General features: G+C 50.7%; 104 protein-coding genes (1 of these 104 running past the window's edge). 72 read left to right on the top strand and 32 right to left on the bottom strand.

What is annotated here, in order from left to right:
- From MET42_RS0100550 to MET42_RS0100530, 5 genes are all read left to right on the top strand, one after another.
- On the top strand, nt 1-258 hold the final stretch of the coding sequence (locus MET42_RS0100550) for an energy transducer TonB (protein WP_019880723.1). The gene continues 699 nt to the left of window position 1, outside the view; the window shows 258 of its 957 coding nt (coding positions 700-957); its start codon lies off the left edge, out of view; it ends in the stop codon at nt 256-258.
- The gene (locus tag MET42_RS0100545; protein ID WP_255327189.1) at nt 255-611 is read left to right on the top strand and encodes a ferredoxin; all 357 of its coding nucleotides are present in this window, start codon (nt 255-257) and stop codon (nt 609-611) included. The genes MET42_RS0100550 and MET42_RS0100545 overlap by 4 nt, the downstream gene beginning before the upstream one ends.
- A 12-nt stretch (nt 612-623) precedes the next feature.
- Entirely contained in the window at nt 624-1,877 is a 1,254-nt protein-coding gene (locus MET42_RS0100540) for a biosynthetic peptidoglycan transglycosylase (RefSeq protein WP_019880721.1), read from the top strand.
- Nucleotides 1,878-1,922: 45 nt separating this feature from the next.
- Nucleotides 1,923-3,023: a pseudouridine synthase gene (locus MET42_RS0100535; protein WP_019880720.1), complete on the top strand. Its 1,101-nt coding sequence runs from the start codon at nt 1,923-1,925 to the stop codon at nt 3,021-3,023.
- Between the two features lie 150 nt (nt 3,024-3,173).
- Complete coding sequence (locus MET42_RS0100530; protein ID WP_019880719.1) at nt 3,174-3,563, top strand: YidB family protein; 390 nt, start codon at nt 3,174-3,176, stop codon at nt 3,561-3,563.
- 40 nt (nt 3,564-3,603) lie between these two features.
- Here the strand turns inward: MET42_RS0100530 and pyrE are convergent, their stop codons facing one another.
- Nucleotides 3,604-4,251, bottom strand: a complete 648-nt coding sequence (gene pyrE, locus MET42_RS0100525) for an orotate phosphoribosyltransferase (RefSeq protein ID WP_029512272.1) — start codon at nt 4,249-4,251, stop codon at nt 3,604-3,606.
- Nucleotides 4,252-4,277: 26 nt separating this feature from the next.
- Between pyrE and MET42_RS0100520 the strand changes: the two genes are divergently transcribed.
- Nucleotides 4,278-5,051, top strand: a complete 774-nt coding sequence (locus MET42_RS0100520) for an exodeoxyribonuclease III (RefSeq protein WP_019880716.1) — start codon at nt 4,278-4,280, stop codon at nt 5,049-5,051.
- 626 nt (nt 5,052-5,677) lie between these two features.
- Here the strand turns inward: MET42_RS0100520 and MET42_RS0100510 are convergent.
- The 3 genes from MET42_RS0100510 to MET42_RS0100500 form a co-directional block, all read right to left on the bottom strand.
- Nucleotides 5,678-6,922: an AmpG family muropeptide MFS transporter gene (locus MET42_RS0100510; RefSeq protein WP_019880713.1), complete on the bottom strand. Its 1,245-nt coding sequence runs from the start codon at nt 6,920-6,922 to the stop codon at nt 5,678-5,680.
- Between the two features lie 184 nt (nt 6,923-7,106).
- Nucleotides 7,107-7,427 carry a c-type cytochrome gene (locus MET42_RS0100505; RefSeq protein WP_019880712.1) on the bottom strand — a complete coding sequence of 107 codons (321 nt, stop codon included), beginning with the start codon at nt 7,425-7,427 and terminating at the stop codon, nt 7,107-7,109.
- Nucleotides 7,428-7,440: 13 nt separating this feature from the next.
- Entirely contained in the window at nt 7,441-9,309 is a 1,869-nt protein-coding gene (locus tag MET42_RS0100500; protein WP_019880711.1) for a methanol/ethanol family PQQ-dependent dehydrogenase, read from the bottom strand.
- Nucleotides 9,310-9,577: 268 nt separating this feature from the next.
- On the opposite strand from MET42_RS0100500, the gene MET42_RS0100490 reads away from it, so the two are divergent.
- Entirely contained in the window at nt 9,578-11,473 is a 1,896-nt protein-coding gene (locus MET42_RS0100490; RefSeq protein ID WP_232411200.1) for a sigma-54-dependent Fis family transcriptional regulator, read from the top strand.
- A 64-nt stretch (nt 11,474-11,537) separates the two neighbouring features.
- On the opposite strand, the gene MET42_RS0100485 is transcribed toward MET42_RS0100490, so the two are convergent.
- From MET42_RS0100485 to hemA, 10 genes are all read right to left on the bottom strand, one after another.
- Nucleotides 11,538-12,224: a PEP-CTERM sorting domain-containing protein gene (locus MET42_RS0100485; RefSeq protein WP_019880708.1), complete on the bottom strand. Its 687-nt coding sequence runs from the start codon at nt 12,222-12,224 to the stop codon at nt 11,538-11,540.
- A 298-nt stretch (nt 12,225-12,522) separates the two neighbouring features.
- Nucleotides 12,523-13,131, bottom strand: coding sequence for a methionine biosynthesis protein MetW (gene metW / locus MET42_RS0100480; RefSeq protein WP_019880706.1), 609 nt, complete (start codon nt 13,129-13,131; stop codon nt 12,523-12,525).
- Nucleotides 13,128-14,255 (bottom strand): homoserine O-acetyltransferase, encoded by a 1,128-nt coding sequence (locus MET42_RS0100475; protein WP_019880704.1) that lies wholly within the window; start codon nt 14,253-14,255, stop codon nt 13,128-13,130. The genes metW and MET42_RS0100475 overlap by 4 nt, the downstream gene beginning before the upstream one ends.
- A gap of 65 nt (nt 14,256-14,320) precedes the next feature.
- Entirely contained in the window at nt 14,321-15,121 is an 801-nt protein-coding gene (locus MET42_RS0100470) for a TIGR01458 family HAD-type hydrolase (protein WP_019880703.1), read from the bottom strand.
- A gap of 64 nt (nt 15,122-15,185) precedes the next feature.
- On the bottom strand, nt 15,186-16,319 hold the full coding sequence (locus tag MET42_RS0100465) for a sterol desaturase family protein (protein ID WP_019880702.1): 1,134 nt from the start codon (nt 16,317-16,319) through the stop codon (nt 15,186-15,188).
- A gap of 25 nt (nt 16,320-16,344) precedes the next feature.
- Nucleotides 16,345-17,205 carry a peptide chain release factor N(5)-glutamine methyltransferase gene (gene prmC, locus MET42_RS0100460; protein WP_019880700.1) on the bottom strand — a complete coding sequence of 287 codons (861 nt, stop codon included), beginning with the start codon at nt 17,203-17,205 and terminating at the stop codon, nt 16,345-16,347.
- Nucleotides 17,205-18,053, bottom strand: coding sequence for a hypothetical protein (locus MET42_RS0100455; RefSeq protein WP_019880699.1), 849 nt, complete (start codon nt 18,051-18,053; stop codon nt 17,205-17,207). Before MET42_RS0100455 ends, prmC begins: the two co-directional genes overlap by 1 nt.
- 17 nt (nt 18,054-18,070) lie before the next feature.
- The gene (locus MET42_RS0100450; protein ID WP_019880698.1) at nt 18,071-18,478 is read right to left on the bottom strand and encodes a GFA family protein; all 408 of its coding nucleotides are present in this window, start codon (nt 18,476-18,478) and stop codon (nt 18,071-18,073) included.
- Nucleotides 18,479-18,498: 20 nt separating this feature from the next.
- A complete protein-coding gene (gene prfA / locus MET42_RS0100445; RefSeq protein WP_029512270.1) occupies nt 18,499-19,581 on the bottom strand; it encodes a peptide chain release factor 1 in 1,083 nt (360 codons plus the stop codon).
- 48 nt (nt 19,582-19,629) lie between these two features.
- Nucleotides 19,630-20,889, bottom strand: coding sequence for a glutamyl-tRNA reductase (hemA, locus tag MET42_RS0100440; RefSeq protein WP_019880696.1), 1,260 nt, complete (start codon nt 20,887-20,889; stop codon nt 19,630-19,632).
- 227 nt (nt 20,890-21,116) lie between these two features.
- Here hemA and rpe point away from each other — a divergent pair, with 227 nt between their 5' ends.
- The 9 genes from rpe to MET42_RS0100395 all read left to right on the top strand — a co-directional run bounded on the left by rpe (nt 21,117) and on the right by MET42_RS0100395 (nt 28,486).
- Nucleotides 21,117-21,824: a ribulose-phosphate 3-epimerase gene (gene rpe, locus MET42_RS0100435; protein ID WP_019880695.1), complete on the top strand. Its 708-nt coding sequence runs from the start codon at nt 21,117-21,119 to the stop codon at nt 21,822-21,824.
- A gap of 27 nt (nt 21,825-21,851) precedes the next feature.
- A complete protein-coding gene (locus MET42_RS0100430) occupies nt 21,852-22,565 on the top strand; it encodes a phosphoglycolate phosphatase (RefSeq protein ID WP_019880694.1) in 714 nt (237 codons plus the stop codon).
- Between the two features lie 158 nt (nt 22,566-22,723).
- On the top strand, nt 22,724-24,241 hold the full coding sequence (trpE, locus tag MET42_RS0100425; protein ID WP_019880693.1) for an anthranilate synthase component I: 1,518 nt from the start codon (nt 22,724-22,726) through the stop codon (nt 24,239-24,241).
- A 1-nt stretch (nt 24,242) separates the two neighbouring features.
- A complete protein-coding gene (locus MET42_RS0100420; RefSeq protein WP_019880692.1) occupies nt 24,243-24,809 on the top strand; it encodes an aminodeoxychorismate/anthranilate synthase component II in 567 nt (188 codons plus the stop codon).
- Entirely contained in the window at nt 24,809-25,837 is a 1,029-nt protein-coding gene (gene trpD / locus MET42_RS0100415) for an anthranilate phosphoribosyltransferase (protein WP_019880691.1), read from the top strand. Before MET42_RS0100420 ends, trpD begins: the two co-directional genes overlap by 1 nt.
- On the top strand, nt 25,834-26,349 hold the full coding sequence (locus MET42_RS0100410; protein ID WP_019880690.1) for a DUF3465 domain-containing protein: 516 nt from the start codon (nt 25,834-25,836) through the stop codon (nt 26,347-26,349). Before trpD ends, MET42_RS0100410 begins: the two co-directional genes overlap by 4 nt.
- A gap of 50 nt (nt 26,350-26,399) precedes the next feature.
- A complete protein-coding gene (gene trpC / locus MET42_RS0100405; protein ID WP_019880689.1) occupies nt 26,400-27,188 on the top strand; it encodes an indole-3-glycerol phosphate synthase TrpC in 789 nt (262 codons plus the stop codon).
- 15 nt (nt 27,189-27,203) lie between these two features.
- Nucleotides 27,204-28,196, top strand: a complete 993-nt coding sequence (hemB, locus tag MET42_RS0100400) for a porphobilinogen synthase (RefSeq protein ID WP_019880688.1) — start codon at nt 27,204-27,206, stop codon at nt 28,194-28,196.
- Nucleotides 28,184-28,486, top strand: coding sequence for a GIY-YIG nuclease family protein (locus MET42_RS0100395; RefSeq protein ID WP_019880687.1), 303 nt, complete (start codon nt 28,184-28,186; stop codon nt 28,484-28,486). The genes hemB and MET42_RS0100395 overlap by 13 nt, the downstream gene beginning before the upstream one ends.
- Before the next feature lie 465 nt (nt 28,487-28,951).
- Here the strand turns inward: MET42_RS0100395 and MET42_RS0100390 are convergent, their stop codons facing one another.
- A complete protein-coding gene (locus MET42_RS0100390) occupies nt 28,952-29,962 on the bottom strand; it encodes a CDP-6-deoxy-delta-3,4-glucoseen reductase (protein WP_019880686.1) in 1,011 nt (336 codons plus the stop codon).
- Nucleotides 29,963-29,983: 21 nt separating this feature from the next.
- Nucleotides 29,984-30,439 (bottom strand): FxsA family protein, encoded by a 456-nt coding sequence (locus MET42_RS0100385; protein ID WP_019880685.1) that lies wholly within the window; start codon nt 30,437-30,439, stop codon nt 29,984-29,986.
- A 56-nt stretch (nt 30,440-30,495) separates the two neighbouring features.
- On the opposite strand from MET42_RS0100385, the gene cutA reads away from it, so the two are divergent.
- The 8 genes from cutA (at nt 30,496) to MET42_RS0100340 (ending at nt 37,523) form a co-directional block, all read left to right on the top strand.
- Nucleotides 30,496-30,804: a divalent-cation tolerance protein CutA gene (gene cutA / locus MET42_RS0100380; protein ID WP_232411198.1), complete on the top strand. Its 309-nt coding sequence runs from the start codon at nt 30,496-30,498 to the stop codon at nt 30,802-30,804.
- Between the two features lie 13 nt (nt 30,805-30,817).
- Entirely contained in the window at nt 30,818-32,641 is a 1,824-nt protein-coding gene (dsbD, locus tag MET42_RS0100375) for a protein-disulfide reductase DsbD (RefSeq protein WP_019880683.1), read from the top strand.
- Nucleotides 32,634-33,167 (top strand): TlpA disulfide reductase family protein, encoded by a 534-nt coding sequence (locus MET42_RS0100370; protein ID WP_019880682.1) that lies wholly within the window; start codon nt 32,634-32,636, stop codon nt 33,165-33,167. The genes dsbD and MET42_RS0100370 overlap by 8 nt, the downstream gene beginning before the upstream one ends.
- A gap of 194 nt (nt 33,168-33,361) precedes the next feature.
- Nucleotides 33,362-33,799 (top strand): type II 3-dehydroquinate dehydratase, encoded by a 438-nt coding sequence (aroQ, locus tag MET42_RS0100365; RefSeq protein WP_019880679.1) that lies wholly within the window; start codon nt 33,362-33,364, stop codon nt 33,797-33,799.
- A 31-nt stretch (nt 33,800-33,830) separates the two neighbouring features.
- Nucleotides 33,831-34,283 carry an acetyl-CoA carboxylase biotin carboxyl carrier protein gene (gene accB / locus MET42_RS0100360; protein WP_019880678.1) on the top strand — a complete coding sequence of 151 codons (453 nt, stop codon included), beginning with the start codon at nt 33,831-33,833 and terminating at the stop codon, nt 34,281-34,283.
- A 125-nt stretch (nt 34,284-34,408) separates the two neighbouring features.
- Nucleotides 34,409-35,758 (top strand): acetyl-CoA carboxylase biotin carboxylase subunit, encoded by a 1,350-nt coding sequence (accC, locus tag MET42_RS0100350; protein WP_019880676.1) that lies wholly within the window; start codon nt 34,409-34,411, stop codon nt 35,756-35,758.
- 2 nt (nt 35,759-35,760) lie between these two features.
- Nucleotides 35,761-36,663: a 50S ribosomal protein L11 methyltransferase gene (gene prmA, locus MET42_RS0100345; protein ID WP_029512268.1), complete on the top strand. Its 903-nt coding sequence runs from the start codon at nt 35,761-35,763 to the stop codon at nt 36,661-36,663.
- Nucleotides 36,654-37,523 (top strand): DUF3426 domain-containing protein, encoded by an 870-nt coding sequence (locus tag MET42_RS0100340; protein ID WP_019880674.1) that lies wholly within the window; start codon nt 36,654-36,656, stop codon nt 37,521-37,523. Before prmA ends, MET42_RS0100340 begins: the two co-directional genes overlap by 10 nt.
- Before the next feature lie 12 nt (nt 37,524-37,535).
- Here the strand turns inward: MET42_RS0100340 and MET42_RS0100335 are convergent, their stop codons facing one another.
- Complete coding sequence (locus tag MET42_RS0100335) at nt 37,536-38,441, bottom strand: hydrogen peroxide-inducible genes activator (RefSeq protein ID WP_019880673.1); 906 nt, start codon at nt 38,439-38,441, stop codon at nt 37,536-37,538.
- Between the two features lie 346 nt (nt 38,442-38,787).
- On the opposite strand from MET42_RS0100335, the gene katG reads away from it, so the two are divergent.
- The 4 genes from katG to mutY all read left to right on the top strand — a co-directional run bounded on the left by katG (nt 38,788) and on the right by mutY (nt 46,295).
- A complete protein-coding gene (gene katG / locus MET42_RS0100330; protein ID WP_019880672.1) occupies nt 38,788-40,971 on the top strand; it encodes a catalase/peroxidase HPI in 2,184 nt (727 codons plus the stop codon).
- Nucleotides 40,972-41,741: 770 nt separating this feature from the next.
- Entirely contained in the window at nt 41,742-42,545 is an 804-nt protein-coding gene (locus tag MET42_RS0100320) for an undecaprenyl-diphosphate phosphatase (RefSeq protein WP_019880670.1), read from the top strand.
- Between the two features lie 19 nt (nt 42,546-42,564).
- A complete protein-coding gene (locus MET42_RS0100315; RefSeq protein WP_019880669.1) occupies nt 42,565-45,255 on the top strand; it encodes an AsmA family protein in 2,691 nt (896 codons plus the stop codon).
- 2 nt (nt 45,256-45,257) lie between these two features.
- On the top strand, nt 45,258-46,295 hold the full coding sequence (gene mutY / locus MET42_RS0100310) for an A/G-specific adenine glycosylase (RefSeq protein ID WP_019915198.1): 1,038 nt from the start codon (nt 45,258-45,260) through the stop codon (nt 46,293-46,295).
- Nucleotides 46,296-46,303: 8 nt separating this feature from the next.
- Here the strand turns inward: mutY and MET42_RS0100305 are convergent, their stop codons facing one another.
- Complete coding sequence (locus MET42_RS0100305) at nt 46,304-46,786, bottom strand: hypothetical protein (protein ID WP_019880667.1); 483 nt, start codon at nt 46,784-46,786, stop codon at nt 46,304-46,306.
- Nucleotides 46,787-47,151: 365 nt separating this feature from the next.
- Here MET42_RS0100305 and MET42_RS0100300 point away from each other — a divergent pair, with 365 nt between their 5' ends.
- Nucleotides 47,152-48,393 (top strand): porin, encoded by a 1,242-nt coding sequence (locus MET42_RS0100300; protein ID WP_029512267.1) that lies wholly within the window; start codon nt 47,152-47,154, stop codon nt 48,391-48,393.
- 94 nt (nt 48,394-48,487) lie between these two features.
- Nucleotides 48,488-49,159, top strand: coding sequence for a DUF6445 family protein (locus MET42_RS0100295; RefSeq protein ID WP_019880665.1), 672 nt, complete (start codon nt 48,488-48,490; stop codon nt 49,157-49,159).
- Here the strand turns inward: MET42_RS0100295 and ntrC are convergent, their stop codons facing one another.
- From ntrC to glnA, 4 genes are all read right to left on the bottom strand, one after another.
- Nucleotides 49,160-50,551 (bottom strand): nitrogen regulation protein NR(I), encoded by a 1,392-nt coding sequence (gene ntrC / locus MET42_RS0100290; protein WP_019880663.1) that lies wholly within the window; start codon nt 50,549-50,551, stop codon nt 49,160-49,162.
- A 19-nt stretch (nt 50,552-50,570) separates the two neighbouring features.
- Entirely contained in the window at nt 50,571-51,671 is a 1,101-nt protein-coding gene (glnL, locus tag MET42_RS0100285) for a nitrogen regulation protein NR(II) (RefSeq protein ID WP_024930131.1), read from the bottom strand.
- A 109-nt stretch (nt 51,672-51,780) separates the two neighbouring features.
- On the bottom strand, nt 51,781-52,272 hold the full coding sequence (locus MET42_RS0100280) for a DUF4124 domain-containing protein (RefSeq protein WP_019880661.1): 492 nt from the start codon (nt 52,270-52,272) through the stop codon (nt 51,781-51,783).
- Between the two features lie 125 nt (nt 52,273-52,397).
- On the bottom strand, nt 52,398-53,807 hold the full coding sequence (gene glnA, locus MET42_RS0100275) for a type I glutamate--ammonia ligase (protein ID WP_024930129.1): 1,410 nt from the start codon (nt 53,805-53,807) through the stop codon (nt 52,398-52,400).
- A gap of 350 nt (nt 53,808-54,157) precedes the next feature.
- Here glnA and MET42_RS0100270 point away from each other — a divergent pair, with 350 nt between their 5' ends.
- From MET42_RS0100270 to mtgA, 3 genes are read left to right on the top strand one after another with little or no spacing between them, the layout of a single operon-like run.
- Nucleotides 54,158-54,607, top strand: coding sequence for a rhodanese-like domain-containing protein (locus tag MET42_RS0100270; RefSeq protein ID WP_019880659.1), 450 nt, complete (start codon nt 54,158-54,160; stop codon nt 54,605-54,607).
- A gap of 41 nt (nt 54,608-54,648) precedes the next feature.
- Complete coding sequence (gene aroE, locus MET42_RS0100265; protein WP_019880658.1) at nt 54,649-55,473, top strand: shikimate dehydrogenase; 825 nt, start codon at nt 54,649-54,651, stop codon at nt 55,471-55,473.
- Nucleotides 55,474-55,483: 10 nt separating this feature from the next.
- Nucleotides 55,484-56,170 (top strand): monofunctional biosynthetic peptidoglycan transglycosylase, encoded by a 687-nt coding sequence (gene mtgA, locus MET42_RS0100260; protein WP_019880657.1) that lies wholly within the window; start codon nt 55,484-55,486, stop codon nt 56,168-56,170.
- Between the two features lie 142 nt (nt 56,171-56,312).
- Here the strand turns inward: mtgA and uvrA are convergent, their stop codons facing one another.
- Nucleotides 56,313-59,147: an excinuclease ABC subunit UvrA gene (gene uvrA / locus MET42_RS0100255; protein ID WP_019880656.1), complete on the bottom strand. Its 2,835-nt coding sequence runs from the start codon at nt 59,145-59,147 to the stop codon at nt 56,313-56,315.
- A 77-nt stretch (nt 59,148-59,224) separates the two neighbouring features.
- Between uvrA and MET42_RS0100250 the strand changes: the two genes are divergently transcribed.
- A complete protein-coding gene (locus MET42_RS0100250; RefSeq protein WP_019880654.1) occupies nt 59,225-60,616 on the top strand; it encodes an MFS transporter in 1,392 nt (463 codons plus the stop codon).
- Nucleotides 60,617-60,623: 7 nt separating this feature from the next.
- Nucleotides 60,624-61,157 carry a single-stranded DNA-binding protein gene (ssb, locus tag MET42_RS0100245; protein WP_019880653.1) on the top strand — a complete coding sequence of 178 codons (534 nt, stop codon included), beginning with the start codon at nt 60,624-60,626 and terminating at the stop codon, nt 61,155-61,157.
- 163 nt (nt 61,158-61,320) lie between these two features.
- Here ssb and MET42_RS0100235 read toward each other — a convergent pair whose 3' ends face one another.
- Nucleotides 61,321-62,331 (bottom strand): helix-turn-helix domain-containing protein, encoded by a 1,011-nt coding sequence (locus MET42_RS0100235; protein WP_019880652.1) that lies wholly within the window; start codon nt 62,329-62,331, stop codon nt 61,321-61,323.
- Between the two features lie 512 nt (nt 62,332-62,843).
- On the opposite strand from MET42_RS0100235, the gene MET42_RS0100230 reads away from it, so the two are divergent.
- The 14 genes from MET42_RS0100230 (at nt 62,844) to MET42_RS0100165 (ending at nt 79,632) form a co-directional block, all read left to right on the top strand.
- Nucleotides 62,844-63,683: a TorF family putative porin gene (locus MET42_RS0100230; RefSeq protein WP_232411193.1), complete on the top strand. Its 840-nt coding sequence runs from the start codon at nt 62,844-62,846 to the stop codon at nt 63,681-63,683.
- 272 nt (nt 63,684-63,955) lie between these two features.
- Complete coding sequence (locus MET42_RS0100225; protein ID WP_019880650.1) at nt 63,956-64,306, top strand: cupin domain-containing protein; 351 nt, start codon at nt 63,956-63,958, stop codon at nt 64,304-64,306.
- Between the two features lie 354 nt (nt 64,307-64,660).
- Nucleotides 64,661-65,458, top strand: coding sequence for a GTP cyclohydrolase FolE2 (gene folE2 / locus MET42_RS0100220; protein WP_019880649.1), 798 nt, complete (start codon nt 64,661-64,663; stop codon nt 65,456-65,458).
- A 10-nt stretch (nt 65,459-65,468) separates the two neighbouring features.
- Nucleotides 65,469-66,653, top strand: coding sequence for a bifunctional 3,4-dihydroxy-2-butanone-4-phosphate synthase/GTP cyclohydrolase II (gene ribBA / locus MET42_RS0100215; protein ID WP_019880648.1), 1,185 nt, complete (start codon nt 65,469-65,471; stop codon nt 66,651-66,653).
- Nucleotides 66,654-66,732: 79 nt separating this feature from the next.
- Nucleotides 66,733-68,430 carry an APC family permease gene (locus MET42_RS0100210; RefSeq protein ID WP_019880647.1) on the top strand — a complete coding sequence of 566 codons (1,698 nt, stop codon included), beginning with the start codon at nt 66,733-66,735 and terminating at the stop codon, nt 68,428-68,430.
- Between the two features lie 175 nt (nt 68,431-68,605).
- Nucleotides 68,606-70,798 (top strand): FAD-dependent oxidoreductase, encoded by a 2,193-nt coding sequence (locus tag MET42_RS0100205; protein ID WP_019880646.1) that lies wholly within the window; start codon nt 68,606-68,608, stop codon nt 70,796-70,798.
- 127 nt (nt 70,799-70,925) lie between these two features.
- Nucleotides 70,926-73,070, top strand: coding sequence for a heterodisulfide reductase-related iron-sulfur binding cluster (locus MET42_RS0100200; protein ID WP_019880645.1), 2,145 nt, complete (start codon nt 70,926-70,928; stop codon nt 73,068-73,070).
- A gap of 5 nt (nt 73,071-73,075) precedes the next feature.
- Nucleotides 73,076-74,488, top strand: coding sequence for a hypothetical protein (locus tag MET42_RS0100195; protein WP_232411191.1), 1,413 nt, complete (start codon nt 73,076-73,078; stop codon nt 74,486-74,488).
- Between the two features lie 16 nt (nt 74,489-74,504).
- On the top strand, nt 74,505-75,299 hold the full coding sequence (locus tag MET42_RS0100190; protein WP_019880641.1) for an electron transfer flavoprotein subunit beta/FixA family protein: 795 nt from the start codon (nt 74,505-74,507) through the stop codon (nt 75,297-75,299).
- Between the two features lie 2 nt (nt 75,300-75,301).
- Complete coding sequence (locus MET42_RS0100185; RefSeq protein WP_019880640.1) at nt 75,302-76,267, top strand: electron transfer flavoprotein subunit alpha/FixB family protein; 966 nt, start codon at nt 75,302-75,304, stop codon at nt 76,265-76,267.
- Between the two features lie 418 nt (nt 76,268-76,685).
- A complete protein-coding gene (locus MET42_RS0100180) occupies nt 76,686-77,288 on the top strand; it encodes a dimethylamine monooxygenase subunit DmmA family protein (RefSeq protein ID WP_029512265.1) in 603 nt (200 codons plus the stop codon).
- Entirely contained in the window at nt 77,285-78,238 is a 954-nt protein-coding gene (locus tag MET42_RS0100175; protein ID WP_019880638.1) for a PDR/VanB family oxidoreductase, read from the top strand. Before MET42_RS0100180 ends, MET42_RS0100175 begins: the two co-directional genes overlap by 4 nt.
- Before the next feature lie 44 nt (nt 78,239-78,282).
- Complete coding sequence (locus tag MET42_RS0100170; protein ID WP_019880637.1) at nt 78,283-79,323, top strand: DUF3445 domain-containing protein; 1,041 nt, start codon at nt 78,283-78,285, stop codon at nt 79,321-79,323.
- 48 nt (nt 79,324-79,371) lie between these two features.
- A complete protein-coding gene (locus tag MET42_RS0100165; RefSeq protein WP_232411189.1) occupies nt 79,372-79,632 on the top strand; it encodes a hypothetical protein in 261 nt (86 codons plus the stop codon).
- A 535-nt stretch (nt 79,633-80,167) separates the two neighbouring features.
- Here MET42_RS0100165 and MET42_RS0100160 read toward each other — a convergent pair.
- Nucleotides 80,168-81,526 (bottom strand): PAS domain-containing protein, encoded by a 1,359-nt coding sequence (locus MET42_RS0100160; RefSeq protein ID WP_019880633.1) that lies wholly within the window; start codon nt 81,524-81,526, stop codon nt 80,168-80,170.
- A gap of 53 nt (nt 81,527-81,579) precedes the next feature.
- Here MET42_RS0100160 and MET42_RS0100155 point away from each other — a divergent pair, with 53 nt between their 5' ends.
- From MET42_RS0100155 to MET42_RS0100130, 5 genes are all read left to right on the top strand, one after another.
- A complete protein-coding gene (locus MET42_RS0100155) occupies nt 81,580-83,427 on the top strand; it encodes a histidine kinase (RefSeq protein WP_232411187.1) in 1,848 nt (615 codons plus the stop codon).
- Nucleotides 83,428-83,442: 15 nt separating this feature from the next.
- Nucleotides 83,443-84,081 carry a two-component system response regulator NarL gene (narL, locus tag MET42_RS0100150; protein WP_019880631.1) on the top strand — a complete coding sequence of 213 codons (639 nt, stop codon included), beginning with the start codon at nt 83,443-83,445 and terminating at the stop codon, nt 84,079-84,081.
- A 581-nt stretch (nt 84,082-84,662) separates the two neighbouring features.
- Nucleotides 84,663-86,360: an APC family permease gene (locus MET42_RS0100140; protein ID WP_019880629.1), complete on the top strand. Its 1,698-nt coding sequence runs from the start codon at nt 84,663-84,665 to the stop codon at nt 86,358-86,360.
- A 132-nt stretch (nt 86,361-86,492) separates the two neighbouring features.
- Nucleotides 86,493-87,638 (top strand): methyl-accepting chemotaxis protein, encoded by a 1,146-nt coding sequence (locus tag MET42_RS0100135; RefSeq protein ID WP_019880628.1) that lies wholly within the window; start codon nt 86,493-86,495, stop codon nt 87,636-87,638.
- Nucleotides 87,639-87,974: 336 nt separating this feature from the next.
- Nucleotides 87,975-88,583 (top strand): hypothetical protein, encoded by a 609-nt coding sequence (locus MET42_RS0100130; RefSeq protein ID WP_019880627.1) that lies wholly within the window; start codon nt 87,975-87,977, stop codon nt 88,581-88,583.
- Here the strand turns inward: MET42_RS0100130 and ribA are convergent.
- Genes ribA through MET42_RS0100115 form a run of 3 tightly spaced genes read right to left on the bottom strand, consistent with a single transcriptional unit; the run spans nt 88,580 to nt 91,564 of the window.
- A complete protein-coding gene (gene ribA / locus MET42_RS0100125; protein WP_019880626.1) occupies nt 88,580-89,248 on the bottom strand; it encodes a GTP cyclohydrolase II in 669 nt (222 codons plus the stop codon). The two genes, MET42_RS0100130 and ribA, sit on opposite strands and share 4 nt — an antisense overlap.
- Nucleotides 89,235-90,350 carry a sigma-54-dependent Fis family transcriptional regulator gene (locus tag MET42_RS0100120; RefSeq protein WP_019880624.1) on the bottom strand — a complete coding sequence of 372 codons (1,116 nt, stop codon included), beginning with the start codon at nt 90,348-90,350 and terminating at the stop codon, nt 89,235-89,237. The genes ribA and MET42_RS0100120 overlap by 14 nt, the downstream gene beginning before the upstream one ends.
- 5 nt (nt 90,351-90,355) lie before the next feature.
- On the bottom strand, nt 90,356-91,564 hold the full coding sequence (locus MET42_RS0100115; protein ID WP_019880623.1) for an acyl-CoA dehydrogenase family protein: 1,209 nt from the start codon (nt 91,562-91,564) through the stop codon (nt 90,356-90,358).
- A gap of 381 nt (nt 91,565-91,945) precedes the next feature.
- Here MET42_RS0100115 and ssuD point away from each other — a divergent pair, with 381 nt between their 5' ends.
- From ssuD to ribB, 4 genes are read left to right on the top strand one after another with little or no spacing between them, the layout of a single operon-like run.
- Nucleotides 91,946-93,079 (top strand): FMNH2-dependent alkanesulfonate monooxygenase, encoded by a 1,134-nt coding sequence (gene ssuD / locus MET42_RS0100110; RefSeq protein ID WP_019880622.1) that lies wholly within the window; start codon nt 91,946-91,948, stop codon nt 93,077-93,079.
- Nucleotides 93,080-93,087: 8 nt separating this feature from the next.
- Entirely contained in the window at nt 93,088-94,308 is a 1,221-nt protein-coding gene (locus tag MET42_RS0100105; protein ID WP_019880621.1) for an acyl-CoA dehydrogenase family protein, read from the top strand.
- 19 nt (nt 94,309-94,327) lie between these two features.
- Nucleotides 94,328-95,182, top strand: a complete 855-nt coding sequence (locus tag MET42_RS0100100) for an amidohydrolase family protein (RefSeq protein WP_019880620.1) — start codon at nt 94,328-94,330, stop codon at nt 95,180-95,182.
- Between the two features lie 20 nt (nt 95,183-95,202).
- Entirely contained in the window at nt 95,203-95,910 is a 708-nt protein-coding gene (gene ribB / locus MET42_RS14290; protein ID WP_019880618.1) for a 3,4-dihydroxy-2-butanone-4-phosphate synthase, read from the top strand.
- Nucleotides 95,911-95,984: 74 nt separating this feature from the next.
- Here the strand turns inward: ribB and MET42_RS0100090 are convergent, their stop codons facing one another.
- Nucleotides 95,985-97,217, bottom strand: a complete 1,233-nt coding sequence (locus MET42_RS0100090; protein WP_019880616.1) for an SfnB family sulfur acquisition oxidoreductase — start codon at nt 97,215-97,217, stop codon at nt 95,985-95,987.
- A 446-nt stretch (nt 97,218-97,663) separates the two neighbouring features.
- Between MET42_RS0100090 and msuE the strand changes: the two genes are divergently transcribed.
- From msuE to MET42_RS0100045, 9 genes are all read left to right on the top strand, one after another.
- Nucleotides 97,664-98,239, top strand: coding sequence for an FMN reductase (gene msuE / locus MET42_RS0100085; RefSeq protein ID WP_232411182.1), 576 nt, complete (start codon nt 97,664-97,666; stop codon nt 98,237-98,239).
- 40 nt (nt 98,240-98,279) lie between these two features.
- Nucleotides 98,280-99,368, top strand: coding sequence for a dimethylsulfone monooxygenase SfnG (gene sfnG / locus MET42_RS0100080; protein ID WP_019880614.1), 1,089 nt, complete (start codon nt 98,280-98,282; stop codon nt 99,366-99,368).
- A gap of 24 nt (nt 99,369-99,392) precedes the next feature.
- Nucleotides 99,393-100,547 (top strand): AMP-binding protein, encoded by a 1,155-nt coding sequence (locus tag MET42_RS0100075; RefSeq protein WP_019880613.1) that lies wholly within the window; start codon nt 99,393-99,395, stop codon nt 100,545-100,547.
- Nucleotides 100,544-101,332 (top strand): ABC transporter ATP-binding protein, encoded by a 789-nt coding sequence (locus tag MET42_RS0100070; protein ID WP_019880612.1) that lies wholly within the window; start codon nt 100,544-100,546, stop codon nt 101,330-101,332. Before MET42_RS0100075 ends, MET42_RS0100070 begins: the two co-directional genes overlap by 4 nt.
- 9 nt (nt 101,333-101,341) lie before the next feature.
- Nucleotides 101,342-102,223 carry a branched-chain amino acid ABC transporter permease gene (locus MET42_RS0100065; protein ID WP_019880611.1) on the top strand — a complete coding sequence of 294 codons (882 nt, stop codon included), beginning with the start codon at nt 101,342-101,344 and terminating at the stop codon, nt 102,221-102,223.
- Between the two features lie 22 nt (nt 102,224-102,245).
- Complete coding sequence (locus MET42_RS0100060; protein WP_019880610.1) at nt 102,246-103,313, top strand: branched-chain amino acid ABC transporter permease; 1,068 nt, start codon at nt 102,246-102,248, stop codon at nt 103,311-103,313.
- Nucleotides 103,314-103,426: 113 nt separating this feature from the next.
- A complete protein-coding gene (locus MET42_RS0100055; protein ID WP_019880609.1) occupies nt 103,427-104,773 on the top strand; it encodes an ABC transporter substrate-binding protein in 1,347 nt (448 codons plus the stop codon).
- Between the two features lie 116 nt (nt 104,774-104,889).
- Complete coding sequence (locus MET42_RS0100050) at nt 104,890-105,663, top strand: ABC transporter ATP-binding protein (RefSeq protein ID WP_019880608.1); 774 nt, start codon at nt 104,890-104,892, stop codon at nt 105,661-105,663.
- A gap of 149 nt (nt 105,664-105,812) precedes the next feature.
- Nucleotides 105,813-106,379 (top strand): PEP-CTERM sorting domain-containing protein, encoded by a 567-nt coding sequence (locus tag MET42_RS0100045; protein ID WP_019880607.1) that lies wholly within the window; start codon nt 105,813-105,815, stop codon nt 106,377-106,379.
- Between the two features lie 59 nt (nt 106,380-106,438).
- Here the strand turns inward: MET42_RS0100045 and MET42_RS0100040 are convergent, their stop codons facing one another.
- The gene (locus MET42_RS0100040) at nt 106,439-107,542 is read right to left on the bottom strand and encodes a hypothetical protein (RefSeq protein WP_019880605.1); all 1,104 of its coding nucleotides are present in this window, start codon (nt 107,540-107,542) and stop codon (nt 106,439-106,441) included.
- A 351-nt stretch (nt 107,543-107,893) separates the two neighbouring features.
- On the opposite strand from MET42_RS0100040, the gene MET42_RS0100035 reads away from it, so the two are divergent.
- From MET42_RS0100035 to MET42_RS0100020, 4 genes are all read left to right on the top strand, one after another.
- Nucleotides 107,894-109,162, top strand: coding sequence for an HlyD family secretion protein (locus MET42_RS0100035; RefSeq protein WP_019880604.1), 1,269 nt, complete (start codon nt 107,894-107,896; stop codon nt 109,160-109,162).
- A gap of 21 nt (nt 109,163-109,183) precedes the next feature.
- Nucleotides 109,184-111,307: a peptidase domain-containing ABC transporter gene (locus MET42_RS0100030; protein WP_019880602.1), complete on the top strand. Its 2,124-nt coding sequence runs from the start codon at nt 109,184-109,186 to the stop codon at nt 111,305-111,307.
- Nucleotides 111,304-112,770, top strand: coding sequence for a TolC family protein (locus MET42_RS0100025; protein WP_019880601.1), 1,467 nt, complete (start codon nt 111,304-111,306; stop codon nt 112,768-112,770). Before MET42_RS0100030 ends, MET42_RS0100025 begins: the two co-directional genes overlap by 4 nt.
- 195 nt (nt 112,771-112,965) lie before the next feature.
- Complete coding sequence (locus MET42_RS0100020; RefSeq protein ID WP_019880600.1) at nt 112,966-113,199, top strand: hypothetical protein; 234 nt, start codon at nt 112,966-112,968, stop codon at nt 113,197-113,199.
- A 67-nt stretch (nt 113,200-113,266) separates the two neighbouring features.
- Here the strand turns inward: MET42_RS0100020 and MET42_RS0100015 are convergent, their stop codons facing one another.
- Both MET42_RS0100015 and MET42_RS0100010 read right to left on the bottom strand, forming a co-directional pair.
- Nucleotides 113,267-113,629 carry a hypothetical protein gene (locus MET42_RS0100015; protein WP_019880599.1) on the bottom strand — a complete coding sequence of 121 codons (363 nt, stop codon included), beginning with the start codon at nt 113,627-113,629 and terminating at the stop codon, nt 113,267-113,269.
- A gap of 72 nt (nt 113,630-113,701) precedes the next feature.
- A complete protein-coding gene (locus MET42_RS0100010) occupies nt 113,702-114,658 on the bottom strand; it encodes an L-threonylcarbamoyladenylate synthase (protein ID WP_019880598.1) in 957 nt (318 codons plus the stop codon).
- A 100-nt stretch (nt 114,659-114,758) separates the two neighbouring features.
- Here MET42_RS0100010 and MET42_RS0100005 point away from each other — a divergent pair, with 100 nt between their 5' ends.
- On the top strand, nt 114,759-115,082 hold the full coding sequence (locus MET42_RS0100005; RefSeq protein WP_019880596.1) for a cupin domain-containing protein: 324 nt from the start codon (nt 114,759-114,761) through the stop codon (nt 115,080-115,082).
- Nucleotides 115,083-115,343 lie beyond the last annotated feature (261 nt).

The raw sequence follows: 115,343 nt of genomic DNA, 5'->3' as shown, positions 1-115,343 counted from the left end.
TATCCGCAAACGGCCAGAATCCAAAAGCTCTACGGTAAATTACAAATGACCGTTTCCATCAAAGCCGATGGTAGTATAGAAAATATTCGTATCCACCAGAGCTCCGGGCACCGGTTATTGGATGAATCTGCGCGCCGCATTGTCCAGCTGGCGGCCCCCTTTCCGGTCTTTCCGGAAGATATTCGCCAGGATACCGATGTACTGAGCATTACGCGTACCTGGACCTTTACCAGAGATGACCAACTCTCCACCGAATAAGCGTTGCATTCGGTGCGAGGTTTTACAAGGCAATCGTTATGACCGCAAGCCACTTTCAATATCACGTATTTTTTTGTCTTAACCAGCGCGAAAACGGCGAAGACTGCTGCATGAACAGAGGCGCCGAGGCTGCGTTTGACTACATGAAAAAGCAAGTCAAACAACAAGGCCTGGCGGGTGCGGGCAAAGTCCGCATCAACCGTGCCGGTTGCCTGGACCGTTGTGCCGAGGGGCCGGTCATGGTGGTTTACCCGGACGCGGTGTGGTACACCTTTGTCGATGAAAGCGACATTGACGACATCATTGAGAGCCATCTGCAGCAGGGCAAGGTGGTGGAGCGTTTGCTGGTTTAAGGTGACGCCATCATGCTGAAAAAATGGTGCCTACGCCTCATTATTAGCCTGTTGATTGCCTGCTTGCTGGCCATCCTCGGCGTGGCGGCCTGGGTTTGGCAACCTTATGACAAAACGGCCTGGCGGGTAAAGTTGCCAGTAGGCAGTGGCATACAAGTGCGCGTACTGCCCATGTTGATGCTGGCGACTTCTCCAGCCGGGCGCTGGTTACTGGATAAAAAAGGCTTCAGCCTGCATCATGGCGATGTCCGGCTGAATGATGCTGATGGTTTGCGTGTGCATTGCCAGCACTGTTGGCTGGAAGCCAAATCCGTCAGTGATAAACCATTGATGCTGGATTCTGTGGCGTTGTGGTTAAAGCTCGATGGGCAGCAATTAAATGGTTATTTATTAGTGGACGCGGCCAAACAGCCATTCAAAATTGATTTTGAAGGCAAGGCTACCATGCGCTCATTAAAGCTGAACTGGACCCTGCCAGCCACGCCTCTGGCCAGTTTGCTGAGTCCTTTGCGCGGCCATTCAGAGGCGATTTCGCAAGCCACGGTATCCGGGTCTCTTTCGGCCACGGGCATTTTGCGCTGGCCCCGCCAAAGCTGGAGTGTGCAACCGCAGCTGGCGCAGTTACACGTGAGCGGGTTGGACTTAAGTAAGGTCACCGCTTCGTCTGTGCAATATGATTGCCCGTTGCTGGATGAGCAAAAGCACCCGGAAAAAGTACATTGGCTCAACTACGACAAAATGGGCCGCTGGTTACCGATGGCAACCATTATTGCCGAAGATGCCGAGTTTAGGCACCATCCTGGCTATGCGCTTACGCAAATGCAGCAACTGCTGGGCAAGGAAAGCACTGACAAGGCGGTGGGTGGCAGCACGATTACGCAGCAAGTCGTTAAGTATATGTTCACCAATGGCGAACGGACCTGGAAGCGCAAAATAGAAGAGTTGCTTTATGCGGTGCAACTGGAAAACACGCTGGATAAAACAAACATTCTTAACTTGTATCTGAATACGGTCGATTGGGGTCCCAGCTTGTGTGGCGCACATGCCGCGGCAAATTATTACTTTGGCCTCTCCCCTGCGCAGATGAATCCGATACAAGCCGCCTGGCTAGCGGGAATCATCAAAAATCCGCATCGTGCCTGGAAACAGCAGTTTATGGCAAAAAAACCGGAGTTGGCGCGGGCCGAAAGCATTTTACGTTATATGCCAGAGAGTGCGCGCAAGCAGCCTGGTAGCCTGAATTTTCGTGCGTCAGCAGCCAAATAAATTACAATAGCAACTTATTCATCTTTCATTAGTGAGAAGACTGTTTTGTCTACGCTCAAACTCAATAAATCCTCCGCTACCGCTGATCAAAAACGCCAGAAACCGGTCAGACAATTGTCTCCGGAGCTGCGTGATCGTACTAAACCACCTGCCAAAAAAGAGGTGTATGCTGAGGTGCAACAAGATGCCGGCTCAAAAGAGCAAGCACCGCGCAAAGACAAAGTATTTAAAGATAAAGATCAGCGTAAACCCGCTGGCAAATCAGCCTATGCAGGCGGCGGACGCCCGCCCGCAGCCAGAGCTGGCGCAGGCCGCAGCGAGAAGCCACGTGATAAAGATCGCCCATATGTTGCGAAAACAGGGGGTAGACCACCCGCCCGCAGAGCGACGCCAACGCCAACCGTAGCAGATGCTGACTTGCAACCGCGCTTGTCCAAAGTGATGGCAGACCGTGGCCTGTGCTCGCGCCGTGAAGCCGATGACTGGATTGCCAACGGCTGGGTCAAGGTTGATGGTGAAATCATTGAAACCTTAGGTACGCGGATTGCGCCGGATGCCGAGATCGTGATTAGTGCCTATGCCAAAGAGCATCAGGCCGAAACGGTGACCATTTTGCTACACAAACCTGTTGGTTACGTCAGCGGGCAAGCCGAGGATGGTTATGAACCTGCGGTTGTGCTGTTTAATCCGGACAATCAATGGTCAGAAGATAGCAGTGGCATCGACTTCAAGCGCGGGCATTTGCGTGGTCTGGCCCCGGCAGGCAGATTGGATATCGACTCCACCGGCTTGCTGGTACTTACCCAGGATGGCCGCGTTGCACGCAAGCTGATTGGCGATGACTCCAATGTAGAAAAAGAATATCTGGTGCGGGTAGAAGGCCAGCTGAGCAATAATGGCCTGGCGTTATTAAATTACGGTCTCAGTCTGGATGGTGTTCAGCTAAGGCCCGCTAAAGTTTCTTGGCAAAATGAGGACCAACTGCGCTTTGTGTTGCGTGAAGGCCGCAAACGGCAGATTCGTCGCATGTGTGAGCTGGTGGGTTTGCATGTGGTCGGTTTGAAACGCATTCGGATTGGCAGCATTAATTTGGGTAAGTTACCGCCGGGGCAATGGCGGTATTTAGGCGCACACGAGCGGTTCTGATGCTGACCAGATTGTACTAGAGCAAGCAATAGTGCCTAAGTACACTACCTTTGGTTTACAATTGACAATAAATGTTAGCCTTTCTGTTTCTACCATCTAGGCGAAACAGGCTTTCTTATTGATCAACCGCATATTTAGAAGGAAGAAAAAATGGGATTATTCGATAGCGTCGCTGGCGCCATGATGAACAAAGTCATGGGTGATAAAGGTCCATTGGCGAAACTGGCCATGGAGTTGTTTCAGCAATACGGTGGTTTACCTGGCATTTTGCAAGCACTGAAAAATGGTGGTTTGTCTGAGCAGGTAGATTCCTGGGTGAGTACCGGCGCTAACCTGAATGTCAATGCGCAGCAAATTGGTGCGGCCTTAGGCGGTTCGGTGCTTGCCGGAATTGCCGGTAAATTGAATATGAGTACAGATGACCTGACGGGTAAAATTGCCGAGCATTTGCCGGATGTTGTGAACCAATTGACACCGAATGGTGCGGTGGAAAATAATCCGGCACTGATAATGTCCCGTTTAATGGGCATGTTGAAATAAATAAAGCGAGCATTTGCTCGCTTTATTTATTAGGCTTGATCTATCGTATGCAATACTGCGCGCGGTAAGCTTCAATGGCCGGGAAATACTGCGCCAGCTCCTCATTGCCTTGCAAATACGCAAACAGGTCAGCCAGTCTGGCAATGCTGACCACTGGCATCTGATTAGTTTGCTCCACTTCTTGCACGGCTGATAACTCACCCAAGCCTTTTTCCTGGCGGTCCAGTGCAATGCTCACGGCGCAAGGTGTGGCACCCGCATTGCGAATCAGCTCGACGGATTCGCGGATAGACGTCCCGGCAGAAATCACATCATCAATAATCAGCACGCGGCCTTTTAATGCGGCGCCTACCAGTGTGCCGCCCTCGCCATGGTCTTTGGCTTCTTTGCGGTTATAAGCATAAGGGTAATTTTTGCCCATGCGCGCAAAAGCGATGCTAATCGCGGTGACTAAAGGAATGCCTTTATAGGCCGGGCCAAACAGCATGTCGAATTGCAAACCAGACTGTAGAATACTGTTGGCGTAGAATTCACCCAGTTTGAGCATGCTTTCGCCATCATCAAACAGGCCAGCATTAAAAAAATAGGGGCTTAAGCGCCCCGCTTTGGTTTTAAATTCGCCAAAGCGCAACACCTGTTTGTGGATGGAAAAAGCAATAAAATCGGCACTTAATGTGTTTGTAGTCATTTTTAAAAGCAGAAAGTATTTAGACAATGCGTATTATAACCTTGAACCTCAATGGCATACGGTCAGCCTGTAACAAAGGCTTTTTGCCCTGGCTGGCAAATAGTGGCGGCGATATTGTCTGTTTGCAGGAGCTGAAAGCGCAGGCAGGTGATATGCAGCCTGAAATGCTGCAACCACCCGGCTATCATGGCTATTTTCACTATGCCGAGAAAAAAGGCTATAGCGGCGTAGGCATCTACAGTAAACAGCCTGCTGATAAAGTCATCATTGGTTTGGGTCATGCGCACATTGATGCTGAAGGTCGTTACCTGGAATGCCAATATGGCAATTTGAGTGTGGTGTCTTTATACCTGCCGAGTGGCTCCAGTGGCGAAGAACGCCAGCAATTTAAATTTCAGGTCATGGATGTATTCTTACCGCATCTTGAGCAGTTGGTCGCTTCTGGTCGTGACGTGGTGATTTGCGGTGACTGGAATATCGCGCATCAGGAAATCGACCTCAAGAACTTTAAAGGTAACCGTAAAAATTCAGGCTTTTTGCCAGAAGAGCGGGCCTGGATGACCGATGTGCTGGGGCGTGTGGGTTGGGTGGATACCTACCGTGGTCTATATCCTGATACTACGGATGAATGCTATACCTGGTGGAGTAATCGCGGACAGGCGTATGCCAAAAACGTCGGTTGGCGTATTGATTACCAGTTGGCAACACCGGCATTAGGCGCAAAGGTGATTGCGGCCAGTGTATATAAGGCGGAACGGTTTAGTGATCATGCGCCGTTGACTGTGGATTATGCGGATTGATTAAATAAGGTTGTTCTTTGCTGGGCCAAAGTGAATTTATGAACTAACTATTTCGCCTTTACGGCGACCTTCTTTCTTATGCTTGTCCATAAGAAAGAAGGCAAAGAACAAGACACCCCAACTTCCGCTTAATTCCTGCGCTACTCGGCTTGCCGGGCGTCCATCGAAACTCGCCCTGACAAGCCACACAGAGCGTGGCTTGTTGCGGAACTCGGACAGCCGATGGCCGAAGACTCCCGCCAACCCTGCGTTGCTCGGCGCGGCAGATGGGGGCCCCGAACACCATGCGACTGCAACCATTAGCGAATTGAAGAAAAAAGAATCTGGTTTTTGAACCATCCGAACTAAATCAATGCAAGTTAGATGAGACAAATCCCATTCCATCACGCTGAGTAGCGGAGACAAAATAAGAGTAGAGGGAGCGACTGTTCGAATCCCGCGGTGGGCTGCGTAGTGTGCAGCCCGCTAGGATGAGTTTCGTGACCGGCTTATTTTGTTGAGCAACGCAAGGAAGCCGAAGGCCGTGATGGCTGGGTGCCCTCCTCTTTGGTTACTTTCTGAGGGGCAAGCATCAGAAAGTGACTCGCCGAGAGGCGAAAAAGAATGCCTAATATTTCCTAAAAAACTTAGCGTTCCCGCCACCTAGCCACCTTAAACAACAGTAACATCCCCGGGATCGCCAGCAAGGCACACACATAAAAAAACTGTTCCCACCCCAGGCTCTCTACCATGCCGCCTGTGAGTGCATTGAATACAGAGCGTGGTACGGCAGACAGGCTGGTAAACAAGGCGAGTTGGGTCGCGGTATACGCCGGGTTGGTTTCTCGTGCCATATAGGCGACATAAGCCGCCGTGCCTAAACCAACGCCAAAAGCTTCAACCCCGATGACAATGCCAAGCATGCTGCGCTCGGCCACGCCGATTTCGATAAAGGGTCCGCTGTGTGCCAGCCAGGCAAATCCGAGAATCGATAAAGCCTGGACCACGCCAAAGACCCACAGGCCGCGATTAATACCGAGTTTAAGCATCCACAGGCCGCCAACAAAGGCGCCAGCAATCTGCATCACCAGGCCACTGCCCTTCACAATCGCGCCGATATCGGTTTTGCTGTATCCCATATCAATATAGAAAGGGGTGGCGAGCGCGGTGGCCATGCTGTCACCGAGTTTGTACAACAAGATAAACAGCAACACCCATAATGCATGTTGCCAGCCACTGCGTTGCATGAATTCTTTAAACGGTTCTACAACTGAGGCCAAAAGTGTTTTCGGTACGCTGACAATGACGGGTTCTTGTGACCATAAAGTAAAGCCGATGCCCGGTAACATGAACAGGCCGACAATCAGGAACACTTGTGACCATGGCAGGTGATCGGCGAGAATGAGTGCCAGTGAGCCGGGTACCAGCCCGGCAATGCGGTAGGCGTTGACGTGTATGCTGTTGCCCAGGCCAAGTTCCTGGTCGCTTAAAATTTCGCGACGGTAAGCGTCGATGACGATGTCCTGACTCGCAGAAAACAGGGCGACTAATGTCGTAAGGATAGCGACCATAGTAATGTCTTGTTGTGGTTGAAACATGCCCAGGCTGATGATGCTGGCAAGTAAGGCCAGTTGGGTGGCTAATATCCAGCTGCGACGGCGACCAAGCGCTTGTAGCAAGCTGTATCTGTCCATCAGCGGTGCCCATAAAAACTTCCAGGTGTAGGGCAACTGCATAAAAGCAAAGGCGGCAATGGTTTTGAGATTAAGACCTTCGCTACGCAGCCAGGCGGGTAGCAGTTGCAGTAGCAGGTAAAGTGGCAGGCCGGAGCTAAAGCCGAGTGCCACACACATCAGCATGCGGCGCGTAAACAGGGTTTGTGCGATGGTCATGCCCGCATTGTAAACGCTTTTAACTGGCCGCCAATCTCAAGGCAAAAAAAAGCCAACCCTTGCGGGTTGGCCACACTCGGAGATCAATGGTAAAACGTTGGAAATGCAGAGTCAGTGGAGGCGCCGTTGCAAGCATGGCAGCCATATTCCAGCGCTGCCACTGACTCTTTATTTCACAGGGGAACTACAAACTTAATACCCACTGGACGATGGTCTTGATATCGTCGTCCTTCACTTGTGGGCTGTTAGGTGGCATAGGCATCTCGCCCCACGCACCGCTACCGCCAGTTTTAACTTTTTGAATCAACTTGGCTTCTGCGGTTTTGTCACCTTTGTATTTGGCTGCGACATCTTTGTAAGCAGGGCCTACAATTTTTTTGTCCACGCCGTGGCACAGCAAGCAACCGCTTTTTTGTGCCAATGCTTCGGCACCGCTACCCGCAATCGCGGAGGCAGTGGCCGCGAGCAAGGCTGTCGCCAGTAAAGTTTGATTGAATAATTTCATCAGAAATCCTCTCTTATAAACTGAATACGTTCATGCCACCGCCACCAGGCGCGGCGTTGTATTTGGTCAGCTCTTTGTAACCACCCGCTGCACCCAAACCATCGGTATCGTTGGTCAGGCCCAGGTTCATCGCCACACCCGCCCAGCCACCAATGCCAGACAATACGCCTACGTATTGCTTGCCTTTGTGACCATAGGTGATCATGTTGCCTACCACGCCGGAGCCAACCTGGAATTTCCACAGTTCTTTACCGGTTTTGGCATCCAGTGCTTTCACCCAGCGATCCAGCGTGCCGTAGAACACCAGGTCAGACGCCGTTACCAATGCGCCACCCCAGGCAGAGAATTTCTCTTTGTTGTACCACTGCGCTTTGCCTTTGAGGCCATCCCAGGCCATAAAGCCACCCATCACACCATCAGGGCCTGCAAACATGGTCAGGGTTGCGCCTACCCATGGTTGACCAGCGACATACTTGGATTCAACCGGTTCGTAGGTCATGCACACGTGGTTTAAAGGCACGTAGAAGGTTTTGTTTTTAGGTGAGTAAGCCGCTGGTTGCTCGTCTTTTACGCCCAACGCAGAAGGGCATACACCTTTAGCGTTGTAATCCTGGTGTGTGGAGTATTTGGGGTCTTTGACCGGAATGCCGGTTTTCATGTCAATCTTGCTCGCCCAGTTGACGAACGGATGCATTTTTTCCGCTACCAGCAAGGTACCGTTGGTGCGGTCAAAGGTGTAGCCAAAACCGTTACGGTCAAAGTGTGAGGCCAGTTGCTTGCCGTTGGCTTCCCACAAGATGATCTCGTTCATGCCATCGTAATCCCACTCGTCATGCGGCGTCATCTGGTAGCCCCAGCGTGCCATGCCTGTATCGAGGTCACGCGCAAAAATCGTCATCGACCATTTATTGTCGCCTGGGCGCACGTCCGGGTTCCAGGTGCCTGGGTTGCCGGTGCCGTAGTACATCAGGTTCAATTTCGGGTCGTATGAGTACCAGCCCCAGGTCGGGCCACCACCATTTTGCCAGCCATCTTTCTGTTGCTGCGGTTTCAACCAGGTGCGTACACCCAGGTTGGCTTCTGGAAATTTCAATTGGGATTTGTCCAAGTTCTTGAATGAACCACCCATTTTGTTACCGCCGTTCACGTCTTCATATAAGGACAGGGCGCTGTACTGCGGATTTTCCTTGTTGAAGTCTGCGCCTATCATGACTTCACTGTCAGAGCCGGTGCTGTAAGCTTTCCAGATCAGGCTGCCATCTTTTAGGCTGTAAGCACTGATATGGCAACGTACACCAAATTCACCGCCTGAACAGCCAGTAATCACTTTGTCTTTAAATACATGCGGTACGTTAGTATTGGCTGAACCGGTTTTCGGGTCATTCACTTTCACATCCCACAATTTGGCGCCGGTTTTAGCGTCCAAAGCTACCAAGACGCCATTATTCTGTTGCAGCAGAATTTTGCCATCACCGTAGCCCAGGCCTTTGTTGACGTTATCGCAGCACAATACAGACTGCACATCCGGGTCCTGTTTAGGAAAATAAGACCACAGGATTTTCTGGTTGTCGTTCAGGTCCAGCGCATACACGTTATTCGGGAATGCGGTATGGATATACATGGTATTGCCAATCACCAGCGGCGCGCCTTCGTGGCCGCGGTTAACGCCAGTGGCAAATGTCCATGCCAGTTTCAATTGTTTGACGTTGCTTTTGTTGATTTGTGACAAGCGGCTGTAACCCTGGTTTGCGTAGTCTTTACGCGCCATCGGCCACTGGTTGTCGTCTTTCATCATGGCGTCCAGTTCGGCATTTGCCAATACGCTGGTGCTCACGCTGGCTAGCATCATTGCAGTGATGGCGAGCTTGATACGTTGTTGCATAAATAACCTCCAAAATGGTTGCGGTGAAGCTGGTATGTGTAGTGTTGCAAGCGGTCAACAAAGGCTTCTTTTGTGACTGCCTGCCATTGATTGCAACGCACGTGCCAACTGCATGCGTTATTTTGGAAAATGTAAAAAATGAATTAAAATCAATTGCTTAATCTGGTATGAAAACATTCCTGGGGATTCGCAACACGGCGAATACTGTTCACGACTGTGCCATACTGGTACAGTTGTTCAATCTGATGTGACAGGTGTTCAGTTTTAAATGCCCAACAAATATTCCCCGCCCGCTTCTCCAATGCCGCAGCCCGGCATGCGCGACGACCAGCGCGCGATTGCCGAGGCGATTGCGCGTTCCTGGCGGCGTTGCATGGTCAAAGGGGTGGATGAACAGGCACCAGGTGAAGACCAGATTATTACGGCACAGGAGCTGGCGCAGCGACTGGAAAAAAACCGTTTATTGCTGACCCATGCCGAGCCGGAAATACTCACACTCAGCGAGCAAATTGCCCATACGCGCAGCCTGGTGATTTTGACTGACAGCGAAGGCGTGATTTTGCGCACCAGAGGCGAAGGCGTCGAAGAAAACGAAGTCCGTGCCTCATTGTTGCCAGGTGCCTCCTGGAGCGAGGAGCACCGCGGTACGAATGCCATTGGTACTGCCTTAGTGGAGCGCTTGCCCATCAGCGTGCAAGGGGCCGAACACTTTATGGCTTACCACCATTCGTTAAGCTGTTCTGCCGTGCCTATTTTTGCCGCCAATAATCATTTGGTGGCGACACTGGATGTCTCTAATGATTTAAATGCGCCGCAGCAGCACACGCTGGCGCTGGTCAAAATGGCGGCGCAAATGGTGGAAAACCGCTTGTTCCATGCCACCGCAGACGGCGAAATTGGTGTGCATTTTCATGTGCGGCCTGAATTCATCGGCACCTTGTGGGAAGGCGTTGCCCTGTTTGATGCGCAAGGCCAGTTACAGGCCATTAACCGTAGTGGACAATTCCAGTTTGGCCTGCCGCTGGATCAGGATGTATTGTCTGCGCGCCGCATTCCGTTTGAAGATATTTTTGACGAGTCCTGGCTGGCTTTCAAGCAGCGGGGTTTGTCGTCCGAGGTGTTGTTCCCATTGCGCTTGCGCAATGGCGCCCGCCTGTTTGCGCGCGCTTCCAGCATGCAGGTGACAGGTATTTCCAGTAAGCCGGTGCAGTCTGTGCCACGTGAATCAGCGGCTAGCCTCGAATTGCTGGATAGCGGTGATCCGCAATTAAAATTAGCCATCAGCCAGGTCAAGCAAGTGCTTAACCGTGATATTCCGGTATTGATATTAGGTGAAACCGGTGCCGGTAAAGAATTGTTTTCAAGGGCGATTCATGATGCCAGTGTGCGTAGAGCGCAGCCCTTTATTGCCGTCAATTGCGCAGCCTTGCCGGAAGGATTAATTGAAGCTGAATTGTTCGGCTATGAAGAAGGGGCGTATACCGGCGCCAAGCGTAAAGGCAATGTCGGCAAAATCCAGCAGGCTGATGGCGGTACCTTGTTTCTGGATGAAATCGGCGATATGCCTTTGTCGTTACAGGCCAGGTTGCTGCGTGTATTGCAGGAGCGCAGCGTCACGCCCTTGGGCTCCAGCAAATCCATTCCGGTCAATTTTACCCTCGTCAGTGCTACTAACCAGAAACTCAAGGATAAAGTGGCCGCGGGTGAGTTTCGCAGTGATTTGTATTACCGCATTAATGGTTTAACCGTACAGTTGCCTGCGTTGCGCCAGCGCCAGGATATGTCGCGTCTGATTCAGATGATTTTGCAAATTGAACAGGCACCACAAGTCACGCTGAGTGATGAGGTGCTGGCCGTGTTTGCCGTGCATCCGTGGCCGGGCAATGTGCGCCAGTTACATAATGTGTTGCGCACAGCGGTGGCGCTGGCCGATGGTGGTGTGATTGAACGTCAGCATCTGACGCACGACTTTCTCGATGAAATGGCGGTTGAGGCCGAGCGTGCAACAGTTTTGCAACCGGTATTAACCTTGAAAGCACAGTCTGATGAAGCGATTCGTGTCGCTATGCAACAGCAGGCGGGCAATGTGTCTGCAGTGGCGCGTCAATTAGGCATGAGCAGAAACACTTTATATCGCCGCTTGAAAGCCTTGCATTTGAATTAGCGTATCGCTAAATAAAAAGCCCCGGCGATCCCGGGGCTTTTTTCATGGCTTTATTATGCGGTGATTATTTGTTGCGACGACGCACAACAGCACCCATCACACCCAGGCCCAGCATCATCATGGCATAGCTGTCAGCTTCAGGCACTGAAGACACGGAGGCGACTTGATCAACCTGGAATGCCAGCGCTTGTGAGAAACCAGCGCTGAAGCTTAAAGTATAAGAAGTGATTGGTGTAGAAACACCGCTCAAGTCCCAGGAGTAGTAGTAATAGTCATCAACAGTACCGGTATTCACAAAGTTAACCAATGTGCCTGCGATTGCCTGGCTACCACCGTTGTAGCTCAGCGTAATGGTATATGCTTCACCACCGAATGACGCATTGAAGTCATTGACGATACCTTGAAATGCCAGTGAGCTGATGTTGCTGGCAACGGTATTGTCAGTGAATGTCAGGTTGCCATCACCATATAAACCAAAACCAGCTGGGTAGTAGCTGCCGGAAACCTGGGTCAGCAATGCGTCGCCTGAACCGGCAACGTTACCTGCTGTGCCTGCCGCCAATTGTGCTGCGGTCAGTGGGTTTGCCGCGCCATTGCTGTCAACGCGGTTGCGGTTCAGCTGATTCCAGCCGTCAAACGAGACGGAGTCTGCCACGTCAACAAAACTGCTGTAGGTGGTATTCGCTTGTGCCAGGCCTGTGATTGCGAACAGAGTTGCACCGATAGCGATGCTTAAATATTGAGCTTTCATTTTACTAACTTCCTTTTGAGTAATTATTAATGACTGGCGTCTTTAATGCGCGCCAGAATCTTTTAACTGGCTGCGTTACTCACAAACGTCTTACCATGTATTCTTATTTAATTGATAATAAGAATGATTATCATTATTAATAAATAATAGATGGAAGTCAATATATCTGTTATTTTTAATTGATGGTCTTTTGTGGGCGATAGGGCGGCATCTGAGATGCGCCCTATCGTTGGGAGCTGACATTCGTCAACCAGTGTAGGCGGGGCGAATATAGGGTAATTGTTTGCTGTGGCGGCGATCAGGCGCCGTGTTTTCTCAGTCGATACATCGCCAGGTTACCCATCAGGTTGGGCAATATGTGAATATCCTGGCCGCCGGTAATCACCTTGCGCTCTATGACCTGGATTTGGTGCTGGACGCAAAAATCGTCGAAGTCGTTGATCGTGCACAAGTGTACGTTCGGCGTGTCATACCATTGGTATGGCAGGCTTTTGGAGACAGGCATGGTGCCGAAGGTAATCTGCATCCGGTTGCGCCAGTAGCCAAAATTGGGGAAAGTCACGATCACTTCGCGGCCGACGCGCAGCATTTCTTGCACAATGCTTTCGGTGTTGTGCATGGCTTGCAGGGTTTGCGACAGAATCACGGTATCAAACGACTGGTCCTCAAAGCCGGACAAGCCTTCTTCGAGGTTCATTTGAATCACGTCGACACCGTTTTTCAGTGCGGCCAGCCAGTTGGAATCGTCTTTTTCAATGCCATAGCCGGTGGTTTCCAGTGTCTCGTGCAAGTGAGTCAGCAAGGTGCCGTCCCCGCAACCCAAATCTAAGACTTTGGCTTTGGCATTCACCCAATTTGTAATTAATGCAAAATCTGGACGAATATTTGTAATATTTACATTCGTCATACTTTAATTTGCTCCAGGTAAGCACGCATGATGTTGTGATAATACGGGTCCGGCATCAAAAATGCGTCATGGCCGTGGTCAGAGGTCACTTCGGCATATTTCACTGGCAGAGCATTGTCTAACAGCGCTTTGACAATTTCACGCGAGCGCGCAGGCGAAAATCGCCAGTCAGTGGTAAATGAGATCACCACAAATTTTGCCTGTGCGCGACGCAGAGCTTTACTCAAATCGCCGTCATAATCCAGTGCCGGGTCAAAGTAATCCAGTGCGCGTGTCATGCGCAAATAGGTGTTGGCATCAAACTCACCGGCAAATTTATCGCCTTGGTAGCGTAAGTAAGATTCCATTTCAAACTCGACATCAAAGCTATATTTCACATCACCATGGCGCAGTTTGCGGCCAAATTTTTCGCCCATCACGTCATCGGACAAATAGGTAATATGACCCAGCATGCGCGCAATGCGCAAGCCGCGGCGCGGTACCGTGCCGTGGTTGTAATAATCGCCGTCGAAAAACTCAGGGTCGGTGATAATCGCCTGGCGGGCCACCTCGTTAAACGCCATATTTTGCGCGGTTAAATTAGGGGCAGAGGCAATGACAAAGGCATGGCGCACGCGCTCCGGGTAGACGATATTCCAGTGCAGTGCCTGCATGCCGCCCAGGCTGCCACCAATCACAGCGGCTAATTGATCAATGCCCAGATAGTCCAATAAACGCGCTTGTGATTCGACCCAGTCTTCCACGGTCACCACCGGGAAAGTCGCACTATAGGGTTTGTCGGTCAGTGGATCGACACTGGAGGGCCCGCTACTGCCATGACAGCCACCCAGGTTATTGAGGCCAATGACAAAGAATTTATTGGTGTCTAACGGTTTGCCAGGGCCAATCAGGTTGTCCCACCAGCCTGGATATTTATCGTCTGGCGAATAGCGACCCGCGACGTGATGGTTACCAGACAGGGCGTGACAGATCAGCACGGCGTTGTTTTTGGCCGCGTTGAGTTCACCATAGGTTTCATAAGTCAGATGGTATTGTGGCAACACTGCGCCGCTTTTAAGGGTGAGCGGCTGGGTGAAATGCGCAACCTGCGCTTTGACGATACCAACAGAATTCGATTCAGACATGCTGCAATTATACTATGCAGCATGCTGAAACGGCGAGACGGCTGGCGTGCAATAGTGTTGTCTTTTTATGAGTGCGCAGAGATCGACAAGCCACCCAGCAAGGCCGGTAAGTCGGCAATCGATGCAATCGTGGCATCGGGCTCCACCGCAGACAAGCGGGTATAGGTTTCGCGGTATTTGCCGGTTTTGACCAGAATGCCATGCAGGCCGGCGTCTTGCGCACCACCAACGTCGGCATCGATATCATCGCCTATCATCATCACTTCGGAAGGCTTGAGCCGTAGCGCATCAACCGCCATATTAAAGAAATGCTGCGACGGCTTACCCATCAGCATGGCTTTGGTATTGCTGGCATATTCGAGCCCGGTGACAAAGGCACCAATGTCCATTTGCAACCCGGTTTCAGTCTGCCAGAAGCGGTTTTTGTGAATCGCGATCAATTGCGCACCATTCACCAGGCAATGAAACACCTCATTCAGTAATTCATAAGACCAGCGATCACCAATATCACCAATCACCACATAATTGGCCGCCGTTTCCGACTGGTCAAAACAGGCGAAATCTTTTTTCACGTCGTCGGCCAGCAGCAATTTGCACACCGGGTTAGGCTGTTTTTTCAGGTATTGAATGGTCGCTTGTGGTGCACTCATGATTTCTTCCGGCACTACATTGAAGCCGAGATCGTTGAGCTTTTTTTGCAAGGCCAGCAAAGAGAGTGTGCTGGTGTTGGTGACAAAGCGCACGGCGATGCCTGCCTTGCGGATCTTGGCCACCGCTTCAATGGCGCCATCAATTGGCTGCTGCCCGATATAGAGCACGCCATCCAGGTCAAACAACACGGCTTTGATTGAGTTGAAATTAAACATGATTGGCCTTTCACTACACACAGATAGACTGCTAGCAGCAAAAATCGTGCGCAATGTGTATGGACTACTTTTTAAAGGGATACATGAATTGCTTCCAGTAGCCATTCGGTACCGGATGGCCGCCGATGCCGTAGCCACTTGGCCATTGGTTTTTTGGCATGTAATAAGTGCCAAATAGCTTATCAAATAACGGGAAGTGAATGGCAAAATTGACATCAATCGCTTCTTTTTCAATACCGTGATGCCAGTGGTGAAAGCGCGGCGTGACAATCAATGGTTTCAGCCATTCCACATTAAAGCGCACATTGGCGTGGACAAAGGTGGCGTTGAGGTACACCAGCAAAATATAAAGATGCAATGCACTTTCGGCAAAGCCCAGTGCATACATGGGCACCACTGTCATGCTGCGCAAACCAATGATTTCAACGATATGCATGCGTGACCCTGCCAGCCAGTCCATCTTTTTGGCGGAGTGATGTACGGCGTGAAAGCCCCACAAGAATGGCACTTGATGGAAAGCACGATGAAACCAGTACTGTACAAAGTCGGTGAGAAACATGATTTCGATTACCTGCAACCACAGTGGTTGGCTGGCAATGGTTTGTCGCAAGGTTGCCCAGTCGCCGGTGTGATGCACAATGGTCATCGCAGGCGCCAATGTGAATAAGGTCAGTGTTTGCACAAACACGCTGCTGATCAGGAAATAAAATAAATCTTCACGCCATTCGTCCCTGAACAACGCTTGCTGGGTTAAGCGGCCAAACAGTTTCTCCAGTGGGATAAATAACAAGCCGGTGAGCAAGATATTCAGGACAAACCAGTCCAGGCTAAGCGCAACGCCGCTGGCACGAGCAGCTTGTGCATTGAGCGTTTCAGCAATGGTGATGGTGAGCAATACCAGCAAAATCGCGGTAAAGCCCAAAATACGATTACGGCGTAACACCAAGTTGCTGCAGGCGAGCAGAAAACTGGCAACGAGTAATACCTGAAGCATGAGTGTGAACTGTGGCAAGGCATAGAGCGGTGAGAGCGCTTGTGTTGAGAATATGCCTTGCAGACGCTCACCCAGCAACAGGCACAGGCTGGCGATACTGAGTACCAGTGCGGCGACACCGCTTAACCAGCCGGAGCCAAAGTGTCTGGCTTCTTCTGGGGCCTCTAAATCATTACGGATCGCCAGGCGTAATTTGTGAATCATGGAGTGTCTCCCTGTGAGTTTTTTATTATTGGTGTGTCGGTGCTGTGGGCCATTGCGCAAGCGTGACTCTGGGATTGCTGCCCAAATCCTGCAGCGTTTGAACCTGTTCAAACCCCGCTGCATGATACAGTTGTTGCACGGCGTCGGCTTGATTGTAGCCGTGTTCCAGCAGTAACCAGCCACCCGCATTTAAGTAGTCAGGGGCCTCGGCGACAATCTGCCGGATATCTTGCAAGCCATCTGCACCAGAGGCCAGCGCGCTGATGGGCTCAAAACGTAAATCGCCTTGTAGCAAATGCGGATCATCTGTTTCGATATAAGGCGGATTGCTGACAATCAGGTCAAATCTGTGCGCAGGCAAGGCCGCAAACCAGTTGCTTTGTACGCACTGCACATTGTTTAAGTGTAATGCTTGTGCGTTTTCCTGGGCGACGGCCAGCGCCGCGGTTGAGGCATCTACCGCGATTACTTCGCAGCGCGGCGCATGTCTGGCAATTGCCAGTGCAATCGCCCCGGTGCCGGTACCTAAATCAAGCACACGCATGGCCCCGGTGATTTTTTGCAGTGCAGCTTCTACCAGGGTCTCAGTATCCGGGCGCGGAATCAGGGTATCTGGCGTGACTTTGAGTGGCAAGCCAAAAAACTCGCGCGCACCCAAGATATGGGCGATGGGCTCGCCTTGCAGGCGACGCTGTAATAAATGCTCAGCCGTGGCAATAGGTGTTGCGGCGAGAGGGTCTTTGGCATGTGCGATCAGCCAGGCACGATTCACGTTCAACACATGCATCAATAATACTTGTGCCTCAATATTTGCCTCATCTGCCGGGACAAACTGTGCCAGCTGTTGCCGTGCCGTTTGCAACCATTGTTGCACGGTGTTCGACATTACCTGCCCCCAGCCGCTTTGCGCAAAGCAATGGCCGTGGCATTGCCTTGCCTGGCCGGGTGGCGAACTGCATGGCGGATCACCCATTTCAGGTCTTTATCTGCATTGGTGAGCCAGCGCTCACATACGTCAAATGCCAATACCGGATGGTCTTTGGCAATGTCGCCGAGATGATTCGCCACACTGCGCCTTACATACAAACTGGGGTCGTTTTTCAGTGCTTCTAATATGGGTAATGCTGGTGTCGGGTCGGCAATCAGTTGCGGAATGCGAGCGCCCCAGGGCAGGCGTGAGCGGCAGCCTTCAGAACACAAGCGGCGCACATGCGGGTCCGGGTCATTCAGCCACAAGGTGAGTTGATGCAAGGTGCGTTCAAAGTCATGAATCAAAAAAGGCCGGATTGAAAACTCTGCGGTAAAACGGCGTGTCAATTCATATTGTGCACGCATCGCCGCTTCAAATGGATCCTCGCCGCCATTGTGCTGTGCATCGCGGCCATACTCGGCAATAAAGCGTGTATGTGGCAAGTAGAAAAACACGCCCAGCCCAAGGCGTTCGGTATGTGTATTGGGGGGCGTGAGTGTATTAATTAATACTTCGGTTGCTTCTGAAAACTTGGCGGGCAGAGTGGCTTTTAACGCAGCTGCAATGTGTGCCGAGCGATCCATAAACCCCAGTGGCGCAATATTGGTCAGCGCTAATTGTTTAAAGGTTTCTGTATCAAAGCTGGTATGCACCAGCCCAATATTGTGTGCCAGGCAATCAATCGCCTCGCTATCCAGCAAAAACTTGATTGGGTTGTCTTTCTGGATACTGCGCGGGGCGGCGGGAATACGGAATTGAGTCATTTTTGGTCAGTATTCTGTTAAGGACGCTCTGCGTATTGCGGCGCTGTATCGTGAATATCGTCCCATTCGGCCTTGGAGGCGACGAAAATATGGGCAGAAACGCGTGTTGGCAGTGGCGTATCCAATGTCCCGACACGCAGTCTCAGGGTGTCAGGCTCACTTTCACGGTAAGCCATGATGGGTGAACCGCAGCGATTACAAAAGGTGCGACATACCCCGGCCTCGCTACGATAAGTGTTAAGGCAGGTTTCACCATGCGTGATTTTAAAGTGTGCTTTTGAGATGGGCGCGACGGCAATAAAGGCAGAGCCGGTGGCTTTGCGGCAGCGCTTGCAATGGCAATAGACCAACGGCCCAAGATGGCCAGTGACTTCGTAGCGTACGCTTTCACAAAGACAGCTGCCTTGATGTAATTGTGAATGCATTCCCATCATCCTTGTTTGTGCTATGCGTCTTCACCCAAACTTGCCAGCAAGTCAGCCTGGTATTCGGTCGCCAGCGCATTAATCAACTCGTCCATATCGCCTTCGGTGATGGCTTCAATTTTATAGAGTGTCAGGTTGATGCGGTGGTCGGTGATCCGGCCTTGCGGGTAGTTGTAGGTGCGGATACGCTCAGAACGGTCACCCGAGCCAATCAGGTTGCGGCGTTCAGAAGCGATTTTGCTTTGCTGCTCATCGACCTGTTTGGCCTTGATGCGTGCGGCCAGCACTTGCATGGCCTGTGCCTTGTTGGCGTGCTGGCTACGGCCGTCCTGGCATTCCACCACGATGCCGGTGGGTGCATGGGTAATGCGCACGGCAGAGTCGGTTTTGTTGATGTGCTGACCACCGGCGCCTGACGCGCGGAAGGTGTCGATACGGATATCGGCCGGGTTGATCTCGACATCGCCCACCTCTTCTACCTCAGGCAGAATGGCGACAGTACAGGCTGAGGTGTGGATGCGGCCCTGGGTTTCGGTGTCTGGCACGCGTTGTACGCGGTGGCCGCCGGATTCGAATTTGAGTTTTGAGTAAGCGCCGTAGCCGATGATTTTGGCAATCACCTCTTTATAGCCGCCGACTTCGCCTTCGTTGGCGGAGACGACTTCCACTTTCCAGCCCTGGCGGTCGGCAAAGCGTGAATACATACGGAACAGGTCCCCGGCGAACAGGCCGGATTCGTCACCGCCGGTACCGGCGCGGATTTCAAGGAAAATATTTTTGTCGTCGCTCGGGTCTTTAGGCAGCAGCAGTTTTTGCAAGGCCAGTTCGACTTCTTCCAGGCGTTTTTTGCCGCTGTCTATCTCTTCCTGTGCGAACTCTTTCATCTCCGGGTCGGCCAGCATGGCATGCGCTTCTTTCAGGTCGGACTCGGTTTGGATGTAGATATGGTATTGCTCAACAATAGGCGTAATTTCCGTATGTTCCTGCATGATCTTACGGTAGTTATCCATGTTGTCAGTCACGCCTTCGCTGCTGAGCAGGCGGTTGAGTTCTTCGAGGCGCTCGCTTAAGTTAGCGAGTTTTTGCAGCATGCTTGGTTTCATTGTGTTTACCTAATATTCAAAGATTGGCGGCTGCCAATCTTGAAAAAATTATTCTTTGATTTGAAAGAGTTGTTTCACCAGGTGCTCCATGTGGGCGTGAGCATCTCCCTGGCTGTTATTTAGCGCATGGCTGGGGCCATGCAGAAATTTATTGGTCAGTGCATTGCTGAGGGCTTCGAGTGTTTTTTCCGGGCTTTCGCCTTTTTGCAGCAATTTGAGGGCTTTTTCCAGCTCGGCTTTGCGCACCGTGTCTATCTGGTCGCGCAAGGCTTTAATCGTAGGCACCGCTTCGCGTTGTTTGAGCCACTGCATAAAGTGCTCAACACGTGAATTCACAATCAATTCGGCGTTGACAGCGGCCTCCTGGCGGTTGCCTAGCCCTTCTGTGACTACTTGCGCCAGATCGTCCACTGAGTACAAAAACACGTCGTCCAGCGCGGATACTTCTGGCTCAATGTCACGTGGCACAGCCAGGTCGACCATAAACATCGGCCGATGTTTACGCGCTTTAATCGCGCGCTCTACCATGCCGAGGCCGACGATTGGCAACTGGCTGGCAGTGCTGGTGATGACAATGTCAAATTCTGGAAAGCGCTCAGGCAAGTCATTGAGCAAAATCGCCTGTACGTTCAGGCCTTGGCCACGAATTTTCTCTGCCAGTTGTTCACCGCGCTCCAGGGTACGGTTGGCAACGGTGATTTTTTTCGGTTTTTGGGCGGCAAAGTGATCTGCGCAGAGCTCTATCATTTCGCCTGCGCCAATAAACAGCACACTTTGTGAACTCAGGTCACCAAAAATACGTTGCGCCAGTTTAACGGCAGCGGCGGCCATGGAAATCGAACTGCCGCCAATGTCAGTATTGGTGCGCACTTCTTTGGCGACTTCAAAGGTGCGCTGGAACAATTTGTGCAACATGGTGCCCAGAGTGCCGGAGTCTTGCGCAATTTTGACGGATTGCTTGAATTGCCCCAGGATCTGCGCCTCGCCCAATACCATGCTGTCCAGGCCGCTGGCGACGCGGAAAGCGTGTTTCACTGCTTCGTGACTGCTGAGCGTGTAGGTATAAGGCAGTAGTTTATCTGCCTCCAGGCGGTGGTAGTTCGCCAGCCAGTCAATGACGACCTCTGGCCGGATAGACTGCACATAGATTTCTGTACGGTTGCAGGTCGATAAAATAGCCACTTCTGCCACGTTGTGTCGGGCCAGATCCGCCAGCGCATGCGGCAAGGTGTCGTTGTTAAACGCAACGTTCTCGCGGATGGCAATGGGGGCGGTGGTGTGGTTGACACCAATGGTATACAGTTGCATGGCGCTATTTTACCTGCGGGACAGGGTGAAAAGACAAACAAATCGGCGCTTGCAAACAGTTCATGGGCGTTTGGAATTGAAATCCATGGCTAAAGTGCCGACATTTTCTTATATTCACGCGCCACAAGCAAGAATCCTGTCAATTTGACACAAATTGGCGGTAAAATATTGGTTTTGCTAAATTTTTATTAGATTAATTCACGGAACCCAACCTACGGAACACCAGCATGGACAAAACTTTTCGCATCGCCCCAAGTATTCTTTCTGCCAACTTTGCCAAGTTGGGCCAGGAAATCGAAAACGTGATCAAATCCGGCACTGATATCGTGCACTTTGACGTGATGGATAACCACTACGTGCCTAACCTGACTATTGGCCCTCTGGTATGTGATGCCATTCGTGAGTTGTCTCACAACGCTGGCGCGCTGATCGACGTGCACCTGATGGTAAAACCTGTCGACCGCATCATCCCTGACTTTGCCAAAGCGGGTGCTGACATCATCACTTTCCACCCGGAAGCGTCTGACCACATCGACCGCAGCCTGGCATTGATTCGTGACAGCGGCTGTAAAGCTGGCCTGGTATTCAACCCAGCTACGCCATTGCATTACCTGGACTATGTGATGGACAAAGTCGACATGATTCTGTTGATGTCTGTGAACCCGGGTTTTGGTGGCCAGAAATTCATTCCAGCCACTTTGGATAAGCTGAAACAGGCACGTGCCCGGATTGACGCTTACACTGAAAAAACCGGCCGTCAAATTTGGCTGGAAGTGGACGGCGGCGTGAATGCGAACAACATCGCTGACATTGCTAAGGCTGGTGCCGATACATTTGTAGCGGGTAGCGCTGTGTTTGGTGCAGGTAAAGACACTGACCCTAACCGTTATGACACGATTGTTGGTCAGTTACGCGCTGCGTTGGCAACGGTCTAAATTTAAAGCGTTGCAAGGGTAATTCATATGCGGTTCCAAGTCAGGGTGGTGATGTTCGATCTGGACGGCACCCTGCTTGATACCGCACCGCAAATTGCCGAAGCCGCCAACCGTATGCTGGTGGCTTTAGGCAAGCCCATGGTGCCACAAGCACAAATTACTACCTATATTGGTGAGGGCGTGCAAAACCTGATCAAGCGTTGCTTGACCAGTAGTATGCATGGCGAGCCTGGCGAGCAAGAGTTTGCCAGTGCGCAAGTGCTTTATCATGGCTTTTATGATGCCAACGCCACTGAAAGCCAGGCTTTTGCGGGGGTGTTACCGGCACTGCAACAGTTAAAAAAACAAGGTTATCGCCTGGCGTGTGTGACCAACAAGCCGGAAAAATTCACCCTGCCCTTGTTGCAACATGCCGGATTGGCGGATTTTTTTGAAATTGTGGTATCTGGCGATACCTTATCCAAGAAGAAGCCGGATCCGTTACCACTGTTGCATATTTGCCAAAAACTAGACACCTTGCCAGCTGAAGCGATGCTGGTCGGTGACTCTGAAACCGATATTCAGGCCGCGCATGCAGCCGGGTGCTTTGTCGTGACCGTGCCTTATGGGTATAATCAGGGTCGCGCGATTGATGCCAACACTGTGGATGCCACGGTGCAGCAACTCACCGAAGTGGTGAATTTGCTGGAGTTACCTGCTCTCTTAAGCGGGCATAACAAAAAATTTACCCATATATCATGATGTTTTGTGCTCATCATTCTTCCAGTTGGCCAGTATTAAGCTGGCGTCGTTCGTGGCGAGGCTAGCCCTGCCCCACGCGCAGGTGTACGCCATTTGCACCACGCTGTCGTGACGTTTGCGCGCGACACATTCAACGAATCAAACTGGAAAAAAGCATCATGTTAAGCACTTTGAGCAAGACCGAATTCGACGCGCTGGCGGCGCAAGGCTATAACCGTATTCCGCTAGTGATGGAAACCTTTGCCGATATGGATACGCCTTTGTCGCTGTATCTGAAACTGGCGAATCAACCCTACTCTTACCTGCTCGAAAGCGTACAAGGCGGCGAACGCTTTGGCCGTTATTCGATTATTGGCCTGCCAGCCACCACGCGCATTGTCGTGCGTGATGAGGCCCTGCAAGTCATTCAAGGCGATCAAGTCATTGAATCGCACACCGATCAAAACCCGCTCGATTTTATCAAGTCTTACCAGGCCCGTTTTAAAACACCGCCATACGATGGCTTGCCACGTTTCACCGGCGGCCTGGCGGGCTATTTTGGCTACGAGACCATTCAATACATTGAAAAGCGTTTGGGCAAAAAGAAAAAGCCGGATGCGATTGGTGTGCCTGATATCTTGCTGATGGTGTCAGAAGAAATTGCGGTGGTGGATAACTTATCTGCCAAATTGTATTTTATTGTCTACGCTGATCCGGCCAAAGCCAATGCCTACGAAACCGCCTGCGCACGCATGCATGCCTTGTTGGAGAAGTTGCGTACACAAGTCGAGATTCCCGCAGCTTTGCCAACCAGCAAAACCCCGGCTGTGTCAGAGTTTGGTGAAGAAAACTTCAAAGCTGCGGTTAAAAAGGGCCAGCAATATATCCTCGAAGGCGACATTATGCAGGTGGTGCTCAGCCAGCGCATGGTGCAAGACTTTGATGCATCGCCACTGAGCCTGTATCGCGCCCTGCGCAGCCTCAATCCATCACCTTATATGTTCTATTACGACATGGACGACCATCATGTCGTCGGTGCGTCACCAGAAATCCTGGTGCGCCTGGAAGACACCACGGTGACTTCGCGCCCGATTGCCGGTACGCGCCCACGTGGCAGGAATCGGGATCATGACCTGGCGCTGGAAGCCGAGTTGCTGGCTGACCCCAAAGAACGGGCCGAGCACGTGCAACTGATGGATTTGGGCCGCAATGACGTTGGCCGTGTCGCGCTGACGGGAACGGTGAAAGTCACTGACAATATGACCATTGAGCGTTACTCGCATGTGATGCATATCGTCAGCAATGTCGAAGGCCAGCTCAAGCCAGGCCTGGATGCAATTGATGTCCTTAAAGCGACATTTACTGCAGGTACGGTGTCCGGCGCACCCAAAGTACGCGCCATGGAAATCATTGAAGAGCTGGAGCCTTCCAAGCGTGGTATTTACGCTGGCGCAGTAGGATATTTAGGCTTTAACGGCGATATGGATGTGGCGATTGCTATCCGTACGGCGGTGATTAAAGACAACAAGCTTTATGTGCAGGCGGGTGCCGGTATTGTTGCCGACTCGGTGCCGCAATCTGAGTGGGACGAAACCCAAAATAAAGCCAAGGCAGTGATTCGTGCCGCCGAACTGGTTCAGGCAGGCCTGGATAACCAAGCCGCCAATATTCAAACCCATGCAGGAAAGGGAGCCTGATATGTTGTTGATGATTGATAACTACGACTCTTTTACCTACAACCTCGTGCAGTATTTCGGCGAGCTGGGTCAAGATGTACATGTGCACCGCAATGATGAAATCACGCTGGAACAGATTAAAGCAATGCAGCCGGAGAAAATCGTGATTTCCCCTGGTCCTTGTACGCCGAATGAAGCAGGTATTTCTGTGCCACTGATTCATGAATTCGCTGGCAAAATTCCGCTGCTGGGCGTGTGCCTGGGCCACCAGAGCATCGGCCAGGCCTTTGGCGGCAAGATCATCAAGGCCAAAACCCTGATGCATGGTAAAACCTCATTGATCCACCATACCAATACCGGCGTTTTCAGGAACCTGCCTAACCCGTATACCGCGACGCGCTATCACTCGCTGGTGATCGAGCGCGAAACCATTCCGGATTGCCTGGAGATCACTGCCTGGACTGAAGATGGCGAGATCATGGGCGTCAAGCATAAAACACTGGCCGTGGAAGGGGTGCAATTCCACCCCGAATCTATCTTGACCGAGTACGGACATGAGTTGCTGGACAACTTCCTGAAAGGCTATTAATGGTGAGTATGACGCCTAAAATCGCCTTACAGCGCTTGATTGACCATACCGATTTCACGCATGAAGAAATGCTGCAAATCATGCAGCAGATCATGAGCGGCGAATTTACCCAGATCCAGATTGCGGGCTTTTTGTCTGCTTTGCGTGTTAAAGGCGAAACCGTCACTGAAATTGCCGCTGCCGCGCAGGTGATGCGTGAGCTTTCCAGTAAAGTGGATATCAGCGATACGCGTCATTTGATTGATACTTGTGGCACGGGTGGTGCACCTAACAAGGTATTTAATGTTTCAACGGCGTCAGCCTTTGTTGCTGCAGGGGCTGGTGCAAAAATCGCCAAACATGGTGGCCGTGCAGCCTCTTCAAAAAGCGGCTCTGCCGATGTGCTGGAAGCGCTGGGCGTGAATATCGCGTTGACGCCGGAGCAAGTGGTGCGTTGCGTCAATGAAGCAGGCATTGGTTTTATGTTTGCACCAAATCATCACGCCGCCATGAAGTATGCCGCGCCCGTGCGTCGTGAACTTGGGGTGCGTACCATGTTCAACTTGTTAGGCCCAATGACCAACCCGGCCGGTGCCAAGCGTCAGGTCATGGGTGTATTTCATCGCGATCTTGTGCCCTTGCTGGCTCAGACTTTGCAAAAGCTGGGTAGCGAGCATGTGATGGTGGTACATAGCGCCGATGAAATGGACGAAATCTCTTTTTCTGCCGACACTTATGTGGCCGAACTCAAAGACGGCAAAGTCAGTGAGTACACTTTGAACCCTGCCCAGTTTGACATGCCATTACATGACATCAACAGTATCCGGGTGGAAAGCGCACAGCATTCCAGCGAGATTATCCTGGGCTTGCTGTCTGGTGAAAAAGGCCCGGCGCGCGATATTGTATTGCTGAATGCCGGTGCTGCCATTTATGTGTCTGGCCTGGCAAATGATTTGCCATCGGGCATTGCGCAAGCGGCGCAATCCATTGACTCAGGCGCGGCCTTGAATAAACTGCAACAACTGAAAGCCTTGAGCCAGGCGGCATGAAACGCTACGCCTTGATTGCACAATTCTGTGCGCTGGTCTGTTTGCTGGCTGCGTGTCAGCAAACTTCGCAACAGGGCGCAAGCGGCTATGGTACAAACAATCAGCCGCAGTCAGCCGTTGAAGTTAAATCACCGGCTCAAACGCTTAACCTGCAATCACTGTCTGCTGGCCTGACCGCGGAAGACAATGCAGCCGTTAAGCAGGCCTTTGCCCAAAAGAAAAGCCATGTCTGGCTGGCGGGGAGCGGTGTGGTGAAAAAACTGTTGCCTGACGATAACAAAGGTGCCCGGCATCAGCGTTTTTTGGTCAGTATTTCGCCTGAACAAACCTTGTTATTTGCGCATAATATTGACCTGGCACCACGGGTGGAAGCACTGAGTGTAGGTGATGTAGTGACCTTTAAAGGTGAGTATATTTACAACCCCAAAGGTGGCATCATGCATTGGACGCACCACGATCCGCAAGGGCACCAGAGCGGCTGGATTAAACATCAAGATCATACTTACCAGTAAGCGCGCATGCGCGCAGCCAGTAAGTGAAACGATAAACATGCGAGTACATTATGTCTGATATCTTAAATAAAATTTTAGCGACTAAACGCGAAGAAATCGCCAAGGCACAAGCGATCAAGCCGCTGAATGCGATGCGTGATGAAGCGCTGGATCAGCCTGATTGCCGTGATTTTATCGGCAATATTGTTGATAAGGTCGATGCGGATAAACCAGCGGTGATTGCTGAAATTAAAAAAGCCAGTCCATCCAAAGGCATTATTCGTGCAGATTTCAATCCGGCTGAAATCGCCAAAAGCTATGAAAAAGGTGGCGCTGCCTGCTTGTCCGTACTCACGGATGAACAATATTTTCAAGGCTCAGCAGCCTATTTAAAACAAGCTCGCGCCGCTTGTAAGCTGCCGGTACTGCGTAAAGATTTCATGATAGACCCTTATCAGGTCTATGAAGCGCGCGCCATGGGCGCTGACTGCATTTTGCTAATTGTCGCTGCACTGGAGCTGGCACAAATGCGAGAGCTGGAGCTCACTGCCCACAACCTCGGCATGGCGGTGCTGGTAGAAGTGCATGATGCTGATGAACTGGAATTGGCCCTGCAACTGGAAACGCCTTTGTTGGGTATCAATAACCGTAACCTGCGCACTTTTGATGTCAGCTTGCAAACCACGCTCGATTTGCTCGAAAACACCCCTGAGGACCGCTTTGTGGTCACAGAATCTGGCATTTTTACGCCTGAAGATGTCGCATTGATGCGTAGTCATGACGTGAATGGTTTTCTGGTAGGTGAAGCGTTTATGCGTCAGGACGATCCCGGCGCTGAACTGGCCAGGGTATTTGGATAAAGCAAAAGGACGCTCATGAGTAATCAATTTCTCGCTATCCGCCCACGCCGTATGCGTAAAGATGATTTCTCGCGCCGTTTAATGCGCGAGAACGTCCTCACGGTGAATGACCTGATTTATCCGGTATTTGTGCTGGAGGGCGAAGGTAAGACTGAGGAAGTGAAATCCATGCCTGGCGTACAACGTCAAAGCATAGATGTGTTACTTAAAACTGCTGAAGAATGCGTCAAACTGGGTATTCCGGCGCTGGCCTTGTTCCCGGTGGTGCCACAGCAATACAAAAGCCTGGATGCCAAAGAAGCCTACAACCCGGATGGCTTGGTGCCGCGTACGGTCAAAGCCCTAAAGCAAGCCTTCCCTGAACTGGGCGTGATTACTGACGTCGCCCTGGATCCTTACACGACGCATGGCCAGGATGGCCTGATTGATGACACGGGTTATGTGCTCAATGATGAAACTGTTGAGGTCCTGGTCAAACAAGCCTTATGCCACGCAGAAGCAGGCGCCGATGTGGTCGCACCTTCTGACATGATGGATGGCCGTATCGGTGCCATCCGCGATGCGCTGGAAGAGCACGGGCATATCTATACCCGCATACTGGCCTACTCCGCCAAATATGCCTCTGCTTTCTACGGCCCGTTCCGTGACGCGGTTGGCTCTGCTGGCAACCTCGGCAAAAGCAATAAATACAATTACCAGATGGACCCGGCCAATTCTGACGAAGCGCTGAAAGAAGTTGCGCTGGACCTGGAAGAAGGCGCTGATATGGTGATGGTGAAACCAGGTATGCCGTATCTGGATATTGTACGCCGTGTCAAAGACGAGTTTGGTGTGCCGACCTATGCTTATCATGTCAGTGGTGAATACGCCATGCTCAAGGCTGCTGCACAGAATGGCTGGCTGGATGAGAGGGCGTGTGTGCTTGAAGCAATGCTTGGGTTTAAGCGCGCCGGGGCGGATGGCGTGTTGACTTATTATGCGATGGATATTGCGCGATGGTTGAAATAACCTGTTTTCCAACAAAAAAGGTTATCTACAAAATAACTTATCCAAACGGGAAGATTTATATTGGCAAAGACCTCACAAATAGCCTGACATACTTTGGTAGTGTGAATGACGCGTTAGTAAGAAAAGACTTTTCAGAAGAGCAAAGAAAGAATTTTACGATCACTAAAGAAATTCTCTTTGAGTCTGAAAGCGCTGAAGAAGTAAACCGAATTGAGGCTAAACTCATTGTGCAATATGGAGCAAATAATCCTGAAAAGGGTTATAACCAGTGGCCGAAATTTTCAGGTTGAGTTCTTTCGCCTCTTGGCGAGTTACTTTTCTTTGCTTGCACAAAGAATAAGTAACCAAAAGAAATGCACCCCAACTTCCGCTTGTTCCCTGCGTTGCTCGTCAAAATAAGCGGTCACGAAACTCAACCTGGTAGCTCACACACAACGTGAGCTACTGCGGGATTCAGACAGTCGTTCCCTTTCTCCTTATTTTGCCTGCGCTACTCGGCGCGGCAGATGGGGACCCCGAAAACCTACGAGTGCCGTCGTTTGGCCGATGTAACAAAAGAATCTGGTTTTTGAACCGTTCAAACTTCTATGCTGTAAGTTTGGCGAGATAAGTCCCATCCCATCACGCCGAGCAACGCAAGGAAGCCGTCAAGCCGTGATGGCTGGGTGCCCTCCTCTTTGGTTACTTTCTGAGGGGCAAGCATCAGAAAGTGACTCGCCGAGAGGCGAAAAAGAATAGCGCAAGGCAGAGGCAAGTTACTTAGGCGCAAACGTAAACGCATCACTATAAAACTCTTCTTCAGGCAGCCCACGCGTGACAAACGTCTGTTTGGCAATATCTACCATGCCAGGTGCGCCACACACATACACCTCAAATCCACTCAAATCCGCATGATCTTCCAGCACGGCCTGATGTACCAGTCCGCGACGGCCATCCCAGTTGTCATTGTTGTTGCCATCTGAAATCACCGGGATATATTGAATATTCGGCATAAACTGCGCCCAGCGTTGGCAAAGGTCGTCCATATACAAGTCGCTGACCTGGCGCGCACCGCGGTAGAGATACACAGGACGCTGGATTTGATTAAAAATCATGTGCTCTATCATGCCTTTAACTGGCGCAAAACCAGTGCCGCCCGCGACCATGATGATAGGCTTGTCATTTTGTTCGCGCAGGAAAAAGCTGCCTAGCGGAGCTTCTATACGAAGAATGGTTTTTAAGGGCATCTCATTAAATACTTGCTCGGTGAAGTGCCCACCGGCAATTTTGCGGATATGCAGTTCGATAAAGCCTTGTTCATGCGGCGCATTGGCGATGGAGAAGGCGCGACGGCGGCCGTCTTTGAGCAGAAATTCAATGTATTGCCCGGCCATAAAGGTGAGTTGTTCGGTGCCTGGTAACTGTAAATGCAGCACCATGACATCCTCACCCAGTTGTTCTTTGTGTTGTACACGCACCGGTAAAATGCGCGGTTTGATCCCTTGTACCGCGTCGATCTGGCGGCATTCTATGACCAGGTCTTCGAGCGGTCTGGCACAGCAAAACAATGCCAGGCCTGCGGCTAGTTCTGCATCGGTCAGCGCATTGCCTTGAAAGTCGTCATGCATGACTTTGCCGGTCAGCACTTTGCCTTTGCAGGCGCCGCAGGCGCCATTGCGGCAGCCGTATGGCAGGTTGATGCCTGCTTCAATGGCGGCTTCGAGCACGGTTTGGCTGGGGCGTACGTCAAAGGTATGGCCACTGTTTTCAATCAAGACACGATTCATAAGGCGTTGTTTTCTGTCGGGTTAATCTTTGCGAGGTAAGTGCACCACGTTGTCTGCTGGCTTGCTGTCATCTACTTCGGTAAATTCGCCTTCAATGACCTCGTCGTTGGCGCTGGCACGATACTGCGCGCCGTTTTGATTACCTGTTGCACCCGCGTTGGCATTGTTGCCGGGAATCAGCAGCAAGATCACGGCGAGCACATCGCTGATGACGCCAGGGATCAATAGCAGTACCCCGGCAAACATATTCCTGGCCGTTGAAAACATGGCGGCTACCGGATTGCTACCGGCGCCCATTTGCTGGAACATGCGTGCCGCAATCTGGTCTTTTTCGTTGCGTATCAATTTCAAGCCCAGATAGCCGATAATCACCAGGTACACCAATACCCACCAGCCATAGCGTTGGCTGAGTTCGATCAGGACGGCTATCTCCAGGAACGGAAAAGCCAGTAGAATAGCAAAGATGATAAAACGCATGTCAGAATCCTGTCTGTGAGTCAGCGCCCGTGACGCCAAAAGAGGAAATTATAATCGTGTTTACGCATGTGCCGAACAGGGTATGTGCTGAGCATATCGCGCAGACGCTGGTTACAGAGAAGTTGGCGGCATGCGTCAATATTTCAAGTCCTGTCACCTCGATCTATCATTGGCAAGGGCAGGTCGAGCAAGTGGAAGAGATTGGATTGACCATCAAAACGACTTGTCAGGGCTATGCTGCTTGTGCGACTAAGCTAAGGATGCTGCATCCTTATGAACTTCCGGAGATTGTAGGCATCCATGTGAACGAGGGTTTGCCAGAATATCTGGCATGGGTGGCGGCAGAAACAAGGGTGCGGGAGTAAATCGTTGATGACAATGTGGTTAAGAAGCTGGATCGTGCTGGTGGCGCTGTTGCTCGTCATGCCACCCGTGCATGCGGCGTCGCAGTTTTCAAAACTGTTTACTGAAGAGAGCAGCGAAGATTTCTTGCCCGTCGATGAGGCGTTTAAAGTCGAAGCCGGCTTGGTAGATGCCAGCCATGCGCAGCTCAAGTTCACAGTGGCGCCGGGACATTATTTATACCGTGAGCGCATTCAATTGGTATTGCCTGCCGGAGACACTGCCAAAATCACATTGCCTGCGGGCGAAACCAAGAATGACCCTAATTTTGGTGAGCAGCAGGTATTTCACCATGACACTTTAGCCGAAGTCACGTTTACGGGCGTCGCGCCTGACACATTGCAGGTGCGCTATCAGGGTTGTAGTGAGAAAGGGTTGTGCTATCCACCACAAACCAAATCACTGCCTTTGTCCAAGTCACCTTCTTTTGGATCTGCGGTTTCTTCTGGCAGCATCACATCTGCTGCGTCAGACGTTGCGCCTGTTGAAGAAGAGTTCTCCGGCAAATTGTTATCTTCTGGCCGCTGGTGGCAGATTGTTGCGGGCTTTTTCGGGGCGGGCTTGTTGCTGGCATTGACGCCTTGTGTGTTCCCCATGATTCCTATTCTATCCGGCATTATTGTCGGTAAAAATGCGCATGTTTCGCGCGGTAAAGCCTTCACGCTGTCATTGGCTTATACCTTGGGCATGTGTCTGACTTATACATTGGCAGGGGTGGCGGCAGGTTTGTCGGGGCAGTTGTTGAGCAACGCCTTGCAAACGCCGGCTGCCCTGATCACCGGTGCGTTGATTTTTGTGGTGTTATCCTTTTCGATGTTTGGCTTTTATGAGTTGAAGTTGCCAAGCGCGGTTGAGAATTACTTTTTTAACTGGAGCAGCCGTTTTAAAGGTGGTCATTTGCTCAGTGATTTTCTGATGGGGGCCATTTCCGCACTGATTATCAGCCCGTGCGTGGCAGCGCCGCTGGCGGGGGCCTTGCTTTATATCAGCCAAACCAATGATGTCACGTTGGGCGCGGTGGCTTTGTTTTCACTTTCTTTAGGTATGGGTGTGCCATTGTTATTGATCGGTGCCTCTGCGGGCACATTATTGCCCAAAGCTGGTGAGTGGATGAATACGATTCGACGTTTGTTTGGTGTGCTAATGCTCGGTGTGGCGATCTGGGTCATCAGCCCGATGTTGCCGGTGGCGGCACAATTGGTGTTATGGGCGGCACTTTGCATTGTGCCTGCGATTTATTTGCGGGCAATTGATCCATTACCTGCTACGGCGGGCACGGTACCGCGCCTATTTAAAGGGTTTGCGGTCATCTTGCTGCTATACGGCATCGCCTTGCTCGTTGGTGCCTGGTCAGGGGCGCGCTCGCCGCTGCAACCATTACAAGCCCTGATGGCAAGTTCGCCTGCCAGTGTGCAGCCATTGGCGTTTGAGCGCGTGCATAGCGTGCAAGCACTTGAGCAACGCTTGAAGGCTGCCCATGGCCAGCCGGTGATGCTGGATTTTTATGCTGACTGGTGTGTTTCGTGCAAAGAGTACGAGCAGTTCGTATTCAGCGATCCTGCCGTGCGGGCTGCATTGCAAGGCGTATTACTGTTGCAGGCCGATGTCACAGATAATCGTGCCGAAGATGCGGCGTTATTGAAACAGTTTGCCTTATTCGGGCCGCCCGGCATCGTGTTTTTCAATGCCCAGGGTCAGGCCGTGCAGCCGGTCATTAAAGGCTATCAGGATGCTGAGCGCTTTGTGCGTACCGTCCGCGCGCTAAAGTTAAAGCCAGTGGAGGCGTCACCACATGCGTAATGTTGCCCGCGTGGTCATGACGGTTTTATTGATGGTGGTTCTTGGCAGCGGTTTTCGCTGGTTATATCTTAACCGCCACCAGTTTATGGCAACAGAATCCGCATTGCCGAGTGCAGCAGACATTGCGCCAGTATGGGCCACCACCCTGTTCGATCATGGCGGTAAAGCATATCCACTGGCGCAATATAAAGGCAAGCCGCTTATTTTGAACTTCTGGGCGACCTGGTGTGAGCCTTGCCGCGAAGAAATGCCGGAGATTTCTGCTTTGGCCAGTGCGCATCCTCAGATTGCTGTATTGGGCCTGGCGATTGATGAGGCTGCCGCCGTGCATGAGTTTATAGAAAGCACGCCAGTGAGCTATCCCCTGCTGATAGCCGAGAATGAAGGCATGCCATTGGCTGAAACATTGGGTAACCATAAAGGTGTGTTGCCTTATACGGTGGTGATCTCCGCGCAAGGCGAAGTGACGCAGATTTTCTTTGGCCGCGTCAATCGCCAAATGCTGCAAAATGCACTCAACTTGTAGCGGTTTGCTTACTTTTTTCTAGTGTACGCAGGCGGTCAAATCCCGCCTGTTCGCTGCAAAACTCCTTCAATTGTCGGCTAAATTAGCGACTTTCAATTTTCTTTAAACTGCGAATTTCTCTGGACAAAATGCAATAACTTCGGCAAACTTCGACGCCATGAAGGTTGTACTTTTCTCCATGAGAGGCGTGTGAAATGGGCACCAAATCCATCCTGGTGATTCACGGACCCAATTTAAATATGCTGGGCACCCGTGAGCCGCAGCATTATGGCAGTCAAACACTGGCAGACATTAATCAGCGTTTGCAAGATTTGGCGCGCGCTGATCAGGTGCGTCTGGATACTTTTCAAAGTAATTCTGAAGCCGAGATCATTGAGAAAATACACGCACTTTCCGTGAACCGCGTTGATTATGTCATTATCAATCCAGCGGCATTCACACATACCTCCGTTGCCATTCGTGATGCCCTTTCTGCAGTCAATGTGCCGTTTATTGAAGTGCATTTGTCGAATGTGCATGCACGCGAGTCATTCCGTCATCATTCTTATTTCAGCGATATTGCAACCGCAGTGATTTGCGGTTTGGGCGCAGAGGGATACTTCGCCGCATATCGTTACATCCAACAACTCTAATAACATTAAAACATTTACATTCGAGGCTTTTATGGATTTACGCAAACTCAAAAAACTGATTGATCTGGTAGAGGAATCGGGGATTTCCGAACTGGAACTGACCGAGGGTGAGGAAAAAGTACGTATTAGTCGCGCCATGGCGCCTGGCGTTGCGCCGGTCGCACAATATGTGGCTGCCCCGGCACCGGTTGCGGCACCTGCCGCCGCGCCAGCTGCTGCGCCAGCCGCTGCCCCGGCTGAAGTGCTGGATGGCAAAGTGGTTAAATCACCGATGGTCGGTACTTTTTACCGCGCTTCATCCCCTGATGCCAAATCCTTTGTTGATGTTGGCAGCAGTGTAAGCACTGGTGATACTTTGTGCATTATTGAGGCGATGAAGCTGCTCAATGAAATTGAGAGCGAGTTCTCCGGCACGATTAAGAAGATTTTTGTTGAAAACGGCCAGCCAGTGGAATACGGCGAACCATTGTTCCTGATTGGTTAATCCGCTATGTTTGAAAAAAATCTGATTGCCAATCGCGGCGACCAGCTGCCTGCAGGCAGCACAGCAACGAAGTTAAATTGCGTCGTGGCTGCAAGCCACGCGGCTATTGAGACGCGGAGTTAATAATGTTTGAGAAGATACTGATTGCCAACCGCGGCGAAATTGCCTTGCGCGTGCAGCGCGCCTGTCGTGAGTTGGGGATTAAAACGGTGGCGGTGCACTCCGAGGCCGACCGTGATGCTAAATATGTCAAATTGGCCGATGAGTCTGTGTGTATTGGCCCTGCGCCGTCAGCTAAAAGTTACCTGAATATCCCTGCGGTGATCAGTGCTGCAGAAGTGACTGATGCGCAAGCGATTCACCCTGGTTATGGCTTCCTGTCTGAAAACGCAGACTTTGCCGAGCGTGTTGAACAAAGTGGTTTTGTGTTTATCGGCCCGCGTGCCGAAACCATCCGTTTGATGGGGGACAAGGTTTCCGCTAAAGATGCCATGAAAAAAGCGGGCGTGCCTTGTGTGCCAGGTTCTGATGGCGCCTTGAACGACGATCCGGCCGAAATCATGAAAACGGCCAAACGCATTGGCTATCCTGTCATTATTAAAGCCGCTGGTGGCGGTGGCGGTCGTGGCATGCGTGTGGTGCATACCGAAGCGGCATTGCTGAATGCGGTGAATATGACTAAAGCCGAAGCGCAAACGGCTTTTGGTAACCCCATGGTTTACATGGAAAAATTTCTTGAAAATCCGCGCCATATTGAAATCCAGATCCTGGCTGACCAGCATGGTAACGCGGTTTACCTGGGTGACCGTGACTGCTCCATGCAGCGCCGTCATCAAAAAATCATAGAAGAAGCGCCTTCGCCACTGTTAACGGAAAGAATCCGTGACAAGATTGGTGAGCGTTGTGCAGAGGCGTGCCGCAAGATTAAATACCGTGGCGCCGGTACTTTTGAGTTTTTGTACGAAAATGGTGAGTTCTATTTCATTGAAATGAACACACGTTTGCAGGTGGAGCATACCGTGACCGAAATGATCACCGGTATCGACCTGGTGCAACAACAGATCTTTATTGCTGCGGGCGAAAAATTACCGTTCCGTCAGCGCGATATTGTCTTGAATGGTCACGCCATTGAGTGCCGCATTAACGCTGAAGACCCTTACACTTTCGTGCCTTCCCCAGGCTTTATCAACCGCTTCCATATGCCTGGCGGCCCTGGCGTACGCATGGATACCCATGTCTATGGCGGTTATACCGTGCCACCACATTATGACTCCATGATCGGCAAGCTGATCACGCATGGTGCGACCCGTGAACAGGCGATTGCCAGAATGCGCGTGGCTTTGTCTGAGATGTATGTTGAAGGCATCAAAACCAATACTGCGCTGCATTCTGACCTGATGGCCGATTTGGCCTTCCAGCAAGGCGGTACCAGCATTCACTATCTGGAGCAGAAGCTGGGTATCAGCTCGAAATAATGTTGCATTGGCTGTTACTTAAAATTCAATCGACCGAGCCGCAGGCCGAGTCGCTCAGTGAGGTGCTCATGGAGCATGGTGCATTGTCTGTCAGCATAGAAGATGCGCACGCCGACACGATGGCCGAGCAGGCCATTTTCGGCGAACCTGGCGATCCGCCGCCCGGTATCTGGGAACAGAATATCGTCACTGCCATGCTGGATGCCGAGGCAGATGTGCAGGCGCTACTGGCGAATGTGCAGTCTGACTTGCAACTGGATGGCTTGAAGTACCAGGTGGAACAGATTGAAGAGCAGGACTGGGTGCGGGCGACACAAGCCCAGTTTGACCCGATCCGCGTGACCGATCAGTTGTGGATTGTGCCTTCATGGCATCAGGCGCCGAATGCCGATGCCATCAATATTGTGCTGGATCCAGGCCTGGCTTTTGGTACCGGTAGTCATCCAACCACGCATTTATGCCTGAGCTGGCTGGCGCAATTGCCCAAGCCCTTATTGGCCAAGGCAAATGTGCTGGATTACGGCTGTGGCTCAGGGATTTTGGCCATTGCAGCTAAAAAGTTAGGCGCGCAGAGTGCCATCGGTGTTGATATTGACGGGCAAGCCGTGATTGCCAGCCGCGATAATGCGGCTAATAATCAGGTCGATGCCGTATTTTATGATTCTGCAGACTACCTGCATGAGCCATTTGATATTGTGGTGGCCAATATTCTCTCCAGTGCGCTGATGGTATTGGCGCCAGTGATTGCCAAATCTTGCAAAAGTGGCGGCAAAGTTGCATTATCCGGCATATTGGATAGCCAGCAAGACATCTTGCTGGCACGTTACTCAGAGTGGTTTGAAATGGATGCCCCCGTCCAGCAAGATGGATGGGTCTTGCTGACGGGAAGCAGAAAATGTCCTTGATTACGGCCTGCCCGGCCTGCCAAACACAATTCGAAGTCACTGACGAACAATTGCAAGCCTATGCAGGCAAGGTGCGCTGTGGCGAATGCGACCATGTGTTTGATGCTGGCTCACATTTGCTATCGTCAATTACGCCACCCTTACCGGCCGCCGATACGACTGAAGTGGCCAGCGATGCCGCCGTGTATTTTAAAGTGAGTGCCGAAGCGGCACAGAGCGACACTACTGCCGCAGTGCCAGATTTTTCGCTGCGACCAGACCTGCCATTAGACGATGTTTTTTCCACGCCATTGCATGCAGAAGGCGCGGATTCAGAACCTGTTATCCCAGCATTTTTACGTGATATCTCCCTTGCGGATGAGCGGCCAGTGCCCGTGGAAAGCGCTGCCAGTCAACGTGTGTTTATCGTGCTAGCAGGCGCCCTGCTGTTACTGCTTGGCTTGCAAATAACTTATTTTTCCCGCACCAGCCTGGCAGCCACTTACCCACAAACCAAACCGCTATTGCTGGCATTGTGCAAGCCGCTGCATTGTGACATCAGTGTGCCGCGCGAGATTGCCCAGTTGACCATTGATGACGCTGATATTCAGGAGCATAAAGAGCGTCAGGGCGTGCTCATTTTTTCCAGTGTGCTGATGAATCATGGCAGCGTTGCGCAGGCTTACCCTACAGTAGAACTGACCCTGACCAATACCGCTGATGAGCCGGTGCTGCGTAAAACGCTCGCACCATCGGAGTATTTGCCTGCCGCGGTCAAGGTTGCCGATGGACTGGCCCCGCAGCAAGAGCAAGCAGTGAAAACCTTGCTCGGCGTCGATGAAAAACTGGTCACCGGTTTCCGCGTCGCCATCGCCTACTAAGTACCTCCGTATTTAGCGGCGAGCAAGTTGCGCCTGCGTTGCACCCACTTCCATCATTACTTTTCCCAGCACCTCAATAGCAGCGGTGCGTACAAAGCTTTTACGCCAGGCCAAGGCAATGCGTCGGCTAGGCGCCGGTTTGCTAAACGGGATGACTCGAATCAGCGGATTTTGATAGCGTGATACGGTTGCCATGGCCGGTAATACCGTGATGCCCAGGTTGGAAGCCACCATATTACGTATGGTCTCCAGTGAATTTCCCTGTAATACCTCCCCTTTGCGGCTCAACTCCGGGCAGGCCTGCGTCACCTGGTTACTAAAACAATGACCGGTATTCAACAACAACACTTTCTCGTTACTTAACTCATCGGCATGAATGGTTTTTCGCGCTGCCCATGGATGGCTCACCGGCACAACGACATTAAAGTCTTCATCGTAAAGCGGGATGGTTTCAATGCCAGGCACATCAAATGGCAAAGCAATCACGGCGGCATCAATGACACCATTTTTGAGTTGCTGCTCCAGGGTCGCAGTGATGTTCTCTTCGACCTCCAGCGGCATATGCGGTGCCGTTTTTATCAATGGTGGAATGATTTCCGGCAGCAAGTAAGGCCCTACCGAGTGAATCATGCCCAGTTTAAACAGGCCGTTGAGCGGGTCATTGCCATGTTTGGCCATGTCTTTAATTTTGGCCGCCTGCTCCAGCACGATATTCGCCTGCGCAATAATCTGCTCGCCGATCTCGGTGGGCGTGACCTCATTGCGGTTGCGTTCAAACAATGACACGCCTAGTTCTTCTTCCAGCTTTTTAATACCCAGGCTCAGCGCGGGCTGGGTGACAAAGCATTTTTCGGCTGCGCGGCGAAAATTACGCTCTTGTGCCACGGCTAACACAAACTTCAATTCAATCAGGGTCATGGCGGTGCTCTTATCAGGTGATGGCTGATAGTGTAATTCTATTAATTTTATTAATCAATAATATCAAAACATACAATTATACAAATTAATATCGCTTGCCTAGAATGCAAGTCATGTACTCACTCGTACTTCATTCATAAGGAGAAAACATGTTGGCCTGGCTGTATACCGAACCCCCTGATTTGCAGGAAACATTGGCGGCTTACGCTGCCTGCTTTTAATCAGCAACAAGATTGCTTTGATCAATTGGACGATGAACTATTATCGCAATAATGAAGAAGTAGTATATTGATCATCTGGTCATCTCTGGAGCCTGGGTGATCATAATCAAAAAAGGAGCTTAAAAATGGAGAATAAACAACACGCGACCGGCAAGTGTCCTTTTAGCCATGGGGCAATTACCGCCAGCGGGCAATCCAATACCAATTGGTGGCCCAATGCTTTAAATCTGGATATCTTGCATCAGCAAGATCGCAAGACCAATCCGCTGGGGGAAGCTTTTGATTATCGCCAGGCTGTCGCTACCCTCGATGTGGCGGCCGTGAAAAAAGACCTGCATGCGTTAATGACCGACAGCCAGGCATGGTGGCCAGCTGATTGGGGGCATTATGGTGGCTTAATGATTCGCCTGACCTGGCATGCGGCCGGGACTTATCGTGTAGCGGATGGCCGTGGCGGCGCTGGTACCGGTAACCAGCGTTTTGCGCCACTCAATAGCTGGCCGGATAACGTCAACCTCGACAAGGCGCGTCGCCTGCTGTGGCCAGTGAAGAAGAAATATGGCAATAAACTGTCCTGGGCGGATTTGATTGCGCTGGCAGGCACTATTGCTTATGAGTCCATGGGTCTGAAAACGTTTGGTTTCGCTTTTGGTCGTGCCGATATCTGGCATCCGGAAAAAGATATTTACTGGGGTAACGAAAAAGAGTGGCTGGCCAAAACCGGTAGCGAAGGTAATCGTTATTCCGGTCAGCGCGATCTCGAAAACCCGCTCGCAGCGGTGATGATGGGCCTGATCTATGTCAATCCGGAAGGTGTGGATGGCAACCCTGACCCATTAAAAACAGCGCACGATATCCGTGAAACTTTTGCCCGCATGGCCATGAATGATGAAGAAACCGTAGCCTTGACGGCAGGTGGTCATACGGTAGGCAAGGCACACGGCAACGGCCAGGCCAGCAATCTGGGCGCCGATCCTGAAGCCGCCGATGTGCATGAGCAAGGCCTGGGCTGGAACAACCACACGACACGTGGCGTTGGCCGTGACTCAGTCACCAGCGGCATTGAAGGCGCCTGGACCACACACCCGACGCGTTGGGATAACGGCTATTTTGCCATGCTGTTTAACCACGAATGGGCGCTTAGCAAGAGCCCAGCTGGTGCATGGCAGTGGACGCCTGTGAGCATCAAGGAAGAAGACAAACCGGTCGATGTTGAAGATCCTAGCATCCGCTATAACCCGATTATGACCGATGCTGACATGGCCATGATTAAAGACCCGGCTTATCGTCAGATTTCGGAGCGTTTCCGTGATGACCAGGCATACTTTTCCGAGGTATTTGCCCGTGCCTGGTTCAAGCTGACGCACCGCGATCTGGGGCCGAAAGCCCGTTATATTGGTCCGGATGTGCCGCAGGAAGACCTGATCTGGCAAGACCCGGTGCCTGCAGGCAATGCACTGAACGAGGCGGATGTCGCTGCTTTGAAAGCGCAAATCCTGGGTAGCGGCCTGACCACTGCAGAGCTGGTCGCCACCGCCTGGGACAGCGCCCGTACTTTCCGCGCGTCGGATTATCGTGGTGGTGCCAATGGGGCGCGTATTCGCCTGGCGCCACAAAAAGATTGGCTGGGCAATGAGCCAGTCCGGTTACAGAAGGTGTTGGCTGTGCTGCAAGGGATTCAGCAAGCGTTTGGCAAACCAGTCAGTCTGGCCGACCTGATTGTGCTGGCAGGCACTGCCGCAGTTGAGCAGGCAGCCAAGGCGGCAGGTGTTGAGGTGAAAGTGCCATTTACTGCAGGCCGTGGCGATGCTACTGCCGAGCAGACCGATGCGGAGTCTTTTGATGTGCTGGAGCCAGTACATGATGGTTACCGCAACTGGCTGAAAGCGGACTATGTGCCCAGTCCGGAAGATATGTTGCTTGATCGTACGCAACTGATGGGTCTGACGGCGCCAGAAATGACAGTGCTGATCGGCGGCCTGCGAGTGCTGGATACCAACCATGCCGGAAGCAAGCACGGCGTGTTTACCGATAGACCTGGTGTGCTCAGTAACGACTTCTTTGTTAACCTGACGGACATGCGTTATACGTGGGTGCCAACAGGGCAAAACCTGTATGAAGTGCGTGACCGCAGCACGGGCGCAGTGAAGTGGACTGCGACACGTGTGGACCTCGTGTTCGGCTCTAACTCGATATTGCGTGCTTATGCTGAGCTGTATGCGCAAGACGATGCCAAGCAGAAATTTGTGCAGGATTTTGTGGCTGCCTGGACGAAAGTCATGAATGCGGATCGGTTTGATTTGAAGTAATCGCAGTTTATAAAAGCGAAAGCGCCTTGAGAAATCTAGGCGCTTTTTTATTTGTGGATTGGATCTCGTAGAGAAGGTAATTCTTAGGTTTGTGTATTTATGTGGTGTTGCTTTTCGCCTTTTTGGCGAGTTACTTTTCTTTGCTTGCCCAAAGAACAAGTAACCAAAAGAAAGTGCACCCCAACTTCCGCTTGTTTCCTGTGCTACTCGGCTTGTCGGGCGGCAATCAAAAACTCGCTCCTACGGAGCTCAAACAGTTGCTTGCCGAAGACCCCCGCCAACCCTGCGTTGCTCGGCGCGGCAGATGGGGACCCCGAACACCAAGAGAGCGCCATTTTAATAAAAGAATCTGGTTTTTGAACTATCCACATTTCTACAATGTGTGTTTGGCGAGATGAATCCCATTCCATCACGCTGAGTAGCGGAGACTAAGTGGGGGCTTGCGGGTTGTGCAAGCCGCTAGGGCGAGTTTCGATGGACGCCCACTTTGTTGAGCAACGCAAGGGAGCCGCAAGGCCGTGATGGCTGGGTGCCCTCCTCTTTGGTTACTTTCTGAGGGGCAAGCATCAGAAAGTGACTCGCCTACAGGCGAAAAGGAACCCTCCAGAAAACGAGCAACCTTTTATTCCCACCTCACTTCGTTTGGACTCCAGCCATACCGCAATAACGCAAAACGCTACATTTATGACTAAATATTTCACGGTATGACTGATCCTGCTAATTTTCCCAACACCCCGCAAGTCCTTTGCAGTGTCTGCTAGAATACAGCCATGGATATTTATTTGATGCTGAAGGCCGTGATCATGGGCCTGGTCGAAGGCGCGACCGAGTTTATTCCTGTCAGTAGTACTGGACATCTGATCATTACCGGGGAGTGGCTGGATTTTCTCTCTAAAGATAAACGCGATGTGTTTGAAATCATTATCCAGCTGGGCGCGATCCTTGCGGTCTGTGTGGAATACCGCCAGCGCCTTTGGAATACGGTGCAGCGCATTCAAACCGATACCAACGCTCAACATTTTGTACGTAACCTGATTATTGCCTTTTTACCAGCTGCGCTGATCGGCCTGGCGTTTCATCATCAAATTAAAGAACATTTGTTCTCCTCATTCACGGTGGGTATTGCGCTGGTCGTTGGTGGCGTATTGATTTTACTGATTGAAAAATTTGCGCCAGCAGGCAAAACGAGCGATGTTGACCAGATCACGGCCAAGCAGGCTTTGCAGATTGGCTTTGCCCAGTCGCTGGCCTTGTTCCCCGGCATGTCACGTTCAGGGGCTACCATCTTGGGTGGCATGTGTTTTGGCCTGAGTCGTCAGACCGCGACCGAGTTTTCATTCTTTCTGGCGTTGCCGATTATGTTTGCGGCGACCGGGTTGGACTTGTATCAGGCACGTGATTTGTTGTCTGCTGATGATGCGCTGATCTTTTTAATCGGCTTTGTGGTCTCATTTTTGTCTGCGCTGGTGGTGATTCGTGCGTTGATCCGTTTCGTGGCCCAGCATTCATTTGCGGTGTTTGCCTGGTATCGCATCGTATTTGGTATTCTGATATTGGCCTTTTTTGCACATTAATCTGTTTAAGGTGTGAGTCATGAATCGTGCACTGTTTAAAAAAATTGCGTTAGGCATCGTTGCGCTGCTGGCGGTGCTGCTATTGGTGGTGGTTTACCTGGCGGTGACCTTTAATCCTAATGATTACAAGCCAACCGTGATTCAGTTGGTAAAAGACAAAAAACAGCGCACGCTGGATATCAAGGGTGACATCAAGCTCAGTTTCTGGCCAAAAATCGGTGCTGATCTGGGCGAGATTACCTTGTCCGAGCATCAATCTGACAAACAGTTTGCTGCGATTAAAAGCGCCAAAGTGGCGCTGGCGGTATTGCCACTGCTCAAAAAAGAAATCGTGGTGGATACCGTTTACCTGGATGGTGCGCAGGTCAATGTGATTCAGCATGCCGATGGCAGCTTCAACTTTGATGATTTGCTGAGCAAGGAAGAGGAAGAGTCACAGCAGATTAATTTTGATGTGCAAGGCATCAAAATCACTAACACCCAGGCCAGTTTTAGCAATGAAGGCACCGGGGCTAAATATAGTGTAGACCAGTTTAATCTGACCACCGGTCAGGTGGCGTTGAAAAAGCCGTTTGATGTGGCGACAGATTTTCACCTGGCGGCTAACCAGCCTGCCATCGATGCGAAAGCGGCGATCAAGGTCAATATCATGGCTGACCCGGAAGGTAAGCATTTTGTTGTTAAAGGCTTAGACGCACAATTAAAGGGTGCGCTGCTGGATGGGCAGGACGTCACAGTCACTGCGCAAGGCTCAGTTGATGTTGATGTGGCGAAAACGGCATTGGATGTATCTGGCCTGAAACTGGCCATGCAAGGGAACTTTAAAGGCGCTCAGCGCGATGTCGGCGTACAGGCTCCTGCTTTGAAAGTGAATCCAACGCTCATCAGTAGCGACAAAGTATTGCTGTCACTCAAGCAGAAAGATGCCAATGGCGATGTGGACTTGGCCGTAGTACTGGCTGAATTAAAGGGTAATCAACAGGCAGTGGAAAGCAAAGGCATTACAGCGGATATTAATGTCAATGCGGGTGCGCGCAAAGTGGAAGGTCACTTCGCATCCCCGGTGAAAGCTAATCTGACCGACCTGATTTTTGAAGTACCTGCGTTGGCCGGCAAATTTGATATTAAAGACCCAGCTTTGCCCAATGGTGCCATGCAGGGCCAGTTCAAACTGGCAGCCAATGCCAATGTGAAGCAAGAGAAGGTTAAAACCACGTTTGACTTGGTGCTGGCGGAAACCAAACTGAATGGCGATGTGAGTGTCGCCGGTTTCAGTACGCCGCATATTGGTTTCAAGCTGCATGCTGATACTCTGAACTTGAACGCACTGCTCGGCAATGTAAGTGGTAAAAAAGACGTTGCAGCGAGCAGCGCTAAAGCCAGCACCAAAGCAGATAAACCTGCCGACCTGAGCGCGTTAAAAACCTTGTTCCTTGATGGCAGCATCAATATCGGCAAGATTTTATACAGTCCCTATACCTTGAGTGGCCTCAATGTTGGCATCAAAGCCGATGGACAAAAGCTCGCCTTGCAAGGCCTGGATGTCAAACTGGATGACACGCGTATTCAAGGCAATGTCGGGGTTAGCCAGTTCAGCAAGCCTTTATATACGTTTGACCTCAATATAGACAAGCTGGATTTGAATCGCTACTTGCCGCAATCGACGGCCAGCGCCAATGAAAGCAAACCTGCTGACAAAGCGGCCGATAAGACTGAGCAACCGATTGATTTGTCTGCCTTGAAAGCACTGAATGCGCAGGGCAGTATCCGTGTGGGCTGGTTGAAATATGGCAAAACAGAAGCTAAAAACCTCAATATTGGTTTAAAAGCACAAGATGGGCTGGCGAGTCTGGATCCGCTGAATGTGGATGTCTATCAGGGCACGGTGCGCGGCGCAGTCAAGCTGGATGCGCGCGCGACCCCTGCGCTGGCGATTCAGCAAAGCCTGCAAAATATCGCCGTCGGCCCGTTGCTGGTCGACACTATTAATAATGACATGCTGTCTGGCAACGGTAACTTGAATTTAAATGTGACAGCGCAAGGTAATACGGTGACGGCGCTAAAAAAGTCACTGGGCGGCTCGGTTGATTTGCGTATGGCTGAAGGCGCCGTGAAAGGCTTTGATCTGGCTGGCGCGATCCGGGACGCCAAAGGCAAGCTGAATGTGCTCAAAGGCCAGTCGGATGCCGCTGCGGATAAAGGCAAAAAAACAGACTTTAGTGAGTTGACGGCAACGTTTAATATCAAAAACGGTGTTGCGCACAATGACGACCTGGCCATGAAGGCGCCAGTTTTTCGATTGACCAAGGGCGAAAGCAAGGGCGATATCGATATCGGCAAAGAACAGATTAACTATCTGGCCAAGCCAACGCTGGTCAATTCGCTCAAAGGTCAGGGTGGTAAAGATGCCGAACAGCTTGGTAGCGTGGGTGTGCCGGTTAAAATAACGGGCACTTTTGCCGCGCCTAAATTTGGTATTGATATGGCCGCGCTGGGCCAAGCATTGGCGAAATCTGTGGCACTGGATGCGCTCACCGAAAAACTTGGCGGCACGAAGGCCGATGCCTTAAAAGGATTGCTCAATGGTAAGTCATCCAGCGATAGCACGGGTGGTGATGCAGCCAAATCCGAGAGCGGGACGACAACGGAGCCTGCCAAGCCTGCCGACCAGCTCAAACAAAAGGCTTTGAAAAAGCTGTTGAACTTCTAGCTGTGAGTGTGTTTGCTGAAAAATTAATCGCCTGGCAACAGGCGTATGGCCGCCATGATTTGCCGTGGCAGCAAACGCGTGACCCTTACGCCGTGTGGGTGTCTGAAATCATGCTGCAACAAACGCAGGTTTCGGCCGTCATTGGCTACTATGACCGCTTTATGCAGCGTTTTCCCACCATCGCCAGTCTGGCCGAGGCTGAGCAGGACGAGGTCATGCGTCATTGGAGTGGTTTGGGCTATTACTCCCGTGCACGTAATCTGCATCATGCTGCGCAGACTATCATGCGTGAGCATCGTGGTATTTTTCCAACAGATTTCGATACCATCCAGACACTGAAGGGCATAGGCCGCTCAACGGCCGCCGCGATTAGTGTATTCGCTTTTAATCAGCGCCAGACCATTTTAGATGGCAATGTTAAACGTGTGCTGGCCAGGTTGTATGCGGTAGATGGCTGGCCAGGATTGCCCGAAGTTGAAAAAAAACTGTGGCAAATTGCTGAAGCGTTATTACCTGATGATGGTTTGCCTGCGTATGTGCAAGGCTTAATGGACTTTGGTGCGACTTTCTGCACGCGCAGCAAACCGCGGTGCGATGATTGCCCTATGCAGGATCAGTGTCAGGCTTATCAACAACAGCGTGTGGCCCAACTGCCGGCGTCTAAGCCGCGCAAAGCATTGCCAGAAAAACAAGTCACTATGCTCATGATTGTGGATGCGGGTGAGATTTTGCTGGAACGGCGGCCCAATCAGGGGATATGGGGAGGGTTATGGAGTCTGCCTGAACTATCTTCTACACAAATAGCCGTGCCGCATGTACAGGAAAACCTGGGATTGGAAACTGAAACGCTGGAAGTGCTGCCGGTGTTGTGGCATACCTTTACGCACTTCAAGCTTGAAATTACGCCGCAACCATTACAACTGACCGGGCGGCGGCCTGTCCTCCCCCCTCATATGCAGTGGCTGACCTTCTCTGACGCGATTTCAGCTGCACTGCCAACGCCGGTGCGCACTTTAATTAAAGCGTTCAAACAGCCTTAGGCAGGTGCCTAGAGGTTTGCGAGTCGAAACACGTGGCTGGCTAACTCGGCCTGATTATTTTTGAGATGTTTTAATAAAGAAGGCGCGCTATCAGGTTTCACCAGCGCTTTTGTGTAAATCACAGGCAATTCAAAAATAGCGATTTCGCGCTCAACAATATTCAGGTTCGCATGCGCGGAGCCTTGAATCACATCCATGAGCTTGTCGTATACATTGTCCGTGACGCGGGTATAAGGGAATAAAATCCAGAAGTCAGTGCCTTCCCTGCCGACCAGGTCTGAACGTCTAAATGAACGCTGCAAATCGTGTGTCAAAGAAGAGAGCTGGCGCAATGCCTCAGGCGCGCCATAAGCCTCGCCCAGGCTGTTGTCATCCCCATAGGCAATTCTCACCAGGGCGACATTGAAGTCATCAGAGTGTCTGATCAGCACTTGGCAAATCCAGTCTAATGTATCTATAAAACGACTACATAACTGAATGTCAGAAATCATGAGAAGCCCCGGTTAGAATCATATATAAAGGTGTGGACAGCAAAGACACTGTTAAACATTGCTATCCTAGCAGAAACTTTTAGATAAATTCAGTTTGAACAGCCTAGTAAAACCGCTCCTTTTCATAACCTTGCAATTTCCCGAACTAGTCAGACTGTTGCAATTCTGCAACAAATCAAACTTGCGCTAAGCAATTTGACGTATTCACTTGCGCCAAAAGCCCTGCATTTGCAAAAATTGCTCTGACCTTGTTGGAAATGCTTTAAGTGATTCCGCAGGAGTTCTCGAGTATGAGCGTTTTTGCGCTCATCTTAAAAAGCAATATCCTTACACAAGTTGTGAAAACAACATTTTTGGAGATTCGTATGAATACAAAATTGAACGTTGCAGTTGCAGCAGCTCTGTTCGCTGCCGCTACTGGCGCACAAGCTGGCATCACTATCCCAGCTGGTGACTGGACTCTGGACATCGGTGGCGTTGTAAACGCTTACTACACTCACACTAGCTTCAGCGGCGACGACGCAAATGCTGGTGAGTTTGCAAACGGTGATAGCGTAAACAACATCACTACCGGTTTGCTGCCAAACTACCTGAGCGTTTCTGGTAAAACACGTCAGAACGACCTGGATGTTGGTTTCACAATCAGCATTAACCCAGGTGCATCAACAACGCAAGCTGGTATTCAAAACCCGAAAGACAATGGTAGTGAAACACGTGGTTTTGGTAACCAAGAAAACCGTCAAGCATTCTTGACATTCGGTGATGCTTCATGGGGTTCTATCAAGCTGGGTAAAGATCTGGGCATCTACGCTTCAGACGCTATCTTGAACGACCAAACTCTGTTGGGCGTTGGTTCTGCTGCTGGTTCTTTGGCTGGCAACACAACTACATTGGGTCGTATCGGCCGTGGTTTCATGTATGCTGACTGGAAAGCACAAGTTGCTTACTCTTCACCAAACTGGAACGGTTTCCAATTCACAGCTGGTGTAACACAAGCTTGGAATGCATTGGCTGCTGATATCGGTACAGTTGCATCATCAGGTTCTAACCAACGTGGTGGTTCACAATCTGCTTACGAAGGTAAAGCTTCTTACGAGTGGACTGGCGATCTGGCTGGTAAAGTATGGGTTTCTGCAATCAGCCAAAAAGTTGCTGGCCTGAACAATGGTGTTACAACCTTTGGTGATGACCGTGCAACTGCATGGGATATCGGTACAAGCCTGAAATTTGCTGACTTCGGTCTGGTTGGTTACTACGGTCAAGGTAAAGGTATCGGCCAAACAGTTCAACTGTTGAACGGTTTCGATGCTAACGGCAAACGTCGTGATTCTGACCAATGGTACGTTCAAGGTTCATACACTATTCCTACTGTAGGTACTAAGCTGGCTGCTTCTTATGGCCGTTCTACATTAGATGGCAATGGTGGCGAAGACCTGAGCGAGTTGAAAGCTAGCATGTGGACTGTTGGTGCTTACCACCCACTGACCAAGCACTTGAACCTGGTTGCTGAATACTCTGTAGCTAAAGACGATACAAACTTCCGTACCGCTGCTGATACAGATCTGAAAGCAAAAACCATCTCTCTGGGTGCGATCCTGTTCTTCTAGTTTAATTGCAGTTTAACTGCTTAAATTAAAAGTCAGAAAAACGGCAACTTCGGTTGCCGTTTTTTATTGAGTAAATACATAGAAAGTTTTAGCTATGAAGCTTTACCCGGTGACAGTGATTTCCGATTTTTATGAGAATCCAGATGAAATCAGAAAGTATGCTTTGGCGCAAAAATATACCTATTGTCATGAGATGAAAGATATAGAGTATGTTTTCCCAGGTAGTCGAACAAAAGAGCTTAGAGATTTAAGTCAGTCTCTCTATGAGAAAGTGTGTAAAAAGCTCATTAGTGTGTTTCATATCCCTGAACATGATGTGATGCGTTGGCAAATAAATACCAGTTTTCAGATTGTAGAGGCGGGATATGTCCATGGCTTGATTCATCAGGATCAGAATACGGTATTTGCTGGAGTGCTTTATTTAACACCGGATGCGCCGCTTGATTCCGGAACGTCTTTATTCAGAAAGAATGCCCGCTATGATGAAGACTTATACTGGACGCAGATTAAAGAGAATGATGAGCGATTTAAACGCAAAGAGCCGATAGATTTTAGCTATCACAACATGTTTGATGAGGTTGTGCGTGTTAATAATGTCTATAACTCGTTAATTCTTTTTGAAGGTTACATTCACCACTGCGCCAATCAGTTTTTTGGAGAAACAAAACAAGATTCACGACTGGCGCAGGTGTTTTTTATTACTAAAATTGATGCAAATAAAGAAAGCTCTTTTCCATTGTTACGCGTGAAAAAGCAACCACTTTAATTAGTCATCAATCCCGAGCTCTTGAATCTTACGCGTCAGCGTATTGCGACCCATGCCTAACTGATTGGCTGCTTCAATGCGGCGGCCATCAGTATGAGCCAAAGCGCGCGTGATAAGAATGCGTTCAAATTCCTTGGTTTTGGCGTCGAGAATATTGGTCTCCCCGCGGTTGAGTGCATCGGTGACTTCTTGTGCCAATGCTTCTTGCCAGGAGCCGCCTGTATTATGCTTGCCGGTGTCCTCTTTCAGTTCTGGCGGTAGATCATTCACGTCTACGTTCTGCCCAGGTGCCATGACGGTGAGCCAGTGACAGACGTTTTCCAGTTGGCGGACGTTACCGCTCCAATTCACTGACATCAGGTATTTGATGGCCGCTTGGGATAATTGTTTGGGCTCTACACCTAGCTGTTGAGCGCTGTGGGCGAGAAAATGCTTGGTCAGCAAGGGGATGTCTTCCCTGCGCTCGCGCAAAGGCGGCAGGCGCAGGCGGATGACGTTTAAACGGTGAAACAAGTCTTCACGGAACAGGCCTTGTTTAACGCGCTCTTCCAGATCCTGGTGCGTGGCCGCAATGACGCGCACATTGACCTTGATTGGCTGGTGGCCGCCGACCCGATAGAACTGGCCATCGGATAACACACGCAATAAGCGCGTTTGCAAATCTGCAGGCATGTCGCCGATTTCATCCAGAAATAAGGTGCCGTTATCTGCCTGCTCAAAGCGCCCTCTTCTGGCCGCTGCGGCGCCGGTAAACGCACCACGTTCGTGACCAAACAATTCGGATTCCAGCAAATCTTTAGGGATCGCTGCGGTGTTAATCGCGATAAATGGTTTGTCTGCACGTGGGCTATGTCTGTGCAGCGCGCTGGCGACCAGCTCTTTACCACTGCCAGACTCACCATTGATGAGTACCGTTGAATGTGAGCGGCTCAAGCGACCAATGGCGCGGAACACCTCTTGCATGGCTGGTGCCTGACCGATAATTTCTGGCGATGGGCCGGTATCTTCAATGGCTTCAACCGATTGCCGCATACTCTCTTCAACCGCGCGTTTGATAATTTCAATCGCCTGGTCGACATCAAAAGGCTTGGCCAGATATTCAAAGGCGCCACCCTGAAATGCTGCCACCGCACTTTCCAGGTCGGAGTAAGCGGTCATGATAATGACGGGAATATCCGGGAAGCGCTGTTTTACCTCTGACAGAAAGTCCAACCCGGAGCCGTTAGGCATGCGAATATCGCTGACAATCACTTGTGGTTGTTCGCGGTTTAGCGCATTCAGTGCTTCTGCAGGAGACGAGAAGGTTTTGAAATCAAAGTCTGTGCGTGCCAGTGCTTTTTCAAACACCCAGCGGATGGATTTGTCGTCGTCTAAGATCCAGATTGGTTTCATAGCTATTTCTCGTCAATTATTATGCTGATGATTTTAATTGCGTACTTTCAATCGGTAGCAATATATGAAAGGTTGTTTTGCCTGGCTGTGAATCGCAATCTATCATGCCATGGTGCTGCGTAATAAATGTTTGCGCCAGGGCAAGCCCCAGGCCTGTGCCGCCTTCGCGACCAGAAACCAGGGGGTAAAAAATACGTTCTTTAATGCCTGCCGGGATGCCGGGGCCGTTATCAATAATTTCAAGATGGATACCAACGCGGTAGCGTTTCCTGGCCAGTGTAATCTGGCGTTCTGCACGCGTGCGGAAGGTAATACTTGCGCTTTCCGTCTGGCTTTGTTGCATGGCTTGCGCGGCGTTGCGGGCGATATTCAGCACCGCCTGAATCAACTTTTCGCGGTCGCCTATCAGTTCAGGCAGGCTGGTATCGTAATCGCGAATGACGCGGATATGGTTGGGGGATTCCGCCAGCAATAAACTGCGTACGCGTTCCAATACTTCATGAATGTTGGTCGGCTCGTATTTAGGTACGCGATGGGGCGCCAGCAGTCTGTCCATCAAGCTATGCAGGCGATCCGCCTCTTTGATAATGACTTGCGTGTATTCTTTCAGGCTGGCTTGTGGCAGCTCGAATTCAAGCAATTGCGCTGCGCCGCGCAAACCGCCCAAGGGGTTGCGGATTTCGTGTGCCAGATTGCGTAATAATTCTGAGTTGGCTTGCTGTTGAATCAACATGCGTTCTTCACGCGCAATGCGCAATTGCTGGTCCATTTGCACAAACTCCAGGATCAGCATGTCCTCTGGTGTTTGGTTGAAGGTGGTTGAAATGGGTGTGACGGTACAAGTGACCGCCGTGGTGTGCCCGCGTTGTGTGGTCAGCGTGAATTCGTGTTCCCGAAAGGGGCCTTGAGTTTGTATGGCATTGGTGACCGCCATTTGCAGAATCTCGCAATTCACGAATACATCGTGAATGTGCAGGCCGTGAATTTGGTTGGCGCTAAACGCGAACAGTATCTCTGCACTCGAGTTTGCATAGGTTACTTCCAGCTGGTTATTGAGCAGAATCACTGCTGTTGCAATGTGCTCTAAACCGCTAAACCCGTGGGGAGATTTTTGAACCATATCCTAAGCTTGTTAAAAAGAGTGAATCACGCCCTGTTTTAAAGCAAAAGCCAAGCCAATTCTAACTCAGGTGTCAAAAATGGTTTAAAGAATTCCCAAAATGGTGCGTTTACAGATTAAGTTCTTTGTTGAGTAGCTCGATGTTACGCTCATGGGCCTGAATTTCGGCTTCAATCACATGTAGTTTTTCATCGTATTTTGCGACGTTTCTAAAGGTTTTTCCATTGGCGCCTTTATAGACTTCGGGCGTATTTTGCGCCTCTTCGTAGAGCTGTTTTGCATGTTCAAGTGCTTGTTTTTCTTGCTCTAATTCACTCATGAGCAATTCGCGGCGTTTTTGGTCGCGCTGGTTTTGCGTCTGGTTATCCACTTTGGGGAAATTAGCCGGAGAGGGGGCTTTTGCGCTAGGTTTTTTTTCACGCGCAACGGGTGGTGGCTCCGCCGTTTTTGGGCCGCTAATGACCAATTCTGCTTTGCTGTGACTTTCTGGCTTGATATTGGTGTACGTGGTCACACCATTGCTGTCCGTATACTTGTAGATATCCGCCAGGCAGCTGCTTGATGCCAGTACAAAAGCGAGAACGTAAAAAAGTCTTTTCATGGCAATAGTTTAGAGTAGATTGTTGAGGTTATCAACGTGTGTTTACTGCAAAAGGTTGACGATGCTGAGTGTGCATAAAAAAACAGGGCAGCCTAAGCTGCCCTGTTTTGGTGCGTCTCTTGCGATTAGCAGGAGTAGTACAAACCAAACTCAACAGGGTGTGGTGTTTGACGCAATTTGGTAACTTCTTCCATTTTTAATGCAATGTAAGAGTCAATCCAGTCATCAGTGAACACACCACCGCGTGTCAGGAACTCGCGGTCTTTGTCCAGGTACTCAAGCGCTTGCTCCAATGAAGAACACACGGTTGGAATCAATGCATCTTCTTCTGGTGGCAGATGGTACAAGTCTTTTGTCGCTGGTTCACCTGGGTGAATTTTGTTCTGAACGCCGTCCAGGCCAGCCATCAGCAAAGCTGAGAAAGCCAGGTATGGGTTGGCAATCGGGTCTGGGAAGCGAGCTTCAACACGACGTGCTTTGTCTGAATGTACGAATGGGATACGGATCGCAGCAGAACGGTTTTTAGCAGAGTAAGCCAGTTTTACCGGTGCTTCGTAATGTGGCACCAGGCGCTTGTATGAGTTAGTGCCTGGGTTAGTGATCGCGTTCAATGCGCGCGCGTGTTTGATGATGCCGCCGATGTAGTACAGGGCGAAATCGCTCAAACCAGCATAGCCGTTACCTGCAAACAGGTTTTTGCCATCTTTCCATACGGATTGATGCACGTGCATACCAGAACCGTTATCGCCAAACATTGGTTTAGGCATAAAGGTTGCAGTTTTACCGTAAGCGTGCGCGGTGTTGGTCACTACGTATTTCAGGATTTGTGTCCAGTCAGCACGTTGTACCAATGTTGCAAATTTAGTACCGATTTCACATTGACCAGCAGTCGCCACTTCGTGGTGATGCACTTCAACAGGCACGCCCAACTCTTCCAGTGTCATCACCATCGCAGAGCGGATGTCGTGCAATGAGTCGACTGGAGGCACTGGGAAGTAGCCGCCTTTAACGCCTGGACGGTGGCCTGTGTTGCCGCCTTCGAATTTTTCACCTGATGACCAGGCTGCTTCTTCGGAGTTGATCTTAACGAAGCTACCACCCATGGTGGCATCCCATTGTACGCTGTCAAAAATGAAGAACTCTGGCTCAGGACCGAAGTAGGCTGTGTCGCCCAGGCCGCTGGATTTCAGGTAGGCTTCAGCGCGTTTCGCCAAGCTACGTGGGTCGCGGTCGTAACCTTTACCATCTGTAGGGTCAACAACATCACAGGTTAAAACCAATGTTGGCTCGTCAAAAAACGGGTCAATGTATGCGGTGCTTGCATCAGGCATCAGTTGCATGTCAGAGGCTTGAATGCCTTTCCATCCAGCGATGGAAGAGCCGTCAAATGCATGGCCTTCAGTAAATTTATCTTCGTCGAAGTGAGAAACTGGCACAGTCACGTGCTGCTCTTTACCTCTGGTATCGGTAAAACGGAAATCAACAAATTTGATGTCGTTTTCTGCAACCAATTTCATTACGTTTGCAACGGACATTACATTCTCCTCAATGATCAAGGTCTAAATTTTAAGTTGCACACGCAAAAAGCGGGGCATGTTGCGGATGTCCCGTAACGTGAGCAAGTGTCAAACAATGGATAGTTGGAATTCAGCCGGATGACCGAATCCCAGGAAATCTCAATGTGTAATATTAGCAGGAAGCATGCCACGCCAAAATAACCATTTTGCATGGTTAAGGGGTATCTTACATAAAATTATAAAAACATCATGCACTATTTGTGTGCAATGCAACAAATTGAGCACCAAAATTGTGCATTGTGATTTTGACTTGCTTTCGCGGGTATACTCGCCGTTTTAGTCCTTGTGTGAATGAATGAAGGTGTGATTTGGAAAGCGTAGAAAATATCTTAACTCAGGCCCATGCCCGCGCCTCACAAACTGGCTTGTCATATGCGGGTGCGGTGACGCCGCAAGAAGCCTACGCATTGATTAGCCAGAATAGCGAAGCGGTGTTGGTCGATGTACGCTCACGCGCGGAGTTGGAGTTGGTCGGGCGTGTGCCTGTTGCGACCCATGTAGAGTGGGCGTTTTACCCTGGCATGGTGGCAAATGCCGAGTTTGCTGCACAATTGCAAGCGCAAGTGGATAAATCATGCACCGTGATTTTTATGTGTCGTACAGGCGGACGCAGTCATAATGCGGCGTTGTTGGCGCAGCAACTGGGCTATAGCAATGCTTATAATATGATTGAAGGCTTTGAAGGCGAGGCCAATGCGCTGAAGCAAAGAACCTTGATTAACGGCTGGAAGCATGCTGGCCTGCCGTGGACTAATTAACGCTGTATCAATCACTTTAGACAAATGAAGCTTTGCCGCGTATGACCGTTGAAAAGTATGCAGTGATTGGTCATCCAATCGAACATAGCAAATCGCCATTGATCCACCAGGCCTTTGCACAGCAATTCAATAAATCCATCGTTTACGAGAAGGTGCTGGCGCCTTTGGATGGCTTTGCTGCAACGATTGCGCGCTTGCAAGCCGACGGTTATGTGGGCGCCAATGTGACGGTGCCATTTAAGTTTGAGGCTTTTGATGCCTGCCAGGACTTATCTGCGCGGGCGCAGGCAGCAGGCGCGGTGAATACTTTAAGCTTCAAAGCTTCGCAGTTACTTGGTGACAATACTGACGGCTGCGGCCTGGTTAACGACATCCTCAAACATCAGCAAACACGCTTGGCTGGCAAAACCATATTGTTGCTTGGTGCAGGTGGTGCTGCGCAAGGCGTGGTGTTGCCTTTGCTTGAACAGCAGCCTTTGCAACTGACCGTTGCTAATCGCAGCCTGGATAAAGCGCAGGCCATGGCGGATCGGTTTGCAGCAGACGCTGATCGTACAAAGGTCACATTGCAGGTGCAGGCATTTGCCGACTTATCGCAAGGCTATGACGTGGTGATTAATGCTACCTCAGCTGGGTTAACCGATAGTGCATTGCAAATTCCAGCACTGGTATTCCAGCAACATACGCTGGCCTACGACATGATGTATGGTAGAGACACGCCCTTTATGCAGCAGGCGCGGGCTGCAGGGGCGCGCGTGGCAGATGGCTTGGGCATGCTGGTAGAACAGGCGGCCGAAGCGTTTTATCTGTGGCATGGTTTGCGTCCAGACACTGCTTCTGTGATCCAGTCTTTGCGTCAGTCCTAGGTTTCTCACGATGAAACAAGCCATTAAACTGTTTTTTGGCCTCTTGCTGCTGTGGATTTGCCTGTATCAGGTATGGGTGCTATTACATGTGTTATGGTGGATTGAGCATAACCCGACCTCAACCGCGTTTATGGAAGCACGCCTCGAAGTCATGCAGGAAAGTCACCCTGATGCAAAGTTGCAGCAGCAATGGGTGCCCTATGCAAAAATCAGCAACCACTTAAAGCGCGCTGTGATTGCAGCCGAAGATAGCAAGTTTGTCGACCACGAAGGATTTGACTGGGTGGGCATAGAAACCGCATTCGAGAAAAACCTGAAAAAAGGCAAAATTGTGGCGGGTGGTTCCACCATCAGCCAGCAATTGGCTAAGAACTTGTTTTTATCCGGCCACCGGACGCCTTGGCGCAAAGCGCAAGAGGCGGTCATCACCTTTATGCTAGAAAAGTTATTGACCAAGCGCCGTATTCTGGAAATTTACCTGAATGTGATTGAGTGGGGCGATGGTGTGTTTGGTGCCGAAGCGGCCTCGCGTCATTACTTTCATGGGAATGCCAGATCACTTGGACCAGCAGAGGCTGCCAGGTTGGCAGCCATGATCCCGAATCCACGCTTTTATGATGTACATCGCAGCACACGTTACCTGAGTCGTCACGCTGGCACCATACAGGCGCGCATGCGATTGGTGAAAATACCCTGATTTTAAGGGCTTGTTTAAGCTATTAAACCCTCATACCGCCACATACAATGTTTTATATAAATATATGTATGTGGCTTTACCACATCCGTATTGGATGCACTGTCAAATGACGGCGCATCTCGGGGACCGGTTGCATGTTGACCTAGCCCTTGACAGCGAGATGTTTTAATAAGGGTATGAGGTAACGGCCAGTATAACTGGCCGTATTTTTTGCCAGTTCCTCAGGCGCGCCTACGCCAACTACCACACCGCCACCATCACCGCCCTCAGGCCCCATGTCAATCAGCCAGTCAGCCGTTTTAATCACATCCAGGTTGTGCTCAATAATCACCACTGTATTGCCGGAATCGCGCAGTCTGTGAATCACATCCAGCAATAACTGGATATCGGCAAAATGCAAACCAGTAGTTGGTTCATCCAGAATATACAGCGTGCGGCCCGTATCGCGCTTGCTCAGCTCCAGTGACAGCTTGACCCGTTGTGCTTCACCACCCGACAGCGTAGTGGCCGATTGCCCCAGCGTAATATAGCCCAGGCCCACATCCAGCAGGGTTTTCAGTTTGCGTTCTATGACCGGTTGCGCATTAAAGAACTGGTGCGCCTGCTCCACGGTCATGGCCAGTACCTGGTGGATATTTTTGCCTTTAAACTGAATTTCCAGTGTTTCACGGTTATAGCGCTGGCCTTTGCACACATCGCACGGCACATACACGTCCGGCAAAAAGTGCATTTCTACGCGCAGTACACCATCGCCCTGGCATGCCTCGCAGCGACCACCTTTGACGTTGAATGAATAGCGGCCAGGGCCATAACCACGTGCACGACTTTCAGGCACGCTGGCAAACAAATCGCGAATAGGAGTGAACAGGCCGGTATACGTGGCCGGATTGGAGCGCGGGGTGCGACCAATCGGGCTTTGGTCAACATCAACCACTTTGTCAAAGAACTCCAGGCCGTCGATGCTTTCATGTGGCGCCGCTTCGGTGGTGCTGCCATACAAATGTGTGGCCACTACGCGATAGAGCGTGTCGTTGATCAGCGTGGATTTGCCACTACCGGAGACGCCGGTGACACAAGTGAGCAGTCCAACCGGGATTTCGACGCTGACATTTTTCAGGTTATTGCCGGTGGCATTGTTCAGTTTGATCCAACGCGCAGGGTCAGGTTGGGTGCGCGGCAATTTAAAGGTGATCTGTTTTTTACCGCTGATATATTGCCCGGTGAGTGAATTGGGATCGGCCTCAATTTCGGCTGGTGTGCCAAAAGAAACAATATTGCCGCCATGCTCACCAGCCCCAGGGCCTATGTCGACAACAAAATCAGCCAGTTGAATCGCATCTTGATCATGTTCGACCACAATGACGCTATTGCCGATATCGCGCAGGCGCTTCAGGGTTTCCAGTAAGCGGTCGTTGTCGCGTTGGTGCAAGCCAATCGAAGGTTCGTCCAGCACATACATCACGCCGGTCAGGCCGCTACCAATTTGTGATGCCAGGCGGATACGCTGCGCTTCGCCACCAGATAAGGTTTCTGCCGAGCGCGACAGTGACAAATAATCCAGGCCGACATTGGTCAGGAATTTCAGGCGGTTCTCGATCTCTTTGACAATTTTGTCAGCAATGGCCAGCTTTTGGCCGCTGAGTTGCAGTGTTTCAAAAAAGTGTAGCGCTTGTTTTAGCGGCACTTCGCAAATCTGGTGAATGTTGCGGTCACCGACTTTGACGTGACGCGCTTCACGGCGCAAACGTGTGCCTGCACAATCCGGGCAGCTGGTCGCGTTGATGTATTTGGCCAGTTCGTCACGTACTGCAGTGGAGTCGCTTTCGCGGTAGCGCCGTTGCAGGTTGTTGATAATGCCCTCAAAGGTGTGCGACTTGCTGAAAAACGTACCGCGTTCATTGAGGTATTTAAAGGTGATTTGTTCGCGGCCAGAGCCAAACAGCAGAATTTGCTGGGTCTCTTCCGGCAGATTCTCAAACGGCGCTTCCAGGTCAAAGCTGTAATGCTGGCTTAAACTGGCCAGCATCTGGAAGTAAAACTGGTTGCGTTTGTCCCAGCCTTTAATGGCGCCGCTGGCGAGTGACAAATGCGGAAAAGCTACCACGCGCTTGGGGTCAAAAAACGTGACCTGGCCGAGGCCGTCACATTTGGGGCAGGCACCCATGGGGTTGTTAAAGCTGAATAAACGTGGCTCTAGCTCGACTAGTGAGTAATCACATACCGGGCAGGAGAATTTGGCTGAAAACAGATGTTCTTTTTCATTATCCATTTCCAGGGCAATCGCTTTGCCATCGGCCAGTCTCAGGGCGGTTTCGAATGACTCAGCAATACGCTGTTTCATATCTTCGCGCACTTTGAGTCGGTCCACTACCACGTCCACACTGTGTTTGGTCGTTTTGGCCAGTTGCGGCAGGCTGTCCATTTCGTAGACCTTGCCATCAATGCGCAAACGTACAAAACCTTGTGCTTTGAGGGTATCGAATAAATCGAGCTGCTCGCCTTTGCGGTTAGACACCACGGGCGCCAGAATCATCAATTTGGTGTCTTCGGGCAGTTTGAGGATGCTGTCCACCATCTGGCTGACGGTTTGCGCTTCGAGTTTGATGCCATGATCCGGACACTCAGGGTCCCCGGCACGCGCATAGAGCAAACGCAGGTAGTCATGAATTTCAGTCACGGTGCCCACGGTAGAACGCGGGTTGTGCGAGGTGGATTTTTGTTCGATGGAAATCGCCGGCGATAAGCCTTCAATCAGGTCGACATCAGGTTTGTCCATGCGAGCCAGAAACTGGCGGGCATAGGCCGATAAACTTTCGACATAGCGGCGCTGCCCTTCTGCGTAGAGCGTATCAAAGGCCAGTGAAGATTTTCCGGAGCCGGAGAGGCCGGTCACCACCACCAGTTGGTTGCGCGGAATATCCAGATTGATGTTCTTCAGATTATGGGTGCGCGCCCCGCGAATTTTGATAAATTCCATGATACTTTCACGAACAGACAGCCAACCTGATAATATACGCAATTATTCAAAATTAAGCCAAGTTTTCTTACAGATTCATGCAGTTCTCCGAAAAAATGACCCGAATAGAAACGCGTGCCACTGCGGCCTTGGCGTCTATCTACGGGCTGCGTATGTTGGGCATGTTTTTGATCCTGCCTATTTTTGCGATTTATGCTGAAACTTTGCAGGGCGGGGATAACCACGCACTCATCGGCCTGGCACTTGGCGCCTATGGCTTTATGCAGGTGATTTTTCAGTTGCCATTTGGCATGGCATCTGACCGTTTTGGCCGCAAAAAGCTGATTTACCTGGGCTTGATCATGTTTGCGGTGGGCAGTGTGTTTGCCGCCACCGCGCAAGATATTTACATGGTGATTGTCGGCCGTGCGATTCAGGGCGCGGGCGCGATTTCTGCCGTGGTCACCGCGCTGGTGGCAGACTCCACACGTGAAGAGCACCGCACACAAGCCATGGCCATGATAGGCGCCACTATCGGCGTCACGTTTGCCGTGTCGTTGGTGGCGGGGCCGATTTTGAATCAATGGATAGGGGTGTCGGGCATTTTCTGGTTAACCGCCGTGTTATCTATTTTAGCCATTGCCGTAGTGAAGTTTGCTGTGCCAGAGCCCTTGCATGCGCACTTTCACTCCGATGCGCAGGCCGCACCGGCCAAGATTCGTGAAGTACTGCGTGACACCCAATTATTGCGCCTGAACTTTGGCACTTTTTGCCTGCATGGCGCACAAATGGCCATGTTTATGGTGGTGCCGTTTGCCATTAAGCACAGCACAGGCATGAATGAAAATACCCATTGGAAAATCTACCTGCCGGTGTTGGTGCTGTCATTTATCCTCATGGTGCCTGCCATTATTTATGCCGAGAAAAAAGCCAAACTGAAACCGGTGTTTATCAGTGCAGTTGGCCTCATGTTGCTGACGCAAATCGCTTTTATGTTCAGCCTGAATAGCTTATGGGGCATTGTGGCGACGCTGTTCTCATACTTTGTTGCATTTAATGTGCTCGAAGCCTCTTTGCCGTCGCTGATTTCAAAAATGGCGCCGGTGGCGGCCAAAGGCACGGCGATGGGGATCCACAATACCGCGCAATCATTCGGCATGTTTTTGGGCGCAGCGCTAGGCGGCTGGTTATCACACAGCTATGGCAGCCCCACCGTATTTGTCTTCTGTGCTGCCTTGATGGTGATCTGGTTTGGTCTGGCGCTTGGCATGCAGGCACCACCCAGTGTCAAAACAAAAATGTTTCATATACAAGGGTATAATGACGAACAAGCCGCCATCCTGGTGCAGGATATCCGTGCCATGGAAGGCGTGTATGAAGTGGTCGCCATTCCTTCAGAAACCATGCTCATGGTAAAATTGGAAAATCAGCGCAGCAAAGAATTTCAGGCGGCATTGTCGCAAGCAATCATGAATAGAATAGGGGAGTAGTGACACCATGGCATCAGTCAATAAAGTGATTTTGATGGGTAATCTGGGGCGTGACCCGGAAGTGCGCTATATGCCAAACGGCGAGGCCGTGGCTAACTTCAGCATCGCCACCACCGAAAACTGGAAAGACAAATCCGGCGTACGCCAGGAAAAAACTGAATGGCACAACATTGTCATGTATCGCCGTTTGGCTGAAATCGCCGGTGAATACCTGAAAAAAGGCCGCCCGGTGTATGTCGAAGGCCGTTTGCAAACCCGCAAATGGGAAAAAGATGGCGTCACCCGTTACAGCACCGAAATCGTGGCTGACCAGATGCAAATGCTGGGTACTGGCCGCGAAGGTGGTAGCGCGCCTTATGAAGGCGGCGATATGGAGCAGGGCGGTAGCGGCATGGACGATTACAACCAGGCGCCTGCGCGTCAGCCAGCTATGGGTGGCGGTAATAATGCGGGCGGTGGTAACCGTAATGCATTCCAGCCTGCCCCAGCGAGTAAGCCAGCCGGTAATTTTGACGATTTTGATGACGATATCCCATTCTGATCGACACCATAATAAATATTGTTGATTTAAATTAGATAGGGCCCTGTTTTTACAGGGCTTTTTTATTTTTGGCATCGAAAAAATGTTTATAAAGAATAGGATGTGATTTGGGCTCATCCAAAATTGGCTCAGCCATATGAATCGCCACTAACTTTGTAGAAACCTAGTTTGATCTCACTCGCTGTAATGTCTGCGTAGGGTACTCTCCAAAAAGATCTTTATAGTATTTTGAGAAAAGGCTCATATGAACAAACCCCCATCTTGCGGCCGTTTCGCAGATACTCACTTTCTCACTTGGGTAGGTGATTAAATCCATCCGTACTTTGTGGAGTTTGAGGTTACGCATATATGTTAATGGCGTAATGCCCAATGCGCGCGCAAATGCTGAGTTCAGCGTTCTACGCTTGATACGCAAATGGTCGCATATTTCATCTATGCTTAATGGAAAGCCATCTCTGGATATGGTGAGATGCCGGACGCGATTGACGATATATCTCGGAATTTTGTGATCAAAATAGAACGGGTGGACATTTCTGCTGGCTAGCATTAGGGCATGCATGGAGGAGGCTAGTAAATCCTCTTCATAATTTGTCCAGCTTTCATTTAAGTGCACTTTGTTGGCGTTCTCATAGACGGAGTGAAGCCCATACATGAGAGTCTTCAATAATAGACCAGAGGCTTCGTTGTGTAGCATTTCTACGGGTTTGATGGTGCCGATTGCATCCTCAAATCCTGACCATTCAATTTTCTGCGCGAACGCCTGCATTCTGCTGATTGGAATCACCGCGGCGATGATTTCAGAGTTGGCAGAGGTTCTGAAATACAGCTCAGTGTTTTTCCCCAATGTGATTAAAGAACGTGGCTTAACAGGTAGTAGCCCCCAAGTGGAGTCCCCCTCAACCAGGGTTGGCAACCCTATGACAAAGCAGTCTTCGGGCGCGCTGGCGATTTGATCGACTGCACGGTTCATCCTCTCGCTAAAAATCTGGATGCCGCTGTGGTGAATGCTCTTGATTGATCCTGAGAAAACACCTTTTCCAAGCTGCGTGTAATCCTGTGACCAGAAAGGCAAAGCCTCTGCTTGTTCAATCACATCAGAAGACTCACGATTAATTAAATGGAAGCCTGTACTGGCAACGTTATCAGTGTGTTCAAGAAAGTCACAATTCCCCATGTTTCTGCTCCTAATTTACAACATCCGTCATCTGCGTGAGCCTTGCTTCTCTCTGATTTTATTCATAAATTCAGCAGGTTAGCATTTTTGTTCTTATCAGGAGGCTCAGTGTCTTGATCTATGTAGGAGGGTTAACTTATCTCGAAAAATACACCCCGGCAATACTTCAAAGGTATTAAGACTTAGTGGGAATGGTAAAAACCGGCAGGTGGTAGTAAAAAGTGGCATCACAGTCATCGCGGTAGTTCTAAATGCAACTGCATGCCAGTTCTTTCTATATTTAAAAAAATAACCTCGCTATTGTTGAATTGCATCATTGCACTATTTATTTGCTGATGGCGACCAGGAGTTGTTGAGGATATTCAATAAAAGATGAAGTGAGTACAAGTTCAAAAAATAAAAGTATTCAACGTAGTTCAAATAATCAATCTTGGCGAATAGCCTCACCTTTTAGGCATCGGTCAGTAATAAGTAATTATTAAAAATATGATATGCGATTTGAAAGGGAGTACATGGAAAAGAGTAAAGGAATCATAGTCTGTAGCTTCTTCCTGGCGTTTGGAGGAAGTTCTGTAGCACTGGCTGAAGAGGCCGTGCAGCGTGATAACGAAGAGCAAAGTGGGGCAAAGAGTTCGCCACACCACTGGTCGATGACGGCGGGTGCGTATAGTGATTACTTGTTCAGGGGCTTGTCATTCGCAAAACACGGTCAGTTTTATGCGAGCATCGATTATTCGCATGACAGTGGATTTTATGCCGGGTTTGGTTACGGGACTGTGCATAGAGATGCGGTTTACGGCAACACCTATGAGACAGATTATTACGTTGGGTATAGAAAAGCCATTACAGAAGACCTTGCGATCACTGGCGAGATCTTCAATTTTACCTATCCCCAAGGTTATACGTTTACAGGTGAAAATTCCGACGTGGTCGAGATGATTCTAAAGGTCGACTACAAAGGCTTGAATGTGAAGTACTACCAGGCATTGACGGACTGGTTCGGGTATAACACCAATTCTCTTGGCACAACCACCTACCGAGGAAAGCCTGTCGGGCATGGTAGCTCCAGAGGAACAAACTACATTGATGTCAATTACACCGGCAAAGTCCCCACCACGGATACCAACTATAATATTCACATCGGACATCAGGTGGTTGAAAATTACAGCGTTGGCAACTACACGGATATGTCAGTCGGGATTAGTCGCGCATTCGAATTTGCCGGCTCGAAGGGGTGGAATGCCGGTGTTAGCTACATCCACTCTATTACCAAAAAAGGCTGGTATGTCGATGCATCGGGTGACGACCTTGATAAAAGCAGGTTTTATGGCTACATAAAGCATACGTTCTAAGCGCTAACGCAATCTTCATTCATACGGTTTTTCCCTGGCCTCCTGCGCTTTTTCTCATCAGCAGGAGGCCTTTTTTCGTCTGGCTGGCTTGACTCAGGTCATGCCGTCCATCCTTGCTCTCTATTTACGTGCCGGTCAAAGCCATCCTGTTCGATTCAACAGCACGTTCTTGCTTATGCTTCTTTGAGAGTACCCCTTAGGTGTAATTGTCGGTTCATTTTGAAAGCGATTTAATACAAACACTTTTCAAGTAACCCCAAAGGAGAACTGTAATGAGTAAACCGTTTCAATTTAAAAAACAGGCTATTAAAGATGACCAGCCTTCAATGAATGTGCCGAATGTACCAGCTTTCCTGGGCGATACATTCGTCTCTCAAGATAAAGACAAAACCATCTGTGCTGGTTTCTTCCACCTGCATGCCGGTAATGAATTAAGCTACTCATATGATTACGAAGAAATGAAAATCGTAGTGGCAGGCACTTTCATCATTTCTGATGACACAGGTCAAAAAGTGACTGCAACCGTGGGTGATGTATTGTATTTCCCAGCAGGCAGCAATGTGACTTTCAGCACACCGGATAAAGCGGTTGGTTTCTTCACTGGCCAACGTGCGCCTCTGTAATAACGCTTCAAGTTTCACCTCCTGATCCACATTCCACGTAATGGCCTATTACGTGGAATGTTTCGTTTCTGCTCACTCTTTTTATCCCGCCTAATCAATCCTGACGTATAAGACTTAAGTAATCCTTACGGAGTAATCCTTAATGACAATTGTCATGGTTGCTCACAAGTTTGAAAATTCAATCTCAAGTTCAGAAATAACCTGATTTCCCCTCACATCCGAGTTGAACTTGCACTATGAGGGGAGGCTAATGCCAGTTGGCCTCCCCATTTTTTTGAGGGTGTACAGGAATGGTTATGAGAGCAATGAAGACCTCGTCACTGACAATCACTTGATTGAGAAAAGAGCATTATTTTGAATTCACCACTCCCATTACCCATAGAAGATGTTCAAAACCTTGCTGATGGTCGTCAGTTAGCGATCGATAAAGTTGGTATTAAGGCGATTCGTCATCCGGTTAAAGTTAAAGATAAGTCTGGTGATGCCCAAGGAACGATTGCACTGTTGAATATGTATGTGCAATTGCCGCAACACTTTAAGGGGACGCACATGTCCCGTTTCATCGAGATTCTTAATCATATTGAGCGTGAAATCTCGCTAGAGAGTTTTTACATGCTTCTACATGAAACGGCTCTCAGGCTAGAAGCTAAAACTGGCTATATTGAAATGGCGTTTCCCTACTTTGTGAATAAGGCTGCACCCGTCTCTGGCGTCAAAAGTCTGCTTGATTACGATGTTACCTTTATCGGTGAGATTTCAGAGGCCGGGCATGACGTCAAAGTCAAGATACTGATCCCAGTAACTAGCCTCTGCCCTTGCTCAAAAAAGATATCTGCCTATGGTGCCCACAATCAACGCTCCCATGTGACGGTGACGGTGTCTTTCAATACATTGATGTGGGTCGAAGATGTCATCCGTTTAGTAGAAATGCAGGCGTCTTCTGAACTGTATGGGTTGTTAAAACGACCTGACGAGAAATATGTGACGGAGTTCGCCTACGACAACCCTAAGTTTGTCGAAGACATGGTGCGGGATATTGCCACGGCCTTTTACAAGGAAGCCCGTATCAAGAGTTTTGTTGTTGAGTGTGAAAACTTTGAGTCTATTCACAATCATTCGGCGTACGCCTGTATTACGAGCCAGGACCTGTAGGAGGGCAATCATGAATATTCCGGTAGAAAGTGCTTTGTTAAACCAGACTACATCAGTCAAGGCCTCTGTCACTTATAAAAAAACCAGAAAGCTCATTAGTCCCATTACTGAGATTATCGAAGAGATCCGGGCCGGTCGCATGGTTGTCCTGCTGGATGATGAAGATAGGGAAAATGAAGGCGACTTGGTGATGGCGGCTGAGCATGTGACTCCGGCGGCGATTAACTTCATGTCTAAGCATGGGCGTGGTTTGATTTGCTTAACGATTTCACCTGAACGTGGGCGACAGCTCAACCTCAGCCCGATGGTGTCCCGTAATGGCACAAAAATGGGCACCAACTTCACGGCCTCTATTGAGGCCGCAGCAGGGGTTTCCACGGGTATTTCAGCGGCTGATAGGGCGCACACGATTAAAACCGCTGTACAGGCACATGCAAAACCATTGGATATTGTGAGCCCCGGGCATGTCTTCCCACTCATTGCCGAGAGTGGAGGGGTGTTGGTACGCGCAGGTCATACTGAAGCTGGATGTGACATCGCCAGGCTGGCAAATCTGGACCCCTCTGCCGTGATTTGTGAAATCCTCAAAGATAATGGCGAAATGGCACGTTTACCTGATCTTTTGGAGTTTGCGGCGCAATTTGACCTGAAGGTTGGCACGATCGCAGACTTGATTAGTTACAGAAGCCAAACAGAATGCCTGGTATCGCGTGTCGCCGAGCGGCTCATTGAAACCCCTTATGGCCCCTTTCAGCTTATTGCGTATCAAGAGTCATTGGCGAATGAACTGCATTTGGCCTTGGTGAAAGGCACGATGAATAAAGAGAAAAGTATATTAGTCAGAGTGCATGAGCCCTTGTCTGTGCTGGACGTATTGGACGCGAGTAGCAAGCACCATAGCTGGAGCTTGCCTGATGCGATGCGCAAAATCAGTCAGGTCGGCGAAGGGGTGATTGTGATGTTAAGGCGTGAAGAGAAAAATGGAGATGTTATCAATGCAATTCACTCAGCGGCTTATCCATCAAACAACCAGCATACGCTCAAAGATTATGGGATTGGTGCACAAATACTTAGAGATTTGGGAGTTTTGAATATGCACTTGATGGCTGAGCCGCGCAAAATGCCCAGTATGTCTGGCTTTGGTTTAAGTGTTACCGATTTCGTGACTAGGGACAGTTGGCAGAAAGCGGTATGATTTGAGTTTTTCACACGCTAAATAAACCAAAAAACGCAGATGGTTCTGATCGCCAGCATCGCCTATTGGGCCCCTCACCGTGACTTTATCCTCTTCTGATCATTCCGTAGCGGCTGATCTCGCCAGTCAGGCACCAGCAGCCAAAACTGGTTTGCATAGAGGCATTGGCTGGAAGGGCGCCTTTTGGATTGCAAGCGGGGTGCCGGGGCTGGTCTTATTCACCCTAGGCGCTGTCGCGGCAACCGTCGGTAAGCCGGCCTGGCTGGTGTGGATGGTCTCGATTAGCTTTGGTTTTATCCAGGCTTTTACTTATGCGGAGATTGCCGGACTGTTCCCACATAAGTCTGGCGGGTTGTCCATCCATAGTGCGGTTGCCTGGATACGCTACAGCAAGTTTATTGCTACATTGAATGTATGGTGTAACTGGGCCGCCTGGTCGCCGGTACTGGCGATTGGCTCAGGTTTAGCCGCAGGCTACTCGTTAAGCATCCTGTTTGATGCAAACTCGCTGATCAATACCTGGCAAATCACGTTGCTGGATTTAAGTACGATCAAGGCGGGCCTCAGCCTGAGAATCAATGCAACCTTCATTCTGGGCGCCACCTTTCTATTGCTGGTGTTCGCCGTGCAGCACGGTGGTATTTTACGCTCAGTCAGCACCACCATGGTGTTGGGGTTAGTGGCGCTCATCCCATTGTTGTTGATTGGACTGGTGCCTTTTGTCACTGGCGACCTGGCCAGCGAACATTTCTTTCCGCTCACGCCATTAGCATACGACATGGACGGCAATGTCATAGATGGCGACTGGAATCTGGATGGCTGGAAGCTGATGGCTGGCGGATTATTTGTAGCAGCATGGTCCACTTATGGGTTTGAAACGGCGTTGTGCTACACGCGTGAGTTTAAGGATCCCAAGGCGGATACCTTCAAGGCGATTGTCTATTCCGCATTGCTCTGTATGGCCGTGTTTACCTTGGTGCCGATTGCGTTTCAAAGTCACTTGGGGCTAGGGGAGTTGGTGGTGCCTGCTGTGATCGGGGATGCAGGGGAAGTGAAGTCACCGGCCATGTACGACGGCATGCTCGCTGCCAATATTTATAAGGGGAATGGGGTGGCCAGTGCGCTGGCTTCGATTGTCGGTGGCGGCGCAATCATCGCCAATATCATGGTGGTGATGCTCATCATCACCTTGCTTCTGGCGATTATGACCACCATGTCAGGTTCGGCCAGAACACTTTACCAAGCCTCAGTGGATGGTTTGTTGCCCAAGTATTTATCTGTGGTCAATGAGAATGGTTCGCCGACCAGGGCGATGTGGACAGACCTTTCCTATAACCTCATCCTGCTCATGATGTCGGATTATGTGTTTGTGCTAGCGGCTTCCAACGTGGCGTATATCATCTATCATTTTCTGGTGTTGAATGCCGGCTGGATCCATCGCATGGACAGGCCGCATTGGGAGCGGCCTTATAAAACACCAAATATCTTGATGGGCGCAGGCGTGCTGCTTGGCTACCTCAACTTGGTCATCATGGGGATGGGTACGGAAATTTGGGGCGAGGGCACGTTAAGGACTGGGCTCTTCTTTTCTTCCCTCATCGTGCCCTTATTCATTTACCGCCATTATTTTGAAGATAAAGGCGTATTCCCGACGCAGTTGCTAAGCGACATGCAGGTACAAGTGAATCGGCCAAGATATACAAAACTCTTCGAGCACCTGCCTTACGTCACCATTGCCGTTGCCATTCTTGTGGTCTGGTATACCGATCAACTTTAACCCCTCTGATGCGCAAAGTTTAAAGCAATATTTTCACCAGCATTGCATGCTTAAAAGTCAAGCGCTACTGAGTAACACCTAAGTAGTAAGCCATGAGTGTAATTGTCTCTCCTGGGTATCACTATGAAAATGACACATAGTTTGATCCCATAAATTTCAAGGAGACACTTATAAAATGGCACGCGATCCTAAACATGACATTTTGTTTGAGCCAATACAAATTGGCCCCAAAACATTACGCAATCGCTTTTACCAAGTACCGCATTGTATCGGTGCTGGATCCGATAAGCCTGGCTTTCAATCTGCACACCGTTCGGTTAAAGCTGAAGGTGGTTGGGCTGCTCTAAACACTGAATATTGTTCTATTAACCCTGAGTCTGATGATACGCATCGTTTGTCCGCACGTATCTGGGACGAAGGCGATGTGCGCAACTTGAAAGCCATGACCGACGAAGTGCATAAGTACGGTGCGTTGGCCGGGGTCGAGTTATGGTACGGCGGTGCACACGCACCTAACATGGAGTCACGCGCGACCCCACGTGGCCCTAGCCAATATGCTTCAGAGTTCGAAACGCTGTCCTACTGTAAAGAAATGGATTTGAGCGATATCGCCCAGGTACAGCAGTTCTACGTTGATGCAGCCAAGCGTTCCCGTGACGCGGGTTTTGACATTGTCTACGTATACGGTGCGCACTCTTATTTGCCACTGCAATTCTTGAATCCTTACTACAACAAACGTACCGATAAATACGGTGGGTCATTGGAGAACCGTGCGCGTTTTTGGCTGGAAACACTGGAAAAAGTGAAGCATGCCGTGGGTTCGGATTGTGCCATTGCGACACGCTTTGGCGTGGATACTGTGTATGGCCCAGGTCAAATCGAAGCTGAAGTGGATGGCCAGAAATTTGTTGAAATGGCTGACTCACTGGTCGATATGTGGGATATCACGATTGGCGATATTGCTGAGTGGGGTGAAGATGCAGGACCTTCACGTTTCTACCAACAAGGTCATACCATCCCTTGGGTCAAGCTGGTCAAGCAGGTTTCCAAAAAGCCTGTACTAGGCGTTGGTCGCTATACTGATCCTGAAAAAATGATCGAAATCGTCACCAAAGGTTATGCCGACATTATTGGTTGCGCACGCCCTTCGATTGCTGATCCATTCTTGCCACAAAAGGTTGAGCAGGGTCGTTATGACGATATCCGTGTGTGTATCGGTTGTAATGTGTGTATTTCCCGCTGGGAAATCGGTGGTCCTCCAATGATTTGTACGCAGAATGCGACAGCAGGTGAAGAGTACCGTCGTGGTTGGCATCCAGAGAAATTCCGTCAAACTAAGAACAAAGATTCTGTATTGATCGTGGGTGCTGGTCCATCCGGTTCTGAAGCCGCCCGCGTGTTGATGGAAAGTGGCTATACCGTGCACTTGACCGATACCGCAGAGAAAATCGGTGGTCACTTGAACCAGGTGGCAGCGCTGCCAGGTTTGGGTGAGTGGAGCTATCACCGTGACTATCGTGAAACACAAATCACCAAGTTGCTGAAGAAGAATAAAGAAAGCCAATTGGCATTGGGTCAAAAACCAATGACGGCTGACGACGTGCTGCAATATGGTGCTGACAAAGTCATCATCGCTACCGGTGCGCGCTGGAATACCGATGGTACCAACTGCCTGACGCATGACCCAATTCCCGGGGCAGATGCTTCCTTGCCAGATCAACTGACACCAGAGCAAGTCATGGAAGGCAAGAAGAAAATTGGTAAGCGCGTTGTGATCCTGAATGCGGATACTTATTTCATGGCTCCTAGCCTGGCTGAGAAGCTGGCGACAGCAGGTCACGAAGTAACCATCGTTTCTGGCGTGCACCTGGCTAACTACATGCACTTCACGCTGGAATATCCAAACATGATGCGTCGTTTGCACGAACTGCATGTTGAGGAGCTGGGCGATCACTTCTGCTCACGCATCGAACCGGGCCGTATGGAAATTTACAACATCTGGGGTGATGGTTCCAAGCGTACTTACCGTGGCCCAGGCGTTTCTCCTCGTGATGCCAATACCTCGCATCGTTGGATTGAGTTTGATTCCCTGGTGCTGGTGACAGGCCGTCATTCAGAGTGCACGCTTTGGAATGAGCTAAAAGCGCGTGAATCTGAGTGGGCTGAGAACGACATTAAAGGTATCTACCTGATTGGTGATGCTGAAGCGCCTCGTTTGATTGCTGATGCAACATTTACGGGTCACCGCGTGGCCCGTGAAATTGAAGAAGCAAACCCACAAATTGCCATCCCATACAAGCGTGAAACCATCGCATGGGGCACGCCGCATATGCCAGGTGGTAATTTCAAGATTGAGTACAAAGTTTAACGCCTGATGAGTGTAAGGTCGGCAGCACAAGCTCGCCGACCTTACTTCAACGCATTAATCCCGACATACAAGTTACAAGTTGCCCATGGGCTAATGGAACTCATTCATTCAGAAACAGGTGATAACAATGACAGATCCTACACAAATCACTCGAATACTCTTCCAGGACTTTGACCCGAAGGCAATCTATCTATTCTATGCATTTGGTTATCTTGCGATTGCGATCTTTATTCACGGCTGTTATGTACAGGTGCGTAAATATCGCCGCGGTAAGCCAGATGAATCTTGGAACCAAATCTTCAAACGCTTTTGGGACATGGTTAAGACCATGGCCTCACATCGTACTTTGGTACGTCGTGACAAAAAAGCGGGCCGTGCGCATGGCCTGATTTTCTTTGGTTTTGTTTTACTCTTCATCGGTACTGCCACTATCACTTTAGAGTACGACATTCTTGAGCCGTTATTCGGTGTGAGATTCTGGTACGGTAACTTTTACCTACTGTTTTCTTTAGTGCTGGATGTCGCCGGTTTCGCCGTGATCGCGGGTCTGCTTTACATGATGTATCGCCGTAAGTGGATGCATTTGCCCAAGCTTGATTACAAGCGTGTGGACAGGCAAATCGGCGATCCGGACTATGATCGTAGCGGCTACCGTCGCGAAGACTGGGCTTTCCTGTGGTCATTCATCCTGATTGGAGTCACCGGCTTTATTCTCGAAGCGACACGTCTGGTCTGGCTCAGTGAAACCCCTTCGGTCTGGGATCATCGTTTCTGGTCACCGGTAGGTGCCATCCTTGCGCATATGATGACGGGGCTGGGCATGACTGCAGAAGGTGCGGGCGCATTCCGCCCATACCTGTGGTGGTTCCATGGCTTGCTGTCACTGACGTTTATTGCGTGTATTCCCTACACCAAAATCAAGCACATCTTCACCGCCGCTGCCTCTTTGATGTTCAAGAGTCCGCTGGTGGGCAGAAGATTGCCCATCATTCCGGTTGAACAGGCGAATGCCGGTTATAAAACCATTACCGATTTAACCTGGAAAAACCTGTTGCACCTGGATGCTTGTACCAAGTGCGGTCGCTGTCAGGAGGCGTGCCCTGCCAATGCCGTAGGGGCACCACTGTCACCACGTGACGTGATTCTGTCTCTGCGTGAATTCGCGAATAAGACTTTGAATGCCAAGGATCTGCCGGCTGAGGCTGAACTGGATATCCATGGTAAGTCCCCTGGCCAGGTTATGCAGGAAACACTCTGGTCATGCCGTACATGCCTGGCGTGTGTCGAGATTTGCCCGGTTGCCGTTGAGCATGTGCCTATCATCGTGCAAATGCGTCGCAATCTGGTGGAAGCTGGCGAGATGGAGCCTATCCTCGAGAAAACATTACAAACCATTCATAAAACAGGCAACTCTTTTGGTGAGTCAAAGCGCAAGCGCGCAGCCTGGGCCAAAGACCTGCCATTTGAAATCAAGGATGCCAGGGCTGAGCCTGTCGATATTCTCTGGTTTGTAGGTGACTATGCGTCATTTGATCCACGTAACCAGAAAGTCACAAGATCATTTGCAAAACTGTTGAATAAAGCCGGTATCAATTTTGGTTTGTTGTTTGAAGCCGAAATGAATGCAGGCAACGACATCCGCCGTGTGGGTGAAGAAGGTTTGTACGAACACCTGGCGACTTCGAACATCGGCACGCTGCAGTCATGTGATTTCAAGTCGATTGTCACCACTGATCCGCACTCGTTCAACACCATCCGTAATGAGTATCCGGACTTTGGCGGTGAGTTTGAAATCAATCACTACACCACCTTGGTGAAACAGTTGATTGAATCTGGCCAGATCACACTGAAGAAAAAGCTCGATTACCGTGTGACTTTCCACGATCCATGCCACTTAGGCCGCTATAACAAAGGCTATGACGCGCCTCGCGATGTGATCAAGCTGTTGGGCTGCGAACTGGTGGAGATGGGCCGTAACCGCGATAACTCATTCTGTTGTGGTGCTGGCGGCGGCCGTATCTGGATTCCGGATCCGGTAGGTATTGAGAAACCCTCAGCAAACCGTATGCGTGAAGCTGGACAGATTGAGGGCCTGGACGTGTTCATCGTGTCATGCCCTAAAGATCTGACGATGTTCGAGGATGCCCTTAAAACATCAGGCTTTGAAGGTCAGTTTGTGGTGCGAGAGCTGATTGAGCTGATTGATGAGTGTATTGAGTACGACGTTGTCGACATCACCGGTGTGGCCGAGGTTATTTCAACCTCAGAGTGAGATGCATGATGTTTGGGAGTGCTGATGCGCTGGTGCAGTTATCGATTAAATCGAGAGACCCATATGTTGCCGCTGCTGTGCATGAGCTGGCAACAGGGATCACAAAGCTCGAATTAGAAGCGCTGATTTGCGGCACAAGGCGAACGGCGTTAGCCATTGCCCGCTGGGAGCATACACCGGCATCGGTACTCACCGCATTAGCAGGCGTTCACGATGAGGCGATTGAACTGCGGCTGGATAAAAACCCTGGAACGTCATCCAGCGTGCTATCCGGCCTGTACGAAGAGGCGCGCAGCAAGGACAAGGCCGGACTCACCAAGCTCATCGCGCAACACTTAAACAGTGGGACGGAGGTTTTAAGAAGGATCGCACTCCACGCCAACGATAGTGAATGCTTGTTGGCGTTGAGTAAAAACCCCGCAGCGAATGCCAAGGTGCTGGCGGAGTTGTCGGAGCGTGCCTCTGGGAGTGATATCGCAGTGGCCATCCACAAAAATATTGCCCAGAACGCATCGGCCTCTGCTGAGTTGCTGACAAGGATATTTGATGCATCGGAGGTGTATACACAGGCAGCCATCCTCGGACATGCCAATTGCCCGGCTTGGTTGATTGCGAAAGCTGCGGCCAGTGAAGAAGTGTTGATGATGCGCGTGCTGGCCAGGAATCGCCGGGTGAGTAAAGAGAGCCTGCAACGTTATGCAGCCTGTGAGGATGCAGGCGTGAGGGCGGGCGTTGCGGCTAACGCGTTAACGCCGGTCGCCCTCTTTCGTCACTTGATTAAGGATAAATGTGAGTTGGTCAGGCGTGAAGTGGCTTCGCGTATTGATTTGTCGGAAGAGCACATTGAGGCCTTGTCCAGAGATGATGACATCTGGGTCAGGCAGAGAATTGCGCGCAGCCCGACCACATCACTGGATGTGTTGTACCGGCTTGCTGTGGATGCAGTCGCAGATGTCAGGCGGGCCGTAGCACGTAACTCAATGAGTACGGTGCATTTGCTCAATATGCTCGCGGAGGACACAAGTGCTTGGGTGCGGTCCGGGGTGGCCTACCAGGTCAATGCATCACAAAGAATCCTGATGAAGCTGGCGGATGACAAGGATGTGGATGTATTAAGTGGCGTGGCAAACAACCCCAATACGCCACAAAGTATTTTGAAGGCGTTGGTCGGTTCGAGTGACACGGATGTGAGAAGAGGGGTGATTTTAAATAAGTCAGCAACACGCAATACCTTGCTGCCCTTACTTGAGGACCCTTACTACTTGCACCGCGTGTTGCTCGTACACAACCCTCATTTGCAAGCACAGGACAAGTGGAGTCTGCGGGATGATCCAGACTTCCAGGTCAGGTTTTCGGTATATCGGTGGGCAGCAAATATCTGCCTGAAAATGCCCGATACATTTCTAGTAACGAAGTAATGAAGGAGACGAAAGTATGAAGATATTAGTGGCAGTAAAACAGACCGCAGCACTGGAAGAAGACTTTGAAATTCGAGACGACGGTTTGGACGTCGATGAAGATTTCATGATGTATGACCTGAATGAGTGGGATGACTTCTCACTAGAAGAGGCGATGAAGATCAAAGAGTCTAGCGATACCGAGGTTGAGGTGGTCGTGGTGTCTGTGGGTCCGGATCGTGTAGATGAAAGTCTGCGCAAGTGCCTGGCCAAGGGTGCGGACCGTGCGGTCAGAGTTTGGGATGACGCTGCAGAGGGTTCTGACGCCATCGTGGTTGGCCGCATTTTGACTGAAGTGATCAAGAAAGAAGCGCCGGATATGGTGTTTGCAGGGGTGCAGTCTTCTGACCAGGCGTATGCCTCTACCGGTATTTCAGTCGCCTCTTATCTGAATTGGCCACATGCGGCAGTTGTTGCAGACTTGCAATACAAGCCAGGTGACAACAAAGCCGTCATCCGTCGTGAACTTGAAGGCGGCATGCTGCAAGAAGTTGAAATCAATTGCCCGGCAGTGCTGACCATCCAGCTTGGCATTAACAAGCCGCGCTATGCGTCGCTGCGTGGTATCAAGCAAGCCGCGACCAAGCCGATTGAGGAAGTCTCCCTGGCTGACATTGGACTTTCTGCAAATGATGTTGGTGCTGCCCAATCCATGTCACGCGTACGTCGCATGTACATCCCGGAAAAAGGCCGTGCCACCATGATTGAAGGCACTATTTCTGAGCAGGCGGCAAAAATCATTCAAATCATTAATGAATTCAAAGGAGCATAGTCATGAGTAAAATATTGGTGATTGCAGAACATCGCCGTAACGATTTACGTCCCGTCTCATTGGAGTTGATCGGCGCCGCAAATGGCCTGAAGAAAAGTGCTGATGATCAAGTCGTGGTGGCCGTGATTGGTAGCCAGGCAGACGCTTTTGTACCTGCATTATCGGTCAATGGGGTAGATGAGCTTGTAGTTGTCAAAGGACCATCGGCTGATTTCGATCCAGATGTATTTGAAGCCTCCGTCTCTGCATTGATTGCGGCTCACAATCCGTCAGTCGTATTGCTGCCGCACTCTGTGGATTCGCTGGGGTATGCCTCCTCTTTGGCAAGTAAGGCCGGTTATGGATTTGCCACGGATGTGTATATTGTGGAGTATCAAGGGGATGAACTTGTTGCCACCCGTGGTGGCTACAACCAGAAGGTTAATGTTGAAGTTGATTTCCCAGGTAAGTCAACCGTAGTACTGACGATCCGCCCTAGCGTATTCAAGCCATTGGATGGGGCACGTAGTCCAGCCGTGTCTCATATGGATGCACCGTCAGTGCAGTCACGTAGTCAAAACAAAGACTACGTAGAAGTCGGCGGCGGTAATGATATTGATATCACCACCGTTGATTTCATCATGTCGATTGGCCGCGGGATTGGCGAAGAAACGAACGTGGAGCAATTCCGCGAGTTGGCAGACGAAGCCGGCGCAACCCTTTGCTGCTCACGCCCGATTGCGGATGCTGGCTGGTTACCTAAATCCAGGCAGGTGGGTCAATCAGGCAAGGTGGTTGGGTCATGCAAGCTTTACGTCGCTATGGGCATTTCAGGTTCCATCCAGCATATGGCTGGCATGAAGCATGTCCCTACGATTATTGCGGTGAATACCGACCCGGGTGCTTCAATCTTTACCATCGCCAAATATGGCATTGTGGCTGATATTTTTGACATAGAAGAAGAACTGAAAGCCCAGCTTGCAGCATAGTGAGTTTTTTTGAGTGGTCTGACTTTGGGGCACTTTTTAGTGCCCTTTTTTTATCTGCATCATGAGGAAATACCTCTTTGGAAGTACAACTTCATGATCATTTGCAAGTGTGCACAATGAGCTTACTCTTTACATGTCACGATGCTTTTTCGTCAGTATTGGTTTGCATTTAGGCTGCATTTCATACGGCAGGGATCGTTCAACCATCCTTCACAGGGGCACATATAAGTGCCCTTCTTTTTTGCCATCAATCCTTCAAAAATGGCTACCCCTTTGGGAGTACAACTTCAAGATAATTTTCGCCAACACCTGCTTGCTTTAGTCTTGCTGCAAAGGTGCTGCGGATATCTCAGATGCCACATTCACGATGGTTGGCTCTGGCGCGGTGCTCAGCGTATGGTTAATTGAAGAGATAAATATGGAACGTGGGTATTGGATTAAAAGTAAACCTGTCTATACATCTTTAAAGTGGCATGAGAAGGCGACTTCACACCTGGTGCTTGCCACTGGCATAGGCGGTATGGCAGTTCTCAAGTTGTTTCAGCAAATGCACCCGACACAACCGGTCAAAGTACTGTATGGAAAGTATGGGCAGATGGACGCGGATTATTCAGACACCTTAAAGATGGTTGTGCCCGAAGGTCTGCATATACATAAATTTGACGACGCCTTGTTGACGCAGTTTCAGCTTGAACTGCGCGATGCGCAAATGGGCTTGCGAATCTATGTGGCCGGTTCAGAAGGGTTTATCTGGGATGTGGTCGCGGCGGCTAAACCGTTTGGTATCCAGGAAATGGAAATCATGAAAGAGCAGGCCGATACCCTGGCCCGCAGTGTGTACTGTGTGCACTGCAAAACCATTTCCAAGTATGTCACAACCAATATTACTGCCTGTTGTGGCTGTGAGCGCATGCTGTTTGTGCGTGACCATTTTTCAAGAAATCTGGGCGCGTATATGGGCTTGATGGTTGATGCAGAGTCTCCAGGGGAGTTGCCTGCGATTGAGGAGATTTATCCATGAGTACAATCAATGTAAAAGTCGCTGCCATTGAGGCCGTGACACCGTTAATTAAGCACTTTACCCTGGTGCATGAAGATGGTTCTGAGCTGCCCTCATTTTCAGGTGGCAGCCATATCGTGGTGACGATGGATGCAGAGGGGAGAACATACAGGAATCCCTATTCCCTGATGGGGTCGCCTACAGATACCCAGGCTTATCATATTTCTGTGCGGCGCCAGGAAAGCTCACGTGGCGGCTCCTTGTTTATGCACGAGCATGTGCATGTCGGCATGCGCCTGAAGATCACACACCCGGTGAATCTTTTTTCACTGTCCAAGCTGGCGCATAAGCATATCCTGATCGCAGGTGGCATCGGCATTACCCCCTTCATGTCTCAAATAGAAGACCTCAAAAGGGTAGGTGCAGACTATGAACTGCATTACGCATTTCGCGCTTATGAGCAGGCCGCTTTTGTCAATGAACTGGAAGAAATGTGTGAGGGCCACTTGCATTGCTATGCCGACAGTCAAGGCGAGCGTATTGACCTGAATGCGCTGTTAAGCCAGCAGCCACTGGGCTCTCATGTCTATGTGTGTGGTCCGTCTCCCATGGTGGTTGCTGTGCTGGAGACTGCCAGAAACCTGGGTTGGCCTGAGAACAATATTCATAACGAAGAGTTCTCCTCGCCGCCTGTAGGCGAACCGTTCAAGGTGCAACTGGCCAAGTCTGATATCGAAATTCAGGTGCCCGCGGAAATGAGCATGCTGGAGGCGATTGAAGCGGCGGGTGTCAAAGCGGATTCGCTCTGCCGTGGGGGCGTTTGCGGTCGCTGTGAGCTCACGGTCCTCGAAACGGATGGTGGTATCGAGCATCATGATCACTATTTGTCTGACTCGGAAAAAGTGTCCTGTAGAAGCATCATGCCATGCGTTTCGCGTACCAAAGGTAAACGCTTGGTATTGGATTTATAAGCCCTGCACACCATTCATTTCTTATTCGAATTAAGGCGATAAACATGCAATTAAATTTCAATGATGAGTCATTCCGGGATGACTATAGTTACAAAAATTCCCCTGGAGCCATCAAGCGTTTCCCTTTCCCTTTTGCCGAAGATCATTATATGTATTCGGTCAATATCGAGCCACATACCAAAGGTGCGCAGGGATCCGTGTATGAGTTCACATTTGATGTGGATGAGCATTATGTGTCCGAGTGCCTGGACAAGATCATCACACTGGAACAAGACCCTGGCCGTTACAGTGCCTTGCCGCACATGATGGATGCGCAGTGGGACTTTCTCGAACTCGCGATGACCTCCATGGCCAATGATTATCCTGAGTATTTCACGCTCACCAAAAATGGTAACGTCTGGACCTGGGAAAATCGCCCTTTAGACATCATGGATACCTTCACTTTTGGTGATGCCAGCACGCTGCCCTCAGAGCCATTCGAATACATGGGGCGTCAAATGCAAGGTGATTTTGTCTTGCTGGATCAGCGGGATGGCACCCTGTATTCAGATGCAGGCATTGTAACCAGTCAGGCTGACTGGTCATTGGCATTTAATACCGGCATGTCATGGCAGGAATGGCATGGCCCAGTGCCCAAGGTGACTGAGCTGGGCGTGTTGGATAGAGCCCTGAAATACCTGTTGAATCTGCAAGTGGGGAATCCCGTGCGTAGACTGAACTGGACCATGACCGTGAATCCACGGCTGGATACTTCTCCAGAGAATTACCCGCTATGGGCGATAGACCGCAATAAGGTCAATAACGAGACGGTCGGTGAGCTGGTGAACCTGCGCGTTGAGTTGCAGAGCCTGTTCAGGTTGCCGCGTAGCAATGCGATTGTATTTGGCGTGAGGTGTTACCTCATGAGCCTGAAAGATATCACTACCTATCCACGATGGGCTAAGCGTCTGCACCGCGTGCAAAAAGACCTGCATCCAGACTTGATTGAATACAAGGGGATGACGAGTTATCACCGCTATGTGATTGACTGGCTTGCACAGTTTGATGATGGCGAAGTATTGGAGTACGGGTCACATCCGGAATAAATGACAAGACGGGTGTTCGTCACGCCATATCAACGACATAGGAAAAAAATGATGAAAGTACATGTTTTTATCGCAACATCAATCATGGTTTTGGGTGGGATGCAATCTACAAATGCTACTGATGCTGTCTATGTGAAATCTGCGATGTATTCCACGCAGATGCAGAACTTGAGTAAGCGGCCTTATCAACAGCCCAAGCGTACAAGCGCTGCAGCAGACACGGCATGGCAAGATGCGACCTTCAGGGGGAGCGATCTCCAGTCGCAAAAAGCCTTCAAATTACACGCACTCGCCAAACGCAGCTTCTAGCGTTGAGCTTTGCAGACATCAACAGGCTGCTCCCGTGCCGTTGTCATCCGCCAGGTAACTCCAGCATCTCAGGCATTCGTCAGATGTCGCTGACGGATGTTCTGTAGATTCATCGTCTTTCTAAGCGGTCTTGCTTTTAAAAATAGTCAGGCCCATCTTACGTTCTGCATGTAAATACTCCTAAGGGAGTAATCCTAAATGGGAATTGTCCCCCGCCTGCTTAAGCCTGAAAATAAAAGCACAAGTTCACTGTACTTTACCTCTCTCAAGTGACAGTACAAACGAGAATGGGCTTGCCAGGGAGGCAATGTTCATTGCCTCCCAAATCCCTCCGGCACGTTTAGCTTTAATGGTTACACGAACGCGAGCATGACTTAAGCTAAGGGCTAGTGTGCTAGTGATTAGCTTAAATTAGGTTAGCTGCCACGTTGTGGTGGGTTTGCAAGGGAGATCGTGCGGATTTAGCTGGCCGCAGATCCAGCAGGCAGGTCTTCGTATCGATCAGGCCTGGTCTCTGTATAAGGACGTTGTATGGTCAGGATAGTGTGGAAACGTGGTGTTGTTTGTCAGGTACCGCGGTGATGAATCCTTCCAGTGCCAACAGCTCGCCGGTGCTTGAAAATACGCCACGCCCAACTTCTTGCACCAGTTTTGTTTCGCCCTTGCGGGTAATGATCCTGTAGACAATATTGAAGGTTTCATCTTCGGCGATTTGCTGATTAATCAACTTCCAAACCGCCGCTCTATCCGTCGGGTGAATAATCAGGTTATAGGTAAGACTAGGGTCGTGCAGTAAATCCAGTGAATCGTAGCCAGTGATGTCAATACAGCCTTCGCTGACATATTCGAAGGTCCATGATCTGTCATGTCTGCAACGGTAAATCATCCCCGGGATATGGCTGAGCAGGGCGTTGGCGGCACGACGGTTTGCCGAGTGTTGTGCTTCAGCATCCTTGATGTCTTGAATATTGGTAATGGTGCCGACAACGCTGGTTCTTTCGCCGGAAATATTTGAGGAGGATCTGGCTCTCAAACGGAACCAGTTGGACTCCCCCTGGAGGGAGATTAAACGCAAGTCGATGGTGAAACTTGGCTTTCTGCCGTAGGCAACGGATTCAAGTCTGGACTCCACCATGAGCTTGTCTTCAGGGTGCGCAAAGTCAGAAATGGTTTTATTGAGGCTGTCCTTGATCGCGTACTCAAGAAAGCTTTCCCAGGCGGGGTTTAAAAAGACAATTTTGCCTTCAAAGTTGAGCTGGAAAACAATCTGCTCGAGTTTGTCGATGATGAAATGATAGTTAAATTGAGGGTCAAAGTGGCTGCTGAGTGTATGTTCTGCAGAAAGCGGTGTAAATTGGAATAAAGTGAGGTTTGCATCCCTGTCTTCACGCATCTTGGTGAGGCTGACATTGGAAGGAATAGCCGATCCATCGAGTGAAATCAGGCGAATATTGGTAGATTCATTTTTGGTCTTTCCGGTGGCTGCTTCCGCATTGAGTTCAGCAAAGATCTGGTGGTCGGCGGGATGAATGATGTTGGTGAACGGCATGCCCTTGATCTGGTCTTCGAGGCCGACCAAACCGAGTGTGCGCAGGAAGGGCGTGTTGGCAAATTTCACAATCAGGCCATCCAGCAGCACAGCGGGGGAAGACAAGGCGTTGGAGGTTTCTCTTAACCAGGAAAGTTGTTGTGTAGACTCACTTTTTTTATTGGTGCTGGCTTTGGTAAACAGGGGTTGAACAATAAAAACCAGCGCTGCTGAAAAGATCGCGATGGCAATTGTCACCAGAATAGCCAAGTGTGCTAAAAAAGGACCTTCAATGCTGTGCCATGCACCCAGGACGATTAGGTAAATAATACTGATAATCATCGTTGAAAATATAAAGATGCTCATATGCTGCTGCCTAGTTACATCAAAATATCAGTATAAGAAAATCTGCTTGTGATATGCGAAATATTTTAGTGTTTTTTAGAAAATTAAAGAGGTACGTTAATAGCCACAAGCTATATGCCAGCATGCATGTGCTCGTTGCTTCATTGATGATTGTCGTCGTGCTGATGCAGGCGACCTCGTTATTTTTATTTGATTATGTCCCTAATCATTTGGCAACGATCACCCAGGCCTATAACGAGCAAATGTTATGGAAGCAAGAGCTCTATAAGTTGGAGACTTCTGCCACTCAAGTTGGCGCAGAACCCTACAAAATTTCCCTGAGTATCAGTAATTTTGATGATGCAACGTATGCCTGGAGTAGAAAGCAGAGTGATACCCGCCTGGCCGCTGCCTATGAAAAGCTCAGCCACTTGCACCAAGCGTTTGTTAAGTGTTGCTTGTATGGCGCTTCTAAAGAGCAAACGCTGCTGAAAGGCAAACTGATTGTAGAGGCTTATGATGAGTTTATTGAGGCGTCAAAAGACGATGTAGAAGCCAAGCAGGCAGTCGTTCAAATCATGCAATTGGCTTGCGTCTTTCTGGCTATTTGTATTGGTGCATGCATCATGCTCACTGCCTGGCGCATCCTGATTACCCGTTTGGGACGCATCTATGAGCTGATCCCGAGTGATCTAATCAATGAGGGCAAAGATTTTCATTATGGCGATGAGTTAGAAAAGTTGGAGAAACTCACCGCAGAAATGTCGGCCCGCATTGAGGGCTATCAGGCGGAGAGCAACTGGACCAATAAGATCAGTACTGAGAAAGCGCGAAAAACACTGTTATCTCAAGACTTCCTGCTTAAGTTGGCGAGGTTGATCGCAAATTCTGACTTGAATGAAATCACCCTGAAAAAGGTGCTTTATTCGATGGAAAAAACATTGGATGCGAAGAACGTCGCCTTAATGTTCAGTGATATCGGCTCACGCTTTTCTTCACATCGGGCCCTTTTTTCGGGGTATATGCCGCTATCTTTCGATAAAAGTATGTTTGATCAAGATCTGCAAATGTTTGAAGTGACGCATGAGACCAAGCTTATCCAGGGGGAGTGCATTCAATACACGACAGTGCCATTGCCAAGCTCCAATGGCTGGCTAGGTATTCTGCTCATCGAGACCGATGCCAACCACTATTTTGAGGACATGGAAATCCAGCTGATTGAAGTCACTTCGCAGATGGTGGCGATGGCCATGGGGTTTCAGGCCCGTGAGCAGGAGGGAAGACGTGTGGCTTTGCTTGAGGAGCGCGCAGTGATTGCGCGGGAGTTACATGATTCCCTCGCCCAGTCGTTGTCCTATATGAAGTTTCAGCTTGCACGGTTGCAGAGCATCTTCAATCAGGAGGGGGTGAGTTCAGACGCCGCGGAAATTGCAAATGATATCCGTGAAGGGTTGGATAATGCCTACAAAGAATTGCGGGAGTTATTAACGACATTCCGGGTGCAAATGGATGTGCGAGGTCTGGATCACGTATTGGAGGAAACCATTAGCGAGTTTTCCAGCCGTTCTAATCTCTCGATTGCGCTGGATAACCGATTGCAAGATTGCCGGTTGACTGTGAATGAAGAGTTTCATTTGCTGCACGTTATCCGGGAGGCATTGTCGAACATTGTGCGGCACTCAGGCGCTGAGAAAGTCAAAGTGTCGTTAGTACTGCAGTCCACGGGCGAAGTGATTGTCATGGTGGATGATGACGGGATTGGTCCCGCGTTTGATGAGTCTAAGCCACACCATTATGGGCTGGCGATTATGACCGAACGCGCCCATTGTCTGGGTGGTGAAATTGAGGTGATCCCTCGCCGATTAGGCGGAACACGGGTGCGATTAGTGTTCCGACCAAAAAATGAGGGTATAAAACAATAAAGATGGGGTTAGAAAATGGCAACGACAGTCGTAATTATTGATGATCACGCATTATTCCGTAAAGGCGTAATGCAGATGATTTCCTCGGATCCCGAGTTCGATGTGATTGGGGAGGCTGCCTCCGGGTTACAGGGGCTGTCTCTGGTCGAGCAGCTAAAACCGGGGCTGGCTTTAATTGACCTGAATATGAAGGTCATGAATGGCATAGAAACACTGACGCGGATCAAAGAAGCCAAACTTGATACGAAATGTATTGTGTTGACGGTTTCTGATGCTGAGGATGATCTGCTGGAAGCTTTACGTGCTGGCGCCGATGGCTATTTATTGAAAGATATGGAGCCTGAGGACTTGTGTGCAAGCTTGAAAAAAGCCATGTCCGGCATCACGGTGTTGCATGAAAGCCTGACAGATATTCTGAAGAATGCGCTGGTGAATCCGACCTTGAATAAACAAGACGATGATGTTTCCCTCACCGAACGTGAACGGGAAATTTTGGAGTGCTTGGCCAGAGGTCTTAATAACAAAACCATTGCAAGGCATTTAGGTATCAGCGACACCACTGTAAAAGTACATATCAAGCATTTGTTAAGTAAGCTTAAATTAACAAGCCGACTGGAAGCCGCCGTATGGGCACACACTAAAAAGGTGGTTTAAGCCGTACGCAGCTTGAGCTCATTTGGCGTTTTGCAATAACTTGATCAAGCGGTGCATTTCAACTGCCACTTCGGCAGCTTCTGCACCTTTGATTCTCACTCTAGTCTGATCATCGTAATATCGCTCCTGCCCCCTAACGCCAGGAGCATATTTTTGCAGGCCTCCAGTAGGCCCATCACCAACAGCGTTATTAAATCTTGATCGCATCATGTCAATTTCCAGGCCTGTGTCTGATACGTTTTTTCCTATGACTCTCATCCCTAAACCCTCTTTAATTGATTGAAACCGCCTCCCTGAAAGTCACTGGATTTATTTAGCCCCTGAATTCCGATTCGCGGTGTATCTGATGTTTATTGGCTTGCAGCTACCACTTATGGGGTAAGCCTAAGTGGTAATAGAAAGTCACTTTTCAGGTAGTTATGATTGACGACGATGTGATAAACGGAAATTGTTTATTTCCATGAATCAGTATCGTGAAGTGATATTTATTAATTTTTAAATGATGGGTCGCCTATAAAAGTTGGTGGAGTAACCGCGATTATTGAGTGGGGTTAGGCAGATTCAATTCAAGGGAGGTTTGTGTGCAAAAAACTGTAGATGTGACAGATGCAATTACCGCAGATGTCAGTAACGATGTAGTGGCTGGAAATGCCTCACTACATCGAACGATTAGCTGGACTGGCGCATTTTGGGTTGCCAGTGGCGTGCCAGCTTTAGTGTTGTTTTCAATGGGGGCGATTGCGGCTACTGTCGGTAAGCCGGCTTGGCTGGTATGGATGATCTCCATTGGGTTCGGCTTTATTCAGGCATTTACCTATGCCGAAATCGCCGGTTTGTTTCCACATAAAACCGGTGGCGCATCTGTTTATGGAGCTGTTGCCTGGATTCGTTACAGCAAATTTGTCGCACCACTTTCAATCTGGTGTAACTGGGTCGCCTGGACGCCTGTACTTTCAATCGGTTCAGGGCTAGCAGCAGGGTATATTCTCACAGCAATGTTCGCACCTGATGCCGCCATTAATACTTGGCAGCTGACACTTCTGGATTTGGGCATGTTGAAAGAGGGGCTGACCCTGCGTATCAATGCCACTTTTGTCATTGGCTCCGCCTTACTTTTACTGGTTTACTTCATCCAGAATGGCGGCATTCTGCGTTCCGCCAGAACTACCATGATTTTGGGCGTTGCGGCTTTGATCCCGCTGATTATGATCGGGTTGGTGCCACTGATCACCGGGGATATGCCCTCTGAGCATTTTTTTCCATTATCCCCATTAGCTTACGATAGTGTAGGCAACGTCATTGATGGGCTGTGGAATCTTGATGGTTGGGTGTTGATGGCGGGTGGTTTGTTTATCGCCGCCTGGTCAACCTATGGTTTTGAAACAGCCGTTTGTTACACACGCGAATTTAAAAATCCTGAAACTGATACTTTCAAGGCCATTTTCTATTCTGGCTTGCTGTGTGTGGGCGTGTTTACGTTAGTGCCGTTAGCATTTCAAGGTCATTTGGGCTTAGGCCAAATGATCACGCCAGCAGTGACTGACGCTGCAGGTAATGCCACCAGTGCCGCTGTGTATGATGGCATGCTGGCGCCTGATATTTATAGTGGTATGGGCGTTGCAAAAGCCCTGTCTGGTATTCTGGGTAATACCGCGTTTATTGCCAATCTGGTTGTGGTGATGCTGATCCTCGCATTGCTGCTTTCAATCATGACCACTATGTCTGGTGCTTCACGCACCTTGTATCAAGGTTCCGCGGATGGCTTGCTGCCAAAGTTCCTGTCCAAAGTGAACGAGCATGGCGCACCAACAAGCGCCATGTGGGCCAACATGATCTTCAACTTCGTCTTGCTGATGATGTCTGATTATATGTTCTTGCTTGCCGCCGCCAATGTCAGTTACGTCATTTTCAACTTCCTGAACCTGAACGCGGGCTGGATTCACCGTATGGATAGACCTAATTGGGAGCGCCCTTACAAAGCGCCGACCATTTTGATCGTATTAGGTACTTTCCTGGCTTTTGTTAACGTCACCCTGATGGGGCTGGGCGCCAATATCTGGGGTGCTGGTACATTAATGAGTGGTTTGGTGATGGCAGGACTGGTATTCCCGATCTTTATCTGGAGACATTACATCGTGGATAAAGGGGTGTTACCTAAGGAAATGCAAGAAGACATGCTTTTGGACGGTGATCAGAAAACGACCGCAGGTGTACTTCCTTACTTTGCGTTGATTGTTGCTGGAGTGATTGTGTACTTTACGAGTCATTTAGCCTCATAAGGGCGAAATAATAAGCTCTGCGATCCAGTACCATGGATTGTTTGTAAGAGCTAAAGGGGGCACCAGCCCCCTTTCTTATTTACTCCCCTTCATGGGGGTCACTCACTTTGGGTTGAATTAGAGGTAAAGTAATTGAGTATCCAATTAAATGATTCGAGCACAGGCCAGACGATTGAGCTGGTCAAAAATCTCGTCAAAGGCCTAGAGGTCAGTTCAAATGAAATCGGCAAAGTCGCTGACATTATTAAGCAGGTTGCTAAACAAACAACACTCATTTCAATGAATGCAACCATCGAGTCTGCAAGGGCAGGCGAGGCTGGTCTTGGATTTGCAGTTGTTGCAGGCGAAGTGCGCGTGATGGCTGAGCAATCATCCAAAGCAGCGACTGAAATCAGTCGCATTGTTTCCTCGATTAAAAATGACTCAGTGAAAGCTAGCCTTGAAGTCTTGCGTGCAGAAAAAGATTCACTGTTAAAAAGCGCTTCTTTTGTTGTGGCGGCGCAGGCGATGCAGATTGAAATGCGTTTTATGCAGCTGGAAACCAGCCTGTCTGGCATTAAAAATCTGATTGAAGGAATGAGAGCGTCCCGCATTAGGCCAAAGCGTGATGTGGTGAATGCGCTATTGATGGCGAATCTAAAAGCCGATGTCGATGTGCTAGGTTACGCCTGTTGTTTTGAGCCGAATGCGTTCGATGGTTTAGATAACGAATATATGAATAAAGAAGGACATGATGAGACAGGGCGCTTTATTCCCTATTGGAATCGCGCCAGTGGCACGATTGTAGGTGACAAATTAGAAGCCTATGAAACCTCTGGGATGAATAATTGGTATGACCAGCCAAGGCGCTTGGGCAAAAATCTAATGATAGAGCCTTTTGAGTATATTTTAAGTAACGGCCAGGCCGTACAAGTGGCTACGATGGTCGTGGTGATTATGTCTGCAGGCAAGTTTATCGGGGTATCAGCGATTGACTTTGCCCTTGATAAATTTCAGGATGATTTAAGTCAGCTTAAACCTTACGGGATTGGCTCATATGCCCTGATTTCAAATGCGGGGTCTTACATCACACATCCTGACGTGGAACGTGTGGGCAAGCCTGCTCATGATCTTACGCCGGAGGCTAAAAAAGCCATTAGCGAAGGAAGGCCATTTGTTGAGGCGCGCAATAGATCCGATATTCTGTTTTTTCATCCCATAAAAACGGGTGCTAAAACATCACCATGGTCATTAATGCTAAGGTTTGATTTTGAAGCGATCGCGGCTAAATTGAATTAGATTTGGCTTCTGCAGTTCACTGGTGTTACTAGATGATTATCAGGTTCCAATTCGTAACCTTTCACCACCAAGATTCAACTGATTTTATGTTTTGTGATCCACGTAGGTAGTCATTATTGTTAATTAAATGGGCAATAATGGCGATTTAACGCTCTTTAATTTACATTTTGTTCATGTATGTTTAGATTGCTCTATGAATATTGTAATTATTTCAATGGCTTGAGTATATTGCATATGATTTATTGTGAATATAACCGTTTTAATCAGTCATTTTTAGCGCTAACATCCAAAGCCCGAGCAATATGTTCGGGCTTTTTAATTTCTGGCAGGTGTGCGATGCGTTTAAAACAGCAAAGATTGATTTGGCGATTGTTCGGTGTGGTATGGCTGGTATTGGTGATGATAAATGCGGCGCAGGCGCGCCCGGTCAAGCAATTACCATTGCCACCACCGTTGACCACCAGACAGGAGATGAGCGCACATACCGATGATCTGCGTACGTTGATGCAGCAGTTATATACCGAATACCCGGATGAGTTGGCTAAAAGCACCCAAGTGGGGCCGCGTGAAATGACCGAGTGGGTATTTGATGGTAAAGCTAACTGGAAGTTTGAGGGCATCCGCCGCTTGCAAGGCACTGATGCAATTAGCTTGGTATTTGATCCGGCTTTTACCGGCGACCATATCATGGCATTGGTGGTGGGCCTGGAAACATTGCTGTTTACAGCGTATGGTAGCCAAAATGAATTTGAGATACCGCCTGAGCGTGATGGGCCAAGGCTTGCCAAGCTGCAATGTCAGCTGCGGTCTGTGCAATTGCGCTTGCAGGCTAACACACAGGCAGGCACGCTTTTGAGCCAGTCCTTTGCACGGCAACAGGTTGATCAGGCGCTCAGCGGCGTGTTGCAGCGGCTGCAAGCGCAGCATTTAGCAATATGCAGCTAGTTTTTGGGCGGTGAATGGCTATCTATCAACGCCAGTTGATGACCCAGTTTATGTTTCTTGGTGGCGAGGTAGGCAGCACTTTGCGGATTACCTGCCACTTCTAGCGGCACAACGGCTTCAACCGTTAGTCCCCAATCGGACATGGCTTGTGATTTGTCAGGGTTGTTACTGAGCAAGCGAATCGAGGCGACCTGTAAATGCTGCAATATGCCAACCGCGATATCATATTCACGCTGGTCAACTGGCAGGCCTAGCGCCACATTGGCCTCTACCGTATCCAGCCCTTGTTCTTGCAAGGCATAGGCGCGCACTTTGTTGCTGAGCCCTATGCCGCGCCCTTCATGCCCGCGTAAATAGACAATCACGCCTTTACCCTGTTGCTGTATCAGTCGCTGCGCCTGTTTGAACTGCTCGCCACAATCACAACGTTGTGAGCCAAACACGTCACCAGTCAGGCACTCCGAGTGAATACGTGTCAGCATCGAAGATTGCCCGCCAACCTCTCCCAGCACCAATGCGATATGCTCTATGCCGCTTTTGTGGTCGATAAATGCGTGCAGTTGATAGTGGCCATAGTCTGTAGGCAGGCTGGCAACCGCCTGTGGCGTGATTCGTGCACGTAAGTCCGCAGGCACAGGTTTGAGCGCAAGGTTACTTGAGGGCATTGATTGCTCCCATTTTAATCAACTTGGCGCGCAACACATTTCGGCTTAGGCCAAGCAACTTGGCGGTTTGCACCTGGTTATGATGGCAGTGGTGGTAGGCGGCGCGCACCAGGGCATCTTCAAAATAATCGTAAAGCTGGGGTTTGCCAGATTCAAACAGTTGCTGCAAGGCTTCCTCCAGTAAGTCGGGTGCATGACTACCGGCCTGTGGCGTGTGCTCCTGCTTCGGTCTGTGCAGCGAGATGGAGGATAAATGTAAGTCTTCACTACGCACCAGGTTGTTGCGGCAAATTAGCAGCGAGTGGTGAATCACGTTCTCCAGTTCGCGGATATTGCCAGGCCAGCTGTGTTGCACCAGTTTCTGTTTGGCCGAGTCATCCAGGCGGATCTCTGCGTAACCCAGGCGGCGTGTATATTCGCTGACAAAATACTCGGCCAGCGGCAAGATATCGCCTGGCCGGTTTCTTAAGGTAGGCAACTCCAGATGGGCGACACGCAGGCGGTAAAACAGGTCTTCACGGAAATTACCGGCCTGTACGGCTTCTTCCAGGCGGACATTGGTGGCGGCGACCAGGCGGACGTCAATTGGTGTTGATTTTCTGGCGCCCAGGCGCACCACTTCGCGCTCTTGTAACACGCGTAACAGTTTGACCTGGATGCTTAGCGGCAAGTCGCCGATTTCATCTAAAAACAGCGTACCGCCGTTGGCGGCTTCAAACCAGCCGGCCTTGGCGACAAATGCACCGGTAAACGCGCCTTTTTCATGCCCAAACAATTCGCTTTCGACCAGCGTGTCAGAAAAGGCGCCGCAGTTGACGGCGACAAAGGGTTTGCCTTTGCGCTTGCTTAAGGCATGCACATGGCGTGCAATAAGCTCTTTGCCGGTGCCGGTTTCGCCGATGATGAGTACATTCGCATCGCTGGGCGCAATTTGCTGGATGCGACTGAGCAAAGCAATGGATTTAGGATCCTCAAACACTTGTGCGGTGGCACGAATAGACGTGGTGAGCGCGCGGGAGTTGGGCAGCGTGAGTAGCTTCTTCTCATTCTCGCCGTAGTCCAATTCACCCGCCTGATCCAGATTCTCGATAAATTTGTCCATAATATTCATGAGTAAAATGTAGGGTTAGGGAAGCTACCAGTCAGCGCCCATTCACCCAGCTCCTTAATTTTGTAATCTAGTGGATCGTGCAGCGTATGCGTTCTCAAATTGCGCCAGTGCCGGTCCAGCCGCAGTCCGGCATGCGTCGCGCGTGACCCTGCCACTTCAAACATCCGGCTGGTGATATCGAGCCCGGTGCGGGTTGCCAGGACCTTGGCGGCACTGATGCTGGTCGCCAGCAAGCCGCGATCTTCCTCGGTGAGTGCCAGGCCCTTGGCCCAGGCGATATCCAGTTTTTCTGCCGCCTGGTTAGTCAGTGCACGCGTTGCTTCCAGGCCGACCCAAAATTCGCCGTAATGGGCGAGGATGTAAGGGTCCTGGCTGGTGATATCAACATTGGCATTCTTCCACGGCCGGGCTTCGCGCAAGGTGTAGTGTTGCGCGTCGTTAAAAGCGCCTTCGGCAATACCGAGGTAGATATTGGTCAATATGAGCTGTGCGATCAGCGGCCGCAAGCAGGCAAACGGGTTGCTGAGTGGCCCGGGTTCGGTGAGTAGCTCGTTTTCTTCCACCCTGACTTTTTCAAAGTTCACGCTGCCACTGTCGGTTTGGCGTTGGCCGATATTGTCCCAGTCATCGAGGATGGTCACGCCGGTACGCAGGGTCGGGATGGCGGCAATCACCAACTGACCATCCGTCTTTTTAATGGCAGATGCAATCAGCATCTCGGAGTCCATGGCGCCCGAGCAAAAGCTTTTTTTGCCTGAGAATTCATGCCAATGGTCATAACTTTTGCACAGCGTACGTTCATCCAGCGGATTGAGCGCATTGCCCCAAAACCAGTTGGATTGCGCGGTTTGCTCGTACCAGCGCTCCCATTGGTCGGGCCGGGAGAAGAGTCGTACCGTTGCCAGCATCAGATGTTGAAAGCCATAGACATGCGCAATCGAGCTGTCTACTTTGGCAAACTCTCTGACCACTTGCAGCGTCTCCTGCCAGTTGGCGCCGTAGCCGCCGTACTGGCGTGGGATGATCAATGACAGCAGGCCACTGTTGCGGATCGCATCCCGTTCCAGTTTTGGCGTACCGCCCTGATGATCCCGTTCCACGGCGGTCAGCGAAAACGATTCTGCCAGTTGCTTGGCTACCGCCAATGCATGCTGGCCTTCATTGAGGCGTGCCGTTGGCGGAATTGCAAAAGTATTTATATTCAAAAGTAATATCCATCTGGTTGCATATGCTTAATAGTTCAGCATGATTTGTGCCAACTCCGGCAGGGGCCGTGAATCACTACTTCTATGGCATCGATTGTCGGATAAGTATAAAAATAATTCTTATAAATCATATGGTTGAGAAAATGTTGAATGGTTTTACGGCCGCATCGTTTTTTGCCGGACAGCGATCTCCGTCACCCTGTTGCTGAATAATCAGCACACATGCTGCTGATACAGCAGCACCAGCATAAAATATGCTGATTATTCAGCAACAGCATTCGGTGTCTTTGTAAGTGACTGAATATAATGATTTTTATTTGTGGCATGCTCTTTGCACTAGGCTTTCCATGTATGCAGCATGAATAGAAGGAAACACACAACATGGAAATATTCTGGTTTTTACCCACGCACGGTGACCAGCGTTATCTTGGCACCAGCACAGGTGCCAGACCGGCAACACTCTCTTATTTAAAGCAGATTGCACAGGCGGCAGACCGCCTGGGTTACGGCGGGGTGCTGGTGCCCTCCGGGCGCTCTTGCGAGGATGCCTGGGTGATTTCCTCGGCCTTGATCAATGAAACCAAACAGCTCAAATTTTTGGTCGCGACGCGGCCCGGCTTTATTTCACCGGTGGTGTCTGCGCGCATGGCATCGACGCTGGATCGTATTTCCGGCGGGCGTTTACTGATTAATGTGGTGGCGGGCGGTGACCCGGTAGAACAGCAGGCGGAAGGCAGCTTCCTGGATCATGATGCCCGCTATGCCGAGGCAGAAGAGTTCCTGTCTATCTGGCGTTCGGTATTGACCGAAGAAGCCGTCAATTATGAAGGTGAATATTTACGCGTCAAAGATGCGAGTTTACCGACCGGCAGCCTGCAAAAGCCTTATCCGCCGCTGTTTATTGGCGGGGCCTCTGAGGCGGCGATCCAGCTCAGTAGCAAGCATATTGATGTGCATTTGACCTGGGGCGAGCCGCCAGCAGCTGTGGCCGAAAAAATCAGGGTCATTCGTGCGGCAGCTGCAGCACAAGGCCGTGGCATCCGTTTCGGCATCCGCTTGCATGTGATTGTGCGCGAGACCAGCGAACAAGCCTGGCAAGCGGCCGACGAACTGATTTCGCACGTGACCGATGACACCATTGCTGCGGCACAGGCCGCTGTCGCCAATTTTGATTCGGTGGCGCAAAAACGGATGACCGAGTTACACCATGGCCGGCGTGACAAACTCGAGGTCTCACCCAACTTGTGGGCCGGGGTGGGGCTGGTGCGCGGCGGGGCGGGCACGGCGCTGGTGGGTAATCCACAAGAGGTGGCCGACAGGATTAAAGAGTATCAGGCTCTGGGCATTGATTATTTTATTTTCTCTGGCTATCCACATCTGGAGGAGTCTTATCGCGTGGCTGAATTGCTGTTTCCCTTATTGCCTGTTAACCAGCAGGCCAGCGCCGAGGTCAGTATCAATACCAATATGACGGGGCCGTTTGGTGCGGCCAAACCGGTCAAGCATGCGGCATAGGAGGGATGATGACTCTGGCACTGAATTCACGCCTGGACGACGTTGAGGCATCACATGGCATTGTGTTTGGCGGCACACCACGCGAGCGGGCCAAACAGCTTTGCGACTATCTGGCAGAAACCGCGATTGAGCGCGATGCCGCAGGCGGCACACCGTATGAACAGCGTCAGGCGGTACGGGATAGCGGGCTGTTGAAGTTGCTGATACCGAAAACCTATGGCGGCCTAGGCGGCAGCTGGCAGGAAATCTACAGCATTATTCGCCAGATCGCGCGTGTGGACAGCTCGATCGCCCAGGTATTCGCGTTCCAGTTTTTGATGCTGACTTCGATTCGCCTATATGGCAGTGAGGTGCAATGGCAGCACTATTTCAAGCTGACTGCTGCGCAAAACCTGTGGTGGGGCAATGCCTTAAACCCTTTGGATAACCGCACCGTGGCACGTAAAGCGGCGGCTGGCTATGTGTTTACCGGGCAAAAGAGCTTTTGCTCCGGTTCTATGGATTCTGACTACCTGATTGTGTCGGCAATTGAAGAAGGCACAGGCAAGTTTCTGGTGGCCGCGGTGCCGACTGATCGTAGCGGCATCCAGCTCAATGGTGATTGGGACAATATCGGCCAACGGCAGACAGACAGTGGCAGCGCTGAATTTAACCAGCTGCGGGTGGAAGACAGCGAATTGCTGATGAACCCTGGCCCGTTGAGCTCGCCATTTGCCAGCCTGCGTTCGTTGGTAGCGCAACTGATTTTTACCAATATTTATCTCGGCATTGCCGAAGGCGCGCTGGCAGAAGGTGCGAAATATACGCGTAGCAGCAGCCGGGTCTGGTCAGGCTCACTGGCACAGACCATACACGAAGACCCGTTTACCTTGCTGCATTACGGCGAGTTCTGGGCCAGCTTGCATGCGTCGGCCGTGCTGGCAGATCATGCGGCAGGCTTACTTGATCACGCATGGCAGCAAACCTTGGGCCTGGATGAGTTGACCCGTGGCGAACTGGCCTTGGCGGTGTTTTCGGCCAAGGTCAACGCGACGCGTGCCGGGCTGGATGTCACTACGCGCGTGTTTGAAGTGGCTGGTGCACGAGCCACCACCGCCAAGCTGCGCATGGACCGCTTCTGGCGCAATTTGCGCGTGTATACCCTGCATGACCCGGTGGATTACAAACTCAAGGATTTAGGGGATTGGGCACTTAACGGACAGTACCCCACACCGAGTTTCTACGCCTAACGCACACTAAAGAAAGTTTATGAAACAAAAAATTATCGATCTACGCAACCGTCCTGCGTTTCTGCATGACTTTTTTGGCGCTACGCCCAACACCCCTGCTTATGACACTGCCAAATGGCTCAACCAGCGTGTGGGTTCGCTTGAACCCGAGCATTTTCGCCGCTCATATACGGTAGAAGGCTATTTGCAGGAGATCGACCAGGCCGGGATTGATATTGCCGTGGTGGTGGGGCGTGAAACGCCAGACCTGACCATCGGCGACCAGCAGATTGCCGACCTGGTCAAACACAGTCCTAAACTGGTGGGCCTGGGTTCGGTGGATATTGAAAGCCGTGGCGTAGACAGTGCCTTGGCCGCGATTGAAAAAGCCGTCAACCATTACGGTTTCAAGGCGATTAATATCGAACCCGGCTTTGGCAAACCGGCACGCCAGGTCGACGACCCCATTTTTGACCCGGTGTATGAGGCTTGTCAGCAGCATGGCGTACCCGTGTGCGTGATGTCCGGCCCCACCACGCCCGACCTGGACTACGCGCATCCGAATGCAGTGGCCAGGCTGGCGAGAAAATATCCCAACCTCAACATTATTTGTTTCCACGGTTATTACCCGTATGTGAATGAAATTGTCGGTGCGGCGTTCCGTTATCCAAACCTGTACCTGGTGCCCGATATGTATATTTTCCAGCCTGGCGCCGAATTGTATGTACAGGCGGCGAACCAGTTTCTGGGGGATCAGTTACTGTTTGGCACCTCTTATCCTTTCAGGCCGATGAAGCAAACCATAGACGACTTTGCCGCCTTGGGTTTTAAAGATGCGGTGCTGGAAAAAGTGTTTTATCAGAATGCTGCGCGCTTGTTAAAGCTCAGCGTATAAGTATGCAGGCAGGAACAACTATGCAATCTCCGTTACCACCATTTGATACCGTCGTCGATGCGGTAGAAGCCATTGCCAATGGTGAATTTGTCATCGTCGTCGATGATACCGACCGTGAAAATGAAGGTGATCTGATTATTGCCGCTGAAAAAATCACTACCGAGCACATGGCTTTTTTAGTGAAATATAGCAGCGGCCTGGTGTGTGTGGCCATGCAAGAGCAGCGCTTGCAGGCACTGCATTTACCGCAGATGGTGACGCATAACGCCGACCCATTCAGGACAGCGTTTACCGTCAGTGTCGATTACAAATATGGCACCACCAGTGGTATTTCAGCCGCGGACCGTGCATTGACTTTGCGGGCATTGGCAGACCCGTCCAGCCAGGCCAGCGACTTTCATCGGCCCGGGCATATTTTCCCCTTGCGTGCTCGCTTGGGTGGCGTGCTGGAGCGGCCAGGTCATACCGAAGCTGCGCATGACCTGGCCGCGATGGCCGGTTTGCAACCGGTGGGGGTGTTGTGCGAAATCGTCAATGATGATGGCAGCATGGCCAGGCGACCAGACTTGCTGCGCTTTGCCAAACAGCACGGTTTAAAGATGATTACGATTGCCGATATGATTGTTTACCGCGAGCGACAGTTGCAGGTGACCTATCCACGCCAGCCTGTGCGCCCTGTTCGGCAACAAAGCACATTGCTCGATGCAGCCATGGTGTATAGCGGTTAAATCAACGATTGATCAATACAACAAAGCCCTCATGCGAGGGCTTTGTTTTTACTGCAGCTAGTTTAAGTCTATGCTTAAATCCACGGATGACGCGGAGGTTTGACCTGGTTCAGGCTGTAATTACCCACCGCATGATATTTCCAGCGTACCGGGTCGTGCAGCGTATGGGTACGGGCGTTACGCCAGTGGCGGTCCAAGTTGTACTCACCCAGTGTAGAACGTGTACCGGCCAGTTCAAACAGTTTGCTACCTGCCAGCAGCGCGGTTTCGGTACTCAATACCTTGGCTTCGGCCACGGCAATGGAGGCTTCTGCCACGGTGTCTTCATTCGGGTTGCGCTGGGCTTCGTCTATGTACTCGCCTGCGCGTGCCAATAAGGCCTCGGTGGCATGCAAGCGAATCTGCAAATCGCCAATGTCTTTAATGGTATGTGGATCTTCGTAACCATGCTCCAGGTCAGTATCAATCCAAGGGCGGGTATGGTTACGGACAAAATGCAGCGTATCCTTGAACGCGGCACGCGCAATGCCGGTATCTACCGCGGCCTGGATAATTTGCGCCACCGGGCCCATGGCTGTGGGGCGGTCAAACGCCAAATGGTGTGGCAACACATACTCGCTGGGCACAAAGATATTTTCCAGCAGGGTAGTCCCGCTGGCCGTAGTGCGTTGACCAAAACTGGACCAGTCATCAATGATCGTCAGACCTTCTGCACCGGCCGGTACAAAGGCCACCACGGTATTGTCGTGCTCATCTTTGGCCACTACCGGCACCCAGTCAGCCAGCAAAGCGCCAGAAGAATAGAATTTTTTGCCGTTTAAGAAGTAGCCGCTGTTAGTCGGTGTCAGTTTGGTTTTCACATCATTGACACTGCGGGTGCCGATTTCAGAAAACGCATTGCCAAAGCGTACGCCTTGCAGCACCAGCTCATAAAAATACTTTTTCTGGAAATCCGTGCCGTCCAGACGCAGGCCTTCCACCATATACAAGTGGTTTTGCGGAATCTGCCCGATGCTGGGGTCCGCTTCTGCCACTGTAGCAATGACTTCAGCCAGGGTTTTGTTCGACACAAACGCGCCGCCATATTCTTTCGGCACAGTAATGCCCCACAAGCCGCTGCTGGAGAATAAATCCAGTTCCTTGCGCGGCAGGCGTCTTTCCTTGTCGCGTATTGCCGCTTCTTTGGCGATTTCACTCGCGACTTGTTTGGCCACGGCAATCGCTTCGGCGTCACTGGTGATCACGTGCGCCGGTTGGCGCGGCGGGTGCTCGGGCAAATGCGCAATCTTGCTTGCATGTGCAGTCATATTGAATCCTTGTCAAAGTAAAGGTTGGGAATAAAGGCGCAGTGTTTCCATTAAAAAGCGGCTGCGCGTTGCCTTATTGCATTGCATTTAATATGCCAATTGTTAAGTCTTTGAATCTAAAGGGTAAGGTTGGAGTTTTGTTTTTTGCACGCCTCTATAGAAACAGTTTTCTGCTGAATGCCTGCTGATTAATCAGCAATCGCACGTTGCCACAAGGTCATTTGAGATCGACCTGCCTGCTGCATTTTGAGAAAAGTTGCTGATATATCAGCAGTGCATCAGCAAAACTAGCCTGAATTCAACACGTTGGAAATCATAAAAAACATCATAAGTGTTTGATATATATAATTAATTTAATCTGGCATGGATGCTGCTAATAGTGTTAGTGAGCTGGCCTGCCTGCGATTGAACACACAAAGCGGCAGCAGCAACCTTAATTAGGAGTCATGATGAGCCGTCCGTTAAAAGTCACTGCCGTTTCCGGCAGCTATAAGTTGCCTTCCAGAACCGCTGCGCTGGTGGAAGCAATCACCCAAACACTGGGGCAGCAATTGCCTATTGATCTGCATGTGATCGAGTTAAGTGAAATAGGCAGCAGCCTGGTCGCTTCTTACGACCCCAAAGCGCTGCCAGTGAAAGTGCAAAAAGATATCCAGGCCATTGAAACGGCTGACCTGCTGGTTGTGGCGACACCGGTCTACCGCGCGTCTTATACCGGCTTATTCAAACACTTGTTCGACCTGGTCGATTATGAGGCCTTGGTCGATGTGCCGGTATTGCTGGCGGCGACCGGTGGCAGCGAGCGCCATGCCTTGATCATTGATCATGAACTGCGCCCATTGTTCAGCTTCTTCCAGGCGCTGACCTTGCCGATTGGTGTCTATGCCACCGAAGCAGATTTTGAAAACTATCAGGTGAAAAGCGAGGCGGTCACTGCCCGTATTGCATTGGCGGTGGAGCGTGCCTTGCCATTGCTCAAGCATAGAGAGCTTGTGAATAAAGACCGTTTGCTGGCGGTATAAGCCACGCGATGATTTGCCGAACATTATTTGGAGAGCGATGATGAGTACAGAAAATATTAAATTTGCCTACTGGGTGCCTAACGTTAGCGGTGGCCTCGTGGTTAGCAATATCGAACAGCGCACCAGCTGGGATATCGACTACAACCGCAAACTGGCACAAATTGCCGAGAATGCCGGGTTTGAATATGCCTTGAGCCAGATCCGTTTTACCGCCGGTTATGGCGCCGAGTTCCAGCATGAGTCAGTGTCTTTTTCGCATGCCTTGCTGGCGGCGACCACCAAATTGAAAGTGATTGCGGCTATTTTGCCTGGTCCGTGGAACCCGGTGCTGGCGGCCAAGCAACTGGCGACGATTGATATCCTGACCGAGGGCCGGGTGGCGGTCAATATCGTCTCTGGCTGGTTCCGTGGCGAATTCACTGCCATTGGTGAGCATTGGCTGGATCATGACGAGCGCTATCGCCGCTCCAAAGAGTTTATCGAGGCGCTCAAAGGTATCTGGACGCAAGATAACTTCACTTACCGTGGCGACTTTTACCGTTTCAGCAACTACAGCCTGAAACCAAAACCATTGCAACAACCCCATCCTGAAATCTTCCAGGGCGGCAGCTCACGTGCGGCGCGCGATATGGCGGCCAGTGTGTCTGACTGGTATTTCACTAATGGTAATACGGTCGAAGGCATCAAGGCGCAAATTGATGATATCCGTGCCAAGGCTGCGGCCAACAATCACCAGGTCAAAATCGGCGTCAATGCCTTTGTGATTGCGCGTGATACCGAAGAAGAGGCTAAAGCAGTACTGGCAGAGATCATCGCCAAGGCCAACCCTGACGCGGTCAATGCGTTTGGCCATGAGGTCAAGAATGCCGGTGCCTCCAGCCCGGAAAAAGAAGGTAATTGGGCGAAGTCGACATTTGAAGACCTGGTGCAATACAACGATGGCTTTAAAACCAACCTGATCGGCACGCCGCAGCAAATTGCTGAGCGCATTGTCGCCCTGAAAGCAGTGGGCGTGGATCTGATCCTGTCCGGCTTTTTGCATTTTCAGGAAGAAGTGGCCTACTTTGGTGAGAAAGTGTTGCCGCTGGTGCGTGAGCTCGAAGCCAAAAAACTGGCCAAAGCTGCTTGATCAATCTCGAAAAGAAATCGTCTGATGGCTGCTGATACATTACCGAACTGGCTAGCATCGCAGGCCGCGCATCGGCCTGCCGGCGTGGCGATTCGTCACAAACAACTGGGTATCTGGCAGGAAAGTAGCTGGCAGGCGGTGCACAGTGCGGTATTGCTCGCCGCCCGCTTTTTGCAGCGCGAGGGATTCGGCAAGGGCGATACGCTGGTGTTGCTCAGTGAGCCGCGGCCAGAGGCCTTGTTGTTATCTTTAGCTGCGCATTATCTGGGCGGTGTCTCTGCGCCGCTAGATGCTGCTTATCCGCAACAACAGTTGCTGGATTTGTTGCATACGCTGCGGCCGAAATTTGTGTTTGCCGAAGGGCAAGCGCAAGTGGACCAGGTGTTTGAGGCCAAACCGGATATGCAACTGGTGATTTATGCCGATGCCCGCGGCCTGGCGGCTTACCAGCATCCGGCGTTGTGTGCTTACGACCAGGTTGTGGCAGGAGATATCCCCGATTTACCTATCACTGCAGCTGCGAATGATATTGCCTTTCGCTTTTATCGCTTAAGTGCGCAGTATCAACTGGAATATCGCGAATTAAGCCATGCCGAGCTATTGAACAATGGCCGTCAACTGGTGGCGCATGAGGCGTTGACTGACCAGGAGCAAGCGCTGGCAGCCCGTGCGTTTGCGGCCAGCGGACATGCCAGGTATTTACTATCCCCCTGGTTGCTGGCCGGGTTTACGTTGAACTTCCCGGAAAACCTGGCGACCAGGGATACCGACAGGCGCGAATTGGGGCCGACGCTGGTGGCGGGGACTGCGGCGACCTATCAGCGGCTATATACACTGACACAGTCACGCTGGCCGCTGCCAAACAGCTGGCAATTTTCCTTCGTGGCGTGGGCATTACGGCTATCGCAACAACGCGTGCCGCTGCTTACTAAGCTGGCACGCTGGCTGGTAATCCTGCCGTTGCAAGATGTGCTTGGCTTGCGGCGCACACGGGTGCCCTTATTGGTGGGTGAGCCGTTATCGGCAGAGGCTGCGCAGTTTTTCCAGGCCATTGGCATCCAGGTGCGTGATTGGCCGGAAGAGTTGCCATGGCAGATCAGCCAGATTCAAGTGATTCCGCGTCAGCAGCATGCGCCTGAAGACTATTTTGGTTTAAAAGCACTGAGAGCCGCGCTATGACAGCCGCATCACCATTACTTGCCCTGGACCATATTTCACTGTCGTTCAAGGGCGTGAAAGCCATCACCAACATCAGCTTCGCCGTGAAGAAAGGCGAGATATGCGCGCTGATTGGGCCGAATGGCGCCGGTAAAAGCTCATTGCTGAATGTGATTAACGGCGTTTACAAAGCCGATGAGGGGCGCATTACTTACCAGGGCGAATCGCGTACCACCATGCATCCGCAATGGGCGGCCAAGCGTGGCGTCGCGCGCACATTTCAAAATATTGCCTTGTTCAAGGGCATGTCGGTGCTGGATAACGTATTAACCGGTACCAACCTCAAAGTGAAAAGCAGTTGGCTGGAGCAAGTGTTCAATCTGGGGCGTGCCCCGGCAGACACATTGCGCCAGCGGCAAAAAGCAGAGCGCGTGATTGCCTTCCTCAAATTGCAGCCCTGGCGCAATAGCATTGTCGGCGCCTTGCCCTATGGTTTGCAAAAGCGGGTAGAGCTGGCGCGCGCACTGGCTGCCGAGCCTGAATTATTACTGCTGGACGAGCCGATGGCCGGCATGAATGCGGACGAAAAGGCCGAGATGAGCCGCTTTATTGTCGAGACCCGCCGCGAGTTTGGCACCACGATTGTCCTCATTGAGCATGATATCGGCGTGGTGATGTCGCTGTCGGATCATGTGGTGGTGCTCGATTACGGCAAGAAGATCGGTGACGGCACGCCGGACGAAGTGCGCGTCAACCCCGAGGTCATCGCCGCCTATCTGGGTACCAAACACGGCCAGGCCGCTTAAGGATAAAACATGAGTTTCTTTTTTGAGGTGTTGACGGGTGGTTTGCTGGCCGGTGTCATGTATTCGCTGGTGGCGATCGGTTTTGTGCTGATTTATAAAGCTTCCGGCGTATTCAACTTTGCCCAGGGTTCCATGGTGCTGTTCGCCGCATTGACCTTTGTCAGTTTGCTGGAACGTGGTGTGCCCTTCTGGGGCGCATTTGTGATTACGCTGATCACCATGGGCGTGCTGGCCTGGCTTATTGAGCTGCTGGTCTTGCGCAAACTGGTTAATCGCTCGCCCATCACCTTGTTTATGGCAACACTGGGGCTGAGCTATATCGTCGAAGGCCTGGCGCAAGCCGTATGGGGCGCGCAAGTACATGCGCTGGATATCGGCATTGACGATGAGCCGTATGAAGTTTTTGGCATCTTACTGTCGCAGTTTGATTTGTTTGCTGCGGCGATTGCTGGTGGCTTGGTGGTGTTGCTGGGCCTTTTATTTAATAAAACCCGGGTGGGCATTGCCTTGCGTGCCGTGGCTGACGACCAGTTGGCCGCGCTGGCGGTAGGCATACACCTGCAGCGCCTATGGCTCATTGTGTGGGCGGTGGCCGGGTTTGTCGGCCTGGTGGCTGGTATGTTGTGGGGCGCACGGGTCGGGGTGCAGTTCTCGCTGTCGCTGATTGTATTGAAGGCGCTGCCGGTGCTGATTATTGGTGGCTTTACCTCGATTGAAGGCGCCATCGTTGGCGGCCTGATTGTAGGCGCTTCTGAAAAGTTGGCCGAAGTCTTTATCGGCCCGCTCATTGGCGGCGGCATTGAAAACTGGTTCCCTTATATGCTGGCCATGCTGTTTCTGCTGGTCAGGCCGTATGGGCTGTTTGGCGACAAAGCCATTGAACGAGTGTAAATAGGGCACGGGTATAAGCCATATGTTGTATCAAGAATCTGGACAGTTCATCACCGATTACCGGCTGGATAAGCGTTTTTTCCGGCTCAAACAGGAGCGCTGGGCGTTTGCGGGGTTGCTGGCGTTCGCCTTCCTGGTGGTTCCCTTCATCGGCAACGATTACTGGTTTAGCGCCATCCTCATTCCGTTTCTGGTGCTGTCGCTGGCAGGCCTGGGCCTGAACCTGCTCACCGGCTATGCCGGGCAGTTGTCATTGGGCTCAGCCGCGTTTATGGCGGTGGGCGCTTTTGCCACCTACAACGCGCATTTGCGTATTGAGGGCTTGCCATTGCTGGCCAGCCTGATTGTGGGCGGTTTGGCCGCAGGCAGTGTTGGCCTGTTGTTTGGTTTCCCCAGTTTGCGCATCAAGGGTTTTTACCTGATTGTCTCTACCCTCGCCGCACAGTTTTTTGTGCTGTGGGTGTTTACCAATTTCCCCTGGTTTTCCAATCACTCCTCTTCCGGCGTGATCACTGCACCTCCATTACACATATTCGGCGTTGATTTGAGTTCGCCAGTGGGCCGCTATTTGCTGACATTGACCGTGGTGCTGGCGTTGGGCTTGCTGGCAAAAACCATCGTCAGCGGTGAGCTGGGCAGAAAGTGGATGGCGGTACGCGATATGGATACCGCCGCCGCCGTCATCGGGATTTCGGTGCCAAAAACAAAACTGCTGGCGTTTGCCATCAGCTCGTTTTACCTCGGTATTGCCGGTGCGCTGTGGGCATTCACTTACCTGGGAACCGTTGAACCACATGGATTTGACTTGTCGCGTTCATTTCAGATCCTGTTCATTATTATTATCGGTGGCATGGGTAGCATCCTCGGTAATTTCCTGGGCGCAGCGTTTATCGTGTTATTCCCTATCCTGCTTTCCAACCTGTCATCCGGCCTGCTGGCGGGGGCGATAGACCCTGGTCAACTGGACAATTTTCAGAAAATGATTTTCGGCGCGCTGATTATCTTTTTCCTGATCAAAGAGCCCAATGGTTTGGCCAAGGTCTGGCAAACCATCAAGCAACGCTTGCGCGTGTGGCCACTGCGTTTCTAGGTCGTTCATTTCATTAAGGAGATTTTTTATGTGTTGAACGTGCCTATTAGACATTTTTATATAACTAAAAACGATTAGTAACTGTTTTCATATTTTTAATAAGGAGTTTTAGAGTGAAATTTCTCGGTAAACATCGCTGGCTGTGGCTGGCATTAGGATTGGCGGTCAGCAGTGTGAGTACGCAAGTGCAAGCGGCCAATGAGCAGTATTTTCCCTTACAAAGTTACCGTATCGGGCCCTATGCGGCAGGGGGGTCTGGTTTCTTTGGCGGCTTTATTGACTACCTGCAATACGTTAATGCCAAAGACGGTGGCGTCAATGGTGTGAAATTCACCTGGAGTGAATGCGAAACCGAATATGTGGTGGAAAAAGGCGTGGAGTGCTACGAGCGCCTGAAAAAAGGCCTGAATGGCGCGCCAGCTGCGGCGACCAACCCGCTGTCAGTGGGCATTGCCTATGCGACGCTGGAGCGTTCTACCGCTGATAAATTACCTTTGATCACTATTAACCATGGCCGTACCGACTCCACCGATGGCAGCGTATTCCCTTATGCTTTCCCGCTGCAACTCAACCCTTACAGTGAAGTGTCGGCGATTGTGAACTACATCGCCCAGCAATCCGGTGGCCTGGACAAACTCAAGGGCAAGAAGATCGTCACGCTGTATCACGGCTCACCTTATGGCAAGGAAACCAGCCCGATTCTGGAGTTGCTGGCAAAGAAATACGGCTTTGAATTGACCTTGCTGGAAGTGCCGCATCCGGGCAATGAGCAGCAATCACAATGGCTGAGTATTCGTCGCATTAAACCGGACTGGGTGATTTTGCGTGGCTGGGGCGTGATGAACCCGGTGGCGTTGAAAACCGCGCAGAAAACCGGTTTCCCGGCTGACCATATTATCGGCAACATCTGGAGTAACTCGGAAGACGACGCGGCGCCTGCAGGCAATGCTGCCAAAGGTTTTATCTCAATTACTACGCATCCTTCCGGTACCAGCTTCCCGGTATTGCAAGGGATCAATCAGTATGTGATCAAGGCCGGTAAAGGCAATCTGCAAGATCCTAAACGTTTCGGCAATGTGTATTACAACCTGGGTGTGGTTAATGGCATCCTCAACGTCGAAGCCGTACGTGTGGCGCAGGCCAAATTCGGCAAGCGTCCACTGACCGGTGAAGAGGTGCGCTGGGGCTTTGAGAATATCAAGCTGGATGATGCACGTTTGAAAGAGCTGGGTGCCTTGGGCCTGGTGCAGCCGTTGAAACTCAGTTGCGCTGACCATGAAGGCGGCGGCGCGGTGCGCTTCCAGCAATGGGATGGCAGCAAGTGGAAAGTGATTTCAGAGTGGGTACAGGCAGACCGCCAGTTGTTGCGCCCGATTATTGAAAAGTCTTCACACGAGTATGCCAAGGAAAAAGGTATCACCCCGCGTGATTGCAGCAAAGAAGAAGTCGCTGCCAAATAAATTGTTCGGCAACGTTTAAAACAGGCGTGCACATCGCTTAGGCGGTGTGCATGTGCAGTTTGATGTCGTGGGCGCTGTGCATAGATTGCCGACGCGATCGAATTGAGGAGGCTTTGATGTCACAAGCACATGAAAAATTAAATCTGGCGAGTGAGCCACTGTTGCAACTGGATGATATTGAAGTGATTTATGAAAAGGTCATTTTTGCCATCAAACATATTTCACTACAAGTTGGGCCGCAGTCTATTGTTGCGTTGCTGGGTGCCAATGGCGCCGGTAAAAGCACCATCCTGAAAGCAATTTCCGGCCTGGCACCGGCGCAACGCGGAGAAATCGTGCAAGGCAAGATTGTCTATAGTGGCAAGGATATTACCCAAGCCACACCAGGCCAGTTGGTGGCACAGGGACTGGTGCAGGTGCTGGAGGGCAGGCATTGCTTCGGGCATTTAACCGTGGAAGAAAACCTGCTCACCGGCGCATTTATCCGCCGGCCATCAAGTAAGGCGTTGGCGCAGGATCTGGAGCGCGTTTATGCTTTCTTCCCGCGCCTGAAGTTGCTACGCAAGAGTTACGCTGGTTATACCTCAGGCGGCGAACAGCAGATGGTCGCCATCGGCCGTGCCCTGATGGCTAACCCGAAGCTGATTTTGCTCGATGAGCCGTCTATGGGCCTGGCGCCACAGATTGTCGAAGAAATTTTTGAGATTGTGCATCAGCTACAGCAGACGCAAGGGCTGAGTTTCCTGCTGGCCGAGCAGAATGCCACCGTGGCATTACGCTATGCCAACTATGCTTATGTGTTGGAAAGTGGTCATATCACCCATCACGGCGATGCACAGACGATTGCCAGCAGCCAGGCGCTCAGCGACTCTTATTTGGGTGGCCGTTAATGTATGACGCATTCGACGTGGCTGGTTTTTGTACAAGTAATGCTGTCTTAAGGCATGACCCATTCAGGTAGTTACAATTTAGTAACAAATTGTGTAACATATTTGTTGCAATTATATAAAACTAACTGTAAATATTTTGGGAGCTTTCGATGCTAAAACAACTTGCTGGTGCTTTTTCATTTATTGCAATCACGTCCTTAATGACGCCGGTGGCCATGGCTTATGACTTTGATGGTACCGCATTGAGTAGTCCGGACGCTGTAGACTATTCATTTAATGCGGCTGCGACGGCTGCGACCGTTTCATTTGACCTGATTGGTTACGCAACGCTGGATGGGTTTCCAGATAACAATTATGAAGACTATTTCACCCTGTCAGTGAACGGTAGCGCTGTGTTTTCCGCGAGCTTTAACCTGGGCGGTGATGGTGGTCCAATCACGATTACTCAAGGTGACGCAAGCTACGTGTCAAATTATGTCTACAACGGTTTTAATAACGGCGGCTCGTTGACCATTACACTGCCAGTGACTTTGGTGTTAGGTAGCAACAACCTGACTTTCAGCTATGCCAGCGCCATTCCACAAGGGTTGGGAGATGAGGGCTGGGGTGTTAAAAACCTGTCCGTGACCACTGTGCCTGAGCCAGAGTCTTATGGCTTGTTGATGGCTGGTTTAGGCCTGGCAGGCTTTGCCGCAAGAAGAAAAGCTGGTAAATAAGTATTGCAGCAGTGTAAAAAACGGCCTTGCAGGCCGTTTTTTATTGCCTGAACAAAGGCTTAGAAGAAGTGTGCTACATGGAAAATAGCTTTAATGCCGTCAATATCCGGCAAGTTGTTGCGATTCTCCCTGAAGTAGAACACATCAATACGCTTGTTGCTGTCGCCGTCGATTAAATAGCCCACACCCACATCAATACGTTTGCGGTCGAGGCCAGTGGTGTCATTGTTAAATTCCTGGTAAATCACTTTGGGCTGAAATTTGCCTATGCCCACTTTGTCAGCAAACGTATAGCTGCCGTTGATGAAAAAGCCTTTGGCTTCTGGCAGTACAGTATCGCCCGTATTGTCGTTATCGTAATTGTAATATGAGGCCTCCGCGCCAAGCACGGCGCCATTACTTAACGGCTTTTCAAGACGCGCATCCAGGTTCCAATACTTGGAATCGCCTTTATTTACAATAGTGCCGGTGCCATCTTTCTGGTAGCGATACGAACCGCCAACCGACAGGATGGACTTCTTGCCGTCGTAGCTGGATAGGTTGTAAAAGCCAGGCTCGGTATCCCAGAAGTTGTATTGCAGGCGTGTGGCGTAAGACAGGTTGTCAGCCTGGTTAGAGCCGCCCTGACGACCATTGGTCGCCGAGACGTAGTATTTAAAGGCATTGCTGCTGTCTGAACCAAAGAACACGGCGCCATTGTCACGGCCGCCAAACTGGTAAGAGCCTTGCTCGGCAATCGGGAAGTCAAAGGTGGTCGAATACATGGGCGCAACGGCAGAAGCGCGGCTGGCGGCTGGCAAAAAGCGGCCAATCCAGAAGTTGGCGTAATTGTTGAATTCCAGGCCCAGGTGACCATCCAGTAACTCTATTTTGTCGTCTGCCGTATTACGGGCAAAGTTAAATTCAAACGAGACGTTTTCGTGCAGTTTGCCGTTGGTATATAAACGTGCCTCTTCTACTTCAAAGTCATTAGAACGGTCTTTACCACTGGGGGCGGCGTCTTTAATCGAACTAAAGCTGACACGCGAGGCAATACCAATATTAATAAACTGGTTGTCATTGCGCTGTATGGTGGCTTCGGCAAATGCCTGATTGCTGAGGAGTGCCAGGCTGGTCAATAGCGAGATCTGGCGCAGGCGGTGAGATGTTGGTTTGTTTTTCATGTATTCACTCTGTGTTAGTCATGTATTTATCAATGGATATAAGTAATCTTCAGTCCCGCACAGGCGGGATGAGGTCACGTTACAGAGTGTCTTATTGCAGAATGTGTGCCACAAAATTAAATGATATAAATCAATAGCTTGATTTATTTTGTGCATATTTATAATGCTGGTTTATCCGCAGGGTGCTGTTAGCCTGCCTTGCAATCAGCATGTGCGCTGCCTGGTTTCTGGTCGATGTTATTCTTAACATAGATTGACATTAAATTTGCCTGACCCCTATAATCCACTGGTTTGTTAATAAATATTATCTAAATTTACCGAGTGTAATCGCCATCGCTGGCACCTACCATCATGGCCAATCAGCCTTTATTCCGTCACGCTGCGCTCAACGCACAAAAAAACCATTGGCTGGGCACTATCCTGCTGGTGCGTCCTGTCAGTTACCTGTTGCTCACCGGTATAGCCATCGTTTTTGCGGTGATTGTGGTGCTGTTTATGGCGTGTGCGACGTATACCAAGCGCAGTACGGTCATGGGGCAGTTGGTGCCAGAAACTGGCTTGCTGAAAGTTTATGCGCCGCAATTAGGGCTGGTGGTTGAAAGAAAAGTGCAGGAAGGGCAGTTGGTCAAACAAGGCGATATTCTGTTTGTATTGTCCAGTGAGCGTTACTCTGATGGGCAGGGGTCTGTGCAGGCGTCCATCAGTGCGCAACACGCGCAACAACGGCAATCTTTGCGGGATGAAATCGTCAAAACCCGGCTGCAACAGCATGATGAACAACAGGCATTGCAGTCACGCCTGCTAGGTATCCAGGAAGAGCTGACCCGGCTGGCAGCACAATATAAAGCGCAGCAGACGCGCGTGACATTGAGTGAAGAGGCCTACCAACGCTACCAGGGGTTGCTGGAAAAAAACTATATTTCACGTGAACAAACGCAGCAAAAACAAGAGGACTGGATAGAGCAGTCATCGCGGCTAGAGTCCATGGCGCGCGAGCAAGTGCGTATGCAACGCGATGTGCTTGCCCGTCAGGACGAGTTGTCCAGCGTACGCGCCAAGCATCAAAACCAGATTGCGCAATTGGAGCGCAGTGTGTCCAGTGTCAATCAACAGCTGACAGAAAGCGAAGCCAAGCGTCGCCTGGTGATTCGCGCGCCCGAGTCCGGCACGGCAACGGCAGTGGTTGCCAGTGTCGGGATGGCGGTCGAAGGTAGCCGGCCGCTGCTGAGTATTGTGCCGCGCGGCGCCAGGCTGGAAGCACAGTTGTTTGCGCCCAGCCGTGCCGTGGGGTTTGTGCGGCCTGGGGTGCCGGTGCGTTTACGTTACCAGGCGTATCCCTACCAGAAATTTGGCCAGGCCACCGGTCGAGTGGTGTCAGTCTCCAGGACGGCGTTGCCAGCCAGTGAGATTTTTACCATGGGCAATCCGTCTGGCAATAATCAAAACAACGAGCCTTATTACCGTATTTCAGTCGTGCTAGACCAGCAAGCCATCGTCGCTTATGGCGTCAAGCAGCCTTTGCAGCCAGGCATGTTGCTGGATGCTGACGTCATGCTCGAACGTCGGCGCTTGTATGAGTGGGTGCTGGAGCCATTAATCAGTTTGACTGGCAAGCTGTAGCCATGGAAATGAAAGTGAGTCATGTCTTTTCTTAGTCAGCTGTCGTTTGGCCTGGGGCGTACACTGCCCATCACGCTACAAACAGAGGCCAGCGAGTGTGGCTTGGCCTGCCTGGTCATGGTGTCGAATTACCATGGTTTTCGTACCGATCTGGCGACCATGCGCCGATTGTTTCTTATCTCAATCAAGGGCACGACTCTCAGCCACTTGATGGGCATGGCGCAAGCCGTGGGTTTTACTACGCGCCCGGTCAAGCTGGAGCTCGAAGATCTTAAAGATTTGCGTCGGCCGTGCATTTTGCACTGGAATTTCAACCACTTTGTGGTGTTGAAAGAGGTGGGCGCGCGCCATGTGGTGATTCATGACCCGGCCATGGGCATACGCAAATTGAGCTTTGATGAAGTCTCTGCCGCATTTACTGGCGTGGCATTGGAGTTGTGGCCGAATCCTGGTTTCAAGCAGGTGACCTTTAAGCAAAGCGTGAAATTGCGCGACATGATGGGGCATGTCAGCGGTCTTTACCGTTCGCTTGGGCAGGTGTTGCTGTTAGCGCTGGCGTTGGAGGTGTTTGCGCTGGTGTCGCCGTTTTATATGCAATGGGTCGTTGACCATGCGCTGGTGTCGGCAGACCGGGATTTGCTCACCACGCTGGCACTTGGCTTTGGCCTGCTGGTTTGTATGCAGCAGGCCATTAGCACGGTGCGCGCCTGGGTCATTATGCATATGTCTACCACGCTCAACGTGCAATGGCGGGCCAATTTATTTGCGCACTTGATCCGCTTGCCGGTCGATTTCTTTGAAAAGCGGCATCTGGGGGATGTGGTGTCGCGCTTTGGCGCCATTGATCAAATCCAGCATACGCTGACCAGTACCTTTGTCGAAGCCATCCTGGATGGTGTCTTGACGGTGGCGACCTTGGCCATGATGTTTTTGTATAGCCCGACCATGGCCTGGATCGCCATCGGTGCCATGCTGTTGTATGGCCTCGGGCGCTGGGCCTGGTTTCGGCCATTGCGCAATGCGACCGAAGAGCAAATTGTGCATGCCGCCAAACAGCAAACCCATTTTATTGAAACCGTGCGCGGTGTGCGTGCGCTTAAATTATTCCAGCGATTAGATGAGCGTAGGAATAGCTGGTTAGGCTTGTTTGTCGAGCAAGTGAATGCTGACTTACGTACGCAAAAGTTGCAGGTGATGTATCGTTTGCTGAATGGTTTGTTGTTCGGTGTGGAACGTATCCTCATTATCTGGCTGGGGGCCAAACTGGTGATGGATGGTGCGTTCACGATTGGGGTTTTGCTGGCTTTTATTGCCTATAAAGACCAGTTTGTGACGCGCGTGAGCGGCCTGATTGACCGCATGGTTGAGATGCGTATGTTGCATTTGCAAGGTGAGCGCCTGGCGGATATTGCCCTGGCCGAGCAAGAGCCTGAAGTTGTGGATACCATGAGCAAGCAGGAGATTGGGAAATTGCCTGCCAATATTGTGATTCAGGGCCTGCGTTACCGTTATGCCGATGGCGAGCCCTGGGTGCTGGATGGTGTTGACCTGGAGATTGCAGAAGGGGAGTCGGTGGCCATTGTCGGCCCTTCCGGTTGCGGTAAGTCAACTTTGATGAGCATTATGCTCGGGCTGCGCCCTTTTAAAGAGGGGCAGATATTGGTGGGCGGGCAACCGCTGTCCAAACTGGGCTTGTCGCATCTGCGCAATATGGTCGGTACGGTGATGCAGGACGATGCGCTGTTTGCAGGCTCCATTGCTGACAATATTGCGTTTTTCGATCAGCAGGTTGATCTGGCGTGGGTGGAAGCGTGCGCGCGCAAGGCGGCAGTCTATGAAGAAATTGCCGCCATGCCCATGGGCTTTAATACCCTGATCGGCGATATGGGCGCAGCGCTGTCTGGCGGACAGAAACAACGTATCCTGCTGGCGCGCGCACTATATAAAAGGCCCAAAATCCTGTTCCTCGACGAAGCGACCAGTCACCTGGATGTGGCGCGTGAATCGATGGTCAACCAGGCCATACAGGCGCTCGATATGACGCGCGTGATTATCGCGCACCGGCCGGAGACCATCGCTTCAGCCAAGCGCGTGATTGTGATGGCGGCGGGCAAAGTCCATATGACGGCGGTGGCAGGCGCATGAATGTATCTTTGCGCCTGGCGTTGTCATTATGTTGGGCGTTGGGAGTCTTGCTGCCAGCCAGCGCCATGGCGCTGCAGCTGACCGACTTTACCGAGTTTCAGGGGCGCGTCGCCGGTAGCCCGGCCAAAGAAATGCTAACGACAGCGGCTGAATCTGAATTGGCGCCCTGTGCCGCGGCCTTGCCACAACGGCCGCTGACACTGCTTGATGTGGTTGAGCAGGCCTTGTGTAATAGTCCACGTAGCGCGGAGGCCTGGTCCATTGCTAAAGCGCAGGCCGCGCAAGTGGCGGTACAAAAGTCCAATTATTTACCGCGCGTCAATGTCACGGCAGGTGCGGCCAAAGTGAGAAATCACGTTGAAAACTCATTATTTTCTTCGCTTGACCAGGACAATAACATCACCAATCGCACGGCCAGTTTGCGCTTGAGCTGGTTGCTAGCGGACCTGGGGCAGCGCGCTGCCAAGCTGGGGCAGGCGCAGGCCCTGTTAAATGCCGCCAATGCTGCGCATGATGCCGCCTTGCAAGAAGTGTTTATCACAGCGGCTCAGGCTTATTTTGACAATTTGACCACGCAGGCCACCTTGACTGCTTTTGAGGATGCGGAGTCACTGGCCAAGGAGAGCCTGGCCGCCGCGACGGCCAAATTCAAGGCAGGTGTGGGGTTGCTCACCGACCAGTTGCAGGCGCAAACGGCTTACGCCCAAGCCAGGCTGGACAGAATCAAAGCCGAAGGCGACCTGAAAAATGCCCACGGCACTTTGTCTGCCGCCATGGGTTTAATGGCCAACACCCCGTTTCAGTTGTTAAAACGCAGCCAACCGCTGGAGCAGGCGGATTTTCTTAACCGGGTGGATGTGCTGATCCAGCAGGCCACAGAATCGCATCCGGCGATTCTTGCCGCGAAAGCAAAAGTGCTGGCTGCCGAAGAAAATATTAAAGGCGTGCGGGCAGAAGGCTTGCCAACACTAAACTTCAATACTGAATTGAGTCGTTCGGATCAAATGGGTTATCAGCAACTGGCAAACTTTCCGGCCAGTAATGTCTATTCAACGACGGCCACCATCGGCTTGCAGCTGAATATGCCTTTATTTGAAGGGTTTTCGCGCAGTTATCAGGTGCAGTCTGCCGAGGCTGAGCGTCAAACGCGCGTGGCTGAGCTGAATCGCATCATGCAGCAGGTCTCGCTGGAGGTCTGGAAAAGCTATCACGCCTTGATGTCAGAGCGTGAAAATCTGCGTGCGACGGAGGAGCTTATACGTCACGCACAAGAGGCATTCAAGGTCGCGCAAGGGCGCTACCAGGCCGGGGTGGGCAATATGATTGAGTTGTTGAATGCGCAAAATGCGGTCTCCGGTGCCAGGCAGCAATATATCAAGTCCCTGGCGGCTTTGCGTGCAGCCAGATTGAAGCTTGCTGCCAATATGGGCAATGTTGGTTTGTGGGCCATTGTTGAACCTTGATCAATATTATTAACTTGTTTACGTAATTGTTAATTTTAGTTAATATGGTGTCGCTGTGATATTGCTGTTATGCAGGGATGTCACCGCCTGAATTGTCTTGAATTAAGGTGATGTTGGGCGCTGCTTAACGGTGCAGTCGTCAAGGGTTGCATGGGTTAGGCAGGGCACATTAATAACGCAAATGAGGAGAAGTAAATGGCAATTCAAAGCTTGAAAAAGGTTGAAGTTGAAGCAGTTTCTGGCGGTGCGGGCTTCGACCTGTCCGGTTTGCTGGGTGGCATTCCGTTGTTGGGTGGTTTGCTGGGCGGTGCGACCGGTTCTACCGGCGGTACTGTCAACGGCCTGGTCAGTACGCTGTCAGCGATTCCATTGGTCGGTCCAATTTTAGGCAGCGTGCTTGGCCTGTTTGGCGGCTTGGTCAGCATTTAACAGACTCGGTTTTCCCCTCCGATGTATTTGCCCTGCTTTTGCAGGGCTTTTTTGTGCCAAAAGCTACTTACTTTTTGGTCTCAGCAGGTTTGCAGTTTTTGAGATGCAAATGATCGCTGTCATCCAGCGTGGTTTGCTCGCCGTTCAGGCGCAAATCCATGGTGCCGTAGTGATAAAGCTGCTTATCACTCGCATCTCTCGCCAGGCCAATTTCATGGTCAGGCAGCATGACCCAGGCTTCGTCACCGTTTGCGGATAGTTTCAGGCCAAAAGACTGATAATTCTCGCATTGGTAATGAATAGCTTCTTTACCGTAACGCGGCACTTCCTTGGTGCCTTTGTCAAACATGCTGGGAAACTCAAAGCTGGCGCAGCCAAATAACAAGGCAGAGACGGCAGCGATCATCAAATGTTGATAGGTGTTTTTCATTGTGTGTATCTTGTTCTAATAAGAGGCTATAAATAAATATGCACCATATTGTGCCAGTCATGCCTCACAGACTCAATCGTTTTGGTCGTGTGGATGGTAGGCCGCACGCTGCAAGCGGTCACGCAAGGCGTCCCATTCTGGAGTGGCGGGTGGCGATTCAATCAGGATAACCTCCGCTTGTGCGGCGTCCAGTGTATGTAGTGCGGCGTAGAGTTGTTCTGCCGCCTGCGCAGGATCATTCGGCAGATAAACATCTTTATCTGTTACTCGTTCAGTATTGCTAAATAACAAAGCAGCGGCGGCTGGCCTGGTTTGGGCATAGCGCAACATGGCTGGGATTGACGCAAATAGCAGGCAGGGTGTGCGTGGCGAATAATGCAGCAAATGCTGTCCGGGGACCTTCGGCGTTTGCGCCGCTTGCTGTGTGGCCGGTTTGCCTGCAATCGCTGCGATCGCTGCGGCCTCTATCATGCCTGGGCGCAATAATTGCCACTCGTCGCCATGCACGCTGACAATGGTTGACTCGATCCCCACCTGGCAGGCACCGCCATCTAATACCGGAATATCATGGCCCAGGCCTGACTCCACATGCTCGGCCGTAGTGGGGCTTAACTGTGTATATTTATTGGCAGACGGGGCAGCCAGCCCCAGGCCGCTGTCGTGTAGCAGGGCAAGCGCCACAGGGTGTGCCGGCACGCGCAAGGCCACGGTTGGTTCGCCAGCACGTACGGTTTGCGATACCTCAGCGCGCGCTGGTAATACTAATGTCAACGGTCCTGGCCAGAATGCGTGTGCCAGTTGTTGCGCCAATGGCGGAAACTCACTTGCCCAGTCAGTTACTTGCGCCGCGCTGGCAATATGGACAATCAGCGGGTTATTGGCCGGGCGCTGTTTCGTCGCATATATTTTGGCAATCGCCAATTCGTTGCGTGCATCAGCCGCCAATCCATATACCGTTTCTGTAGGGATGGCGACCACCTCACCACGCTTTAACAGTTCAGTCGCCTTCGCCGGGCTGATACGCATCATGCACTCTGATTTTGTAAAAATTCTATTTTACTATCGAAAACCATGCGTACTACAGCATCGCTTCCTATAAAATGCGCGCTTCAGTCTAAGGAGCAACAAGATGCAAATTCAAGTTCAACATAATCCTGCCGAAACACAATTAAAGGAGCTTGGTGTTGCCAAGTGGCCCACCTGGCAAAAAGAGGTGTCTGTTTTTGACTGGACATTCCATGAGCAAGAGCAGGCATATATATTAGAAGGCGAATGTGTGGTCACCCCGATAGGTGGCGCACCTGTGAGTTTTGGCAAGGGTGACTTCGTTACCTTCCCGGCGGGGCTTAAAGTCAGTTGGGAAGTGAAGCAGCCTTTGCATAAGCATTATCATCTGGATGGCAATGTCTTGACGCAAACCTGGTTGCGACTCAAAGCAGCTTTCAAGAAATAATCATCAATTTGTAACAGAATTGTAATAGTGGCGAATGGGGGGTTGACCGCAATCCCCATCGCTGTAAAATGCGCGGCTTCCTTAAACGAAACGACATGTTTAGTTATCAGGAAGTGCCTTTAGCAGGGTGGGTTGATAGTGATTTGAGACGAGTTTTTAAATTGCTGTTGACGAAGTAAAAAACCTCTGTATAATGCGCACCTCGTTACGAAATAACGGTAACGAAAACGGCTTAGAAGCTGACTGTTCTTTAAAAATTAG

It is taken from the genome of Methylophilus sp. 42 (genome assembly GCF_000384155.1).
In the GTDB taxonomy this organism is placed as follows: domain Bacteria; phylum Pseudomonadota; class Gammaproteobacteria; order Burkholderiales; family Methylophilaceae; genus Methylophilus.
This window is presented reverse-complemented; position numbering and strand designations above follow the sequence as displayed.

Excerpts from the sequence above, each read along its gene's own strand:
- trpD (WP_019880691.1), top strand. The coding sequence starts at position 24,809 with ATGGTGAGTATGACGCCTAAAATCGCCTTACAGCGCTTGATTGACCAT.
- MET42_RS0100510 (WP_019880713.1), bottom strand. The coding sequence starts at position 6,922 with ATGACCATCGCACAAACCCTGTTTACGCGCCGCATGCTGATGTGTGTG.
- MET42_RS0100335 (WP_019880673.1), bottom strand. The coding sequence starts at position 38,441 with ATGACCCTGATTGAATTGAAGTTTGTGTTAGCCGTGGCACAAGAGCGT.
- MET42_RS0100250 (WP_019880654.1), top strand. The coding sequence starts at position 59,225 with ATGCAGTTCTCCGAAAAAATGACCCGAATAGAAACGCGTGCCACTGCG.
- metW (WP_019880706.1), bottom strand. The coding sequence starts at position 13,131 with ATGACGAATGTAAATATTACAAATATTCGTCCAGATTTTGCATTAATT.
- MET42_RS0100030 (WP_019880602.1), top strand. The coding sequence starts at position 109,184 with ATGTCTTTTCTTAGTCAGCTGTCGTTTGGCCTGGGGCGTACACTGCCC.
- katG (WP_019880672.1), top strand. The coding sequence starts at position 38,788 with ATGGAGAATAAACAACACGCGACCGGCAAGTGTCCTTTTAGCCATGGG.
- MET42_RS0100180 (WP_029512265.1), top strand. The coding sequence starts at position 76,686 with ATGGAACGTGGGTATTGGATTAAAAGTAAACCTGTCTATACATCTTTA.
- MET42_RS0100395 (WP_019880687.1), top strand. The coding sequence starts at position 28,184 with ATGGTTGAAATAACCTGTTTTCCAACAAAAAAGGTTATCTACAAAATA.
- MET42_RS0100430 (WP_019880694.1), top strand. The coding sequence starts at position 21,852 with ATGCGGTTCCAAGTCAGGGTGGTGATGTTCGATCTGGACGGCACCCTG.
- ribA (WP_019880626.1), bottom strand. The coding sequence starts at position 89,248 with ATGCCCTCAAGTAACCTTGCGCTCAAACCTGTGCCTGCGGACTTACGT.
- MET42_RS0100540 (WP_019880721.1), top strand. The coding sequence starts at position 624 with ATGCTGAAAAAATGGTGCCTACGCCTCATTATTAGCCTGTTGATTGCC.
- ssuD (WP_019880622.1), top strand. The coding sequence starts at position 91,946 with ATGGAAATATTCTGGTTTTTACCCACGCACGGTGACCAGCGTTATCTT.
- MET42_RS0100205 (WP_019880646.1), top strand. The coding sequence starts at position 68,606 with ATGGCACGCGATCCTAAACATGACATTTTGTTTGAGCCAATACAAATT.
- MET42_RS0100370 (WP_019880682.1), top strand. The coding sequence starts at position 32,634 with ATGCGTAATGTTGCCCGCGTGGTCATGACGGTTTTATTGATGGTGGTT.
- msuE (WP_232411182.1), top strand. The coding sequence starts at position 97,664 with ATGATGAGCCGTCCGTTAAAAGTCACTGCCGTTTCCGGCAGCTATAAG.
- MET42_RS0100485 (WP_019880708.1), bottom strand. The coding sequence starts at position 12,224 with ATGAAAGCTCAATATTTAAGCATCGCTATCGGTGCAACTCTGTTCGCA.
- aroE (WP_019880658.1), top strand. The coding sequence starts at position 54,649 with ATGACCGTTGAAAAGTATGCAGTGATTGGTCATCCAATCGAACATAGC.
- uvrA (WP_019880656.1), bottom strand. The coding sequence starts at position 59,147 with ATGGAATTTATCAAAATTCGCGGGGCGCGCACCCATAATCTGAAGAAC.
- hemB (WP_019880688.1), top strand. The coding sequence starts at position 27,204 with ATGAGTAATCAATTTCTCGCTATCCGCCCACGCCGTATGCGTAAAGAT.
- hemA (WP_019880696.1), bottom strand. The coding sequence starts at position 20,889 with ATGCAACTGTATACCATTGGTGTCAACCACACCACCGCCCCCATTGCC.
- MET42_RS0100020 (WP_019880600.1), top strand. The coding sequence starts at position 112,966 with ATGGCAATTCAAAGCTTGAAAAAGGTTGAAGTTGAAGCAGTTTCTGGC.
- prmC (WP_019880700.1), bottom strand. The coding sequence starts at position 17,205 with ATGTCGAACACCGTGCAACAATGGTTGCAAACGGCACGGCAACAGCTG.
- MET42_RS0100505 (WP_019880712.1), bottom strand. The coding sequence starts at position 7,427 with ATGAAATTATTCAATCAAACTTTACTGGCGACAGCCTTGCTCGCGGCC.
- MET42_RS0100410 (WP_019880690.1), top strand. The coding sequence starts at position 25,834 with ATGAAACGCTACGCCTTGATTGCACAATTCTGTGCGCTGGTCTGTTTG.
- MET42_RS0100200 (WP_019880645.1), top strand. The coding sequence starts at position 70,926 with ATGACAGATCCTACACAAATCACTCGAATACTCTTCCAGGACTTTGAC.
- MET42_RS0100475 (WP_019880704.1), bottom strand. The coding sequence starts at position 14,255 with ATGTCTGAATCGAATTCTGTTGGTATCGTCAAAGCGCAGGTTGCGCAT.
- MET42_RS0100230 (WP_232411193.1), top strand. The coding sequence starts at position 62,844 with ATGGAAAAGAGTAAAGGAATCATAGTCTGTAGCTTCTTCCTGGCGTTT.
- MET42_RS0100300 (WP_029512267.1), top strand. The coding sequence starts at position 47,152 with ATGAATACAAAATTGAACGTTGCAGTTGCAGCAGCTCTGTTCGCTGCC.
- MET42_RS0100225 (WP_019880650.1), top strand. The coding sequence starts at position 63,956 with ATGAGTAAACCGTTTCAATTTAAAAAACAGGCTATTAAAGATGACCAG.
- MET42_RS0100295 (WP_019880665.1), top strand. The coding sequence starts at position 48,488 with ATGAAGCTTTACCCGGTGACAGTGATTTCCGATTTTTATGAGAATCCA.
- MET42_RS0100235 (WP_019880652.1), bottom strand. The coding sequence starts at position 62,331 with ATGGGGAATTGTGACTTTCTTGAACACACTGATAACGTTGCCAGTACA.
- MET42_RS0100010 (WP_019880598.1), bottom strand. The coding sequence starts at position 114,658 with ATGATGCGTATCAGCCCGGCGAAGGCGACTGAACTGTTAAAGCGTGGT.
- MET42_RS0100530 (WP_019880719.1), top strand. The coding sequence starts at position 3,174 with ATGGGATTATTCGATAGCGTCGCTGGCGCCATGATGAACAAAGTCATG.
- mtgA (WP_019880657.1), top strand. The coding sequence starts at position 55,484 with ATGAAACAAGCCATTAAACTGTTTTTTGGCCTCTTGCTGCTGTGGATT.
- ntrC (WP_019880663.1), bottom strand. The coding sequence starts at position 50,551 with ATGAAACCAATCTGGATCTTAGACGACGACAAATCCATCCGCTGGGTG.
- MET42_RS0100005 (WP_019880596.1), top strand. The coding sequence starts at position 114,759 with ATGCAAATTCAAGTTCAACATAATCCTGCCGAAACACAATTAAAGGAG.
- pyrE (WP_029512272.1), bottom strand. The coding sequence starts at position 4,251 with ATGACTACAAACACATTAAGTGCCGATTTTATTGCTTTTTCCATCCAC.
- MET42_RS0100090 (WP_019880616.1), bottom strand. The coding sequence starts at position 97,217 with ATGACTGCACATGCAAGCAAGATTGCGCATTTGCCCGAGCACCCGCCG.
- MET42_RS0100420 (WP_019880692.1), top strand. The coding sequence starts at position 24,243 with ATGTTGTTGATGATTGATAACTACGACTCTTTTACCTACAACCTCGTG.
- MET42_RS0100155 (WP_232411187.1), top strand. The coding sequence starts at position 81,580 with ATGCGAAATATTTTAGTGTTTTTTAGAAAATTAAAGAGGTACGTTAAT.
- MET42_RS0100185 (WP_019880640.1), top strand. The coding sequence starts at position 75,302 with ATGAGTAAAATATTGGTGATTGCAGAACATCGCCGTAACGATTTACGT.
- MET42_RS0100315 (WP_019880669.1), top strand. The coding sequence starts at position 42,565 with ATGAATCGTGCACTGTTTAAAAAAATTGCGTTAGGCATCGTTGCGCTG.
- trpE (WP_019880693.1), top strand. The coding sequence starts at position 22,724 with ATGTTAAGCACTTTGAGCAAGACCGAATTCGACGCGCTGGCGGCGCAA.
- prfA (WP_029512270.1), bottom strand. The coding sequence starts at position 19,581 with ATGAAACCAAGCATGCTGCAAAAACTCGCTAACTTAAGCGAGCGCCTC.
- MET42_RS0100520 (WP_019880716.1), top strand. The coding sequence starts at position 4,278 with ATGCGTATTATAACCTTGAACCTCAATGGCATACGGTCAGCCTGTAAC.
- MET42_RS0100195 (WP_232411191.1), top strand. The coding sequence starts at position 73,076 with ATGATGTTTGGGAGTGCTGATGCGCTGGTGCAGTTATCGATTAAATCG.
- accC (WP_019880676.1), top strand. The coding sequence starts at position 34,409 with ATGTTTGAGAAGATACTGATTGCCAACCGCGGCGAAATTGCCTTGCGC.
- MET42_RS0100025 (WP_019880601.1), top strand. The coding sequence starts at position 111,304 with ATGAATGTATCTTTGCGCCTGGCGTTGTCATTATGTTGGGCGTTGGGA.
- MET42_RS0100040 (WP_019880605.1), bottom strand. The coding sequence starts at position 107,542 with ATGAAAAACAAACCAACATCTCACCGCCTGCGCCAGATCTCGCTATTG.
- MET42_RS0100170 (WP_019880637.1), top strand. The coding sequence starts at position 78,283 with ATGCAATTAAATTTCAATGATGAGTCATTCCGGGATGACTATAGTTAC.
- accB (WP_019880678.1), top strand. The coding sequence starts at position 33,831 with ATGGATTTACGCAAACTCAAAAAACTGATTGATCTGGTAGAGGAATCG.
- MET42_RS0100060 (WP_019880610.1), top strand. The coding sequence starts at position 102,246 with ATGTTGTATCAAGAATCTGGACAGTTCATCACCGATTACCGGCTGGAT.
- MET42_RS0100015 (WP_019880599.1), bottom strand. The coding sequence starts at position 113,629 with ATGAAAAACACCTATCAACATTTGATGATCGCTGCCGTCTCTGCCTTG.
- MET42_RS0100130 (WP_019880627.1), top strand. The coding sequence starts at position 87,975 with ATGCGTTTAAAACAGCAAAGATTGATTTGGCGATTGTTCGGTGTGGTA.
- MET42_RS0100455 (WP_019880699.1), bottom strand. The coding sequence starts at position 18,053 with ATGACTCAATTCCGTATTCCCGCCGCCCCGCGCAGTATCCAGAAAGAC.
- glnL (WP_024930131.1), bottom strand. The coding sequence starts at position 51,671 with ATGGTTCAAAAATCTCCCCACGGGTTTAGCGGTTTAGAGCACATTGCA.
- MET42_RS0100390 (WP_019880686.1), bottom strand. The coding sequence starts at position 29,962 with ATGAATCGTGTCTTGATTGAAAACAGTGGCCATACCTTTGACGTACGC.
- dsbD (WP_019880683.1), top strand. The coding sequence starts at position 30,818 with ATGTGGTTAAGAAGCTGGATCGTGCTGGTGGCGCTGTTGCTCGTCATG.
- MET42_RS0100190 (WP_019880641.1), top strand. The coding sequence starts at position 74,505 with ATGAAGATATTAGTGGCAGTAAAACAGACCGCAGCACTGGAAGAAGAC.
- aroQ (WP_019880679.1), top strand. The coding sequence starts at position 33,362 with ATGGGCACCAAATCCATCCTGGTGATTCACGGACCCAATTTAAATATG.
- MET42_RS0100470 (WP_019880703.1), bottom strand. The coding sequence starts at position 15,121 with ATGTTTAATTTCAACTCAATCAAAGCCGTGTTGTTTGACCTGGATGGC.
- MET42_RS0100490 (WP_232411200.1), top strand. The coding sequence starts at position 9,578 with ATGCCCAACAAATATTCCCCGCCCGCTTCTCCAATGCCGCAGCCCGGC.
- MET42_RS0100500 (WP_019880711.1), bottom strand. The coding sequence starts at position 9,309 with ATGCAACAACGTATCAAGCTCGCCATCACTGCAATGATGCTAGCCAGC.
- MET42_RS0100065 (WP_019880611.1), top strand. The coding sequence starts at position 101,342 with ATGAGTTTCTTTTTTGAGGTGTTGACGGGTGGTTTGCTGGCCGGTGTC.
- MET42_RS0100320 (WP_019880670.1), top strand. The coding sequence starts at position 41,742 with ATGGATATTTATTTGATGCTGAAGGCCGTGATCATGGGCCTGGTCGAA.
- MET42_RS0100045 (WP_019880607.1), top strand. The coding sequence starts at position 105,813 with ATGCTAAAACAACTTGCTGGTGCTTTTTCATTTATTGCAATCACGTCC.
- rpe (WP_019880695.1), top strand. The coding sequence starts at position 21,117 with ATGGACAAAACTTTTCGCATCGCCCCAAGTATTCTTTCTGCCAACTTT.
- MET42_RS0100100 (WP_019880620.1), top strand. The coding sequence starts at position 94,328 with ATGAAACAAAAAATTATCGATCTACGCAACCGTCCTGCGTTTCTGCAT.
- trpC (WP_019880689.1), top strand. The coding sequence starts at position 26,400 with ATGTCTGATATCTTAAATAAAATTTTAGCGACTAAACGCGAAGAAATC.
- MET42_RS0100340 (WP_019880674.1), top strand. The coding sequence starts at position 36,654 with ATGTCCTTGATTACGGCCTGCCCGGCCTGCCAAACACAATTCGAAGTC.
- MET42_RS0100280 (WP_019880661.1), bottom strand. The coding sequence starts at position 52,272 with ATGAAAAGACTTTTTTACGTTCTCGCTTTTGTACTGGCATCAAGCAGC.
- MET42_RS0100050 (WP_019880608.1), top strand. The coding sequence starts at position 104,890 with ATGTCACAAGCACATGAAAAATTAAATCTGGCGAGTGAGCCACTGTTG.
- MET42_RS0100070 (WP_019880612.1), top strand. The coding sequence starts at position 100,544 with ATGACAGCCGCATCACCATTACTTGCCCTGGACCATATTTCACTGTCG.
- MET42_RS0100385 (WP_019880685.1), bottom strand. The coding sequence starts at position 30,439 with ATGCGTTTTATCATCTTTGCTATTCTACTGGCTTTTCCGTTCCTGGAG.
- MET42_RS0100120 (WP_019880624.1), bottom strand. The coding sequence starts at position 90,350 with ATGGACAAATTTATCGAGAATCTGGATCAGGCGGGTGAATTGGACTAC.
- sfnG (WP_019880614.1), top strand. The coding sequence starts at position 98,280 with ATGAGTACAGAAAATATTAAATTTGCCTACTGGGTGCCTAACGTTAGC.
- MET42_RS0100160 (WP_019880633.1), bottom strand. The coding sequence starts at position 81,526 with ATGAGCATCTTTATATTTTCAACGATGATTATCAGTATTATTTACCTA.
- MET42_RS0100175 (WP_019880638.1), top strand. The coding sequence starts at position 77,285 with ATGAGTACAATCAATGTAAAAGTCGCTGCCATTGAGGCCGTGACACCG.
- MET42_RS0100450 (WP_019880698.1), bottom strand. The coding sequence starts at position 18,478 with ATGCATTCACAATTACATCAAGGCAGCTGTCTTTGTGAAAGCGTACGC.
- ssb (WP_019880653.1), top strand. The coding sequence starts at position 60,624 with ATGGCATCAGTCAATAAAGTGATTTTGATGGGTAATCTGGGGCGTGAC.
- ribBA (WP_019880648.1), top strand. The coding sequence starts at position 65,469 with ATGAATATTCCGGTAGAAAGTGCTTTGTTAAACCAGACTACATCAGTC.
- MET42_RS0100035 (WP_019880604.1), top strand. The coding sequence starts at position 107,894 with ATGGCCAATCAGCCTTTATTCCGTCACGCTGCGCTCAACGCACAAAAA.
- narL (WP_019880631.1), top strand. The coding sequence starts at position 83,443 with ATGGCAACGACAGTCGTAATTATTGATGATCACGCATTATTCCGTAAA.
- MET42_RS0100465 (WP_019880702.1), bottom strand. The coding sequence starts at position 16,319 with ATGATTCACAAATTACGCCTGGCGATCCGTAATGATTTAGAGGCCCCA.
- ribB (WP_019880618.1), top strand. The coding sequence starts at position 95,203 with ATGCAATCTCCGTTACCACCATTTGATACCGTCGTCGATGCGGTAGAA.
- glnA (WP_024930129.1), bottom strand. The coding sequence starts at position 53,807 with ATGTCCGTTGCAAACGTAATGAAATTGGTTGCAGAAAACGACATCAAA.
- MET42_RS0100165 (WP_232411189.1), top strand. The coding sequence starts at position 79,372 with ATGATGAAAGTACATGTTTTTATCGCAACATCAATCATGGTTTTGGGT.
- MET42_RS0100305 (WP_019880667.1), bottom strand. The coding sequence starts at position 46,786 with ATGATTTCTGACATTCAGTTATGTAGTCGTTTTATAGATACATTAGAC.
- MET42_RS0100105 (WP_019880621.1), top strand. The coding sequence starts at position 93,088 with ATGACTCTGGCACTGAATTCACGCCTGGACGACGTTGAGGCATCACAT.
- MET42_RS0100075 (WP_019880613.1), top strand. The coding sequence starts at position 99,393 with ATGGCTGCTGATACATTACCGAACTGGCTAGCATCGCAGGCCGCGCAT.